The sequence below is a fragment of the Prochlorococcus marinus subsp. marinus str. CCMP1375 genome, assembly GCF_000007925.1.
In the GTDB taxonomy this organism is placed as follows: Bacteria; Cyanobacteriota; Cyanobacteriia; order PCC-6307; family Cyanobiaceae; genus Prochlorococcus_E; species Prochlorococcus_E marinus.
Window position 1 is genome coordinate 512,921 of sequence record NC_005042.1, and the last position, 108,358, is coordinate 621,278.

Below are 108,358 nucleotides of genomic sequence, written 5' to 3' on the forward strand. Positions count from 1 at the left end.
CAGAGTTGCTGATTGGGTTTTTTCTAGGCCTCATATTCAGGAAGAAGCTGTCATGATTCTTGCTGATGAAATAGAGAAGTTGTGTGAACCTCAGGGTCTTGGGATAATTATCAAAGCTGATCATTACTGTATGAAACTTAGAGGAGTTAAGGAGAGTCAATGCAGCATGGTTAATTCAGTTGTAAGAGGTGATTTTAGGCATGATTCAAGTCTTAAGCAAGAATTCTTTGAGCTTGTTAGACAGCAAGAAACAGCTCTTTCTAGATAAGACTTAAGTAGCTCTTATTTTCTTTATTAGCTCTTCTACTTTCTTTATATTTTTTATTCCTGGCTCTAATTCTAATTTGCTAGATGCATCAATTCCAAAGGGTTTTAATTTAGATAATATTTCTTGAATACAATCGGAAGAGATCCCACCTGCCAGCCACCAAGGGAGCTGGAAATCTATATCTTCAAGCCATTCTATGGGTATTCTTTGCCCTGTTCCTCCTAAGCTACTTTTGTGCCAACTATCAAATAATATTGCATCAACTGAGGCTTGATATCCTTTTGCTGTAACTAAGTCATTTTTTTGTCGAATTTGAAAAGATTTCCAAAATTGAATATTTGGATGTGATCTTTTTAAGTCTTCACAGTATTGTTTTGACTCATTTCCATGCAGTTGAACAATCGAAGGAGACCCTTTGCTGTTTAGACCTTTGATGATTTCATCTTTATTTAAGTTTGCTACAACCCAAACTCTTTCTTTTGATGGAACAGCTCTAATCATTTCCTCAAATAATGTGCGTCTTTCTGGCTCTGAAATATAACGCGGTGAGTTTTTAACCCCTATTACACCAATAGCATCTGCTCCCATTAATGCTATTTCAATGGCCTGTTGCGGCTTTGTGATGCCACAGACTTTGATGGCTATAGATGCTTGAGCCCTCATAGTCAAACTTAATGGCCTATTCCCTTTATAGGATTGAAGTAGTTCATCACCATCTTCTAGCTTACAAGGAGGAGAAAATTTGCAAGGTGTTGAGTTAATCAAGTTAAAAGGAATTTCCTTAAAAGTGCATCCAAGTTGGGTGTTTATTCTGATTGTCTTTACTCGTATATCTCAAGCTCAATTTTCTAGAATATTTACTGATCAATTCCCGGCTTGGCAGGCTTGGGGTGTTGGGTTTTTGACATCGGCATGTTTTTTCTTGTCCGTCCTTTTGCGCGAGCTTGGCAACTCTTTTATTGCGTTGAATGAGGGAGTCAAAGTGCATGACATTACACTGTTTTCCTTAGGTGGTATTAAGAGAGTGGATAAGCAATGCTCCACTCCTATGGGCAGTCTGAGAATCGCTATAGCTGGGCCTTTGATAAATATTGCTATTGGGATTTTATGTTTGTCTTGCGCTCAAATTGTTGATAGTTCAAATCTCATTTTCTTAAATCTTTTGAGTCAAGTTGGAGTTATTAATTTTCTTTTAGCCCTTTTCAATTTATTGCCAGGCCTTCCTCTCGATGGTGGCGTGATACTTAAGTCAATTGTCTGGCACTTTACAGGGAGTCAAAGGAAAGGACATAGAGCTGCAAATGCTTCTGGCCGGTTTTTTTCTTTGATAGTGATTTTTTTAGGAGGCTTGATTGCTTTTGCTGTTAAAGGCGGATTTGTTTTGGGATTTTGTTTGATAGTTATTGGTTGGTTTGGTCTAAGTTCCTCAAGATCACAAGATCAAATAATAGTTTTACAACAAGCTCTATATGATTTGTCTGTAAAAGATGCTTCTCGTAAGCGTTTTCGAGTTCTTGAACACAATCAATCACTAAAAGCTCTTAGTGAATTGCGCTTATCATCTCAAAGTGAAAATGGAGATCCTCAATTGGTTCTTTTATGCAATTTAGGAAGATGGACAGGTTATATTACTGACAAGTTATTGATGGATGTACCTGCTGAAGATTGGGATCAATATTTATTATCTGAATACAGTCAGCCTCTGACTGATTTGCCTTCTATTAGTGAGAAAAGACCTCTTTGGTATGCAGTTTTAGAATTAGAAAGAGTAAAAGGTGAAAGCCTTTTGGTTCTCAATCCTGCAGGTTTACCTTCTGGAACTATTGATAGAGTTGATCTTTCTGAGGTGGTTTTAAAAAAGCTAGGATTTAATCTTCCAAGAGCTTTCCTAGATCTTGCTAGAAAGAATAATATTTATCCTTTAGGAATTTCTTTGTTCAAAATTGTAGAAGGAATGATTGATTCTGGATTAATCCCAAAATCTGAATTGGATAAAGTTACTAAGTAACTATTTGAATTTTCAGAAATTTCTTTTAGATCATTTGGTTCTAATCCTTTGTGAGACCATTTAAGTGTTGACCAATGTGAAATCAAGGCTTCTGTGAGCAATCTTTCTAGATCAACTCTAGGAACTGTCTTTGGAGCTGGCTTGGGAGGATCAGTATTGAAGATTTCTTCCCAAAGTTCTTTTGGAGGGTCTAAAAGTATTTCACCATGCTGAAGCAGATTTCCTCGTTTCCAGAATTGAGCACTCCCTATACGTTTGATCCCATTTTGGTCAACCAAATCAGCAGAACTTGAGGTTGAAAAACAATTGTCAGAAATGAAACTATGAGGATGATTGCCAAATTGCAAATGGAGTCCAAGTTTAGAGAAACAGTTGATTAACCATTGGCTCGCAGCTATATAAGCTTGGTGCTTTTTGATTGGCGGTGATAGCCAAGCGAGTGAATAGGTTAATCCAGTGTGAAGAACAGCAGTTCCACCGCTAGGCCTACGAACTATGTTCAACTTTCTTTCTTTTATTAAATTGATCCAATGCCTTGGTAATTCTCTTTGGTTTTTTCCAATGGATAGCCAAGTGCCTTCCCATTGATAAAAACGTATCAAGAGTGATATTTCAGGAATTTGGAGTAATTTTTCAAGCATCATTACATCGGCTGCCATCTGACAGGGTCCAGACAAGGCAGAAGAATGGATTATTTGCCCATGGCACTTTCTTTTCTTAGAGCTATAAGAGTATTTCTCGTTAAACATCTTTTTAAGTTTTGCCTGATAATTTGGAAAATTTTGTATAGAAATTTAAATCGAAGTGCATTAATCCATGACAGGGTTTTGCAAAAGCCCCCATTTTTGACCGTTTAAGTTGAGAATACTAAAAGTTATAGTGATTTTCATGGAGACTTCAACCACTATTGATCTTGCGGGCCTTTGTTTAGTGGTGGTTATGCATGCTGGGATATTAGCTTTGAGATTAGGAATTAGCCTTAAAAGAGCTTAATAAGCTTTATTATTGGCATTTCCACTGTCTTTGCGTTAAAAGCAAGTAAATAGTCTTTATTCTTTTTGGCACTCCCACAGGTTAAGCCTAGAGAATCATTCCCAAGGCGCAGCAGAGATGCTAGAAGACATTCAAAAAGGGAGCTTGTATCTTCTTCTAAACGAATTGACTCATCTACGTTGGCGGCAACCTTTCAGTTGCAAGAAGATCAGCGCGAGCTGACTTATAGCCTAATAGGTTTATTTATAAAAACAGGACTTTTGGTAATAGCAATTGCTAGCTCCTTGAAACTAGGAATTGCTTCTCATCAACGAATAAGTCGTAACAATGAAATCTCTGCGGTACTTAGGTCAGAAACTCAAAAGCTGGAGAGATTGCATCTAAGATTTGACAGTTTATTTTCCATAGGAGGAAAAGATACATTAATGGACGAGCAAGATCAATGGATCCCCCCTAAAAGCAGGCGAATTATTTGGCGTTGAAAATTATCTTTAAAGTTTCTTTGATTTTGTATGCCTTCGTAGTTGACTAAAGAAGTTGTTAATGAATTGGATATGTCTTCATTTCAGTCAGCTCCAGGTACAGTCTTAATCACTGGGACGACTTCTGGAGTTGGATTATATGCAACCAAGGCTTTGATAGACCTTGGTTGGAAGGTGATTACAGCAAATAGGTCACCTGAAAGAGCTGAAAAAGCAGCTGTAAAATTGGGATTGCCTTTTAGGTGCCCTAAACAGCTCCAACACATATCTATAGATCTTTCGGATTTAGATAGTGTTAGTAAGGGAGTTAAGGATCTTTTAGATAAATTGGATGAACCTTTGGATGCTTTGGTCTGTAATGCGGCCGTTTATATGCCTCGATTATCAAAACCCCGCAGATCACCGCAGGGATATGAGCTTTCAATGGCTACTAATCATTTTGGACATTTCCTTATGATCCAACTTCTCTTAGAAAATCTAAGTAAATCAAAACGTCCAGTGTGGAAGGGACGTTCATGGGGAATTGAATCTTCCAGATTAGTTATGCTAGGAACAGTGACTGCTAATTACAAGGAACTTGGAGGTAAAATACCTATACCGGCGCCAGCTGATTTAGGGGATTTATCTGGTTTTAAAGAAGGGTTCTTGGATCCAATTTGTATGGCTAGTGGGAAACGTTTCAAGCCAGGTAAGGCTTATAAAGATAGCAAGCTCTGCAACATGATCACTATTCAAGAACTGCATAGGAGATTTAAAGATTCTTCGGTTGTCTTTAGCTCTCTTTATCCAGGTTGTGTAGCTAATACAAAACTTTTTAGAAATACTCCAAAGATTTTTCAATGGCTTTTCCCTCTATTCCAGAGGTTTGTAACAGGTGGCTTTGTTAGTCAGCCTTTAGCCGGTAAAAGAGTCGCTCAAGTGGTTTCTAGCCCAGAGTTTGGAATTTCTGGCGTTCATTGGAGTTGGGGGAATCGCCAGAAAAAAAATGGCGAGCAGTTCTCTCAGAAATTATCTGAAAGAATAACCGACCCTGAAACAGCTAGTGATGTTTGGGACCTTTCTATGAAACTTGCAGAAGTAAACGTAAAATAAACAAAAGGGATTAAGCCTTAAACCCTAGTCAAAACCTAAAAGATCAAAAATCTCTCTATCTTTTAGGGGCTCAGCTTCTAATGGCTCTACATTGTCAATCATTTTTTTTGCGAGTGAAAGGTATTCATTTTGAACTTCTAATACACCTTCTTCTTCAGGGTCCATTTCAAAAATGGTGCATTTCTTAAGCCTAGAGCGTCTAATTGCATCAACATTACGAAAATGAGCCATGGTTTTTAAGCCTGTCTTTTCATTAAATTTTTCTATTTGATCTAATTCTGCTGAACGGTTTGCTATTACCCCACCAAGACGAACTTTGTAGTTTTTAGCTTTCGCATTTATTGCTGCAACTATGCGATTCATTGCAAAAATAGAATCAAAATCATTTGCTGTAACTATTAAGCAATAGTTTGCATGTTGCAAGGGAGCGGCAAATCCACCACATACAACATCACCTAAGACATCAAAAATAACTACATCAGTATCTTCAAGAAGATGATGCTCCTTTAAGAGCTTCACGGTTTGCCCAGTTACATATCCCCCGCAGCCTGTTCCTGCTGGTGGGCCACCACTCTCAACACATTGCACTCCATTAAAACCTTCAAACATAAAGTCTTGCGGGCGAAGCTCTTCACTGTGAAAATCAACTTCCTCAAGGATATCTATAACAGTAGGCACCATTTTATGAGTAAGGGTAAAGGTGCTGTCATGCTTTGGATCGCATCCGATTTGCAGAACTTTTTTGCCTAGCTTGGAAAAGGCCGCAGATAGATTGGAAGATGTTGTTGATTTCCCAATTCCCCCTTTGCCATAAACGGCAATGACTAGTGCACCCTCTTCTATATTGACTTTGGGATCTAGCTTGACTTGAACACTGCCCTCACCGTCTGGGCGATTAGCTAAGGTTGTAGTCATTAATTCCTCTTACAAATTCGGTTAGTTATTTATACATTCAAGCAGGAATATCATTAGTTAGTAAATATTTAGTTAATTAGATACAAGTAGTTTTTTATTAGAGTTTTGATATCTACACATTTCAAGAGTTTGGGAGGAGAATGAGCCTAAATACTCATAACAAATTATTTTTTTTTGTACATAATTCAAGCTCCGAAATGAGCTTTTGCGTCTAATAAGGTCTCTCCGTCTATTTCTCTACAGCCTGCCTGTCGCGCATACTTTTCAGTATTTCTTCGAACTTTACCTCTTACAAAGAAAGGAATTTTGGCTAATTCTGATTCACCTTCTGAAGTCCAATGAATACTTTCACCAGCAGGTGAATGATTATTTGGAGATTGATTGATTCCCTTGGAAGATGTTTTTGTTTCTGATGCATGACCTCCTAGATGCCCTAAATGACTTTGATGCCCATCAGTGAATTCAAAGTCATGACGAAACATTCCTATTAAATGCTCTTCGAGTCCCATCATTAGCGGGTGAACCCAATCATCGAAAATTACATTGGCACCTTCCCAACCCATTTGTGGGCTATAGCGAGCAGGAACATCTTGAACATGCATAGGTGTGCTTATTACTGCGCATGGAATCCCTAGCCTCTTTGCGCTATGTCTTTCCATTTGAGTCCCTAGAACTAGCTCTGGGGCACATTCTTTTATTGATTCTTCGACTTCCAAATAGTCGTTCGTAATTAAGGCTTCTAATCCAAGTTCTGTTGCTGCAGCTCTAACTTTTCGAGCCATCTCCCGACTGTAAGTTCCTATGCCTACAACTTCGAAACCTAGTTCTTCATTTGCAATTCTTGCAGCAGCCAATACATGGGTGCCATCTCCAAATATAAAAACCCTTTTCCCTGTCAAGTAATTGGAATCGACTGATTTTGAATACCAAGGTAGTTTCGATTGGTCTGAATTACTAATTGAGTTGGATACTTCCATTCCCAATAGCTCATAAAGCTCTTCAAGAAAATCCTGTGTTGCTTTTACTCCTATAGGCACCACTTTTGTAAAGGGTGTCTTGAAATTTCGTTCAAGCCAAAGACATGTAGATTCTGCAATTTCCGGATATAGACAAACATTTGCATCAGCCTTTGGAAGTCTCATTAAATCACTAGGGGATGCTCCTAAAGGCGCAATTACATTGATGTCAATACCATTTTCACCAAGAATCTTTTGTATTTCTAAAACGTCGTCTCTACATCTAAATCCTAATAGGGATGGGCCTAATAAGTTTACTCTCGGTCTTCTTCCTTCTTCTTGCCATGATTGCTTCGCATTGTTTGAAGAATCCTCTGAAATTTCTTTTAATAGGCCTCTAATTAGTTGATAGAAGGTTTCAGAAGCTCCCCAGTTTTCTTTTTTACTATATGCGGGGAGTTCTAAGCTAACAATAGGAATGTTGAGACCCATTCCTTTAGCTAAAGAACCTGGTTGATCTTGAATTAATTCAGCAGTACAGCTTTCTCCAACAAGAAGAGCTTCAGGTTTGAACCTTTCAACTGCCTCAAAAATATGCCCTTTAACTAATTCTGCAGTGTCTCCACCTAGATCTCTGGCTTGAAAAGTTGTATAGGTAACTGGTGGTCTACTGCCTCTACGCTCAATCATTGTGAAAAGGAGATCTGCATAAGTATCTCCCTGAGGAGCATGCAAAACGTAATGAAGCCCTTTCATAGAAGTGGCTATTCTCATAGCCCCTATATGGGGGGGGCCTTCATATGTCCAAAGTGTTAGTTCCATGGGTTTAAACAGCTTCTAGAGTTTTTTTGTTAAGGAGGTTTTGACGATGCAATGGTCTAGCGAAGAGCTCAGCAAGATCAGATGCTTGATCAATTCCATGAATAGGGCTAAATACCATTTCAATAGACCATTTTGTTGAAATACCTTCTGCTTCTAAAGGGTTGGCAAGACCCATTCCACATACAACTAGATCGGGGTGATGTTCTCTTACTCGATCTAATTGCTTCTCTACATGTTGACCTTCAACAATTCGAGTGTTCTGAGGGAGAAGATCTAGCTCTGGACCCATCATCTCTCTATTTAAATAAGGTACCCCAACTTCTATTAGTTTCATTCCGCATTCATTACTTAGAAAACGTGCAAGAGGTATTTCAAGTTGCGACTCTGGTAAAAGAAATAGTTTTTTCCCTGAAAGTTGTTCGACATATGGCTTTAAAGCTTTGTGAGCTCTTGTTATTAGTGGCTCCAAAGTTGCATCAACTAGAGTTTTCTTAATTTTGAAAGCATTAGCAGCTGCTTCTATCCATAGCTGGCTCCCTTCTACCCCAAGTGGGAAGGGCGCTTGAAGTATTTCCGCACCTCTGTCTTTTAACTCTCTAGCAGTATCTGTTAGATATGGTTGAGCTAATAAAACCTTTGTTCCTGGACCAATTGCAGGAAGTTTAGTTGATTCTCTTGGAGGGAAACTTTCAACTTTTTGTATGCCTAATCTATTGAATATGGTTTTCAATCGATCTTCCACAGGGTTTGCCAATGTTCCTGCTAGGAGCAATTGTTCTTCTTGACTACTTGGCATCAAAGGAACTAACGCTTTAAGTGCTCCATCTTCTCCTTGGGTAAATGTTGTTTCAATTCCACTTCCTGAGTAGTTGAGAATCCTCACTTGACCATTGAATTGACTGGAAAGTCTTTCTGCAGCTCTAGATAAATCAATTTTTATTACTTCGCTCGGGCAAGACCCCACAAGAAAAAGAGTTCGAATTTCAGGGCGTCTCTTTAAAAGGCTTTTAACTACTCTGTCTAGTTCTTCATGAGCATCGGCTAAACCAGCCAAGTCTCTTTCTTCAAGAATTGCTGTACCGAATCTTGGTTCAGCAAAGATCATTACTCCTGCAGCACTCTGAATAAGATGAGCGCAGGTTCTGGATCCAACTACTAAGAAAAAAGCATCTGGCATACGTCTATGAAGCCAAACAATAGAAGTAAGGCCGCAAAAGACTTCTCTAGGTCCAGTCTCTTTTAGCAGCGTTGAGCCGCTCATATGTAAATTTAAGGTCTATCTTTAAAGTGCATCTATTAATCGAAAGATGCAATTACTAACAGGAAAAATTCGGAATTCAATATATATTTTGTTGCTTTTTATTTAGCGTTTTGGACTGATTTCTCAAAATAGCTGATAAATATGAGTAATTCTAGTTTCTCCAGTAAGAACTGTCTTCACCTTGAGTCCCAGACAGTTTCCAGACATTTCTACTTATTCTTCGTGCAAGTAGACCCCCTCGCGTTGTTTTTGAAGATCCAGGACGCGCTCCTATTAGATGAGTTACCTCAGCAGTGCTTAATGGTGCACCTGTTTCTATTGCTAAGGCAATCAATTCGAGGCGTTCTCTAAGCGCATGAAGATCGAATTTCTCTTGATTGTCTTCAACTAATCTTAATCTTGAAGTGCTATTACTAGATATTCTTTGCATCATTCCAAGACCTACTAACCCAAGTGCTTGTTCAGGCTTCAAGTCGCTTGGTATAGCTTGAGAGTCGGGGTTACTTTTTTGAGGAGCAGACATCTTTTTATGCTGTATTTCTTTGAAGATATCGGTAGAAATTTAAGGTTGCAAGACTTTTAATTAGCTAAATAGACGATCTTTCGGGTAGTATCCCCGCCATGACCGGACTCGCTAGTTATGAAAATGGTGAGCGCCGACTCTCAGGGAGTGCGCTAGTTACAGGATCTGAGGTAGGGCCTCAGGCTTCTGGAGCAAGCTGTGTTATTACTACTGATTCTGAGAAGTCACTTGTTTCTCGCCAAGCGAGCCATGTTCAGCAAATTGAGTTAAGAAGTTACGTATTCCTAGATTCATTGCAGCCCCAGCTTGCAGCATATATGGGGACAGTTAGTCAGGGATTTCTTCCTATACCAGGAGATGCTTGCCTTTGGATGGAAGTTTCGCCAGGGATGGCTGTTCATAGGGTTACCGATATTGCGCTTAAGGCTAGTAATGTCAGACTTGGCCAGATGGTTGTTGAGAGGGCTTTTGGCTCTTTAGCTCTTTACCACCGAGATCAAAGTACCGTTCTTCACTCTGGTGATGTTGTCTTAGATGCTATTGGCAGTAGTGTTAGTAGACGTACTAAACCGGCAGTTAGTTGGACTGAAGTAATTAGAGCAATAACTCCTGATCATGCAGTTTTAATTAACCGTCAAAATCGTAGAGGCTCAATGATTCAATCTGGTATGAGTATGTTTATTCTTGAGACAGAGCCTGCTGGTTATGTGTTAATGGCAGCAAATGAAGCCGAGAAGGCTTCTAATATCACAGTTGTTGACGTAAAAGGTGTGGGAGCATTTGGAAGATTAACTCTTGCTGGCAAAGAAGGTGATGTTGAGGAGGCAGCAGCAGCAGCAATGAGATCTATCGATCAAATTAATCGCCAATAGAGAAAAATTTTTATATTTTAATTTAGATTTAAAGCTTTAAGAAGATATGGGGACATTGCACGAGCAGCTTTCCCGCGACTTCCAAGTCTTGTCAATTGTTCTTGACTAAGTTGTCCATAAGTACAATTTGCTTCTCTTACCCAAAAGATGGATTCAAATTCGCCTTCAGGATATGCAGGCTTTTTTAAAATTTCACCCCAGCAAATTCCTTCTGAATCATGAATATGATTCCCTTGAGGATCACATAAAACCATTACACTGCAGAATCTGGCGCTGCGATAGGGGTTGTTTTTAAGCTCGCCGAGTAATTTCTTAAGCTTCTCTTCGTTATTGATAGCAAAACGAGCAGAGTAGATCCCAGGAGCACCATTAAGTGCGTCAACCTCAAGACCTGAATCATCTGCAATTGCCCAAGTGTTAGTCAATTTTGCAGTTGTTTGAGCTTTAAGCAAAGCATTTTCAAGATAACTGGAGCCCGTTTCTTCTATGGAAAGACCTTCAGGCTGCCTTTTAACTCCAATTGGAAGAGGTCCTAGCATTGATTCAATCTCTGAGACCTTTTTAGGATTTCCACTAGCAATGGTAAGTAGTGGTGCTGTCAAAATATAAATGAGCCTTTTTTTAAGGCCTTATAAAATTGATTTATAGAGTAACTTATCGATAATCAATAAATTTTTATAGAGACAGGATTAGGTTGAACATTCCATCCCTTGGCAATGCCATGGGTACCTGTCCCGGGAGGAAGCTAACCAATAAGCAGCTCACAAACAATTGATTGTTCTCAGCTGCTGACGTAAATCAGGACAGCCTCTTATATCAGTAGTGCCAAGGGTGATAAGCACAGCTTATCAGCGAGAGTAAATAAGGTGATAGTGTTTTTGATGAATTCCCCTTGACTTAATAGTATCTCAGCCGTCATTGTCCTTGATGAACATTCCATCCTTTATTTTTCGCAAGGCATATGGCTAACGAAACTATGGGCATAGCACTCGGCATGATCGAGACACGCGGCCTTGTTCCAGCTATTGAAGCTGCTGACGCAATGACCAAGGCTGCTGAAGTGCGCCTTATAGGTCGTGAATTTGTTGGTGGCGGTTATGTAACAGTTCTAGTTCGTGGAGAAACTGGTGCAGTTAATGCTGCAGTTCGTGCAGGCGCTGACGCCTGTGAGCGTGTAGGAGACGGACTTGTTGCTGCTCACATCATTGCTCGTCCTCATAGAGAAGTTGAGCCTGCATTGGGTAACGGCAACTTCCTTGGTCAAAAGGACTGAAATCTAAAGCGCTTGATTTAATTCAAGCCTGATTTCATATCCCTATATCGACTTACAGGAGTTATCCCATGAGTAAAAAGTATGACGCTGGGGTTAAGGAGTACAGAGACACCTACTGGACTCCCGATTATGTACCCCTAGACACAGACCTTTTGGCTTGTTTTAAATGCACAGGTCAAGAAGGAGTTCCAAGAGAGGAAGTTGCTGCTGCTGTAGCTGCTGAATCATCAACAGGTACTTGGTCTACGGTTTGGTCTGAATTGCTAACTGACCTTGAATTTTACAAGGGCCGTTGTTATCGCATTGAGGACGTACCCGGAGATAAAGAATCTTTTTATGCATTCATTGCATATCCTCTAGATCTTTTTGAAGAAGGCTCAATAACAAACGTTCTGACTTCATTGGTCGGTAATGTCTTTGGATTTAAAGCTTTACGCCATTTGCGTTTAGAAGATATCCGCTTCCCAATGGCCTTCATCAAGACATGTGGAGGACCCCCTCAAGGAATCGTTGTTGAGCGTGACCGCTTGAATAAGTATGGTCGCCCTCTTCTTGGTTGCACCATTAAGCCTAAGCTTGGCCTTTCTGGTAAAAACTATGGACGTGTGGTTTATGAATGCCTTCGAGGTGGCTTAGATCTTACAAAAGATGATGAGAACATAAACTCACAGCCCTTCCAGCGGTGGAGAGATCGTTTTGAGTTTGTTGCTGAAGCTGTAAAGCTTGCCCAGCAAGAGACAGGCGAGGTTAAAGGTCATTATCTTAATTGCACAGCTACTACTCCTGAAGAGATGTATGAGCGTGCAGAGTTCGCTAAAGAGCTTGATATGCCTATTATCATGCATGACTACATAACTGGAGGCTTTACTGCTAACACAGGCTTGGCCAACTGGTGCCGTAAGAATGGCATGTTGCTTCATATCCATAGAGCAATGCATGCGGTGATTGATCGTCATCCAAAGCATGGTATCCATTTCCGTGTTCTAGCAAAGTGCTTACGCCTATCTGGTGGAGATCAACTTCATACCGGAACGGTCGTAGGTAAGTTAGAAGGTGATCGTCAAACCACTCTTGGTTATATCGACAATTTACGTGAATCCTTTGTCCCAGAAGACCGCACACGCGGTAACTTCTTTGATCAGGATTGGGGCTCTATGCCAGGCGTATTTGCCGTCGCTTCAGGTGGTATTCATGTATGGCATATGCCTGCTTTGCTTGCAATCTTTGGTGACGATTCATGCCTTCAGTTTGGAGGTGGTACTCATGGTCATCCATGGGGATCAGCTGCAGGTGCAGCCGCTAACCGTGTAGCTTTAGAGGCTTGTGTTAAGGCACGTAATGCAGGTAGAGAGATCGAGAAGGAAAGTCGCGACATCCTTATGGAAGCTGCGAAGCATAGTCCAGAGTTGGCTATTGCACTTGAAACCTGGAAGGAAATTAAATTCGAGTTTGACACCGTTGATAAACTCGACGTTCAGTAATTAACAAAAGCATGAGGAGGCTTATTACTCCTCATGACTTCCTTTCCAATCAGTATCCGGTCAAACTATCGGCATACTTTAATTCCCTAAACAAAAGTTCACCATGCCTTTTCAGAGCACAGTTGGTGACTATCAAACAGTCGCCACCCTGGAGACATTTGGCTTTTTGCCTCCTATGTCACAGGACGAAATTTACGACCAAATCGCTTACATCATCGCGCAGGGTTGGAGCCCTGTTATTGAACATGTTCATCCAAGTGGCTCCATGCAGACCTATTGGTCTTATTGGAAATTGCCTTTCTTTGGTGAGAAAGATTTGAATGTCGTTGTTAATGAGCTTGAAGCTTGCCACCGCGCATATCCAGATCACCATGTTCGAATGGTTGGTTACGATGCTTATACCCAAAGTCAGGGTACAGCTTTCGTAGTCTTTGAAGGTCGCTAAGTAAGCGATGACATTTATAGCCTCGTAGCTTTTCGAGGCTATTTAGTTCCCTTAGAGAAGAATTGGCTCTTCTCGAAACAGCAAAGTTCCTATCCGGTAGAAATGGCAAAACAAACCAGTCGAGAACTAGTCCTTGAACGCCGAAAAGCGTTAAGTCAAGGTGGAAAAAATGCACTAGCAGTTAATGACTCTACGAATAATAGGGTCCGCTCAGCTGTCGATTCTCGTGCTACTAGGACAGGCGCATCAACTTCTCAAAATGGAAACGAGATATCAACATCTACTTCTTCAAGCGCTTATACTAAATTGAATGTCGCGACTGTAAGTTCAGTTGCTGGTAGACATATACAACGTGTAAGTCGGCCAAGCAGAGACCTTGTATTAGCACGTCGTGAGGCACTCTCTCGCAAAGGTAAAACTGCCGATACAAGTAAAGATAGAACAAGAGCAGATAGTAGTGGAACATCATCTTCCTCAACAGTTGTAACTCCTTCTGTAGTAACCAAGTATTGTTGCGATGAATGTAAAGAAAATGATCTTAAACCCTCCACTGAATCTATAAATTCTTTATCACTTTCCTCTAGAAGAAAAGAATTGACATCTAATTCTAATAATAGCCGTCGCGCTACAACAAAACGTCGGCCTATTCAAAACTCTAGCCGTGCACTTGTATTAGCGCGACGTGAGGCTCAGTCTAAGCACGGTAAAACAGCTGGCAAACAACCAACGTCTGCAGCGTCTGTTGCAAGACAAGGAGATCCTGATCTCACAAGTAGAGAGCTTTCTCAGAGGGTTCGTGAACTTAGAAGTAAAAGTGGTGCTAGCGGTTCTAAACGTTCTGGTGGGAGCAGACCTTGTGGCCCTAACAAAAATGGATCTAAGCAATTGGCTGCTGCAGATGCTCATTGGAAGGTTGGTGTAAGTGAAACAAGTTCTGGACAAGTTGTCACAGGAACACAAGCAAATAGATCTACTAAAACAACTGGAAATGAAGCCAGTACATGTCGTTCAGTTACTGGAACGCAATATATGGGAGAGGAGGCCTTCAGTACTTTTTGCCAGTCAACTCCTATACCTAGCCAACCATTAAAAGTTGCTGTTACCAATACTAGCCATGGCAACCTAGTTACAGGTAATGAAGTTGGTAGGTCTGAAAAGGTTACAGGTAATGAGCCTGGGACTTGTAAAAACCTTACAGGAACTGAATATATTTCATCCAATCAATCTAATGAATATTGTGGAGGTATAAATCCTTCTCCTAGAAAGGTTGGACACAGTCTTACTCAAGACGGTAGAACTGTAAGTGGTGTCATGGTCGGCCGTTCTTCTAGGGTTACTGGAGATGAGGCAGGATCACATAAAGGACTTACAGGGGATCAATATCTTGGCTCAGACCCATTGCCAGAAGGTAGACCAGCAGAGAAAGTAAGTTCTTTTAATACACTCGCTGGAGCAGGTGTAACCGGAACAAATGTGTCTCGAACAGAATCGGTAACTGGCAATGAGCCTGGAACTTGTAAACTTGTAACAGGAGATGAGTATATTGGTCAGCAACAATACCAGTCATTTTGTGGTGGAAAACCTAAGGGAGAAGCTCCTAAGGTTGGTTTAAGTCTTACCAATAAGTCACAAATTGTCAGTGGAACACAGACAGGTCGTTCTCAGATTGTTACCGGAGATGAGCCGGGTACATGTAAGGCAGTTACAGGAACTCCATATGCAGGATTAGAACAAGCCAGTCAATTATGTGATGTTAATTCAGTGAATGAAATTCAACAGCGTACCCCAAGAAATATAGGAACCCCAGCTCCTGCGCTTACAGGCCAGCAGCCAGGGATAGGAGGTGTAATGACAGGTGCTGATAGAGGAGCTTGTGAGCTTTTGACAGGCACCCCTTACGTTGGCGGAGACCAGATAAATCAAGCTTGCGCTAACTCGTCTAAAAATGTTAGCGATTCTAATGATCAAGTCTCTTTAGGTGGACCAGGAACTCAGTTCACTGTTCAATCCCCGGCAAGATCAGCGCAGAAAAGTCGGGAGCAATTAACTGGAGTTACTGGTACTAGTTATGAGAACGGTTCAAGGATTACTGGCCCTTTTGATATGGCATTAGAAAAAATTACTGGTACTGAACAATTTCGGTTTGGTTCGAAATTGGATCAAACTCTACCTTCTTCAATAGATGAAGCTCCAGTCTCAGAAAAAGGCTCGAGACCTATTTCAAGGATTACAGGAGAAGGTCAATCTTCTGGTCTAAATATCACAGGAGATGATTGGGCTAGAGGGGAAAGTGTTACTGGTACTGAAGGTAGATCCTCCACACGTCGCAATCCTTCTCGCGCTGGTGGAATGAGTGCTATGCCAGCTTTTGAACCTAAAAGAAATGAAGAGCTTGCAAAACCCGATCTCTTGATTACAGGATCTAGTGGTAATACAGGTCAGGGACAGTTGGTTACTTTTTCAGGTGGAGCAAGAGGTTAATTGATCAATGGCCTATAGACATTTGGCCAGAAAGAAAGATCGTTTTCTAGGGCCTACTGCCCCTAGAAAACGACATCCTTCTGCTATAGATTCCATAGCGGAATTAAAAAGTTTTCCACTAACAACTGATAAGAGAGCTCATCCTCTTACTGATTTAGCTGAGAACAATAAACTCCAACACTATGAATCTGAAGTAAAAGGAAGTTTTGAGAAAATTGTTCCGTTACTTCAGAAAATTTCAGCTCTCCAGCATGATCAAGCCTTTGTCGAAAGGGCACAAAAATTGGCAAAAGCCGAATTAGGGTTTGAGCTCCCTAAGCATATTTTAGATAAAGCATGGGTCCGCCCTCTTGATATGAGAGCATTATTTGCTTGGTGTGTTTTTGAGGCACATAAAAAGTCAAGTAATCGTTTCTTTAATTCAGACCCATTGAATGGAGGAGTTGATAGCTCTAGGGCTAAAGATTTTGAAACTTTTCTTTCTGAATGTGGATTCCATTTATTAGATGTCACGCCATGTTCAGATGGGCGCTTAGCTCATTCAATAGCCTATGTGTTAAGAATTCCTTTTAGTTCTGTTCGTCGAAGATCTCATGCTGGAGCAATGTTTGATGTAGAGAACACTGTTAATCGTTGGATAAAAACTGAACATAAACGCTATAGAGAAAACTCTCCTAATTCAGCACATGACCCTACTTGCTATCTCAAAGTAGTCCTTTATCATTTCAGCTCATTAGATCCATCCCATCAAGGTTGCGCAGCTCATGGTAGTGATGATTCTGTTGCTGCTGCTTCTGGACTTCAACGTCTACTTGATTTTCGTGAATCTGTTGAGAATAGTTTTTGTTGTGGTGCCTCTGTAGATCTTTTGCTTATTGGCATAGATACCGATACTGATGCGATTCGAGTTCATGTTCCAGATTCTAAAAGCCACATAAGTTTAGAAAAGTGGGTTTCTACTGCTGATATCTATCAGGAGACAAAACAACTCTCAAGTGATCAGGCTATTTTAAGAATCTCTGAAAAAGTTAACTCCATTGTCCAAGGGAATATAAGCCCTGGGATGATTAAGTTTATTATTAAATTAATTACCAACAATATTTCTCAGATTGATTATGTTCGAGATTTACATGATGGACCTTATCCTGATGCTGGACATGCAGAACGTTTTATTGGAGTTGGTATAGGGTTTAAAGAAGTGCACCTACGTAATCTTACCTATTTCGCTCATCTTGATACTGTTGAAGAAGGAGCCCCCGATTTGGATGTAGGTATAAAGATTTTTAGTGGTTTAAATGTTTCAAGAGACCTTCCTATACCAGTAGTTGTGAGATTTGATTATTCAGGAAGAGTGCCTGGAGCAAGAGAGAGAGCGTTGTCAGATTGCAAAAGAGTTGATAATGCTATTTCTTCTCGTTATCGAAAGTTGGTAGACGATGGTCTATTGCATACATGTCTTACTATTCGAGATCGAGATGCAAAAGACCCTGCAGAAGTTGTGGGGTCTTCTCTCGATCCTGCCCCTCAGGAGGAACATTGAAATGTTGATCTGTAAAGTTGTTAAGCCACTTGTCTCAACAAACCGCATACCTGGTTTTGAACATAGACATCTTCAGGTTGTGCTGGATGGTAGCTCTAAAAAAGTTGCTGTAGATGCAGTTGGTTGTAAGCCAGATGATTGGGTTATTTGCGTAGGAAGTTCTGCTGCAAGAGAAGCTGCAGGCAGCAAGTCTTATCCAAGCGACCTCACAATAGTTGGAATCATTGATCATTGGGATCCTGACTCTCCAGTCCCTATGCCTGAGGAAAGAAAATAATGGAAATTATGCAAGTTATGGGACGCCTCGTTTGCACTCAAAGAGTTGAAGGGTTAGGTCATATGCATTTACGTATCCTTCGCAATAATAAAGGGAAGCAACTTGTTGCAGTTGATCCCGTAGGTGCTCGTGAAGGTAATTGGGTTTTTACTGCAAGTGGCTCGGCTGCAAGATTTGCATGTCCCGAGCCTTCTACTCAAACTGATTTGACTATTGGAGGAATTATTGATTTTTGGACTCCTGATGGCTAGTACAGGAAGTTTGAAAAAACATTATTCAAAATTTAATTTTTCCAAATGACTTCTTCAAATTCTCGTCGCAACCCTAAGACAAAACAAGACTTAAAAACTGTGGATCCTTCAAATCAAATAGTTGATGTGACTCCAGAAACTACAGCTTCTAAAAAAGTTTCTTCATCATCAAAAACTATTAAAGGTTCTACTCCTAAAGGAGGAGGCCCGAAAGCACCTCCCTCAACTCCCTTTGCTACTTCCTCTGCTTCAGCTCAAAACAAAGGGATTGCTTTAGGGATGATAGAGACACGTGGGATGGTACCAGCTATAGAAGCAGCTGATGCTATGACAAAAGCTGCGGAAGTCAATTTAATTGCAAGAGAATATGTTGGGGGCGGTTATGTAAGTGTTTTGGTGCGTGGTGAAACAGGAGCTGTAAATGCTTCTGTTAGGGCAGGGGCTGACGCTTGTGAACGAGTTGGGGATGGATTGGTAGCTGCTCATATTATTGCTAGACCACATGTCGAAGTTGAGCCTATACTTAAAGTAAGCGGAGCGAAGAGAAGACTTTAATGCGTTCTTGTTTGAAATTAACTTGAGTTGACTTACTTCTCTTGAATTAAACGATGATTTGCTTTTCAGATTATGCATAAATGGCAAGAAAGGTCGCGACCTTTAAGACTTGAAAGAAGGTTTGAATTTGCTACTTATGAGTTAACTAGAGATTTCTTGGATTGTTTAGGTAAACTTTGTGAAAAGCGTCAACGCTTTCCTGACATCAGTTTTGGCAAAACTTATGTGAATTTGACACTGCAGATAGATTCTGAAGATGAAGATTCTCAAGCATCTGATCTTGATAAGGAATTTGCTATGGAGATAGATGCTTTGATCGACGAAGATTCAGATTAAAAAATTTTTACTCTTTTGCTTCAGTAATATCTCTTTTTATTAGTGCCATTAAATAACCAGGAGATTTGTAGCGTCCAGGTAAGCAGCGGTTAAGGGTCTCTAAATGTCCCCAACAGACTGTTCTCTCAATTTCTTGGGAGGTACGGCCCTGTAGGAGAAGGCGCCTAAGAGCCTTGCAGTAGAGGGGATAGCCAGCCTCTAACTCGCCAATTGTTAGCTTGGCTGCGGACATAGTTTGTCGCAGGTCAAGACTTAATCTAGACAATAGTGTGACCGGCATGCAAATCGGAAATCGGAAATCTTGTGATTTCTTTGATTTTTCAGCCAAGCCATGCTACACAATCAATTTCAACAAGCCCCCCTTTAGGCAGTGCAGCTACTTGAACGCATGCTCTCGCAGGGAAAATGCTGCCTTCAAAAAAATCAGAATAAATTTTGTTTACTTTGTTGAAGTCATTTAAATTGACAAGGTAAATAGTAGTTCTTATTACGTTTGTAGCATTTGCTCCTGCTTCATTAAGAACCGCCAATAGATTGTTTAGTACTTGATGAGTTTCTTCTTCAATATTGCCTCCACCAACAATCTCTCCAGTCGATGGGTCTAATGCAATTTGTCCTGAGCAATAAAGCCAGTCGCCAGCAACTATTGCTTGGTTATAAGGACCTACTGGAGATGGGGCCAACTCTGTCTCGATTGAGTTTTGTACTGTTGGGGACATAAAAAATACGAATTTTAAGGAATCTATCCTACGAATTAATCTCTTTTTGTGCCTTAGCTTTTCCAGTTGTCTTTATGTAAGCGCAATTGAGCAAATTCCCTTTGATTTGAAGCTCGAATAAATAAATTAGTTTTTCTTTCTTCAGAAAGCTTGCTAGGGATACTAAGGAAACCTTTCGATTTTCTCAGTATTACTTCTTTTAGCCTTTCTTCTATATAAATATCTTCTGGGAATATTGATTTAGCCCACCTTAGATTGGCTTCGGTGTATTCATGAGCACAATAGATTTTTGTGTTTTTAGGGAGATTGTTTATTCGACTCAAAGAATTGAACATTTGTTCAGGAGTGCCTTCGAATAACCTTCCACAGCCAGCTCCAAACAATGTGTCCCCACAAAAAAGTACAGGGTCAATTTTTGATTCTTTAGAGCCTTGTAAGAAGAAACAAATATGATTGCTTGTATGGCCTGGCACCTCTATTACTTTAATTTTTTGCCCTAAAATATCTAACTCTTCATTGTCTACGACTGACTTAGTTTGGAATTGGATTCTATCTAAATCACTTTTTGCAGCAATCACAGAAGCTGATGGCCAAACATTTATCAGTTCCTGTGTTCCACCTATATGGTCTTCATGGTGATGGGTTTGCAATACTGAATGAAGGGAAAGTCCATTCCCTTTTAGCAAGTTGATAACTGGTTCAGAGATAGCTGGATCAACAACTATTGCTTGCTTTTCTTTAACCCAAATCCATATGATGTTGTCCATAAGTACAGGGATGGGATGAATTATGAAACCTTCTTCTTTTTTTTTCATGGCTTTAAAAGTAGCTCTGGTAGTTCAATTCAAGTTGACTAGTTAACTCATGATTACTGTTGCTTTAGCTAAAGGGGCCTTACTAAAAGACTCTGTTACAAGATTGGCCCAAGCGGGCTTGGATTTTTCAGCAGTCCTTGACCCTACCAATAGGCTTTTAATGGTTCCTTCTGCATGTGGTCGTGCAAAGGCACTTCTTGTTAGGAATGGAGATGTCCCTGTTTATGTAGCTTATGGCCAAGCTCAGTTAGGAATAGTTGGTTTTGATGTTCTTAGCGAAAAGCAAATGCCAGTAGCTAATTTAGTAGATCTCGGTTTTTGTGGGTGCCGTATGTCAGTGGCAGTAAAGGCAACAAGTGGTTATAGAAGCGCAGTTGAATTGCCACCTCATTGTCGGGTAGCAAGTAAATTTACTAGTTGCGCAAGACAATTTTTTGAGGACATTGATCTCCCAGTGGAATTAGTCCATTTAACCGGATCTGTAGAATTAGGACCTTTGACTGGCATTGCTGAAGCTATTGTGGATTTGGTAGCAACGGGACGAACACTTCGTGAGAATGGTTTGATTGAGATTGATCAGCTTTTTTATTCCACGGCTCGATTAATTGCGCATCCCCTTTCTTTAAGATTAGACAATGGAAGACTTCAGGAAATCATAGAAATTATGCAATCTTCAAAAGATTCGTCTGCACAATAAATAAATGGCCACTAACGATTTTCATAGAGTTCAGCGCCTTGGCCGTTACCTTCGCCAAGACAAAAAGCGTTTATTGATAATTCTTTTCTTGCTCCTACCTCTTTCTTTTGCAGGAGCTGTTCAACCTTTATTGGTAGGACAAGCAATAAGTGTTTTGAAAGATGATGAGCAAACAACTTCTCTTTTTCTAAGTGGCTTTTCAGTTAATTCTTTAATATTATTCCTTCTTTTTTCTGTACTTGTGCGTCTGGCTCTTCAAGGCTATCAGTCTTATAATATTCAGTCGGTGGGACAAAGCTTGACAGCAAGGATTAGAAAAGATTTGTTTTCTCATGCAATTAACCTTTCATTGAAATATCACGATTCAATGCCTGTAGGTAAATTACTAACAAGATTAACTAGTGATGTAGATGCATTGTCTGAAGTGTTTGGTAGTGGTGCGGTTGGTGTCCTTGCAGATGCTGTAACCCTTGTTGTAATTTCCATTACAATGCTTCTTATAGATATAAAGCTAGGGCTTTTACTTTTAACTACACAAATACCAGTAACTTATTTAGTCCTTTGGTTGCAAAAGAGATATAGAAAAGCAAATTATCGTGTTAGAGAAGAATTATCTCAACTGAATGCAGACTTTCAGGAAAATCTTCAAGGTATTGAGGTTGTTCAAATGTTTAGGCGACAAAATATAAATGCAAAGCAATTTAATCGAACTGGAATGATATATCGTAATGCAGTAAATAGTATTATTTTTTACGATAGTAGTATATCTGCTTTTATAGAATGGGTCTCATTAGCTGTAGTTGCTTTTGTGATAATTATTGGAGGTTGGTTTGTTACAGAAGGCTCTATGGGGCTTGGTACTCTTACTGCATTTATTCTTTATTCTCAAAGACTTTTTGAACCTTTAAGGCAACTTGCAGAAAGATTTACACAGATCCAAGGTGGATTAACTGCAGTAGAAAGGATTGGGGAATTATTAGAAGAGGAAATCGAGATATCAGATATAAAAATTGATCAAAACTATAAAGATAAAACTTTAAATAATTCTAGAATCTCTTCCCTTGGAGAAGTTGTCTTTGATAATGTAAGCTTTTCTTATAGATCTGATGATCAAATAATAAATAATCTGAGTTTTAGAATATCGCCAGGAGAACATGTGGCACTTGTTGGCCCTACTGGTTCAGGTAAAACAACTTTAATAAGATTATTATGTAGATTGTATGAACCTCAGGAAGGTAGGATATTTATAGATGGAACAGATATAAGAGATATTCCATTACATAGATTAAGAAAACAGATTGGAGTTGTTCTGCAAGATACTTTTTTGTTTAGTGGAAATGTTGCAGATAACCTTAGACTAGATGCACCCATAAATGATGAGGACTTATTAGCAATATGTAAGGAATTAGGATTAAATTCATTATTAAATAGATTCCCAGATGGATTAAATACTTTGTTAAGGGAGAGAGGTGGAAACATTTCTTCAGGCGAAAGGCAGTTGCTTTCAGTGGCTCGTGTGGCGATCCGTAACCCTAATATTTTGATAATGGATGAAGCTACAGCATTTATGGATCCTTCTACGGAGGCAACTTTGCAAAGAGATTTAAATAGAGTTCTTGAGAAAAGGACAGCATTAGTTATCGCTCATCGCCTGGCAACAATTGAATCATCTGATCGAATTTTAGTGATGAAAAAAGGTGAGCTAATAGAACAAGGAAGTCACCAAGAGCTTCGCTCCCTAGGAGGGTTGTACTCTCAATTAGCAAAATTGCAGGAACAAGGGCTAGCCAAATTTTAATGGGGGTAGTTTTTTAATATGATCAAGAAGATTGGAGAAAGAAAGATAAGTTTCTCTGGGTGGTCAAATGGCCGTTCGGGTAGTAATGATTTTCGAGAAATGTATGGCTCAGATGCATGTGAATGTATCTCTTCTAATGATCAATATACGTTTGTTTTTAGCCAGGTTAGAACTTTAGATTTAATAGAACTGGAACAGTTACTTCAATCAGTTGGATGGAGCAGAAGACCAATTAGAAGAGTTAAAAAAGCATTAGATAATAGTTTGTTAAAAGTTGGGGTGTGGCAGCATGATCCAAAGTTTCCCCGTTTAATAGGCTTTGCAAGATGTACAGGTGATGAGGTTATTCAAGCAACTATTTGGGACGTTGCCATACACCCTGTTTACCAAGGCTTTGGCTTAGGAAAAGAACTTATGTCATATGTTCTTCGCAGTCTTAAGGACAAGGGAATAGAAAGAGTTGTTTTGTTTGCAGACCCAGGAGTAATAAGTTTTTATCAGAGTCAAGGCTGGACTCTTGAGCCAAAAGGCAATCGTTGTGCTTTTTGGTATGCGAACTAGTTTGAAAATGCTTTTGATTTAATTTTCTGCATAATACCTTTTGGCCAATTCATTAATATTTGCACCTTTTCTCCATTGATACCTGAGTAGAGCATTTTTAATTGCATTTTTAATAATATTACTACCAAGATATTTTCTTGAATTTGTTTCAATACCACTTCCCAAAGATCGAAGGGTTGTTATTTGTTTAAGACGTGTAATTAGATCCAGGTCTTCCATTATAGGAATTTCTTTATAGCCTCCAATTCGTGAATAAAGCTCTTTACTTAATAATAGCCCTTGATCTCCATAAGGGCTATTAAATAAATTACTTCTGATATAAACTGCCAATTCCAATATAAACCATATAAAGCCTTTCTTCTCTGTCTTAAAATTAAAATACCAGGCGTATTGCTTGCTTAAAGGATTACTTATTAAATTAATAATTTTGGATTTCCAGTTATATTTTAATCGGCTATCTGCATGTAAAAAAAACAGCCAATTACCATTGGCTGACATAGCACCTGTATGCAGTTGTTCGCCTCTATTCTTATTGGTCATTGCAATAACCTTTGCTCCGCCAATTTTTGCTACCAGTGTGGTTGAGTCAGTACTTCCACAATCGATAACAATCACCTCTAAACATTGAGTATATGATCTTATATCTGCTAGTAGAATAGGTAAATTTCTCGCCTCGTTAATTGTTGGTATGATTATGCTAAGTTTGTTATCTTTTTTTATATGTTCCATAGGCTTAAGTCTGTTATAAAGTCTAAGTCATCTTTTCTATTTAGCAATTTATAGTTAACTCCTTCTTCTTTTGCTTTCCGAAGAGTTTCTTTAAAAACAGAAGTAGTGCCCCATTTAATTCCAGAGAAAGGCCAAGAAATGACTGGGGAAAGGATGTTCTTTGAAAACCCTATTAACCAATACCCGCCATCATTTGCAGGTCCAATTACTAGGTCATTATTTTTCAAGGAATTTAAAGCAGAATCTATATCTGATGTGCAAAGGCTTGGGACATCTGTTCCAATTAAAATCGTATCCCTTGATGATTGTGATTTGGATGTACTTTTTCTTTGAGCTAAAACTAATTGTCTTTTCATTTTAAGTCCTAGGTTCCCAGATCCTTGAGAGCAAGCCAATGAAAACCCTTCATTTCTCGCCCAAGCAGAAACTCTTTGATTGCCAATGCCATCGATAGCTAATTTGGTTTCTATTAGCCCTTTTAATTTGATTGCTTTTGCTACGGCAATTGTGTGATGAATAAGCCTTTGTTGTATTAAAGCTGCTCTGTAAGGTCCAATGTCTTTGGCAAGTCTTGTTTTGCATCGACTTGGTGCTGGCCATCGGGTCATTAAGACAAGGATGGGCTTAAGCATGGATTGTTTTTTAGTGGGTTATTTTTGTTGTTACGGGGATTGCTGAAAGATTTTCATTGCATCCTGTATAGCTTTAATAAGCTTCATTACACAACTATCTTAGTCGCTTTGCTCTAATCCCTCTGAATGACTTGGTGGTTGGAAAGAAGTTGAGTAATAATAATTAAAAACCTGATTTTCTGATTTAACACTGCTTTATCCTTTAACCATGCTTAGATTCAACCTCTAGCTCTTCAACGTGAAAAGGTGGACTAATGCTTGAAGCGTCTTGGGAAAAAGTTCAGAGTTCTCTAAAACAAAATCTAAGTAAGCCATCATATGAAACTTGGATACGTCCTACTGAGTTCAGTGGTTTTAAAAATGGAGAGCTGACTTTAATTGCTCCAAATAGCTTTTCCAGTGCATGGTTGAAAAATAATTATTCTCAGACAATTCAAGAGACTGCTGAAGAAATTTTTGGAGAACCTGTAACTGTTCATGTAAAGGTGAAAGCCAATGCAGAGAGTTCAGATGAACATTATTCTTCTGCTCCCATCACCCCTCCCTTAGAGGCTTCGCCTGGGTCAGTTGACTCTTCAGGCTCTTCTTTGCGATTATCTAAAAAGACCCTCCCGTTACTTAATTTAAGATATGTTTTCAATCGATTTGTTGTAGGACCTAATAGTCGCATGGCTCATGCAGCAGCTATGGCTGTAGCAGAGTCTCCAGGACGCGAATTTAATCCATTGTTCATATGTGGCGGTGTTGGTTTAGGTAAGACACATTTGATGCAAGCAATTGGCCATTATCGCTTAGAAATTGATCCAGGTGCAAAAGTCTCTTATGTGTCTACTGAAACTTTTACCAATGATTTGATCTTGGCGATTAGGCAAGATCGAATGCAGGCTTTTAGAGATAGATATAGAGCTGCAGATTTGATACTTGTTGATGATATTCAATTTATTGAAGGAAAAGAATATACCCAAGAAGAGTTTTTTCATACTTTTAATGCCTTGCATGATGCAGGAAGTCAAATTGTTCTTGCTAGTGACAGACCTCCTAGCCAGATACCACGACTTCAAGAACGTTTAATGTCAAGATTTTCAATGGGGTTGATTGCTGATGTTCAAGCACCTGATTTAGAGACAAGGATGGCGATATTGCAGAAGAAAGCTGAACAAGAACGCGTAGGACTTCCAAGAGATTTGATTCAATTTATTGCAGGCCGATTTACTTCAAATATTCGTGAATTAGAAGGAGCACTTACCAGGGCTATTGCATTTGCATCTATTACAGGCCTTCCAATGACAGTAGATTCAATTGCACCAATGTTAGATCCAAACGGTCAAGGTGTAGAAGTAACTCCAAAGCAGGTACTAGATAAAGTTGCAGAAGTCTTTAAGGTTACTCCTGATGAAATGAGAAGTGCAAGTAGACGTAGACCTGTAAGCCAGGCTAGGCAAGTAGGTATGTATTTAATGCGTCAAGGTACTAATTTAAGTTTGCCAAGAATTGGTGATACGTTTGGAGGAAAAGATCACACAACTGTGATGTATGCAATTGAGCAAGTAGAAAAGAAATTGTCTAGTGACCCTCAGATTGCAAGCCAAGTTCAAAAAATCAGAGATTTGTTGCAGATAGACTCTCGCCGTAAACGTTAGCTAATTTGAGCTATTTCAATTATCAATAGCTTTAGAAAAATAAATGGGATTTTGATCAAAGCGATGTCTCGTTGGGAGAGGAGCTCCTTTTTCGGATCCATCTATTTGAGCAGTCTTTTCAAGTGCTTTGCGGAATTCTCTGGCTGCAAGTAGAGGCATGTCTCTAGGGACTGATACCCTGTCCCTTAAATATCTTAATCCCACAGCACTGCCTTGAGTGGGGATGAAATCTTGCTTGGAGATCATATAGCTAAGAGCTGCTCTTAATGGCTGATCAAAAGATTCTGGCCCAAGAGGATTAACGGCTTTGATGCCTTCTCGATGTTTTAATACACGTGTTAAAGCAATTGCAGAAGGAAGAGTTTTCGTTGAAGGTTCGAAGGTTGTTTCATTTTCTCCAAGCCCGTTACCAATATCGATTTGATTTGAGAAAGTTTCTTGAAGGACATTTTTGTCTAACCAACACCCTCCCATTTGAGGAGGCAGATCATGGGAATGGGTGTGGAAGTCACCTTGAGTGCCCCTATACTCTGGAAGTATTTCTAGCGATTTGAACCATCTGTCAATATTGGGAAATTCTTTCCTTATCTTTATTCCTTTGTAGTAGGCTAAAGAGGCATTCATTCGTTCTAAATAGGGTACAAAAGCAACGTCTATACTTCCTGGCAAAGATTCTAGAGAATTACTAATTGATGGGTCTATCCAAGGGGAATTTGTTTGAGATAATCGATTATCTACTTCTTTTGCAATAAATTTGAATTGCTTTTCTCTTTCTATTGATTGGACTTTGCTAAATGATGGATTACACAACCATATGCACCAAGATCTAAAAAGATTTCTTTCAAGATTCCGCAAATCAATTATTTTAGGATGCTCCATTTGCATCCCTAACGGGCCAAAAGTTTTTTCTAAGTGCAAAAGAATTTTATCGCTTTCAGTTATGAGCTCTTGATCTATTTCTATCGCTGGGAAAAGGCCAGAGGGAACTTTTTTTAGATACCATTTTTCTTTTTCTCCATAACACCGCATGGTTACTTTCTTGACTGCATAAGGTATTTTCTTCAATTCCAACCACAACCATACTTTTTGACAATATGGACACCATGCATGCTTATCTCTAAAAAACACTACTCTTATCGAAGACTTGTTCTGGCCAAATAGTCTGAGCAAAGAGTATGAATTGTTAGGGCCATTTATTAGATCTGATTGATTGTGAGCGAATTTTGTAAGCTCTTCCCAACTGAGTGCGGCTATAGCTTCTTTCATGAATGAGTAGGAGAATGAAGTGAGAGATCCCTAGGATTATTTTGAATTATTCTTTTGACTTAATTGTATTAGGTGCTGGTTCAGGTGGATTAGCTGCTGCTAAAAGAGCAGCAAGTTATGGAGCCAGAGTTGCAATCGTAGAAGGAGATCGTGTTGGAGGTACATGTGTTATAAGAGGTTGCGTCCCTAAAAAGTTGCTGGTATATGGGTCTCAATATGGTGAATATCTAAAGAATGCCCCAAGCTTTGGCGTGAAATTGACTGCGTCAAAAATAGAGCCTTCTATTTTATTGAAAAATGTCCGTAATGAAGTTGATCGCTTAAATAAATTGCATATAGATTTGCTTGAGAAGTCAAATGTTGTTCTTATAAAAGGATGGGGGTCTATTGCTGGTCCTAATTCAGTTGTAGTTAAGAGTAAAGATGTTCAAGATCAGGCAATTGAACTGTTTGCTGAAAAAATCTTAATAGCAGTTGGAGGTCGTCCTTCTTTCCCAGAAATACCAGGTGCTTCTTTAGGATGGACAAGTGATGACGTGTTTTTGCAAGAAGGCTTTCCAGATAAAGTTGTAGTAGTTGGAGCAGGCTTTATAGCGTGTGAATTTGCTTGTATTTTGAATGGTCTAGGAGTCAAAGTTAAGCAGTTGGTTAGAGGCCGTAATTTATTAAAAAACTTTGATAATGAGGTGGCTTTTAACCTTCAACAAAGTATGGAATCTAGCGGAATTGAATTTCAATTTGCTTCCGAAGTAAATTCTATAGAAGGTGAAATTGGGGATCTGAATTTAGTTGTTAATCATGACTCGAATATTAAGTCCGGGGCTGTTATCTTCGCGACCGGAAGAAAGCCATTCATAGAAGGCTTGAATTTAGAAAAAGTAGATATTAGAACTTCTAATAATAGAATTAATGTAGACAATAAAAATTCAACCAATATATCTAATATTTTTGCTATTGGCGATGTTACTGATAAAGTTAATCTTACTCCTGTTGCTATAGAAGAAGGAAGAGTTTTCGCAGATAATAACTATAGTGATAAAAATAGATATGTAAATTACGAATTTATTCCCAAAGCAGTTTTCTCTCAGCCTGAGTTGGCATATGTGGGAAAGACGGAGGAAGAATCAAAAAGAATTTATGGAGAAAGTAACATCAAAATCTATAGAGCAAATTTTAAACCTATGTCAAAAATGCTTGTTAAATCAAAGGAGAAATGTTTTTTGAAGTTAATTATTGAGAAAAATAGTAATAAAGTTGTTGGTTGTCATATGCTTGGAGAACATGCTTCTGAAATTATTCAGATGGCCGCAATCTCTATGAATATGGGAGCAACTAAATTAGATTTTGATCAAACAATGGCTTTACACCCTACTATTTCTGAAGAGTTTGTGACTATGAAATAATAAAAAGATAAGAACGTTATAAGTAAAAAGTTAAACAACAATATTTTCTTATATCTATATTGTTTTTTTGAGTTTCCAGTAATTTATAGCTTTAAAAATTATTAAAATAAGTATTAATGGAAGAATATAGAAGATGATTATTAAACGAATGAATGGTAAGGAATTGAGAAAGATCTGATCTGTCAAATAGACTATATATAAAATCAAAAGCAATGCCCCTTCTGACCTGCTTATTGTTCCTTTTGTCCAAAAAATAGGCATGCATGCTAATACTGTAAGAATCATAATTGGAAAGTCTTTTTGAATTAAGATCTCTTCAACTTCTAATCCTTTATTGCCTGCAAATAACGCACAGCTGCCAAGTACTAACAGTTGATTGAGTAAGCTACTGCCAACTACATTTCCAATAGCAAGATCTGTTTTTCCTCGAAAAGATGCAACTATAGAAGTTATCAATTCAGGCATAGAAGTACCTGCTGAAACAATTGTTAGACCGATAACTGTTTCGCTCCATCCATAAGAACTTGCAAGTGATTTTGCTCCACTAATCAATAGATTTGAGCCCAACGCAAGAATTAATATTCCAGCAATTATTTTACTTGTCGCTTTGATCAAGTTATTAGTACCTAGTTCTATCTGAACTTCTGGCTCAGCATCTTTAATCCCTTGAGGTTCTTCTCTAGCAGTACGGATTTCCCAAATAGTATTGATGATAAGAGCTATTAGAAGTGCAAATCCAGATTGCCAACTAAACCTTCCAGAAGAAGCCATACCCCATACAGCGGCAGACACTGCTAGCAGAAGAGGCACATCTCTTTTAACTAGACGACTGCGTACTTTTAAAGGCATTACAAGAGCACTGCTTCCTAAAACAACTAAAACATTGAAAATATTGCTACCAACTACATTCCCTACAGCAATTGCATCAGAGTCTCTAAAGAACGAACCAACACTTACGAACAGTTCTGGAGCACTGGTGCCAAGAGACACGACAGTTAGACCTATTACAAGTTGAGGGATGCCTAGGATTCCAGCAAGTGCACCAGCTCCTTGAACAAAAAACTCGCCGCCTGCAAAAAGTATTATTATCCCAAGAATAATTTCAAGAGATGATTGTATGAGCGGGATTGACATATTGGAATGATTCTAAAAGGCTCTAATGTTTTTGCTAAATATTTAATCCAATTTGATTAAGAGTTGCTCGTAAATAAATATTCGAGTTATTTTAAAAATAATGGTATTTAATCCATCGAATAATTTAGATCGGGTTTTTTTCATTTGTCTAAAGAACGAATTACTTTGCGCCAACCTGATGATTGGCATTTACATCTTAGAGATGGAGATATTTTAAATGCTGTGGTTCCCCCTACAGCAAAAGTGTTTCGTCGTGCAGTAGTAATGCCCAACTTGCAACCACCAATAACAAGTCTTCAAGCTGCAATTGATTACAAGCAGAGAATCATGAATGCAATTCCCACTGAGGTTGCATTCACTCCTCTTATGACTGTATATCTCACTGATGATATTTCTTCTGAGGTTTTAAGAGAAGGTCACAAAGAAGGTGTTTTGATGGCAGCAAAATTATATCCAGCAAATTCAACGACTAATTCATCTGGCGGTGTTACTGATATAAAGAATATTTACTCTATTTTCGAGACAATGGAGGAGATTGGGTTGCCATTGCTTATACATGGAGAGGTTACAGATCAAGATGTAGATATTTTTGATAGAGAATCAGTGTTTATTGAGAGATATCTTGATCCTTTGCTTACTAAATTTCCTGATATACGAACTGTTTTAGAACATATTACAACGGATGATGCTGTTCAATATGTTCAAGCAAGTAATGCAAAACTAGCGGCCACAATAACTCCCCATCATTTGCATATAAATAGGAATGCAATTTTTCAGGATGGATTAAGAAGTGACTTTTTTTGTTTGCCAGTAGCTAAAAGAGAACGTCATCGTATTGCATTGAGACGTGCAGCCATAAGTGGAGAACCTTGCTTTTTCCTTGGGACTGACTCCGCACCTCACCTTAGAGAATCCAAGGAAAGTGCTTGTGGTTGTGCCGGTATTTTTAATGCGATTAATGCAATTGAAAGTTATGCTCAAGTTTTTGATGAAGAAGGTGCCATTGAACGCTTAGAAGCTTTTGCAAGCGAATTCGGCCCAGCATTTTATAAATTACCGTTAAATGAAAACTCTATAACCTTAGTTAAAAAAGCAATTAAAATTCCTTCCAGGTTTGAACTGAATAATGCAGATGATTTGTCTAATTATATAGTCCCTTTTCATGCTGGAGAGACTTTGAATTGGTCTTTCGAATCAATACAACCTTTCTCTCAAAAAGTATGATGAGCTTGGTTTATTTCTTTAAAAATCTTGTCATTATATTGTCTTTTTAGATCAACTGGATGTCAGAAAAAGTTGTTAATAATGAGCCGAGGGGTTTCGATGGACCTATGATGTGTATGCATCAAGTCTCTAGTTTAAAAGTTTGCGAGTGTGGTGGAATTGGTAGACACACAGGACTTAAAATCCTGAGACCAGCAATGGTCGTGAGGGTTCAAGTCCCTCCACTCGCATTGTTCTTCTATTGAAACTTCAATTGAAGTTATCTCATCTATAGAGATGGAGCTGAAAGAGTTACGGTATTCCTACTGGTTTATGATTTGAATTTTTCTTGTAAGCAGTGAACTCAATAGAAAGTTCTGCTTTGCTTCTGTTTTATTGCCGTTGCTAATTTCACAACCTTTTATTGAAAAACTTTAGCCAATAGTATTAATGTGATAATAGAATTCAAAGACCAACTTCTAGGGGTAGTTCCTTTTGATGGCTAACGAAGTATTTAATAGTTCTCTGTTTGTAATAGGTACCTATTTGTTCCTTGGGACTCTATATTTAGTGTTTATTCCATTGGGGTTGTATTTTTGGATGAATACCAGATGGAATTACATGGGCAAGATTGAACGTTTATTGATATACAGCTTAGTTTTCCTGTTCTTCCCTGGACTAATTTTGTTCGCTCCTTTTTTAAACCTACGGATGAATGGACAAGGAGATGTTTAAAGTTTGACTAAGGCAAATGTTATTCAACTAGGATTGATTCTTTTCTTATTGGGTGGAATTGGTTATGGATCTTTTGTGCTTGTAGGGTTTGATGCACAAACTGCTGGAATTGCATCGCAGTCTCTTTTGGTATTGCTTATATGTGTTTGGGTGATCTCATACTTTGTTCGAGTGATCACAGGTAAAATGACTTTTATGGAACAACGTAAACGTTATCGCACCGAATATGAGCAAGTTACTAATAGAGAATTACAAAAAAAATTTGACTCGATGACTAATGATCAAAAGATTAGTCTGATTAAAGAACTTGAAGATGAAGATAATGATGCTAAATAAACTTTATAGGTTTTTCTCTTATTCTTTTATTAGATTAAGCTTTAGTAAATTTGCAGCACAAAAACTTTAATAGTAATTTTATGGAAAGCTCAATTTTAGAGAGATGCTTCTCTCAATCAAAGAAGGAGGGCAGGATTGCATTAATGCCATTTATCATGGCAGGTGACCCTGATGTTAATACCTCAGCAGAGATATTAATAATGCTTGAGAAAAAAGGAGCAGATATAATTGAATTAGGAATTCCTTATAGTGATCCACTCGCTGATGGACCAATAATACAGAAAGCAGCTTCTCGTGCACTTAATTCGGGCACATCTCCAAAATCTGTTTTAGAAATGTTGTCTACTTTGAAGACTAAGTTGTCAGTCCCGATAATACTTTTTACTTATAGCAACCCTTTGCTTAATTATGGAATGGAAGAATTTTGTATAGATGCTTCTAAAGCAGGAGCTGCTGGATTGGTTGTACCTGATCTGCCTCTAGAGGAAACTGAGAAATTATCTTCAATTGCTTTAAGTAAAAATCTAGATTTAGTTCTGTTAGTTGCACCTACCACTCCAAAAGAACGTATGAGAAAGATTTCACAAAGAAGTAACGGTTTCACCTATCTTGTAAGCGTAACTGGTGTCACAGGAGAACGTTCGGCTTTAGAAAACCGTGTTCAGCTGCTTATTAATGAATTAAGAGGATTTAGCTCAACACCAGTTGCAGTTGGTTTTGGTATTTCTGATACTAAACATGTCATACAAGTTAAAAGATGGGGTGCAGATGGAGCGATAATTGGTAGTGCACTAGTTAAAAGGATTTCAAACGCTACTACTGGACAAGAAGCAGAAGAAGCTGGTAAATTTTGTAGCGAACTTTATAAAGCTACTAGCCTTTGACTATAATGCATATCTGATTATTTATCCTTTTTAGGTTAGTAAAAAAGCCTCAGATTATTACTGAAGCTTATGGTTTTTAATTTATGTTTTATTTAAGTTAAGGTTGATTTAATTAATTTAGTAGATTTAATCTTCAGATCCAGCAGGAAAAAGTTTAATTTGCTTACGACCTAATTTGATTTCAAATTCATCACCAACTTGGAGATCTAGCAAAGCTGTATATGCTTTACCAATTAAAAGATTTCCATTCCCTTGTACAGTTGCAATATAACTAAGCTTTCTGCCACCTTTACCAATACCTGCAACACCGGTTGCTCCTAGGTTTACACCTTTAGCTTCTAGGACAGCTTCATAAAATGCAGTGAAATTTAGTCTTTCTCCACCACTTTTCTTGTTTGATACATATCCACATGCACGAACAAGGTCTGATTTACTCACATCACCAAGTTCTTTGACTTTAGTGAGCAGGTCGCTACCTGTAAGCATAGTTAAGTAATAAATTGATCTACTAAAATAACATAGCAATTAGCTTGCTAATTGTGCAATGATTTAATTGTAAGTTTCATTGGATTATTTAATCTCTAATAGTAATGGATAAATTTGTTCTTTTTGGCAGTTATTGTGAAAATGCTATTCAAAAACGAGTACCTTTTCGAGACGAGCATCTGTCTAGGCTTAATAAACTCAAACAAGAAGGCATACTAATAACTTTAGGACCTACAAAGTGTAATAGATATGTATTTGGTGTTTTTGAAGCAACAAGTATTGACATTGTAAAAAAACTTTTAGATGAAGATGTTTATTGGAAAGAGGGCATTTGGACCTCTTTAGATATTTATCCTTGGACCCAAGCTTTTTGAGATTGTTCCCATATCCAATTTGCAACAAGATTGTCTCCATTTTCACCAAGAACATCTTTATAACCACTCATAATCCCTATGCCTTCTTTTGCAATCTTTGCAATTGCATCTGCATTATCTAATCCATTACGATGTAAGTCTTTTAATCTCAATGTTTTTGATCTCCTAATGATATTCCCACCATTTATATGACAACCTGCGCAATTTTCTATAAAGAGCCGTTCTCCATTCGTTTGATTATTAGCAAGGACTCTATTAGGCGTGCCAAATACTGATGAAATAACCAATGCAATTAAAATAAAACATCTAAAGGCTTTAAGAAAATTATCAACAGGTGCTTTAGATTCCCAATGGAGTTTCATTTTAAAGGCTCTAATAGACTTGATTTAATTAATTATTGCAGTCTTCTTTGAGTTCTTCTAAAAGGAGGTCCAATTGACTAAAAGGATCTGAAGAAGTCTCTTGCTTAAGAATAGGTGGATTCCCCTTGGCCCAACTTTGCTCTATGGAACAAAGAACACTTACAAGGTTAGGTATTCCTCCAGAGGAATATTCTGCTTTAAGTGTCTCTATTAGAGCAGGCATTCGATCTGAGCTCGCATTGAGAATATCGCGAAGATCTTTTTGAGTTTTACCTTTGTGCTTAAGCCAGTCTTTGATTAAAAGAATGATTTCTTCTTCTACTTGTTTGTTCCATTTTTCCATTTGCTTAAAGAGGGAACCATCTATCTAGCTTTCTTCGAGCCCTGTTACGTATTTCAGGGTTCATGTGCTGACTCCAGAGACTTATTACTGCTGTTAGCGCTACAAGATCATCGCTAAACCCAGCGACAGGAATGAAATCTGGCATTAAATCAATAGGCATAATTAAATACGTAAGTGCCGCGATCAAAGACACTCTTGCTTGAGGAGGTGTTCTCGTATCAAGAATCATTTCAAAGGCTTCCAAAGCAGGTTTAGCAAGACTCCTGCCAGCTCTAAGTAAAACTTTTCTGAAAACACTTTCATCAATAACTGAACTGTCAATTACCTCTGCATCAAAAACTTCTTGATCATTGTGATTGGCTTGTTCCATGATTCGAGACTTGTTTGAATTTGTTGAGACTTTTCAAGTTGATTTGGTTACTCATCTTGCGAGCTAGCTTCGACTAAACCACTTTGAATTCCTGTCTTGCGAAGCTTGCGTAGTGCTCTTTGGACGACTTGCCTACAGTATTCTCGACTGCAATTCATATGTTTTGCAACTTCTGCGAGAGTTCTCCATTCATTAGTTCCATCAAGACCGAATCTTAGGCTTACAATCGTTCTCTCCTTTGGCGTTAAATTAGCTTTGTTTAATAATGACCATGCTGAATCATTTCGTTCTGCAAGTTCTGCAAGTTCCATTGGAGGAATCTCATCACTAGGCAATACATCTCCAAGTTCTGAAGGATCAGTTTTTGATTGAATTACACCTTGAAGGCTTACAGTGATACTCCTCATCTCACATTCGAGTAGATCTCCTATTATCTGCTTGGATACGCTTAATTTTTTTGCTAATTGTTCTGCAGAAGGAGGAGTCCCATACTCTTGCATTAACTCAGACTTCGCTGCTCTAAGCTTAGTTAGTTTCTCATTAATGTTTACTGGTATCCTGATTGTTCTGCTTTGTGTAGATAAAGCTCTGTTTAAACCTTGTCTAATCCACCAATATGCATAAGTAGAAAAACGATGCCCTCTTTTTGGGTCGTACTTTTCAACTGCACGAGTTAATCCAATTGTTCCTTCTTGAATTAGGTCTAGAAGATCTAGCCCTTTCCCTTGATATTTTTTGGCTAAATTGACCACTAGCCTTAAATTAGCAGTAATCATATGGTTCTTAGCCTTCTCGCCTATTTTGATTGTTCTCCTTTCAGCTTCAGTGTAAACACAGTCGGCCCCTTGGTCTCCAGCTCTATGACAACGTTCTATTAATCCAACCATTGCTTGAACCTTTCTCCCCATGGTGAGCTCTTCTTCTGGTGTTAGCAGAGGATGACGTCCTATCTCTCCAAGAAAATCACTTAAAGAACTCACGAGTTGAAACTCCTTTAATAAATAAATCGTAGTTCGAAAGTATTAACTTTCTATTGTTGTAATGAAGAGTTCCAAATTCATTTTATTTTTAATTAGTTTTTTTATTCTGAATATCTCTCAATAACTAGCCACTATTTTTTGCCAGTTATTACGGAAATGACATCTTTTGGGTAGGCTCAACTCAGTTATAGATGACACATGATCTTCGCAACGTTGCTTGAACCAGGGATTTTTAAAAGTGCTTTAGTTGCATATGCACACTACTTATGTATTTTTCTGTGTTTTTCAGCATTGATGTATGAAAGATTGCGTTTAAAAGTAGATCTAAATCGAGGAGAGGCTATATCGATAATTTTAGCGGATATTGTTTATGGCTTGGCAGGGCTCATGATAATTCTAACTGGCATTCTCAGGGTAAGATATTTTGGTCAAGGAGCAGAGTTTTATACTCAAAATCCTTTGTTTTGGTTAAAAGTAGGAGCTTATATTGCTGTTGGTCTTCTTTCTCTTTATCCCACTATTTCCTATATCCTTTGGGCTATTCCTTTAAGTAAAAATAATCTTCCTAATCTTAGTCCTGATTTAGTCTCAAGGTTTAGGTTGATAATTAATATAGAACTTCTAGGTTTCTCTTTAATACCCCTTCTGGCGACTTTCATGGCTAGAGGTATCGGTTTGTAGTTGCATTGAAATTTGAGAAACAATCTTAAATGTCAATGGTTCGGCTATTAAGTCTTTTTACTTAGGATTTGATTTGGATTGCCTCCTTTTTGCAAGCACTTCTAATACGTCCCTCCATTCAACTTTGTGGTACTTAAGAGCAACTTGTATATGGAAAATCAAATCTGCTGCTTCATTAGAAATTGATTCATGGTCATTGTCTTTGCATGCCATAACAAATTCTGAACCTTCTTCTCCTATTTTTTTGAGAATTTTGTTGTCCCCGTCTTTTAAAAGACTATTAGTGTAACTATTTTTTTGTGGGTTTGAAGATCTATCTTTGATGACCTCAAAAAGTTCACTGCATGTATTAGATAGGGGACGATTAAAAGTTGAGTTTTGTTCTAAATCAGGAATATTCTCTTCTACTTCTTGGAAGAAGCAACTTCTTGCTCCTGTATGACAGGCAATGGATCCAACCTGTTCAATCGATAGCAACATTACATCTGAATCACAGTCAAATCTTATGCCTTTTAGGATCTGAAAATGCCCACTGGTTTCACCTTTGTGCCATAACTTTTCTCTTGAGCGACTCCAGTAATGAACTTCTCCAGTGATTAATGTTTTTTCTAATGACTCTTTGTTCATCCATGCCATCATGAGGATGGCACCATCAAGCCAGTCTTGAGCAATTGCCGGGATAAGTCCTTTTTCGTTAAAACGAAGTTTTTGTATGAATTCTTGGTTCATTGGCATCATATTCTTAGAACATAATAGAAAAAATTGAGGCAGGTCATTTTGTTCAGAGATTTACTTCAATATGATCTAAATGTCTAATCAAATTACTGGTTTTAGCTGCAGTAAGCATTTTGAAGGATACCCTTGTTGTCATAGGCAATGGAAACATCCAGGCCATTGTAGTTTTGTTCATGGATATAGCCGAAGTTTTACTTTTTATTTTAGAGCGAAGGAATTAGATGCATATGGTTTTGTAGTTGATTTTTCTAGCATGGAGGCATTAGAAAAAAAATTAAGAGGATACTTTGACCATACATTTCTTGTAAATATGGATGATCCGCTTATTCCTCAATGGAAAAAATTACATTCTGAGAAGGCATTAGATCTTCGCATAATGGCCAATGTAGGAATGGAATCCACTGCGAAACTTGTTTGGGAATGGGCAAATTCTATTTTACTTGAAAGGGATTTAGGGAGAACTTGTTGCTCTAGAGCCAAAGCAAGTGAGAATAATTTTAACTCTGCTTACTTTGAGTCAATTCCTGATTGGTTTACAACTCTTGAAGTTGATTCGTGATAAGAGCAATATCCTTTGAATATCTTTTTTATTATTCTGGAAGTGACCAAGGATTGATTCCTAGTTCTGCTCCTATCTTATGAGCGCATGCAAACCCGCTAAATGCTACTGCGTTTAACCCTTGTCCTGGGAAGCATGAATCCCCTACCAGGAAGAGCCCCTTAATAGCAGTGCTGTTGAAAGGCATAGGCAATAAACCTGGCAGACGCATTGCAGGGATTGGACCATAACTTCCTTTGTGACGCCCAAGGAATCTACGATGACTTTTAGGTGTTCCAATTTCTTTATGAGTAATACTAGGTTTTAAATTTGGGAAAACCTTTTCGATTTTTGATAAAAGTCGCTCACAATCAAGTTCTTTTTTTGCGACATATTCTGATGGAGTAAGTGACTTCCATTCGATTATTGAAGAAGGGGTAAAGGCATGAATGATGTGATGGTCTTTTGGTGCTAATGATTGATCTAAGAGAGTAGGAATAGAAATGAAGGCGACCCCTTGCTCTTTTTCCATCTGATCCCATTCTTCAAGGATTAAATGATGGCAATGTGAATCGTTTGGAATACAGTCTTTTTTTACACCTAGATGAATAGATAAGAATGATGGAGAGGTCTGGTATCGATTTCTCCATTTTAATTCCGCAGATGGAGTCTTTGATTGTTCTATCAGAGGCTCTTTTACGTCTTCCCCTCCAAAAGTATCCCAACGAGTAGCATTGGAGATTATTGTACGAGCATATATTTGCTCGCCATTTGCTAATTTAACTCCAATAGCTTTGTTCCCCTCCAAAATAATTTTGACAACCCTTGATTTGTATAAAACCTTGCCTCCGTTTTTCTCTAATCCCTTAACGAGCTTTTCTGAAATAACTCCTACACCACCTTTTGGATAGTTAATACCGCCAGCATGTCGATCAGAAAACACCATGCCTGCATTTATCATTGGAGTTTTGTCTGCTGGCATAACAGACCAGCAAAAACACTCAATATCTATAAAACGGAGTAGTTGTTGATCTTTTATATGCCTACGGGCGACTTCCCCAACATTGAATGGTAGCCATCGTGCAAGCCCCAAGCACGACAAAGGGGCCTTGAAAAATACCTTTGCTAAATAAGCCGGATCTTCTATTGATAGTAATGGCATCGAATCAAGACAGTTGAAGACTTCCCAGCAAACTTTGTAAAATGCTTTTATCCCTTTCTCTTCGTGAGGGAAAAGGGAAGTCAGAGATGAAATGAACTGGTCATAATTTCGGCTGACAGAAACTTCAGCTCCACCAGGGAGGTGATAGGCGAGTTGAACAGGGTCCGGAATGGTTTCGCATTTCTCTCCTATAGCTGATAAAGCTCTAGTTAAAAGATTTGTATAGCCTTTTTCGCCAAAACCAAAGATCATTGATGCTCCAACATCAAAGGTATAACCATTTCTGTGAAAAGCGCCACTGCTTCCACCTGGAATCATATATCGCTCAAGAACTAATACTTGCGCACCTTTTGAAGCTAATTGAGTGGCAGTTACTAATCCTCCTATCCCAGAACCAATCACAATTGCATCCCATGAGATTTCTTTATTGTTTTGACGCATCTTGTCCAAATTCATTGATTTTTAAAACCTAAAGGAGTACCAATTTCAAGGAACTCTTGGGTTTTTTTAATGTCTTCTAATGCTCTATCACGATATGCACCATAACGACAACGTTTGTCACGTATCCTTCTATTTAATTCTGGTAACAAACCAAAGTTAGGAGGCATTGGTTGAAAATCACGTTTATGATTTGATTTAACCTTAGGACTAACTTCACTTATAAAGTTAAGGAGTGCACCTATCATAGTGGTCTCAGGTAATGTTATGGGTTTGCGATTCATCGCTATTAAAGCTGCATTTGTTCCTGCTAACCATCCACCTGCTACGGCTGCGGCATATCCTTCAGTCCCAGTAATTTGACCTGCTGCAAGAAGGTTTAATCTTTTCCGGAATTGAAGAGTTGGATTTAAAAGTTTTGGTGATTCTATAAATGTATTGCGATGCATGACGCCTAAGCGAACAAATTCTGCTTTTTGTAGCCCTGGTATTAATCGAATAATCCTTTTTTGTTCACCCCATTTTAGATTTGTTTGAAATCCAACTAAATTCCAAAGATGACCATTTTTGTCTTCTTGACGTAGTTGCACTACTGCATAAGCTCTTTTCGTTTTTCTTAGTTCCTTGTCATGAAGGTCTCCCCATCTATTGTCCCATAGACCAACAGGCTTCAATGGACCATATCGCATAGTATCTTCCCCTCTACGGGCAAGCTCTTCTATAGGGAGACAACCTTCGAATAGATTAGAAACTCCTTTCTCGAAATCCTTTATTTCTGCCTGATCAGCTGATAATAATTCTGATCTGAATTTAAGATATTGATCCTTATTTAAGGGACAGTTGACATAGTCAGCGTCCCCTTTATCATATCTACTTGCTCGAAATGCTAGTGAAAAATCTATACTTTCACCTTCAATGATTGGACTTGCAGCATCAAAAAAATGGCATTCTTCTAACCCAGTAAAGTTCTTCAAATCACCTGCTAAGTGTTCACTGGTAAGAGGACCAGTTGCTAAAACACTAATTTGATTTTCAAAAGGGAGTGAATGAATTTCATCCCTTTGAACTGTGATTAGCGGATGAGATGAAATTTTTTTAGTTATGTAGCTACTAAATTTATTTCTATCAACTGCTAGAGCTCCTCCTGCTGGCACTGAGTGTTCATCAGCAGTTTTGATCACAAAAGATTTTAAGATCCTTAGCTCTTCTTGTAGTAACCCTGATGCACGATCACTACTTAGTGCTCCAAAGCTATTACTGCAAACAAGCTCTGCAAAATCATTGGAATGATGAGCTGGTGACCTTTTACAAGGTCTCATTTCAATCAATTTCACAGGAATACCTGCACTAGCAATTTGCCAGGCAGCTTCTGAACCTGCTAAGCCTGCACCAATAACTAATAAAGGGGTTGACTGGCCCAAGAAAATTAAGGGTTAACGGAAATAAAGCCCCTAAAATTAATCTTAAAAAGGTTTGTTGTCACCAAATTGGCGATCCCATTGTTCTCTAGCTGGTTTTTGAATGTTTAATGTTACCCAGCCAATTGCAGCAAGGATTGGGAGAGTGATAACTAGAAGGTTTAGCATGGATGAATTCGATATCGTCGTGATTTTACAGAAAATAGGGTTGTTTGGGGGTTGTAAGCGAATTCATTTAATCAAGCGTTTGTTTATGCTTGTTCACTAAACCAAATTTTATCTATTTACTAAGGGTTTTATGAGGGCGATCATTTTTCATATCAAGATTCTGACGTGACAACTTTCATCTAGAGCTTTAATGTTCAACAGTGTGGGTCGCTAGCTCAGCGGTAGAGCATCCGGCTTTTAACCGGCTGGTCCTGAGTTCGAATCTCAGGCGACCCATTTATTTTTGTGAAATAGCCTTGTAATCATGAAAATACGCCTGTCCAGGCTTGTCTTTTGCATATGTTTTTTCTCTATCTATCAGATTTCTTTTGTTAATGCAGGATTGAATCGTTTTACACAAATTGATTCTTTTGGTAAATGGATAATTGAGCAAAAATTCGACTCTGACAGAAAAGAAGTCTTTTGTAGGGCCTCAATGACTGGATATGGAACTTGGTTTGGTGAGAAAATTAGGCTAGGAATGAATGATGAAATTATTTTCCCTACAGACGATTCAAAGAAAATAGTGCCAAACCTGACTCAAATAGAAATAGTAAGAAAGCTTCTTGATAAATGCCGTGCAGGTTTGCTTTATCTCCCCAACTAAAGAAGTTCCATATAAGAATAATTTGTCTCGGAATGAAAATAAACTCTCGCTTATAAGTCGTTTTCTTGGCTGGATTAGAAAAGTTCCATTCTAATTTGGCAATGAAGCTTATAGCTGTTGCTCTTGCTTTTACCGCAAATATTTCTCTCTATCTTTGGATAGCCCTTAATAATCCTTTCGCTTAAAGGTTTTTAGTGCTTTCTTTTTGCAATGAACATGGCAAAAAATCTAAGATTGATTCTATTTCTATTCAGTTTTTCTTTAAGTATTAATAAATGAAATTTCAGAGAGCAACTTTTTGAGGTGATATGTCGCTTTTAGACGCATCCTTATAGAGATGGATATAGGAATACATCAAATGTCTAAGAAATCTTCCACTCTGTCTGAAACCTCTCGTCCTTGGTTATTGCGTTGGACAGAGCCTGAAAGCGTTCTCACAGTAATACCGAAGTCAAAGACCAAACGTTTAGCAAAGCAAGCTCAATTAGCGAATGTTGATGCTGAAAGAGCTATTAACCGTGCTTTTCAGCAAGAGCTAATAAGAGCAAAAGCTATTAGCGAAGCAATGTTTAAATCAGGAAAAGCTGTCAGGTATAGCTTTATGAGTTCAGGGAGGCAAGCTTTTTTATGCATTTCATTAGCTCAAAGAAAGATAAAGTCATGGTTAAGATCTTCTTAATTCACTCAAGAATATGTCAGATGTTAATACTCAGAGCCAAATTATTCTTGTAAATTATTCACTATTTTTATAAGGTAAATAAATATATTTTATTTCATAAAATGCAGCTTTATCTAGTTACATGGGAGTTTGAATCATCTGAAGATCAAACTTTTGCAGGTGATGCATTAATTGATTATGTAGAAAGTGGTAAACCAATTGATGAGATTGAGGGTTATGAAAGACTTGCTTGGATACACACACCTCAAGATGGGACAGGAACGGTTATTTGCAAAGCTGAAAATGCATCAGTCTTATACAAGGTATTTGGCCCTTGGCGAGAAAAATTTGGTATGAAATGGAACTATAAGCCTGGACTAACAACTGAGGAACTTGTGGAATTATTAAGACAAAAAGATGTTTGAAGAGTCTTTTCCAAAAAAGACCGATGGTTTAATCTTTATAGAGTTTGAAAGATAAAAGAATCAAAAGAAAACTCTGAAATCCCTATGAGGAGATTTTGATTTTATCTACGACGCTTTGTTCTGTTCTTTAGTCGTTGCTTACGCTTATATTTCTCTACTGGTGTTTCATGATGGCGAATTCGTTTTAAGTCATTAAATATTCCAGCTTTTGAAACTTCTCGTTTAAATCTACGAAGAGCAGATTCAACTCCTTCGTTTTCCCCAACTATGACTTGTGTCAAAACAAAATTAATTAATTGTCCATCTTAACAGGGTGACAGCAAAATTCAGAGGGATATTGGAATTGTTGGGATATGTCTAAACTTGGATTTTTGATTAAAAATTGAAGTCACAAAGGGTTTTAAAGAGGTTTTAAGGAGTTCATTCTTCTTTAACAAGAAGGCCTCTCAAGTTTAATGGTCGTAAAAACTGACTGCTTGTTTGCAGTATGTAGATCAGTAGGATTTTTGATTTGTAAAGCATTGAATAAAAAAAAACCGCCTTATTAGGCGGTTTTTTTTAGCTTCCTAAAAAGTGTTTCCTAGTTTCCACTTTTAGAGAAGCTTTCTCCTCACATCTCAAATGATAATGACTAATTTTAATTTTGCAAGTTCCTCGTCAATGATTTTTTGGATTTGCTCTGTATAAGCCTTTTTTACTTATCTATATCGATTTGAAGAACCACCATTACAAAAATGAACAGATTCAACAGAACCTCTCCCCTTAGCTGAAACCCCCTCAACACATTCATTGAATAACTTAGCTTCTTTTTTAATTGAGCAAAGGCTTAGGGCTATTGCCACAAGTGCCAGTGCAGAGATAGTACTTGAGCCTAATTGAATGATTCCATAGGCAACCATTGCCTTCTTTTTGTTTCCACAATGCTTTTGAGCAGGTTGGTCTTCTTCGGTCATTTGAAGAGTAAATAATATTTCTTCAGAGTATGGAATTATTTGCTAAAAAGCTTCTCATACTTCGTATTGAAAACTTTCACCTAGGCATTGAGTTGTGATTGGATTTTTCTTTTAATGCGTTTGGCTGGAATTTTAAGGAAAACCGTAGTTGTAAGCTTATTATTGTTATTAGCTATGAAAAATTATGGATATACAAGATCAAATAATGATTGGAGCGCTAATTTTCCTTGGACTGTCAGGGCTATATTATATCTGGCTTTGGTTCAGTGGATTTATTCGAGAAGGCAGGTCAGATAAGGAAATTAAACAACCCTGGGAATAATTTTCAGCAAATAAATCAAGTCTAAATATTTAATAAAAATGAATATATTTTCATTGCTTCTATCTTTTCTTATAAGTATCACCCCTTCCGAGAGTTTTTATTGTGATGGTGACCCACTTACAGTGGTTATTAGGAACAACTTGAATGGTGACTTTGAATTAGTTACTGATCTTGAGAAATTAGACCAGGGTTCTTTTATAGTCCTTGATTGGAAAGATGTCAGCTTAATGCTTCCTATCTCTTTTCAGAAGAATGAGATTAGCTTTACTGATAAGAAATGGTTGTGGAGTTATCAAGATAATGAAAGAGGCTTACATCAAGACTCTCCAAGATTTGCTCAGCGTCTTCCATCAGGCGAAGTTGTTGAACATGAATGTAAGTTGCCTTGATTTATTAATCATTGAGCCTTTTCTAGAGTTAGCTCATTTAAGTCACTTTTCGCTAATTCGAAGTAATAACAAGTATTTGGGATATCAGCTAAAATTTGATCTTTTATATTTTCAATATCAACTTTATCTATAAGAGGGTTTTTTGAGAATTCCCCTTTTGTTTCGCCAAGTGAGAATTTTAAAGCTCCTTCATAAGAAATCCCAAATCCAGTACTGTTGCAGAATGTTTTCGAGAATTTTTTGGAGACTTTATTTTCTAGTTTAGTTATTTTCTTTTCAATGCCTTGATCAGCTATAGCTGTACCTGAAGATAGGAAAGTAATAGCTGTAAAGATTAAAGCAAGTAGGAAGTGTCTCATTGTTCAATCATGAGTACTATTGATATTTTCCTATAGAGACCTAGTAAATGTGAAGGAAGGGTATTAAAAGTATTTTCTGTTTTTAACAAACAACTGAAAAATTTACCAAAACAACCTCCTATCTAAGGATCCTTTTCTTGCTAATGTTTCAGAAGTTAAGGATCATGTGCTAAAAGCAATGAGAAAAATTTTATCTTTGGGCTTTGTTTTTTTTCTCTCCTCAGCGCCTGTGATCGCTTGGGGTTGGGGAGAGAATAGCCCTTGTCCTTATTCAAAAAAGGATGCAATTCAAGAAGAAGTCTCTAACGAAGAATCAGATAAGAGCAAGTCATCTGATAAAAAATAACCCTAGTATTAAATATTGCTTTCACTTTAAGCTGCTATTGCTTTCAGACTTGCTTGAAGAGCTTTCTGGCTCAAATGAACGGAGATATCTCTTGCATTGCCGGCTTGCTTCTATTGCAATCTCAAAATTGTAAACAAAGCTTGGATATTTGCTTTTCCAATTTAACTCTGCTTCTTTCTCTGAAAGGATTTCCTCTTTGATTTCAATGGTGATATTCAACCATTTTCAAGATGTTTTACAATGTATCTATGCATACATATTAGAAGTTTAAAAATATATGGTTGATTATTATAGATTAATCAATCTAAAATATTAGAAAGAAATAAATGATAAAAAATAGTTTACTGAGATAAAGTGCACTTATAATTCGTCTGTCATAGGTTTATATATGATCTCTTGTTAATTAAGGCTTACTATAATAAATTAACCAAACTTACCAGAAATATAATCCTGTGTTGCTTTCTCTTTTGGAGAGTTGAATATTTTCTTTGTTTTGTCAAACTCTACTAAGTACCCTACTTTACCATCATCTGTTCCCCCTTTCTCTGCTGCATTAAAGAAAGCTGTTTTATCACTAACTCTCAAGGCTTGTTGCATATTATGAGTCACAATTACAATAGTAAAATTCTTTTTAAGTTCATGAATTGTTTCTTCGATTTTAATTGTAGAAATAGGATCAAGAGCAGAACAAGGTTCATCCATTAAAATTACATCAGGTTTTATAGCAATTGTTCTTGCAATACATAACCTTTGTTGTTGACCACCTGATAATGAATAACCACTTTCATTCAATTTGTCTTTACATTCATCCCATACAGCTGCTTTTCTTAAAGAATCCTCTACTAATTCATCAAGGTTTCCACTGAAACCATTGATTCTTGCTCCAAAAGCAATATTTTCATAAATACTTTTAGGGAAAGGATTAGGCTGCTGGAAAACCATTCCTATTTTCCTCCTTACTTCGACTGGGTCAATTTGGTCGGAGTACAAATCTAATCCTTCAAATAAAATAAGCCCTTTTAGTGTGCAGCTACTAATTAAATCGTTCATACGATTTAATGATCGAAGTACTGTTGATTTACCACACCCGGAAGGACCTATTAGAGAAGTCACTTTATATTTAGGAATGTCAAAATATACATTTCGAACAGCATCAGAATCGCCATAGCTTATAGTTACATTTTGAAGAGATATAGACGTCTCATTTGAATTCTTGATATCTTCCATTTGGTATGAATCTGTCATTTGCCTACAATAATTATAATTTATTTATTTGAATCACCTGATGCTATATCGCTAACAAGTTTAGATAATATATTCATGGAAAGTAGTAACACAACTAGTATGAAGGATGCTGCCCAGGCTAGTTCATTTTGTGCTTCGTATGGTTCGAGTGCAAAGTTATAAATCAATACAGATAATGAACCCATTTCATAGAACAAATCACCAAAGCCTGTTAAGTAATAACGAGAGAAGAGTGCAGTGAAAATTAGAGGAGCTGTCTCCCCAGCCGCTCTTGCTAGGCCTAATACAATTCCCGTTGCAATTGATCTAAATGCTGCAGGAAGAGTTATCCGAATAACTGTTGTAAACATAGAAGCGCCTATCCCTAAAGATCCTCTCCTAAGGTCATCTGAGACAAGTTTCAAGCTTTCATCTGTGGTTTTGATTACTGTTGGAAGCATTAAAATTGATAGGGCCATACCTCCAGCAATGCCGCTAAACATGCTCCCAAATAGTACTTTAGTGGCAACTATTACAGCATAAATAAAAACACCGGCAATTATGGAAGGGACTCCCGCAAGTACATTAGTTCCAAACCTTATAAATCTGGAAAAGGGACCTCCTTTAGCATATTCAGCAAGGTAAATTCCTCCTCCTACTCCAATTGGTATTGATATTATTGATGCAATGCTAGATATAATAAATGTACCAATAATTGCAGGCCCTATTCCACCTGCTGACAACAAATCGTCGCCAGGAGGCTCAGGCTCTAATATTAATGTCTCCCAACTAATTTGAGAACCACCTTTAATGAGAATATATGCAAGAACAAGTACAAGAGGTAAGATTGCAATAATTGAAAAAATAGCAGATATTGATGTAAATAACTTCTCAGTTAAATTTCTTTTAGATTTTGGATCGTATATAAGATTAGCTTTAAGTTTTGAAATTGTCATTGCTCTATTTAGATTAATACTTAAGACTCAATCGTTTCACTACCCACTGAGCAAATATATTGACTACTAAAGTTAATAACATAAGAATAAATGCAGCATACATTAATGAAGAAACTTGACTGCCATCTGCTTCACCAAACTGATTAGCAAGCATCGCAGAAATTGTATATCCAGGTGAAAGGATTGACCAGCTAAAAGTATTAGTGTTTCCAATAATCATTGTCACAGCCATTGTCTCCCCCATTGCTCTGCCAAGCCCAAGTAAAACACCACCTGTAATACCAGATATTGCAGCGGGAAGAATCACATTGAACATTGCAGTCCATCTTGTGGCTCCAATCCCATAGGCAGCTTCTCTTAATTTCGCAGGAACTTGTTTTAGTGAGTCTCTTGAAATTGAAGTGATAATAGGGAGAATCATTACAACAAGAATTAATATTGCTGGTGCTATTCCAGGCCCTATTGGCTGAGTGCTTAGAAAAGGTATCCATCCAAACATTTTGTAGAGAAGATTGAGGAAAGGTCTTATAAAAGGTTCCATCACAAATATGGCCCAAAGGCCTAGCACTACCGAAGGTATGGCTGCTAACAGCTCTACCATTAATCCTATGAGACCCCTAATTTTTTTTGGGATTATATCTTCTGTGATGAAAATGGCTGTACCAACCCCTAAGGGGACTGCAATTATCAAAGAAGCAAATGATGTAACTAATGTTCCATAGATAGCGGTAAATGCTCCATATTCGTCAGTTACAGGATTCCAATTTGAAGTAGTTAGAAACTTCATTCCATAACTATCTATAGAATCTAGTGACTGATAAAAAATAACAACAAAAATTGCGAAAACTATAATTGCAACTATAGATGCCATTGAAAGGAAAAATAATTTAAACCCTTCATCTATAAATTTTTCTGAGACTGTTCTTTGCTTTAGCAAGAACTTGTCTTTGTCATCATCCGCCACTCTTTAAACTATTAGTAAATTCAATCTATATGCTTTTATCAAGTGCATGTTTAAGAGAGAGTTAAGAGGTTGCTTTGATCAGCATTAGCAGATAAATCATGAATTTGGTTGCCAATAGAAATATATAAGCCTCGGCAATAAATCTAGATTAGTTATTCATGAGTTCTGGCTTGATTTCTGTAGAGCTTCAAAAATATTAAATCTATGAAGAAAGCTTTGAAGTGGCTTTGTCTGCTTTGCGAATTATTTTTTGAGCTTCCTCTCTAGATAAGCAAGTCTCAGCTTTTGCTTGTAGCTTTAAAAGCTTTGCATGTTGTTTTGTTGGGTTCATTGAATCAAAAAAGATGTATTGAGTAATCTTGTTAGAGCAACTTCTTAGACTTGCAGCTAGGCCTTAAATTAAAGAGGTGTTGTCAATACATTTTAGCAAGAAACATTTAATTCTGCCTTGCATGGTGACAATTTATTTTTAGCACGCATTAGTTTGTATAGATAGAATTGGCTTTAATTACAAACTAATCAGGTTATTGATTATGTGATTAAGAATTACAGAGAAAGAAGAAGATCCTTCTTCCCAAAGGATATGGTAAAGCTAGAGGTATTTAAATCATATTAAAAGCTTAATCTAATCAAGAATGGGTAGATATGTTTGAGTGTGATCTCTCTAGAGATGATGTGAGCAGCCTTTAAGCTTTTATCGATTGCATCTGGGCTTGAGTCTTGCGCGAGAAAGAAAATCTTTGCTGCTTATTTGTTCATGCGGCTTTATTATGAATTAAATAACGGGGCGTGGCGCAGTTTGGTAGCGCGGGTGCTTTGGGAGCACTAGGTCGCAGGTTCGAATCCTGTCGCCCCGACTAGGATCTCAGCTATTGAGAAAATGGCAATCCCAAAGAAATCCCCCCAAACAAAGTTTTAAAGGGGTTAAATTTGCTTATGGATACCCTTTTCCCAATGTTGTTGCTAGTTGGTTCAACCATTTACTTGGTTTGGATGTTCCAAAAGTTTTTCAAGAAGAAAGATTCATAGCTTTTAAAACTGCCTGAAGAGTTGAACTAGATCAGCTAGAAAGGGAATAAGTGAGAATTTTTTATGTCTAGGAGGTTTGTTAATGACTTTAATGAAGCAATCAAAGGAACTGCTCCTGGCTCAACTGGAATTGCGATACTGAATGTTCTAACTGCCGTTGGTTGTGTAGTTGCTGCCCCTTTTACTTTTGGAACAAGTCTTTTTGGACTATTAGCCATCCCTGTCTACACATCTCTGAGTTCAATAGCGAATGAAACTTACAGGACAAGACGTCTTCTACAAATGGATTTAGAAATCAAGGCAGACAAAGAAGGTCTGTTCGAAATAAGACCAACTAGACCTGTTAGACGAAAGCTTTCAGGTGAAGCTTATGAGCAAGAATCTTTTGAAGATGATGACTGGGATACTGAACCAGAAGAAGAAATATTTCATGATATAGAAAATCAGGTTTCTAATGAAATTGATTCTGCAGATCAAATTTTGACAGAAGACAAAGAGAAGAAGGAAGGTAAACCTGAAGGCGATTGAAACGCTTACTACTACCTCAACAAAATTAAATCATGCCTATCAACAAACCTATTCCTGATTCTGTTATTAGCTTTTGGAAAAAGTTCTTTAAAGACCTTAAGGCGAGATTTAAAAAATCAAGTTAAAGCTGCATGAAGACTTGAGCTAGATCAGCTAGGAATAAAGCATTAGAAAAAGGCTAAATTGTTTAGAATGAAGTTATTAATCTTGAAATCAAGATCTTTTTATTACTAGGCAAGACAATTAAAAGCGATTGATATTGATTATTTGCCATTTAAGTGTGAAGTTTTCAATAACCATATTATTTTCTTAAATTAAGATGACTCAATTCTGGAGACTTTTTACATCTGATTACGTTCAAGATTTTGTCGACTCCAAGCCAATACCTACAAAAGATGAAATAGCAGAAACCTATACAAGTCAGTTTAACAAGGTCTTAAATCCTCATAAGCAGAAGGTAGCCAACTTCTTTCAAAAGCTCCCTTCATTCAAGCAATTTATAGCAATAGTAAAAGACCCTACACTTCTCCAAGTCAAAAAGACTCCAGTGAGTAGCCCTGTTAATGACAAAACGCCATTAACTCAGCCTGTATATTCTGATCAAGGTATTGACTTGGCTTTTGCTTAATTCCCTTATCTTTATTCGTCTTACTAAAATTCTTTGAGACTGATTAAAGCTTAACAGCCTTAAATAAAAGTCCTTTTAATTAAGGCTCCAATTCTCCATCAGCTATATCCGCCTTGGCGTACCGGTGGCGGAAAGTATACGGCACTAAAACCTCGCTAACTGCTTCTGCATCGGCTTTAAGTTGTTGCCATTTCTTATTCCTTTTAAGATAGGTTCCTAAGGCCCTACCAGCACAACCTTCTGCTCCTAATGGTGGTAAGGCTTCTTTCTTGGTTAATCTCTCTTTCAGATTCCAGTTGTAGTGCTTTGCTTCTTTTAATTCACCAAAGAGTGGAAATAAAAACCTTGTGCCTGTGCGCTCTCCTTTCGTGCCTCCCTGACTCTCTTTTTTATTGTTTTCATTCTCAGATGAGAAAGGGGCGCTAGGTGGGGCGCTAAAAAGTATGTACTTGTACTAGAAGGTGCTTATTTTCTCCTTATATATAGAGAGAGATTCCTCGCTCCAATGAGTTGCCATTGCCTGAATTGCTGACCGTCAAAAAAGTGTTTCTGTATCCCAATCCACACCTTCAAAAACATATATGTAATCATTAGAATCATCAAATTCGTGTTCAAGTCTATGAAAACTAGAAGTATTGGTTAGTAAATTATTATATTTAACCACTTTAGGCTCATAAGCACTTTCACACTCTTTACATACATATTGATCCCCTTTAAATTTAACTCCTTTAATATTTTTCCAGATTTCTTTTAAGGAAAAAAGGCAAGGTTCTATTACACCTTCTTCTTCTTCTTCAAGATTTGGTTCAATATAAGATATTCCATCTTTTAGGTATTCACCTTCCTTTAGTGATAGCTTACCTTGTATTGTGGATGAAATTAGCCGGGCAATTGATTCACAATTAAGTGGTTCTAAATCTTTAATTATAAACTCATTATTTTTAAGAGTGGATTCAATTTCCTCCGTTGATGGCAAATGTGAATTAAAAGTTAGTGGTATTGGTACAGAGCGATTAACGGGACGGCATGTCGAATATTCAAGAATGCAGTATTCATTGCCATATTGTGATTCTGCAAGAGAAATAACTAGAGCTTTAAAACTAAAATGTTTATATTCATTTTCATCATCTGGATCAAAATTTTTGTCAGAGTTAATTTTTCCAATCTCTACTTTATAAATAGTGTGAATATCTAATTCCATAGAATAATTACATTTTTCATATTATAGACATAGGGACAATCGGGACATTGATATTCCATTGATTTATTCCTCGTAGGTTTTGCAAGTAGAAGCGGTTGGATGGTCGGCACACTCCTTTCCCAAAAACCTTTCCAGTATCTAGTTTGACTAGATATTCGATTGATTTAGATAGGTTCTTGGATAGTTCATCTTTCGTGAACCATTAGTTACATGGTCTTAATTGCTTGATTTGAAAAGGAATGTTTTACGTTTTAAGTGTTTAGTATTTTGAATATAAGCACTTGGAGATCTTAGCTTTTAATACTATGACTCAATACAACGTCAAAGGTCGTTATACAGACAAACAAGGCAGAACGCACAATTTTCGACTGGTTTCTGATGTTTCTGACCGTAGATTTATTGAGGATCTTGTACGTGCTCAATACCCTGCAGAGAAGGTGTACATCAATATCGTTAATCAAGATTTGAGCTAGTTGCTATGAAACAATCTAATGCTTACCCCAATAAGAAGCTTGTTGATAAAGCTGATGTAATAGCTCGCACTGTTGTGAGTCAACAATCTTTTTATCGATCTAAAGATTGTAATGAGAACCATCGCCAACTTCTAGAAACGATGATAGGCGCTGCTATTTGGTACTTGCCTCATGGTAAGGAGTTTTGGACCGGTGGTATCTCAGTTGAAGCATTAAAAAAACTTAGTGAAACTAAAAAAATCACTTCTCTTACTAAAGATCATAAATACCCTCGAAAAGTTGCAGCCGCTGAACTTTTTAAAGTCGACTGGTCAGAGATTCCAAATCATTGTGATGAAATCGTAAACCGCTATCAAAGAAAATATGGTCTCTTTAACTATGTCACACCTACTGAGAATAAGAGGCTTGTTAAATATCAAAAAGGGCATGTTTTTATCAGTCCAGAAGATTCTTATAGACAGGCTGGAATTTTACTTCAAAAAATATCTGTTGATCAATTAAATTTGATAAGGAAGGGTGATCTTCAACTTACTGAGTTGGCGATAACAAATCAGATCAATGTTTGAAGTAATGAAACGTCAAATCACACCCACTCAACTTGCATTATTTAGTAGAAGTCCAGTTATTGGTGCTTGGTGGGAAGAGTTAAATAAAATTGATCCAGAGAGTGCACCAAAACCACAGCCTGACTCATTGGATAAATTATTGATTGACTTTGGTCATGAACACGAAAAAATATTGATTAACGATTTAATAGCACAAGGATACAGAGTGAATGTGAAGTGGGTTAAAGGAAAGATGACATCACTCAATTTCCAAGAGACACTAGATGCCATGCACAACGGAGATGATTATATATATCAAGCTTGTTTGCAAAATGATGAACTTCGAGGCTCGGTTGATCTCCTTCAGCGAATTGATAAGTCTTCGAAACTAGGGCCATGGAGTTATATACCAATTGAATGCAAACTCTCTAGTCATCCTAAGCCTATTTATTTAGTCCAAGGATGCGCATATTGCGAGTTGCTTGAGCCTATCCTTGGGACACGACCTCAACATTTTAAGCTTTATTTAGGGGGAAAGAAATTTGAGAAAGGAGCAGATGGATTTTTAGTTAATGACTATTGGATGTGGTATAGACGTCTTCGTGATCGATATCGGAAGTTTCTAGACACTTTCGATTCTAATAAACAACCAGAACATGCTCCTGGTGATCATGGTCATTGGTCTTCTTTTATTGAAGAAGAATTAGTGAAGAAACGAGATTTGATCCTTGTTGCTGGTATGAGACAAAGTCAGAGGGAAAAGTTGATTAAAGCAGGTATATCCACTATTGAGCAACTTGCTAATAAAGTTGCTAATAAATCAAATACGACAACCATACCTGATTTAGATGAGAATATGTTTATTAGATTAAAGGAACAAGCTGAGATTCAGACATCTCCAATGGGAGAAGGAGGGAGACCACCTTATAAAGTTCGCCCCTTAGATGAGCAGACGAAAGGTTTAGAAATGTTGCCTGAGGGTGATACTGGAGATATTTGGTTTGATATGGAGGGATACCCAAACCCCCTTACAGGGAAGAAACTTGAATATCTTTTTGGTGCTTGTTATAAAAATAACGAAGACAAGGTCGAGTTTTTTCCTTTATGGGCCCATGATGAGATACAAGAAGAGAAAGCTTTTAATGATTTTATTGAATGGGTAAAAAATCGCCGTATAGCTTACCCCAAGCTTCATGTTTACCATTATGCAAATTATGAAAAAGCAGCTTTAGGGAATCTTGCTTTAAAGTATAAGGATCATCAACCTTTGTGGGAAGAATGGTTAAGAGAAGAACTATTTGTCGATCTCTATCCTATCGTTCGAAATGGGATACTTCTTGGGGCTCCAAGTTATTCGATTAAAAAGGTTGAAAAGCTCTATTTAGGTGATCGTAACGAAGAAATTAGTACTGCTGTTGATTCTGTTGTGCAATATGCAGAATGGTTAAAGTCCGGAGAAGCAAAATTAACGGGTGATTCAATTTCGTCAAGTGAGCGACTTCAAAACCTTCAAGATTACAACGAAAAGGATTGTGAGTCTACTAAGCAACTTCAAGATTTTCTCATTGATAGGCAGAGGGAGATGCTCATTTCTCCTCGTCTTAATAAGTTCAGTAATTTAGAGGAGGAGGTTTTAAATAAAAAGCTTAGAGATTTAGAACTAATAGCAAAGAAAATGAGAAAAGAAGTTTCAGATCCAAATAATGATCAACACCTAAAAGGATCAGATGGGTTGAGTTTTAAACATCAAAAGCTTGTCTCATATTTGATTGAGTTTCATGAAACAGAGGGGAAGGTTGAATGGTGGGAGTTCTTTAACCGGAGAGATCAAACGACTTCTGATGAGCGATATTACGATACAGAAATAATTGCTAATGCTAGAAAAATAGGCAAAAAAACAATTAAAAAAAGTGAAGGATATATTTATGAATTTAAAGCTGAACAGCCTTTAAAGCTTTCGAATAAACCTGGTCTGAATATGTCCTTTTCTTTAGCTGAATTTAGAAAGAAAAAAGAGAGACTTATTTCTAAAGATAAATTAGGTACAAATAATAATGAAGATAAAAAGAAAATATTTTCTCTTGTAGGCAACTTTTGTGAAAATGATCCAACAAAAATTGTTCTCAAAGTTGGAGCCAAGAAGAAAGAATATTTAGATGAAATGGGTTTTAAAGAACTTCCCTCGCATTGTGATTTGATTCTTTTTCCTAGGCAGATTTATCAATATATGCTTCCTGATTTAGTTAGACAAGCCAAAGCCTGGGTCGAGGTAAAGAAACCATTTTCAAAGGCAATGGTTCATTTATTAGAAAAAAGGAAAATACCTGAACTTATAAAGCTCAATCAGCAAATTTGTAATACACCAGATAAGGTAGCTACCTTATTAACTGACTTTTTATCAACAGCAAAGGGGATTGCACTTTCACTGCAAGGTCCTCCTGGAACTGGAAAAACTACTGTTACAGGAGAACTCATTGCTAGATTGGTGAAAGAAGGTAAACGAATAGCTGTTAGTTCCCAGACTCATGAGGCGATTAATAATCTACTTAAGTGTGTAGATGAAAAGGCAGAGTCATTAGCAGTAAATCCTTTTATTGTTAAAATAAGTAGTGGTACGAGTAAGAAAAGTGATAAGCGATCTCTTAAGGGGACAAAAATACAGTCAATTAGTCAGAAAGCTTTCAACTCCGAACATACTGTGCTTGGTGCCACAGTTTTTAGCTTAGTGAAGGAATGTTTTAGTGAGGAACCTTTTGATCTTTTAGTTGTTGATGAGGCTGGGCAGGTCTCTTTAAGTAATCTTTTGTTTATGAGTCAGTGTGCTCGCAATATTTTGCTTGTTGGCGATCAAAATCAATTGTCTCAACCAAATCGTGCGGCACATCCAGAAAATAGTGATTTAAGTTGCTTGGATTATATGATGGGGGATGAAAAAATAGTGCCTACTGACCGAGGTGTGTTTTTGGCTACCAGTTGGAGAATGCCTCCATCATTAACTTCAGTTGTTTCTGAGCTTTTTTATCAAGGTGAACTGCAGTCATGTATATCTAAATCAGAGAACAAGATCCTTTGGGAAGGATTACAACAAGGCTTGTCTTTTGAACCAGTGGAGCATTCTTCTAATTCAAGTGAAAGCAAGGAAGAAATTGATCGAATTGAGCAATTGGTGAATCAATTGCTTGGTTGCTCATATCAATTGGTTCAACAAAATAGCGAAGGGACATCATTACTTCAAGGCATTATTGGCCGTGATGAGATACTGATTACGGCTCCTTATAACCTTCAAGTAAATCGACTTGAGAGGCGTTTATCTAGTAAAGCTCGAATAGGAACTGTTGACCGTTTTCAAGGCCAACAAGCTCCTATATCGATTCATTCCCTTACTGCAAGTGATGCTGAAAATGCTCCTAGAGGAATTGGATTTGTTTTGGACCCAGATCGTTTAAATGTTGCAATTAGCCGAGCTCAATGTTTATCTATTGTCGTTGGCTCTCCTTCTCTGGCCACAGGGATTGCGGGTACTGTTGAAGGCGTTATGCAGTTAAACCGACTTTGCCGAATCATGGACACAGCGACCAAATAATTACAAAATCCCTAGGGCACTTTTTTTGCCTTTCCTTTTGATTTTTTATCTTACATATGCAGAGCATGTGCACAATCCTTGTGATGATAAAAGGACAGTATTCACCTACAGCAATGTGCTATTCAAAAACCTAAATAATCAAATCAGGAATTAAGAAAAGATCTTACGCCTAAAACCTTTAATCAATGTATTTCAATTGCTGATAAGGTTTGCCAAGAAACCTATGCTCTTTATAGGAAAGGATCTATCTACCCATTTGTAGTCATTAATTGTCAAAAGGATCTAAAACAATGGGTCTCATGTCGTTTTAATAAAGGGCTCAAAGGTGGATGTAGTGATTAGATTTGTTCGATAGTCTTTTCCTCTTTTTTAAATTGGGGTACCATTAATTCATCATCAAGATCAAGGTCATTAAAAATCCATTCACCTATTTCTAGAAGTAGTTCTAAACGCTCTGCTGGCTTTAGCTTTTTCATTCTTTCAAGTGAATGATTGACAACATGATTGATTGTCTTTTTTAGTTGCTTTTTTTTCTTGCTCATGGTCTTACCTCCGCTGTTGGTTGAACTTTTACTGTTGAGGTCAATTCCTCTTTAAAAATAAATTTCTCAGCACTTCCTGAAACCTGCATCCATGCAGATGCAGGAGGTTCTTCAAAGGTTGCCTTACATCGCGATGAATTTGTTCCACCTTTTTCAAAGAAGGTTTGTTCTCGTCTTGTCCAATTCAAATAACCCTTTGCTCTAAAGTTTTTTAATTCATTTGAGCACCACCATTCAGCATCTTCTCTTAGGGAAGTAAATGCTTTTGGAATTGATTTGGTTCCATACACAGCTGGTATGTAGCGAATGGTTAGATACGGATCAATATCTGTATCAGCCCATTGATTCCATTTGACTTTTTGTTCTTCAATTTCTTTGCGATGAGCCTCTTGATCTTGTGTGATGCATTTTTGCAATGCATCTTTTTGAGGATTTAATTCATTGATTAGTTTTTTAAACCAATAAGAACTTATGTCTCCATTGAGCTCAAATTGTCTTATTAGGCTTCCAATCTTTGAGATGTTTCTTGCTTGCAGGATGGAAGCAAGTTGACCGGGCTTTAGTTCCCGTTCTATGCGTAAATTCGCTAAATATCGGGACACATGCGTGCCTCGATTATGATGGATTGTCATTAAAACTGTCGGTAGCGTTCCTGCTCATCAACCCTCTTGGGTTCCAGGTTTGACCACCTTGCCTAGCAGGAACAACGGCAGGTTGGTGATTGACAATCCCCTGAAGGATTAGCGTCAATACTCGGGATGAACGGAGATAACTCCTTACAGTTAAGTTACCATAGATAATAATAAAAAGCGTTTAATTATGAGAACTTGGGATATTAGATACAAATTGACAAAAGTAGGAGGAAAATATTTTTTGAAAAGAGTTAATGCTACTTATCAGCATGAGGCGAATAAAATTCTTGACGCTGAAATGCCTGGTGCTTATCGTTGTGGATCTGCCAGCCTTGTCTGAGCTTAAAAAATAGAAGTGAATTATGAATACATTGCAAACTAAAATTTTTAATGTCATCAATGCAATTATACGCATTGATGATTTTGGTGAATATTATAAGGATCACACAATTCGATATGGGGTTTTGAATTATGTCGCCAAGTTTAGCCTTTCTAAAGACAAATACTTGATTACGGCGAAAGCCTATAGGCATTTAGAGTTAAATGGCTTTTTGAATGAGAAGGGATTGAGGCGAGGATTAAAATCTAGAAAAAATGGTTTTACATATGAACACCCAGTTCCATCAAATAGAATTTCAGCGGAGATAATAAAATATCGCTATGACGAAGATATGGTCGCAAAAATCCTTAATTGGACTGACTATATAGTTGTCCTGACAACTGATGAAAATAATTCTATTAAGGATTCGGGTTTCCAAAATAATATGCCTGAGGACTGGATCTTTTTTAAAGATAATATTTTTGAAAGATATAAGTTTTCTCCTCTCGTTGAAGATATACCTTCACAGGAAATTAACGTATATGGTCAAATTTGTAGATGACTTTAATTTTGTATTCAATTTAGTTATTTTTAGAGATGCATCTCCCCACCGCAATAATGGTTAAAGAGGAATTATTCACCACCTTTTCCCTCTGTCCGAGTGGAGGAAGTTTTTCACCTATCGAGAATTTTTTCTGTAAGTTCCAATCAATTGGATTAGCGTCTAAATCTTTAACGAAAAGAGTATGCAACTTTCTTAGCACTGTGCTTTTACCCTGTTTACCACTCTTAGAGTTTTAGAGAGGTAATCAAAATATATTATTTTGAAATCCATAAGTGTTTTGAAGACAATGTTGTAGCTAATTCTGGTGAAACCATATTGATGTAAGATAAATATCCACGAGCTACAGCAATTGCATTTTTCCCGATGTCTTTAGATACAAATTCTAGACCTTTAGTTTCACAATGATGTAGAAAGGCTCGGAACTTACGCAAATCATTTCTACTAATTCGAACATCTTTATTGACAACTAATCCTGTTACTGTTTGGCGATGAGGATGTCTCATTATATTAGTTTTATGCTTATTGATTCTAAACCCCTCGCTTGCAACGATCTTTGAAGCAGCTTTGACAAGGCGGTATGCTGGCATTTCTTCGGCATTGCTTGAGAATACAAGATCATCAGCATATCTTGAGTAAATCCATCCTATCTTTTCTGTATATTTCTGTAGGCGACGATCTAGTTTATGGGCGATTAAATTTGCCAATGCTGGAGATGTACATGCTCCTTGAGGAAGGTTGCGGGGACCTACTTTTACAAAGTGAGTTTCTCCATGATATTTTAAAATTATTCTAGGACTATCGGTACATAAAAGACTAAATACCGTAGATATTCCAGGATTATATCCTAGGGACTCAAATAGGCCTCTTATACGTATGAAGGTGATTGAAGGGAAGAAATCTTTAAGATCTAATCGTAAAACTACTTTTGAATTGGCATGTAATTTTGCATTGTCTAATATTGATTTACCAGGCCTAAAAGCTGTCGCTGCTGAGTGAATATCAAGCTTGTTTAATATAGATTCTAGAATCCATTTTTGAGCATTTCTTAAAGCTGGTTTCGGACTGGATATTAGGCGAGATCCACCTGATTTCTTTGGGATTTCGAATCTCGTATAGTGGTCAATTTTTTGAGAGTCTCTTTCATAAGTTAACCACTGTAGGCTATTTGGGGTTGTTTCTAACGTTGATGATAATTCTGCAAAGGTTGTGATCACGGGTAATCCGTTTAGCTCAAGTTTCTCTGTATTACCCCCTGTAAAATTCAGTCGATTAGATACGTCTCTACCTAGAAAAGTTGGAGACTTAATTCGCTGTTCATAAGCTAATTTTGAACGCTCTTTGCGTTGAGATTCTTTTTTTTGTTTGCGATCTTCATTTTTTTGCTTTACACGTTTAATCCTTTCGGAACGTATTTTTTCAAGAGCTACTTCAACTGAGTCAATAGATTCTATCTCTTCATTAGTTGCTCTTATGAAATTTGAAATATCAGATAACTTTGATTTTGCTTGTTCGTATTCCTCTAAAGAGATTCCACTAGCTTCTATCATTTTTGCTATTTTCTTGTTGCTCAGAAAACCCAGTCGAGACATTTCCTCAAATTCATATGCGGCTTGTCCAATTTCATCAAGTCTTTTCCGCCAATTTTGATTAATACTCCTCTCTTCCTTGCTCATTTTATGTACCCCCCATCAAGCTAAGTGCGACAATATGTCTACAAGGTCCAAATTTAAGCTTGTTGTATCGAAAATAAGAACAATCGCATTGGGCAAGTTTAACTCTATTATCTGAGTCAGTTTTGAGGGATGGGTGATTGATTTTGCCATTATAGTTTACTTTGCCATTAATACTTCTACTGTCTGTCGCGATTTCATCAGACATGATTTCAATAGCATTCTCTTTAAATATTTGAATGCCTTTTCTTTCTTCGGTTCCAGTTTCATTAGTTGATTTGAGGTTGAGATTAGGAAATAGTTGCCTCCAGCGATAAATCCCTGGATCAGGGTCGAACATCGCAGAGCCAGCTAAGCATAAGCGCTGTAAAATACGTCTTGACTCAATTGGACTGGAATTCAATGAATTAGATAGATCATCTACCGATAAAGATCCCTGAGCCTTTAAAAGATCTGCCGCTTTTGAAATCGTTTCAATTGGAGCATCAGATGCAGGGACGATAGCGGAAAAACGTGCTCGCCCAGCCCAGTCTTGTGATGTCCATCCAGAAAGACCAATTGTTAATGTTATTTCATCTATTTCTAAACTCCAAAATGAAGGCATCCCTGAGTCAATTAGTCTGACATTTACTTTAGGTTTCAATGGCAATAAATCTTTTATAACTCTAAGTCTTCTTCTCCCCCAAACTTTTATTTTTTTGTTTTCTGTACCCTCATATGGGATATCTGAAACCGTAAAAACATCATTCCATGGTTCTACTATGATTTGAGGTGGTTCGCCAGCAACGAGATCAAAGATCAAGGATCTTGGCCCATGCTTTTCTCGTTCTGAATCCAATCTTGCTATAACATCTGCGAGAGCTGAAGATGAGAGATTAATTTGGATTGGTGCTAGAGATAGAGATGCTTGTACTTCAACTAAACCTTTGACCCAAGATTCCGGTAAGTCTATTTTCTTTTCGACTGTTGAGGAAATGCCAGTATCAATACCAACAGAATCGGAACCAACAGTTAGATGTAGTGGTCTATATGCTCTTGTACGTGCGAGTTCTTTTTCTAAAGGAATACTAAAGTCAATATTCGTAGTTCCAAGCAATGGTTTGCTTTTAGTTCGTGTGACGTGATGGGGTAAAAGTACTCTTGCATATGTTGACTCGTCTTTAGAAAATGCTTCAAAAAAAGTCGCATCAGATTGAACGCTGACTATGGGATCAAGAATTATCCATGCCTCTCGATTGTGATTGTAAAGCCACTTCCAAAAAGCTTTAGTTTCCTTGGAAACACTTTTAGCACTATGAAATTTGTTGATTATCTTTTTTATTTCAATTTTTTCTTTCTCTAAGTTTTCTTTTTTGGTCAATAAACTCGGAAGTTTTTTTGCTGCGTCTAGTTGATATTGTGGAAGTTCTTTTATGTATTCTCCTTTGACCCATTTTTGATAAGCTGAATGATCGCGTTCAATTAGATTATCTTGCATTTTTACTACTTGTCCTAATGCCAGCATTAAACGAGCAAATGAATGGCTAGGCATAATATCTGCGCTTAGAAAAACAGGTGATTGTGCAACATCTGTCCCAAACGTGATATCACTATTTTGGGATGTAGATCTAGCTACTGATTTAGTGTAGAGACCTTGATAAGTAGGCATTAGTCTGTCCTTGGTGACACATTGCTGACTTGAATATCATTAAACTCAACTCCTTGACAAGTTAGCAATGCAATTGTCTTAAGTGCCCATTCTTGGTCACGTAAATTAGAACCTTTAGCTAAATCTAGAAGTGCTTCTTTTCTTTCTGGAGTTAGCAATTCGTTGCTCATAATCTTATTGTTTGAACTTAGCCGATTTTTTATCATTTCTTTAGCACGACGATTTTTTCTTCGAGTGATTAATATACGACGATCGAATGATGCTATAGAAGAATTTTCTTCCCATTTATGCGTAAGTATCTCCTTAACTGCTCTGGCTTGAACTTTTGGGTCATCTGAATTAACTAAAGCTTTAGCTATAAAATTCTGATCAATACGATGATTTTCTTGCTCAAGAAGTTCAAGTCCCAGATCTCTTAATGGAGAAACCATACTGTCAATACAAGTAACAACATATTCAGTGAATTGATTTCTATCCGAAATTGACTCTAAAAAGTCTCTTACCTCCTGTAATGGTATAGGTAAGCCTAATTCTCCAATAGTTAGCCAACAGTTTTCAAATTCGTTAGAGTTAATTATTTGACTTAATACTATCTTTTGTATAGATGGGTTTGGGATAGCAACCAAGCCAATCGCGAATGTTCGATCACTTCTTATTCTGGTTGGCTTTAAATTAATATAACGAATTAAAAGTTCTTGCTGTACGGGAGTAGTTGCTTTGATTTGTTCTGGGTCTAATGAATCTCCAACTGATTTGACAAAATCCGTATCGCTCAAGAGCACATCTTTAAGAGTATTCAAATGGTTTTGCTCAAGCTCATTCCAAGCAACAAATTTTAATTCTGAAATTTTTGAAATAAGCCAAGTTTTTTCATCATCATTAAATTTCCAAGCAGTATCAGTTAAAAGTTCTGAAATACTTTCTTGTAAATTAGTGATTCTATCTACGAAGCTTAATACAAGTTTTAATCGTACTTTAGACCATTGCTCTAGAAGTAATTCCGATTCGTCTTTGTGTTTGAGCCAATCTAATAATTGATTCTCAATATAGTTCTGGTTTGCTGCTAGTTTAAAGAATTCCCAACCTAATTGATTTATAGATTCATCACTATTCTCAAAACAAACCTTAGCCAATTTAATTAACTCTTCATTGTCATCAGAGACTGAGTCAAAAATGGTTTTGGAAATTAAACTCAAATTAGCTTCTTTGATAGAATCATTCTTAAATATACTTATATAAGAGTAGAGTAGAACAGATAAATCAATATCTTTGAAAATTCTTTTCCATTGACTTTCTGAATTATTAAAATTAAAGTATAAAGAACTTAATTCAATAGATTGACTTATTATATCTTTCGTTTCATTAGCTTTATCCCATTGATATTTATTGCAATAGTTTAATAAATATAGTTGGCTTATTTCACCCAATCGTTTATAATCTAACTGCGATAAAGTATTGTCATTATTTGCATTTGAATTGATAATTTCTCTTAATTCTGAGCCAAGAGTATAGAATTCATGCTTGCTATTATTAATTATCTGAGCAATGCCAGGAAAGAGATTGAGATCACTATTTAAAAGAAATTCATTCCATATATTTGAAGGTATTTTATTCCAAGTGCCTGGATATTTATGTATATAAGGAAGAACTATTTTTATAACTTTTTGATCTGAACTTAATAGAGCTAATTTTAGATGTGCTTCATTTAATTCTGGAATTTGTTGTCCATTTTCAAGAAGCACTTGAATGCAAAAGGTGAAAACTTCAGATGAAAATCTAATAGATTCTAGAATAGAGTAAATTTTATCAAGATTATTGTTCCATAATTCTGGATATGATTCTTTTCTAGACTCCTGTATAAATGGAATCTTTATGTATCTACTTTTTGCATCAAGGATTGAATCAGAACCAGCTAATATATATGCAGGAATATATGAATTTGATTGAATGCTTGAATCCCATTCAATTAGTATATTTTCAGCAATAGTTGTATATATATCTGGTTCTTTATTGCCAATGCTTGATAATAATCTACGCATGCGCCTAGACATATATTGACAAGTAAGTTTACTTGGTACTGGCATGAAATAATTCATCCAAGAGATATCTTCACAGTTACTAAACTCTTCAAGATATTGATTAGAATTAAAAATATCTGCGGAAGAGAAACCTTTCATTTTGGCAAGTCTCCCAAGGGCTTTCCCAAACTCAACTGGCATAAGTTTTGGATCAAGAAATTTCATTAAACATTTGAAAGGTCCCCAATAGCCAAAGATGAGTGGTGCTTCTGTTAATAGTATTTTCACTAATCGCAGCTCATTACTAGTTAAAGTTTCTGTGTTACGAACTTTTATTGATAGTTTTTGAGCAGATGCAAGTGATAGTTTTGAAATTGAGGATTCTTCTTCATTCCCATCAACAAAATTTATTATTTTTAATTCATTTAAATTGTGTTTGATTTTACTTTCTAATTCTCGTCTTTTGTCTTCTTCAATTGTATTTTCACTATAAGAGGTTAGCATCTTTTTCAGTATCCCTTTGATATCGTATGTTTCACTATTCTTGTCTTCATAAGTATTCTTCAATACATCTTTGATTTCATCAAATTCTTTTGATTCTCCCCAATATGTAAAAATTGGCTTGAAAATTTCCCCCCAATACCCTTTCTTTTCAATCAGTTGGAATAAAATACGAGATTTGTTTTTTAGGTTGCTTTGAAGAATAAAAAATTTTATATCATTTGATACTAACTGTGCTGCAAATTTTATTTCTGATGAAAACGCTTTTGCCATTTCGGGAATAAAAATGGAGGCTGTTCTACTGCCCTATCTATGATCGGTGTCGATCACTGTAGGCGTCTAGCGGCTTAGGCCGGCCTAAACTTTGAAGGACTCGTAGAGTCGTTTCAGAGAAAGGTTTAGGCCGGCCTAAGCAGCTAGATGCTGAGAGACATCGTCAGCCGATGATGGTTTTGTAGCTTAACTACTGCCTTGGCGAAACGCCAAGGTTTAATTGCTAGAACAGCCTGCCTAAAAAATCATAGGATAGAATTGTTGATTTGATAATCAAATAGCTTTAATAATGAGAAATTTTAATTTTTTAAAATTGATCTCATCTCAGATGTAGACCTTTATCTTTTAACAGATTCATTAAATTTAATTCTTTTTTCAGTTACCCCAATTGCGTAAAATGTATTTCCAGGCTCTCTGCTTGGAATCACCATCATCATTAAGTTGTGCCAGGATAGCTAATGATGCATTTTTGTTTGATCCAGCAGCTTTTCTAAGTAATGGTTTAGTTGAATTACTAAATATTACTAAAACCTCTTCAGAAACCTTTTCTCTCTTTAGCCTTTCAAGCTTTTGATTTTCATCAAGCTTTTGCCAATCGCTTGGTAATTGACGTTGTAAGATTGCTTCCGTTATTTCAGATTCACCCTCTTTCGCAAGTTGTTTAAGAACATCCTCAGGGGTATTTTCATTGGAAGCAACTGCTGCTCTTATTTGTGTATAATTCCAGCTTTTGAATTGTGCAAGTATTGTTAAAACCTCTTCAGAGACATTTTGATTATTGATTTTTTCCAATTTTTCATCTTCATCAAGTTGTCGCCAATCGACTGGTAATTGACGATTTAGAACAGCTTCTTGCACATCAGAAGCATCATCTTTCGCAAGTTGTTTAAGAACATCCTCAGGGGTATTTTCATTGGAAGCAACTGCTGCTCTTATTTGTGTATAATTCCAGCTTTTGAATTGTGCAAGTATTGTTAAAACCTCTTCAGAGACATTTTGATTATTGATTTTTTCCAATTTTTCATCTTCATCAAGTTGTCGCCAATCGACTGGTAATTGACGATTTAGAACAGCTTCTTGCACATCAGAATCATCATCTTTCGCAAGTTGCTGAATAACTTCTTCAGGTGTGTTTTCATGAAGTGCAATTGCTTTACGAATCTCCCAATTACTACTTTGTGCAAGTATTTCTAGAATATTCGTCGGAACATTGTCTTCTTTAAGCTTGTCGAGCTTTTCATCATCATCTAGCTCTCTCCATTCTTTTGGTAATTCTCTATAGGCAACTGCGTTTAGAGCAGCTTCTTGCACATCAGAATCATCATCTTTCGCAAGTTGTTTAAGAACATCCTCAGGAGTATTTTCATTGGAAGCAACTGCTGCTCTTATTCGCCAATTACTGCTTTTAGCAAATGCTTTTAAAATATCAGGACCAACATTTTCTTCTTGTAATTTTTCGATTTTTTCAGCTTCATCAAGTTGTCGCCAATCGACTGGTAATTGACGATTTAGAACAGCTTCTTGCACATCAGAATCATCATCATCACGAAGTTGTTCTATAACATCAGATGGCGTTTGTGGGTTTAATGCTATTGCTTGGCGAACTTCCCAATTCTCAGAGTCAACAAAACGACTAAATATCTCTTTTGGAAGATCTGTCTCTTTTAATTTTTCTATTGCTTCATCGTCCTCTAATGAGTCCCAATCATCTGTGGCAGCATTTATTTTTTCAACTTCCTTCTCTGGCGTAACGTTTTCACCTTTCTCCTCTGAAGAAAGGTTGACACCTTTAGCTTCTAATAGAGCTTCGTAAAACGCTGTGAAATTAAGTCTTTCTCCCCCATCTTTTTTTGTAGATACATAACCACAAGCTTTGACTAAATCACTTTTGCTTACATCCCCAAGCTCTTTGATTTTTTCTAAAAGTGTAGTCCCTTTTAAGGGCTCGATTGATTCAACTTCCTCAGAACTTTCAATTGTTTCTGGATGTTGTTCTAGTTGAGGTCCTTTAGGCATCAATAGCACCCATCCAATAGGCATTAGGGCTATTATCAATACCCAAGGACTTGCTACAATGCCAATCACCAGTAATGTCAGTGTTAGTAAGCAAGCATTGCGATATTCAGACCAGAGTCGCTTCAGCATCTAGATCACTAGTTTTCTTTAATTTAGCCTCTCACTCATTAATTCAAAAGAATCCTCTCTTCAATTTACTAGTTCTTAATCCAGCGTCTTCTCCACCACTCCAAAAGGCATCCCAAATACCATCGACCTTATTACGAAGATCGCCTGTAAGAACTGATTCTGCTGTTACCCCTGGGGCAAGTTGCTCACTCAAGGAAGTTAATTAAACCTTCTCTATAGCTTGCCTCAATTTTCACTTTTTGTGTTTTTTTATCTTTAGACCCTATACACCTCTATTTATTAATCTATGGATTTAAAGCCTTTTTAAAGCCGCATCTCTAACGTCATCATCATCGTCATTACATAAGATTCAATATCTCTGCAGAATTATTCCATTCTTCATCACCGTTGTAATTGCTATAGATAACTGTTGTCTTTCCCTCTTTGATAGAGAATATTGTAAATTGGTCATCATATCCACGATCAATGATTTCATAATCTTCTTCAATTTCTTCTCCATCATATTTAAAGCCAGTAATTATATTGAAATCAGGATGACCATATAAACCATGTTTAATTTCAGATGGAAGTCTTATCGGCACACATGTCTCCTCCAATTTGTCATTATCAAATTCTTCATCTAGTTCAAATTCGAATTCAATTGAGCATTTTGATAAACTCATGAGTACAGCATAAATTCCATCCTTAAACTTTTCAGTTTCTTTATCTTCATCAGGACCAATTCTTTGCAAATATTCGTTGAAAAAGATTCTCCCTTCATTACCATATTCACCTTCATCACCACTATTGACAACTCCCTCAGCATCAACACCACTATATCTAAGTTCATCTAATGCCTCGTCCAAATTCATTTTACTAATTGATTGAATTAATAAATTCACCTGATTTTGATCTAATTGGCTAAAAGCAATTCGTCCTCCAGGCTCTGTTTTCATATAAATACTCTTTCTTTCTTTCCCAAAGGCGTCTGAATTTGGGTTAAGGATTCGCAATGATTTATTTGCAGCTTCCTTGACGTCATCATCCTCATCTTCCCTAAGAGTGGTTAGAATTTTTTCGGGAGTTGAGGTGTTTTGGGCAACAGCCTGACGAACATGCCAATCTGAGGATTTAGAGAAAAATTCAAGAATTATCTCGTTAGCCAACCCTTCTTCAAATCGTTTTATTAATTCTTCTTGTTCTAGTTCTCTCCATTCTTCAGGAAGTTCACGTTGCCTAATTGCCTCCTTAACTTCACTATCGGAATCATTAGCTAAAATATCTAGTATAGGTTGAGAGGTCTTGTCAGATCTTGCTATAGCTAATCTGATTTGATAATTAGGAGAGAGTGCAAGTGTATTAAAAACTTCAAGAGGAACATCTGAGCTTTTCAATGCTGATATCCTCTCCTCATCTGACATAACAACCCAATCAGATGGCATAGTTGTCTCTCTAAATGCAGCCTTTATATATTCATCATCATCTTGACGTAGATGATTTAAAATATCATCTGGCGTATCAGGGTAATAAACCACACAAGCACTAAATTGTTTATTATCATATGAACTGGTGAATTCTTCTTCATCTCGTTTTAAAAGAGTATTTATAACCTTTAGACTCGGATGTTCATTAATCATTCTCTTGCGTATTTCGCCTATGTCTTCATCTTGAATGAGCTTGATCCAATCATTTGGCAAGCCATTCAAAAGAGCTGCACGTCTAACTAGAATTCCATGAGTATCATCATCATGTAGTAGTCGGTTTATTGTTTCTTTCGAGCAATTAGGATTAAGGGCAACAACTTCTTTTACCCATCCACTATTTACATCATTAGCTAACATCCCCAAAGTTTCCTGCGGAGTTTTTGGATTGCCAGCCACTGCACTTCGAATATACACAGGTCCATATTCTGCACAAGTCTTGAGCATTTCTTCTTCTGCATCTTCTTGCTTAAGAGCTTCAATAATCGCTTGCTCTTCCATTGCCCTGAATTCAATAGGTATCTTCCTTCGATATAGATTTTCTCTGGCTAAATCGTCTACACTATCAGAACAGGAATTCTCTCTCCAGTTAACTTCTGATTCTTTAATAAGCTTAATTAAAACCTCCTCAGAGGTGGAAGTGTTTTCTGCTATGGCACACTTTAATTCATGATTATCAGTACTTGAAAGCACTTCAAGTAACTCTTTGGACGCACCTCTCTCATTAATTCTTTTTGCGATATTTGATAAGGACATCGATCTTAATTCGGCTGGAAGTTGACTCTTTTTAATACAACCCACCTCGTCATCGTCTATGCTTTTATCGTTATCATCTTTATTGATTGAGTATTCATAGGAGATTTCTTTTGCCTTTAAAGCTTTTTTTGTAGCTTTTTTTACATCATCATCATCATCATGAATAAGTATTTTCAGTATATTTTCTGTCGTACTAGGACTTTGAGCAACAGCTTGCCTGATTCCCCAATTGTTTGAAGTAGATAAGATTTCAATAATATTGTCATCAACATTTTCATCATCTTTAAGTTTTTCAATTTTCTCGTCATCATCAAGCTTTCTCCATTCAACTGGTAGCTGCCTGTAGGCAACAGCATCTTTAACATCATCATCATCATCATTTCTAAGCTTTTCAATAATCTCTAATGGTAAATCTTCCCTCAATGCGATTGTTCTTCGAATCTCCCAATTTTCTGAATTTACAAATTTCCTAATTATATCAATTGGAACCTCTGTGCCCTTTAATCTTTCTATGAGCTCATCTTCATCTAATGCTTCCCATGAATTTTCTGAATTGACTTCATCAGCTACACCGTTATTTGACTTGTCAACTTTTATAGAGTTGATTTCTTCAAGATACTCATCCATTCCACAATTTTCTAGATACTCTGGAATCCCATAAATGTTTAATCCTTGTCTAATCCCTTCTTTGGCTACGACTAAAATACAATCCCAATGTAGTTCATCAATTTGTTCCTGTATTCCTTCATAATTTTCATCTTCCTCATCATTTGGTCCGTAAATTGTACCCTCTGGTACAGCTTCTGCTTGAGCTAATTGTTTGGCATTAAGAAATGAATTATATAAGCCAGTATTTTTTAAGTAGATATGTATCCATTCATATAAAGTTGATTCATAAGATCCTTCTAATCTTGAGAAATCATATGATCTTTGGGTGGAATCATCATAAATCTCTTGTAAATCACTAATTCCATATTCTTTTATATTTTCTGAAATTATTCTAATTAAGGCTTCTTCTATTGATTTCGATAAATTAGTTTGATGAGAATCTTCTCTTTGTTCTTCTGAATCACTAGAACTTGTAGTTATTTCAACACCTTTAGCTTCTAATAGAGCTTCGTAAAACGCTGTGAAATTAAGTCTTTCTCCCCCATCTTTTTTTGTAGATACATAACCACAAGCTTTGACTAAATCACTTTTGCTTACATCCCCAAGCTCTTTGATTTTTTCTAAAAGTGTAGTCCCTTTTAAGGGCTCGATTGATTCAACTTCCTCAGAACTTTCAATTGTTTCTGGATGTTGTTCTAGTTGAGGTCCTTTAGGCATCAATAGTACCCATCCAATAGGCATTAGGGCTATTATCAATACCCAAGGACTTGCTACAATGCCAATCACCAGTAATGTCAGTGTTAGTAAGCAAGCATTGCGATATTCAGACCAGAGTCGCTTCAGCATCTAGATCACTAGTTTTCTTTAATTTAGCCTCTCACTCATTAATTCAAAAGAATCCTCTCTTCAATTTACTAGTTCTTAATTCAGCGTCTTCTTCACCGCAACAATGGTTACAAAGGAGGGAGATGGGAGGTGGGGTTTATAAGCATTGCGGTGATCATCCCTGATATGTGCTTTTGCCCAAAACCTTTCTAGTACCAAGCTTGACTAGATGTTCTATTGATTTAGATAGGTTCTTGGATAGTTCATCTTCCTAAAGGGGGAGAGGTAAAGGCCTCCTAGGGGTATTACAGACTGAGTTATGGAGAGACTTCTCGCCTAGAACAGAGATAGCGATCCTGTTCGATATGGCTGATTGCAGTTTTTGTGGCAAAGGTTTAGCCAACAACAAGCAAATTCATTTCCGATGCAGCTTCTGTGGTGCGGTCTTTTGTAGTAATGGCAATTGCGATGGCAGTTATGGCAAAGGCCGAAACGTGGGATATTGTAAATCTTGCCGGAAATCGAACGTTGTTAAAAGGGCCTAAATATCTCAGCTTTGGGGTAGGTATTTAAAATCTCATCATTCTGTATTCTCCTTCTGATAGGAATCTTGCAGATCTAGGAACGATAAGTGATATTGAAAATCCCTAAGTTAATTAAATCGATGAGTGTTGAACTTCCTTCTTTCCCAGGAAATGGAACACTGAAGTCATTTCAGGAGGTAACTAAGGGTCCAAGGTTTATTGCAAAACCTCAAATACAAAAATCACAAGTACTCATTGATAGACATTCCTTCAAAAGCAATAAAGAAGTTTGTTGGTGATTATTTTCTTATAATTAACTACCTTGATTTCTTAGAAAATGAAAATAGAGGATCTGTCTTATAAGCAAAAAGATGAATTGGCAGCAACTTATGCTGGTATAGCAGCGCAAGAAAGATTACAGTCTTCTCTTGATGGAGGTTCTATGGCTACGGCAATGGGTCATTCTTACGAAACCCATTGCAGAGAGTATCCTTGGGCTACAAAGAGTGGAACTGACTCTGCATTTGCAAGGGTAAAGGCTGCCTAATGGATTCCTTGATTAGTAAAGAAGGGCATCCAACTCGTCTTTTTGTAATTACCTTATAAATATGATTTGATTAATTTCATGGCTGTAGCTACTCCTGTTGCTAAAAAGACCTCTCCTCAAAGATCTATCGAAACTTTGAACTTAGGTGGGAAATCCTTGTATGCAGCAAAGCAATCTCGTTTCACTACGTCAAAACTCATTCAGAATTTAGGATCAGGAAATAACGGAGTTCAGTTCAATTTTTCAGGTAATCTAAGAACTGCTCATGGGAGAGATTAAGCAAAATCTTTGACACTTCTAAATGAAACGTCTAAAGAAGAAACCCCTTTAAATCTTAGAGATAAGAGTTTTATATTTTCATGGATTCATTTGATCCTCTTAATTCAGTAACAGCAAGCGGAACAAGCTTCGATACCGTAAGACTAATCATGTTGATGATTGGGACTTTCTTCTTCGGTGCGTTGACCGCTGCAGTTCAAAGAGGAATAAAAGAACAAGGCTGGTTTGGTTTTAAAAAGCCAAGTCGAACAACACAAACCAAAGAACAAATGCAGCGTCTAGAAGATATCGCTAACAATGCCAACGATTCTGAGTAATGGGGAAATCACTAAGGGTTCTAGAACTGTCCGAGCGGATACAAAAAAACGCAGAAGACATCATTGCCATCTGCGTTTTATTAGATATTCCAGCTAACTCAAGGATTAGCTGTTTGACCGACGAGAATGCTCAGAAGATCATTGATTACTACAAAGAGAATCCTTAAGCAAGTGTTGTTGCCTTAGCAGGTGCTTTCTTTGCACGTCTAGCCTTTCTTGGCTTAGCTGTTGTTGCTGGTGCAGCTTTCTTAGCTACAGCTTTCTTTGCAACTGCTTTCTTTGCAACTGCTTTCTTAGCTGCTGGCTTTTTAGCCGCTGCTTTTTTAACAGTTGTTTTCTTTACAGCTTTCTTAGGTGCAGCCTTCTTAGCTGTAGTACCTTTACGAGCACGATGTGATATCAACATCGCCCACTCTTCAGCGGAGACATTGGCTGGCTTGTTGCCATGCACTTCAGAAGCCTTTGCTGCCTTCTCAATGTCCTTAATTAGATTCTTCCAAGAAGACGCATAACGCTTGTCAGACTGAGACTTTGCACCGCTTTCAACAAGAGACTCAACTACACCTTGTGCAGTGATTTTCTTGCGTCTACGGTTAAAGATCTCCTTCTGAAGTTGAGCAATCATTGCTTCTGCCTTAGCAGAGACATTAATTTTTAATTGAGACATGAGGTAGTTAATTCCGAACCTCCATCTCTACCACATAGAAGAGGTAAAGATCAAATTGGAGACCGTACCTCTGTCATGTCAGAGGTGAGAGCTAACCAAGATTGCTGATGGTAATGCCGTAATAAATAACAGTTCCGAGAATGAGTGCAATAGCGAGAACACGTGCCATTGTCTGAAAGATCACCTAATAACAGTTTAGACAGAAACCCCGTATCTATTACCAATTCCAGCAATATCTTCTAATGAAAGTTCTTGAAAATAATTACTTAAACACTTATAGGTATTGAAGTATGCACCGAAACTATCCATAGGTGCATGAGGTGGTTTGTGCATCGCTAAAGCGATCTTGAGGGCAAGTTGATCTTTAGTCATTGTGTTAAGCAGCTTCAGGACAAATACCAAACTTGTCTTCGTAGTTCTTATGCCATTGAGGACATCTACTTGTTAGATGAGAACCTTGAGGGATAAGACGCTGGTGAGCTCGACAAGTAAGAAGGGTGTGACAATGTTTATCGCAGGAATAACGAAAGTGAACACACGTCATGCAAACGCGAGCTGAACGTGACATTTTGAGTGTCCCTTCTTCGAGATAGTCCCAACCCTCTTCTTCTGCATATCGCTTTTTGGGTAGAACTTTTTGGGTTGAATGCGTAAACATTGCCTTAGGCCAATAGGTTGTGCTACTGCAGAACTCCAGTCAGACGCTCGGAATAAGGCGTAAGGTGAGGAAGCTGAAGCCATGTCTCTTGCAGTAGTACATTTATACTATTACGGTTATTCCGTAACTGTCAATACATCAACGGCAAACAATATCTTTTATCTTTGATCGACTATGACAAAAACCCAATTACACGAGGAATACTCGAAGACCATGAAAGAAGCTCAACATGCTTCTGGAAGAAGAGAAACGATGGATCTTTTCAAAAAGGCTAATTCCATTAAAAAACGTCTCTATAACGTGGATCATCCATACCCTCTAATCCATAACGGATAAATAAAAACGCTTATTATTTCTACCTGCAGGAAATCCGAACTAGAGTAACTAGAAAGGTAGCAAGAGTAAGAACAACTGAATGAGCAACAACATTTTCTATAAGGCTTTAGCTGCCGTAAGCACCGCTGGAATCTTGGTTATAGCTGGGATGCAAGTTTCAACAGCACTGAAGAAAGGCAATAACGCTGACGATCAATTAGCTAAGACAATGGTTGACATTAAAAAAGCTAGAAAAGATGCTCTAGCTGAGGTGAAATCATCTCAGATTGAAGCCTTAAATGAACTCAAAACGGCAAAGAAAGAAGCAATGAAAGCTATTGAAAAATCTAGTGGGAGAAATGATGATGGGAAAATATGGCTAATACTCGTTGGTATTGGACAATCAATTGGTGGAGGAGTTGGAATAGAAAAAATTGAAATGGAAAATATGGAGCAGTGCGAATTGCAAGGAGCCTTATGGTCATCAAGTGAAAGGCTTAGCAATAACAAAAACAAAAAGGTGAGAAATGTTCGCTATGAATGTATAACTGGCAAGTGAGATGAATAGAAGAGTTCTGCTTCCTCTTTTATTGTCAGCAATAGCAACTTGCTTTAATCATGCAAAAGCTGATTTTGGTGATGCTGACTTCCCAGTCGGGATATTCAATGATGGGGCAAAAAGTTATCACGATGCTTGGTGTAGGAGAATTAAAAAAAAATGTCGCGTTAGATTCCAGGGGAAGGCCATGTGGGTAGAGGGGCAGGGAGGTATTCAGCGATCACAATATCTTGGGTATAAATTTGATTTAGAAGGACAAGAGTATTACAACTATATTTCTTATAAATCTAATAATGGGAAAGAGAGAAAAGAAGCTCTTTTCCTTTTTGCACATGCAAAAGCTCATAGGGAGTTCCAGAGAGCTTTTATCAGATGGACCCAACAAGAAGCTAGTCCAATCCCTAATTACCGCTATCCAAATAGCCAAGGTCCACAAGACACCCAAGGCAGAGATGAAGGTTTAAACCCTTACGACAATCCACCAATTACTGATTGGTCAGAAAAGACAACCAAGGAATCACCGCCAGGAATCAACTGCAACTCACCTGTTTATAGAAACAAACCTATGTGCAGATGAAACGCTTACTACTACCACTACCATTACTAGCTGCTCTATCTTTACATTCTGGAATTAAGGCAGAAGAACCTTACTATTCAAATACTTGGATGGGGACAGATTATCAGCTTTTTATTAACGATAAGGAGCCTTTAGATAACGGATATATTTATAAATTCAGAACAAGATATGAGAGCGATTCAAGAACAACGATAGTCGATTGGAGAATAGCAGATTGTTTTAAGTCATCAATAGATGGGGAATTAGTTCCCGCTATTGCAAGATTCGGATATGAAAGAGGGATGCCAGAGTTAATTAGAGAAATCTGCGGTGGAAGATAGTAAAGTTTTAATCTTAATGATATTTATACACAAAACGAAGTTTTGCGTGAGTTTTGCGTGAAGCAATTATTTGCGTGAATTATGTATTAGCTGAGACTTACTGCTATAACTGATCTGGGCGACAGGATTCGAACCTGCGACGTAGAGTAAAAATTGAAAACGGAAAAAAAGGGAGGCCAACTTTTTTATATGGTCCTTTGTAAATATGCAGGGGGTGAATTTTATTTTTCCTACATACACCCCCCATATTTTTAAGCAAACCTTTTCAAGTAATTATTCAAATAAATCTCAGCATTCAACCAATTTTGCCTTTGAGGGATCATATTGAAAATTCAAGATAGTTCTGTCTTTAATTTTTTCAATAGCCGATTCGATTTCTATTAAAGGTACTAAAAACCATTCTTGTGGAGAGTATGGTCTGCCAAATCGATCTTTGATTTTTATATTTAATTTAGCTGGTGCAAAAATGCTCTGAATAAGATGCTCAAGTTTTGTCCGATTAATACTGTATAGCTTAAATTCACCAACAATATTTACTTCAGCCATTAAATAAGTGGGATCATTACGTGAGTTAGAGATTCGTTTTTGAATGCTCCCACCAGTTACTCCGATCTTGTGAATCAATTCACGATTTTCTTCGATAATTGGCAACTTTGATTTACTCCGTAAAACATAAATAGTGCCACTTGACTCATCTCCATCTTTAACAAGGTTGTCAAAAAGTGGGCCCAGAATAGGATTAGTAACAAGTCTTGCTGTTTCATCCATTGTCAATGCACGCTGCAATGAACGCAGAAGCATCCTGCTTTCAGTGCCATTATCAAAAACGATATATAGACGAGCATCTCTGATGCCATATTCTTGAATAAATGGTTCGCCAACGTCAGCTATATAAGCTGTTTGACCATTAAGAACAAAAAACTGTCCTTGATTAATTTCCGGCGTTTTCTTTAGAGATACAGATTCCCTAATGCCTTTTTTAATATCACGTTGAATATTATCAAAAAGGTTCCTATATTTTTCGAAATCCGAGCATGGCTCCCTTTTAGCAAACTCTTCAGCCACACGTCTATCTTCATTAGAGCGCACATGCCGAAGAAGAGTCAGGTTTGACACTTCAGGCGATATATTTAATTTTGCAAGCAACTCTGAATCATCAAGTTCCTGATTGTTTTCAACATAGTTTTTAACAGCTTTTACATCTAACAAACCCTGATAATCAAAAGTCCTCAACACACTCTTAAACTCCTCACTTTCTTTCAAGACACTTAATCTGATCGCATACAGCCTCTCAAAGATGTCTCTATCTTCTAGATTTTCAGGTGCTCTATTAAATTCTTCATGAAATTTTTGAATTTCTTTGAAACCATTAATAATTTGCTCCTCTCGAAGTGTCTGTGAAGAATTTGACTTCTTCACAACCTCTACACCTAATAAATCAAGAAGTTCTTTATTTGTGGGTTCAGTCATCTATTTTCTCTGATTCTTTTTTCTGTAAAAAAGCAATACCTTCAGCCATTCTTTTCTCCCAAGGATCAGCTGATGTAATAGATGGCAATCTATTTCTTTCTTTTTGAAATTTAATTGCTCGTAAAGTTAGATCTCGAGCCTCCTCATTTGTTAGAGAAATTCTCTTAGAAGAAATAATGGCATGAATTTGCCTCAAACTTTCCTCACTCATTGATTTAGATAGAATTGAGTAAGCCCCTCCAAAGGGATTTATTCGATCAATTAAATCAATATTTAACTCATTGACATCAGTAACAAATTTTCTAACCCCATTAATTAATGCCATATTAGTTCTTTCACTATTGCTATCTGCATCTAGGGTGCTTTGCCCATTCGCAATTTCTTTTGCTTTTTGAGTAATATTCATCATGGCAACAACTTGTTGGCGAACTGCCTCTTGATCATCATCATCAAGCTCAGGATATCTTTTTTGAATAATCTTTCCCATTCGTACTTGAGTTAATTCTTCCGGTACCAATTCTTCATCAAATAAACCTCTCTCTATTGATGTGGGGTCCTGAACGAAGGCAGCAACCAATTCATTTAAGTCATTCTCACAAATCCTTTTTGCGGCATTACTCTTTGGTTGTTTTAAACCATTAATTTCTATTTCAAACTGTCCAGTTTCATCATTGAAGCCAACATTTTCTTTGTTCTGGTCATAGCCACCTTCTCCATAATCGTAGCCTTCTTGAGGACTACTAGTTGAAGTTTTCGACTTAAAATTAAAACAAGGAGCAAGAACCTGTTCCATTAACAAACTAGCAGCAATAGCTTTTAAAGTATCGTTAACAGCCTCTGCCACTTTTTGTTCAGAGGCATCTGGTTCAGCTATTAAATTAGTAAATTTTGCTCTAGTTTTTCCCGGTGCATCCCTTGTTGCTCGTCCAATAATTTGTACAACCTCAGTAAGACTTGCACGATAACCAACCGTAAGTGCATGCTCACACCAGATCCAATCAAAACCTTCTTTGGCCATTCCTAGAGCAATAATTATATCTACATGATTTCGATTTTGTTTTTGAGTCGGATCTTTTAGTGAAGCTACTATTTGATCACGTTTACTTGCTTCATCGTCTACCAAATCAGCTATACGAAGAATGTACCCATTCTTTTGCTTCACAAGATGAAAACCTGTTTGATCATCAGTTCCTTGCCATTCTCCAAGTTCTTCAAGTATGTGATCAACTTCTCTGAGCTTATCCTTAGTGCTTTCCCTAGAGTTAACAGAAGGAATATGTAGAATCGTTTTTTCTTCTGGATTTAAAACCTTAAGAATATCATCTGCATATTTACCTGAATAGAAAAAATATCCGATATCTAGTTTTTTAAGATATTCATAGCCATTAAGCTGCTCATAATATGTATAAGTAACATTTTCGAACTTCTCTTCATCTTCAGGCATTAGAACTGGTTCTGCATCTCCCCGAAAATATGAACCTGTCATCGCAACAATATGTACCCGATCACGATCTATAAATTTTGCGAGATGATTACCTAATTTGTTCTCAGGATTTGCTGAAACATGATGAAATTCGTCGATAGCAATTAAACGTCTATCAAAAACTTCACAACCAAATTCATCTACTGCGAATCGGAAAGTCGAATGCGTCGTTACTAGAACAGGATCATCACTATTAAGAAATGCTTTGACTGCTTTAACTTTTCCACCTTCTGTCGCCGGAGAATCACATAAATTCCACTTGGGAACGACCTTCCAATCTGAAAAGAAACCATTGAGACTCAAAGGTTCATCATGAAAACTTGCACCTATTGAACGCTCAGGAACAACAATAATAGCTTGTTTTATTTCCTGATTATGTAGCTTATCAAGTGCAATAAACATCAAAGCTCGACTCTTCCCAGAAGCAGGTGGAGATTTAATAAGTAAATATTGTTCACCTCTTTTCTCATAAGCACGCTCCTGCATTGGACGCATACCGAGTTCGTTTACTTGAGTAGATTTACCCGTTCGAGAATAGTTAACAGAAACAGATGGGATATTTATTGTTGTCATAAATTTTTCAGATTTTATTATTCAATTTTCTAGAGTATAAATGAAATAATTTCTCTAGTCGCTCAGTATCATTTTTAAATTGGCGACCTATATAAATTCGTTCTAAAATCTCATCATTTTGTTTATGAGCATTTATCAAGTTATTGGGCATTCTCTCAGGATCATAAAGTTCTGCAATTGTCTTCGGAAAATGTATTTCACGAGCTAGAAGTATCTCCTCAGCACTACGAGTCAAATCCAGCATATTCTTTTCGGTTAATTTTGGGACATAAAAAGTATTCCAGCCAAGGGTATTAGAGTACGAAAAATCAGTTCTCATTCTGACGCATACCGTTGCTATCCAAAGCCAATGTAATCGAGAGGAAATAATTGCAATATTCCATAAAGGTGCATCATGTATTGCAAAATTTCTATCTCCAATAATTATTCCATTTTCTGCAATTCCAACTGGTAGGTAATCTCTATTCTCAGAACTTACTCTTGGAATTACTATTGATCTTTCTGATCCAGCCTGACGAACCTCCCCAAAAAGATAAGGAGTTTTTGCTAGTTTTTTTGTAGTAGGCCTATCTGAAGCAGTTCTTTTTTCCCTAACCTGTTCAAATCGATACATCAACCATTGATTTTTTTTGGCGTCTTCATAATCATCATCATTTACCCAAATGCAATAACGTAATTTACCTTTAATAAACTCGTCTGAGCCTAAAAAGCGTCTTATATATTTTGGATTAACTCCATACTTGGCTCTTGCCTCTTTAACTTCACTCTCATTTAAGAGTAAAAAGCCACCTTCATTAGGCATATTCCCAAATCTCATTTCACTAAGACCATTGATGGGTTTAGCCTCTGAGTGCACAATGACATCAGGTGCATTAATTAGATAAGCATTTATATTTTCACAATGTTTTTGAACAGTTACATCATTTTCATCATTGTAAAAAAGTATACGTAATGGAACGGGCTTTTTGGTTATCCCAACAATAACTACAGTTACACCAGCATTATGACTCGCTAAATTGCTCCACTTAAAACTCCTATGAGCGAAAAATATTTTGGAAGAAGTATTAGCAATTAAAGTCCAAAGATTTTCAACCTGTCTTCCTTGACAAATTGAATTTGTCGAGACGAAGGCTGCCGCTGCGTTCTTATGACAACAGAATATTGCAGCTTTCATAAACCAACCAGATACATAATCAAGAGACTTCCATTTTTTTGTTCTCCCCTCAAAAACTTGTTGTAAATCATACTTTTGATCTTTACTTTGCCATTGACTACCACGATATGGAGGGTTCCCACAGATATAAATTTCCCCACCCTTATTATCAAAATCAATTTCCGCCTGATCAAGTGGGGTACTAAATAAATCATCCGAATGCAACTTGACAGAGGAACCTGAAGGTGGACAAAGGCTCACCCAATCAAGTCTCAATGCATTACCACATGTGATCCAATTGTTCGCCTCAAGAGGAAGAAACTCAGCGAGAGCCTCTTTCTGACCAAGGTAGTTAACATTACATTGATATTCAGAAATGATTAGTGCTAGTCGAGCAATTTCAGAAGTGAAGCTTCTTATTTCAATCCCCCTGAAGTTTGTCAATGGGATTTCAGATTTTCGACCAACTTCTTTTCGCCGACAATTGATTATGTCTTCAATTCTCCTCAGCTCTTTATAGGCAATTACAAGAAAATTTCCAGAACCACAAGCTGGATCAAAAATTCTTATTTTAGAAATTCTATTCCGAATGTTTGCAAGCTTTCTCTCATTATCGCCCGCTAATTTAAGCTTATTGTGTAGATCATCCAAAAAAAGTGGGTTTAAGACCTTCAAGATATTTGGCACACTTGTGTAGTGCATACCTAAGAAACCTCTTTCCTCGTCTTCTGCAACGGCCTGAATCATGGAGCCAAAAATATCTGGGTTAATTTTCTTCCAGTCAAGGTTCCCTATATGTATCAAGTAAGAGCGTGCAATCTTGCTAAAAAGAGGGACCTCAACACTCTCAGAGAAAAGCCCCCCATTAACATATGGAAAAGCCTCTGCCCATCTAGGAAGATTGGCGTTAATCCGCATCTTCTTCGGAATGTTCATCGATCTAAAAATTTCCGAAATAATTTGATGAGTATTTGAAGAATCACTCTCACTCATCTGTTCAACAGTATTTGTAAATGAAAGCGTTTCTCCGAAAATATCAGTGTCTTCAGCAAAGAAACAAAATATAAGTCTTGCAAGGAAATGATTAATTTCTTTTCTTCTCTCAGATGTTGCCCAATCAGGATTATCTTTAATTAACTCAATATAAAGCTTGTTTAGTCTTCCTGTAGCCCTTATATCAAAAGAACTTTCGCAAATCTGTTTAACATTTGATATACCGGCTAATGGAAGAAAAAAACCAAAATAATTCGAAAAATCCTTATAGTTACAAACTATTGTCTCGCCAGATCTACAGTCCTCGGCCTCAAATGTCTCTCCATCAGTTGCTAAGACAAATTTCGACTTACTTTTAGAAGTGGAAGGACTTGTTTTGAGCTCTTCTAGAGTCTTAGGCACCTCTCCTAACTGACATATAGAAATATGAATATTATTCCTGAGCAAAACCCCACCCAAATCAGATTTATTGGAGGATCCACTTCGCAACTTCTTTAATGTAGTGCTTTTAAATCCAAATGCTTCCAGAAAAGAATAAGCAAAAGTATCCCTACAAAATGGTTGAGCTGAAAGATCTGTAATCGCTTCTTCTATCTCGACAGCATTCATTAAAGACTTATTTCTTATTTCTAAACTATAAACAGCTATTTTAAATCAAACATCCTAAAAAATTTTTTTTGATAAAAGTGAAACCAAAACAGACATAGTCAAAGCAAGTACATAAATCACTAATAGTACATTCGACCTCTTGCTAGCCCATTCAAGATATTGCATGATCAGGAACCAACTCACAAATCGGAACACCATCTAATGATGTCCCGATGGGAAGCGAAATACCAGTTCCTTGGTCAAACAGAGTAGACCAGAGATTCATCTATTCGAATTGAATTGATTTTTCGCTAAATACGACTCCTCACAATTGAATCCAATGAAAGTTCTATCTCGCATAGGTGCTTTACCTCTTCATGCGGTTGAAATTATTCGTCGCACACCTCCTCTTGTTTTTGCCACGACAGTTTTATCAGTTGGTGGACTTATAGGATTTATAAGCGCATCAAAAATCTTGGTCGATGGACTCAGGCCTCCTGTGAATTACATCACGGTAACTGGAGCAAGTACAGAGCCGATAGAAAGTGACATCGCAAAGTGGGACATCAAAGTGCAGGCAGAAGGGAAATCACAACTGAAATCATTTACAAAGCATCAGGAATCCATAAGAAAAACTATCGAGTTTCTTAATCGCAATGGAGTTCGAACAAATGACTCTCAATCGCTAGCTTTACTACCTGCTTCGACATCCGAGGTGAAAACGAAAAATTCAAAAACAGGTGAAATTATTTCCACAAAATGGGTCACTACTCAATGGATAGAAATTGAAAGTGATGATGTTTTTAATATTGATAAGACATATCGAAAAGTGAGTGAACTTCTTGGCCAAGGAGTCCTTGTAAAGCCTAATCGACCCAAATTCACATATACAAAGCTTGCAGCAAAACGAGTCGATATGCTTTCTAAAGCAACTAAAGATGCACGAACACGAGCAGAGGCAATTGTCCAGCAAGCAGGTTCAAGTCTTGGCACTGTGAAGAAAGTTGATACTGGTGTCTTTCAGATCACTGTCCCAAACTCAACAAAGGTCAGCAGCTGGGGCTCTTACGACACAACCACGATCAAAAAAGATATTACGGCCGTCATGGGAGTCACTTTCATCGTCGAATAAAACCTATTTTTTTAAACCCCTATCACTGAAAAGTCCATGTGCTTAGATCCCGACGTCTGGGAGGAGTGCTACCAAGACACATTAGCCCTCTCATACGAACAACTAATTGACCTAGATCAGCATTATCAACAACATGGTGAATCTTCTATTGATAACGAGTTTCATCACATCGTGAAGCTGGTCATGAAAGAAAAAGCAACTCAAATAAAAAGTCTAGAAAAGTCTCTATTTCTATCTGTTTCTAAGAAAAACCTATTCCTAAAACTTGGAAATATTGTGAAAAGTTTTGTTTGGATCTTTTCTCGAAAAGATCCCTATTGGAATGCAAAAAGGGATCCAGTGGAAGACGACGTTTCCTCTTACTGCATTTTGCCTGTAGATGACGTATGGAACTTATAAAGAACCAATTAGATCATTTATCAAAAAACAATTTTCTATTAATTAATCAAGGTCTGCTGCTATGCCCAGAAAAAAACTCATCAGGATCAATTCTTCACACTTTCAATCGCTATTCAAAGCTATCTATTCCTTTTTTAAATCCTTTGGTAAATACCATTCTTATCAATGGCAAAAAGAGCAGAAAGAACAGGTTATAGATTTACCCCCAATAAAAAAAGAAAGGATAGTCAGCACTGAGAGGCCTAATGACTGTTCAAAGTGTGGTCATGGACCTCTTGCGGAAATTCTTTACGGTCTACCAGATTTCAAAGATCCAGAATTTCAAAGGGCACAAGCAGCAGGAGAAATCACTTGCGGTGGATGCTGCATTACTGGGATGGAAGCAAAATGGCAATGCGTTGAATGTGGCCAAAAAGTTTGGCAGCCTCCTCTATGGCATGAGAAACAGGCATTAGCAAGATACAGCTCTTCTTATAGAAAACGATTATTCGAGGAAACCATGAAAGCAAATGGATTTCAAAAGAAAGAAATGTCTTAGCTAATTCTTTCGATTTCTTTGGTTATAAGAACTATCAGCAGCAAGACCGCAAAGATGAATCAAAGCTCGTGCATTACTAGCAACAGATCCTGTGCGTCCCAAAACAAGACTTTTCTGAATAGCGCTTTGCAAGTTTGCCACTAATTGGGCTGTGATTTGTGGCCTGCTTAAATCCACTTCTTCTAGGTCTTGAACAAGCAACTCATAGGCTGCAGCTGTGATTCTTCGAGCTTGTCTGCGACTCAAGCGATAAGTTTCGGCCACATGGGCCGTAACAACTGTGGCGCCATTACCTTCAGCGAGCATGGAAGCAGCCTCTCCAACGCGAAGTTCTAATTCAGCTTTTGTTGCTCTAGCCATACTCATAAAATCGTCCAAGACCTAGTGCTCCAGGCACTTCTGCTATAGCAAGGGATTCAAGCAGTTGTTAGCGCTTTGTTGGCTCAAAAGGGCAAACAAAAAATTGGCTTAGCTAGACTATAGCCAAACCTATTGCAAATAAAGAGTTTTACCAGTCGGGGCGACAGGATTCGAACCTGCGACCTAGTGCTCCCAAAGCATTGGGTTGTCAAGATGAGACAGGGGCATAAATCTAGTCACTCACTGAGAACTATCTAGTTATCAGAATGGGTTTGAGACTCACTATTGTGTGATAATCCTGCTTGGTTTTAAATATATTCAACCAGGAGCTACCCCTAGAGCTACCCCTCAAAGTCCACTCCCCAATGAAAGCTAGAAGTACATCTGAAGAGTGGGTAAGAAGCGTTAGGAGTTACTTAAGCAATCAGCTCAACTCGAATTGGCAGATAACTCAAAACAAAGGCAAAGTGATGCTTGGCATCAGATGGGCAGATGGGGATAGGACCTACAAATATCTTCCTTTCAGGTGGGAAAGAACTAACCATGGAAAGATCCAGAGTTTTATTGAAGAAGTCCATGACCTCGTCATCAATAAAAAGGTTGGACTAAATGAAGCATTAGAGCGAGTAAAAAAGACCCAATCTGAATCGCTTAAAGCAGCAAAAAGTGGAAATAAAAACCGTATAGATGTTCGTTCTCCTTTTGTGCCTCCCTTACTCTTTTGATAGGTCGTTTTAAGCTTTCCATCTTGGACAACAAGATAACGTAATTCTTCTGGCCGTAGATAAACACTCAAGATTTGGATTGCAAATCTCCATTTCTGATAACGCTTAAAGATTTGCTGGATTCTTGGCAAGGCTCTCGCTATTACTAGGTTTTGGATTTTTTCTATGCAGTTTTCTACGCATCAAATATTTAGTAACTTGAATAGCTAAATTTTTGACCACCTATGCTGGCTTCATACATAAGCCCCCCTTTTGAAAAAGTAAGAACTGCGACTCCATCGCTGTAGTCTGCAGAAGCATTAACTCCTTCAGATATTAATGCTGCACTTGCTGAGGCACCAAACTCAAAATTACCTTGAGTAAATCTATCTAGAGATTTTTTATCTTTAAAAAAGATAATTTGGCTAAATGCTTGTCCTCCTAATTGAAATCCTATAGAAACTTGAGTTAGGGTAGTCGAGCCAATAACATTTCCATTTTCAAAAACCTCCCCTTTCCCTCTAGCACCACCAATACCAATACCGCCTTTCCCTACATTTGGGAAAACTGCATAACCTCTAGCTTTCTTAAAATAAGGTTTCAAGAAAGGCATTTTTTTGAAATCATTTAATGCATCGATTGTTTTTTCATTTGCTTTATTTTTATTCTTGCTTTTATTACCAAGAGGTTTCCACCCTGATATTAATAAATTATTTGAATATTCATTTGAAATTATTGGATTAAATTGGGATGCTTTAACTTCAATGAAATTCTGTGGTACAAAAAATAATGATATTAAAAATAATTGTTTGAAATTTTTAAAATACATATTAGTTTTTAAATACTTTATTTATTATAAACATTTTTATTATATCCCTGAAATTTGTAGCTTTATTTTACCCATTTCTTTGGAAGAACTAAGTCGAAGGTTCGACCCCCTTCTCCTTACTATCTTTGAACAGTCTCAATATACGTCGGTTAGAACAACAGCTGAAGGGTTATAAACGCACCAAGAGAACTGAGGAAGAATTATTTATGAAGTCCATCTCCTAGCAGAATGAAAAGTTGAAATAGATCAGCTACTTAGAGTATCTTTTATGCAATTGCAAATACGTAGTAAATGCCAACAGTAGAAGCAGCAAATTCAGCGGTTGGTACATTTAGCTTGATTTTATTCATAGGCTCAAGTATTTACTTGATTTGGATGTTTCAGAAGTTTTTCAAGAACTAGCAGTATTACGATGTTTTCATTAAAAACCGAGGTTTAATTGTTGTCTTAGCTTCTCCCACTTTGAGGTTTGTTGTGTGGGAACTAATTATGGGAAGTCTGAAAAATTGACCATTTGGGATTCAGCAATAATAGTGGAAATAAAGAATTCATTTTTTTAAATGACTCGAAAAGAATTTATGGACCAGTTCTTTGATTTGTGCAAGGAAGCGCAGGAATCAATCCCACCGCAGGTAATTGCAGAAATTATCAGAGATTATGCAGAGAGATTAGATGACTGAAATTTTTTCACCTAAAGATCCTTATGAAGTCCAAGCGGCTTGGGAGACTGTAATGACTGCAGTTGAAGAAATTAGAGCAGAACAAAAATGGCCTGATGAATATATTGCAAAAACGCTTAAGGGAATTGCTGAAAGTCTTGAAGAAAAGCCTTGCTGCGAAAATCAATAAAAAAGCCGCCCATTTAGAGCGACGCTTTTTTTGCTCCTTAGACCGGCTGTCAACTAAAACTATTTTAGAAAATAAATGAACCCTGCTCAATTATCTTTTGTTAAAGAGATTGCAATGACCTTGAAAGTCATACCAAATTCTGCGGTTTCAGGATTTAATTCGACCCTTTCCATATATGCATAATGCCAAAAAAACTTACTTTGGAATTACTAAGTCGAGGTCGAAGATGCCATTCCTATACCCCTGATTGGAATCTTGCGTAATTGAATTCGCACTCCTTGATGGAGTGTCTTTATTGAGTTTTCAACTTAGGTTCATACACAGCCCCATTGCATACCCCAACAGCAAGTGACTCCTTAGCCTCTTGCCCCCATCCCTTTAGATCCGACTTTTCATTGATCCATCTAACGGTACTATCAAAACAGCGGTTCCAAGATGCAGCTTGCCTAGACACAGGAACTAATGCGATTGCGGTACAAGAAACTCCAAGTGCAATTACTCCGAAAAAAGCCTTCTGCAATGATTCACTCATTTTTTTGTAAATGTACTAAATGTATTTAAGCTTGATTAATACTTGAAAAGAAGATTTAGTACAATAGTCAGAAGCGCAAGTCATAAGATTTGGTGTCTATCTCAACACTTCACTGATTTCTGGTAGCTAATTCAAAGCTATAAAATAATAGGTATCTACTCAATAGTTACCTATTAATCAATCGCTCTACTGAGGCATGGTTGCATACGCTAGATCGAGAACAAGATCATGGCTTTCAATGCTATGGCCTGTGACGGTTCAACCCATCGAGAATGAGACAGTTGAGTTATCCAAGTCCAATGAGCTTATTGAGAAACACGAGGAGCAAAGAAAGAGCTTTTTAGAAGCAAGTAAGAATGGAGGGATGTGGTTTTCTTAAGGTTCACACTAAATTGACAAAAGTAGAACTTTATAGTTCTACTAGCACAGACTTAAGAAGCCTTATTGAGTCAAGGGTTATAGAATCTGCTTCTTTTTACTTTCGCAAGAATCAGTTGGCTCAATAAAAACTTGGCTTTATTGGGTTTCATTGGTTTTAGATCAGAGAGATAAAACATATGGACTTATGAGTTAATTATCTACAAGCTTGAGAGGTTAATGCTAGGAATCGTTCAAGACTTAGGGTGAACCAGAGGCATAGCTCTAAAAAGAACCTAGGAGTATCTCCTGCTCTTTAAAATATTTTTAAAAGAATGGACTCTTCCTTGCAATGTCTAAAAGAAATAGATATATATAGGAGACTATCTTACCTATTAATGTTTACTCTAATTACGGTACTTTTTTCTCTATTCTTTATTGGCTTAACGGGATGGACGATTATAACTTACCTCGTTAAAGAAGATTCCCAGAAGTACATTAAAGAAGAACTCGACAACTTGTTTGACATTTCTAAGATGCTTTTTCTTTCCCTAAAGGGTCTCATCGGAGTTTTAGCAAAGCATTCCTTTTCTTCTGATTCAGTAGAGAGAACCTCTAATGAATCACAAGGAATAGATGACCAGCTATTGAAAATGGTTACCCCAGTTGAAGCAGTTGAAGAGGACACTGCTCTTTCTTCATTCAGTCCAGAATTGATTGAAGTAATTACTGAAGAAGAAGAAAAAGTTGCTTAGTCTAAGTAGGACTGCCTTAATAGTCATTTCGATTCTCGCGTTTTTTCTGTCTTGTTTTGGAGTGGCAGCTTTCAGGAGACCAACGACTTTTAATTTCCTCTAGGAAATCATAGATAAATTTATCAGGACAATCCAACTCTTCCTGTAATTCATTCAGCTCATCAGTAATAAATTCATTTACCCCAGAAATGATCCCTATTTGCTGGTCTTGAGTTGGTTCCCACTTCTCTGGCATAAACCTTTATATTGGAGAGCGCACTTTTATTGTGTGAAAGGCTTGAGATATGTGCGTTAAATAATCAACTTATTGTGATCTTTTTTGAAGAAGGATGAACTTGGGTTATCTCTAAGGATTCTCTTTATAGCTTACAACCCTAGTGAAAGATGTTATTGCACATAGTGCTTTGTTAGTCCTAGGCCGAAAGGTCGAATCCTGTCGCCTCGCATAGGGTTTGATGCGTCTCATAAACAGACTATTCATACCTGAGATGAACTTATTACTATTTGCTAGGGTTTATTTCTTTTCTTACGCGCTCTTTTTAAGCTCTTAACTAACTCTTGGCATGATCAAGGTATGAAATCCTTTCTGGTTGCCTATTTTATGGCAACAATATTTTTCCTGGCTCCGGTTTCGACATTCTCATCCGCTGCGGATTTACCATCTTCCGTGTCAGATATAAGTAAGGATTTTTCAGAGAAGTTCTGTACCTCTATTGGGAATGGAATGACTTCTGAAAAAGCTGGAGAGACTGCTGCTGCTCAATTGTCAAAAGGATTATTGTTTTCGCCAGTTTTGAAAGAAATAATGTCTGCACCAAAAGAAGATTTAGCGGCATCTCTATCTAAGAATATTTTTGATGGATGCGGGAATGAGATTGGAGGTACAAAAGGAGAACTTGAGGATTATTTGGCACAATTGGCAAATAAAGTCCCAAATAAATCTACTAACAGTTTGCAGCTCCCGATGACTCGACAGAAACCTTCCAAATGAAAGACCTTGCTTCTTCCTCTTCTTTCTGAAATCCCTTTACCAGAGAGCTAATGTAAGGCTGAAGCTTATCGACTGTTAGGCCAATGCTGCAGAGCAATAGTCTAATAGCGAGCAAATAATTCAATCCGAAAACCGAATTATCTGCTCGCTTGGTTACTTGCCTACAAACATGAGAGGTTAATGCTATAAGAGCTTTAGTCTTCGAAGAGAGATAAAGTAGATGGGAAGCCTTTGGCAACCTTCTTTGGGGAGCAAAACGATATCCTCATCGTATTGTGACTTGTTTTGACTGCAATCAGCAAAATGATGACTGAAGGAATAGGGCGTTAGAGCTTATGTTTCTTTTTTGGTGTCATTATTTAAGATTTCCCAAATATTTTCCAATCTTTTCTCTTAGCCATTGCACGTTTTAATTGCTCATCATTTTAAAACCTGTTCCACATCCACTTGCTTCTGCTCCTTCTGGAGGACTAATTAAAAAACCTCCACCACTCAAATCAGCAAAATAATCAAGCTTTAAGCCTTGCATTAAGTTCAGTTGCTTAGATGGAGCAAATAGTGTTATCCCATCAGTTCTTGCAATAGGAACCCCACCTTGGCTTCCACATCGCAACCGAATATACAACCAGCCTTCCTCAAAACTATCGGGTAATAAATCAATATGCATTTCACCAGGAGTACCTCCAAATGCAGATTGCCTCATTAATTCAGCAGTGGCAGATTTGGAAATAGTTAAATTGTAAGACATCACGCAGGTTCCCTTGTTCATATGCATTTTAGATTAATCGATTTCTTTGTAGTTAATGATTTCCAAAGTTCTTAATTTTGTACAGTTTGACTACCTGCATTCGACTCTGAGGTCCTTGGATTGTCTAATTGTTCTAGATTCAGTTTCGGGGTGAATGAAAGATGTTAGAACAAATATTTTTTAATGCTTTTTGAGCTGTTCTTTAAATGAGTCCTTTCGATACTGTCAAAACAGGCTGTGATTATCAATGGAAGAACTAACCAAAAGGTTGGGAGAGAATGAGAGTAGAGTCCAGTATTTAGAAGTAGTGTTGCGATACCAAGAAAATAAATAAATTGTTCTGTATACATCTAGCCAATCCCTGGAAGATCAAAAGGAAGCTTGTCTTCAATTGATATTAGGTATTTTTGAACGGCAGGTATACGTAATAGAGCTAAAGGAGCAACAATGTTGAGCACGATCCAAGCCCCGCCAATTATTGGGGCCCATTTCCCAAACTTTTTAAGAAACCCTTTTTGTTCATTTTCTTTACTCATAAGATTTAGCTCTATCAAATCTTGAATACTCTATTATCTATTCCACGAAAAAGGGACCATTTAGTCCCTCTGAGTAATTCCTTGCTGATTCTAATCCTCAGGATTCGAAAGAATTAATAGCATGCTTTTTAGTTTTAGGCAGCGAAGAAACAAACGCTCCCTTTTAGCAAATTCTTTAAGGCTTAGAGGAAAATGGCCAAGCATATGAAGATAAAGGAGTAGGTGAACATATTTCTTCTCCATTGGAAGAGATGTAGCACCTTTCAATTCCCCACTCTCTTTCAACAATCTTCATTTCAATTGATCCGTTTGGTAAACGGGAAGAAGGCATTGAAGTCATTTGAATTTGCAGTTAAACACTTGTAGCTACTCATTAAGTTTGAGCAATGAGTAATTAGCTATATTGACAACCTCGCAAGTACCAAAGATACAGAAGCTTTATAACTTCATACTGCTTAAGTTCCTTCATTCGGCAAGCAAGGCTCTTGGATTTGCTGATTGTTCTCGATCAGGCTTTCTGGTGAGATTCACGATGAAGTAATAAGAACTATTTTGTAATTCTTTTTCACTGTTCTACACAAAAGCAATTAGTAGGAAATGCTTAGAAATATTTTCCTTTGAGAAATCTCTCCATGCATATTGTTTGGCAATCGCTCATGCTCTCTTCTAAAGAACAGAAAGATGTACATTCAAAATAATCGTCTATAGCTTCTACTTCCTTTTCAGGTTTGCTTTTATCTAAGATTTTGTCCATGAGAATTACCCCTTTTACTATAAATAATGTATCTAGTAGAAAAGGTATTTGCATCTGCATTTTTTCCTATCGCTTTGGAAGGATGATAATGAGATGTTCAGATTACTATTTCGATAAGCAATCAAAAACATGAAATAACAACAAAAAGTACTTTCCTATTCATTTAGGAGCAATAATCTTTATGAATTTAATCTTTTGATGGCTTTCGAAACCTCTGTTTTTACTTTCAGGATTTCTGTTCCATTTGAACAATGGGCTGCAATATTTGACAGTGAGGATATTCGTAAGATGCACGATGAAAATGGCATCCAACCTTTATACAGAGGAGTCAGTGAAGACGACCCAATGAAGGTAATAGTTATCCACCAAGCTGAAGCAGGAGTCGCAAAAGCATTCTTTGAAGCAAGTAGAGAACCTATTGAAGCAGGAGGCCATATTTGGGATTCAACCGAGATTACTTTGTGGAAAGCTGGCTAAACCTTATGTTCAAAATCCATACTCTAGTTTGACAAAAGAAACACCTAAAGAAAGAAAAGAAAGATTCAAAGCAATGTCTAGTGCTGAGAGACAAGCATTGATTAGAGCAAAAATGAAAGCTGAAGGATTGCAGGAAGGGAGTGGTGTCATAGGTGTGGCCTATGACGAAGGCGAAGTATGGGATCTAATCCTAATAACTAGTTTCTTCCCTGAAATGCAATCTAAGAAGGAACCATAACCTCAATTAAAAATAATTTGATGTAAGAATGGGCTTTCAAGGAACTTTCCTGAGAGTCATTTGAAGTCCATCTTGTTTCAAGAGGCTAATCCATTCAATAATGGAATAAATACGTCACTATGAAGAATCCAATATCTCAAACCAATCAGAATTAATACATTGACTATTACCAAAGTCATCAATCGAAGCTTTGGATCTAACATCAGTTCTGCTTTTTCTTTGGGTAAAGCCTTGCAATTTTTTTAGATTGCTCATCTTTGGCTAATTTTTTTCTCTTTCGATCCATACTTGATTCTTTGTCTTGGCTGGCGTTTATAAATATCAAGATAATCATGCTAGTGAAGATTGCTCCAACTACCAAAATCAATATTCCTAAGGGTTGCGAGGGACTTAGGAATTCATAGCCTAAAGAATTGCTTGCCATATTTTCTTTATAGACAAATTATGAATATTTTACAAAGAGACTATTTAGGAAGTGAAATAGCGATGCAAGTTTTTTGCTACTGGAAGTTACGAAATGAATAACACTTGCAAGCATCTTGATCAAAGCCAAATATTACTTGTGGTAGTTAGTCATTCCAAAAATATGTCAAAGAATTCAAAAAACAAAGAAGAGACTATGTAATGAGTGTTTGATCGCAAAATGTAGGGGCACTTTAATCATTGAAGCTGTAAGGGAGCAAACTACTTAGCATTTATAGGGATATAGACTTGCAGGCTTGCCCTGTTCTGCCCCAAGGGCATTTTAAGGGATCCAAAAGGAGTGGATCTAAAAGTTCTTCAATATCAAAATATGGATCCTCTAAAAAGCTAGTAATTATCTACGGTTTAAAATGCTTTTCTATGACTACGACTTATTGATCAAAGAAGTTAACTTTTCGATGAACAGCTTTTTGTCTTTGAGAATTAGGTGTAAAGACGGATTCTTATCCTTTTTAGATTCGTTAAGTTTGGTGCCCTCACTAAATAGCTATGAAAAAAAACGAGATTGAAATTGCTATGGAAGGTCTATTCCTTGGTGCTGAAAGAGTTAGATCAAAAAAGCATGCAAATAGACTCTCTAAGAATGTTCATAGAGAATTCTCATCCAGAATTGTTAATGAATTGTGGGAGGAGCAAAGGAAAAAATTTAAGGCCGCATAGTAGAAAAAACAGTTTTCACAGTTTTCTTGGCTTCACGATGGATTTGTAATTGCTCTTAATAGTAGTTTTTATTATGGCAACAGAGGATTTAGAAAAATTAGATACTTATATTGTTGGTTCAATGGTTGCCAAGAATATTGAAGCGATTTCTGAATTGAAAGAGAGTCAAAAGAAATTGAAAAAGCAAATTGACAAACTTAAGAATCAGCTGAAGTTCCTTAGCAAGAAAATTACAGAATGATCTAATGAAAAATATCAGAAGACTATTTGCTCTTCAAAAGTTTGTTTAGCGTTTAATTAATCAAGAAACATTCCATCTACAGATATCTTCTGTCTTGTTTGGGCTGAAGGGAAATTCTCATGAAAAATAAGCATTCCATGAGTAAAGGCTACAACGATAAATATTCCAACAATTGAAAACCTCTTTTTCACTTTGAATTTCAGTTAAATCATTAGTGACTTTGGATCGATGAATCCGGCAATGATGCCAATCATCATAAGGAAAGCTGCAAGAACGATTAGAGCAACAGGCCAAATAAATTTAAATTGAAGTTGATCCATCAAAAACAACCTTTCTTTACCATCATGCCAAAAAAATTAAATACCTTTAGTAGTACTAGATCAAATCTTGGCATAATGGACATTATAAAAAAACTTTTTTTCAATGAGGCGATTTTTACTTTTTGCTATAACGGCTGGGATTGCGTTCCCTATAAGCGCCTGCAGTCAAAAGAAAGAGATATCCAAAAATATTGATTCAGTAGTTGTTGAAACTCTTATAAGTGCAACTGAATCTTGGAATGGAGACACTTATAAATATCCAGAAGGCAAAGCGCAAATGACACTTCAAAAAATAGTTGCTCAACCTGGTTTTCAAACAGATCTTCATTTTCACCCTCAACCTGGAATTGCTTATGTGGTTAGAGGGACTATTTCTTGTAGAACCATTGATGGCACATCACTCAAAGTCGGACCTGGGGAAAGTTTTGCTACTCCGCAGGACACTATTCATTACTGCGCTAATGATGGTGATGAAGCTGCTCTAATCTTTGTTGCTTCTGCAGGTGCTAAAGGTAAGAAAACGACTGTTCCTTTTTCGAAGTAGATGCAGAAAACCCTAATCCTTAACGGACTTACAATTGTTTTTATAGGGATTTTTTCTCTTATTTCAAGAAATTAGGTTTAGGAAAGTAGCAGACGACATGATTTTGATAATAGAAAATTCAACTTTTTATTTTCCAATTGTTATTTGCATTATTATCAGTTTAGCCCTTACGATATTTGTAAATCTTGCTAAATCCTAATAATCAAATTGCTTCTTTTAGTTAGATATGTGTAGTAGATATGAGCTGATAACTAAATTCGATGAACTACCTTCTCTTTTAAAGAAAGATCTACCAAAAGGTTTCGAACAAAAGTATGCTCAACAGGAATTAATTAGACCGAGTGATCCTGTCCTGGCTTTAAAGAATGAAGGAAAAATAACAACCTCAATTATGCTTTGGGGGTTTATATCTGAATGGGCTATAGATCCATTTGATAAAAAAAGGCCTAGACCTTTTAATGCAAGAGCTGAAAGTATTGGGGAGAAGAAATTATTTAGAGGAAGTTGGAGACATAAAAGGTGTCTCATGCCAGCGAGTGGATTTTTTGAGAAGGGTTATCGCATAACTAGAAAAAATGAAGAACCTTTTTGGTTTGGAGGCCTTTGGAATAAATGGACGTCACCTGAGGGCAGTGAGCTTGAAAGTTGTTGCGTATTAACTACCGAACCAAATGAATTAGTAAAACCATTACATAATAGAATGCCAGTTATCATTCCAAATGGATTAGAAGAAGAGTGGCTGGCTATAGTTAAAGATAGATATGAATTAAGAGCACTTGAGAAGATGTTAGTTGGATGGAGTTCAGAAGGATGGAAAGCAGAAGCGCTAAGCAAAGCATCAACTACTCAAATGAGCTTGTTTTAATCGACTTTTATTATTAGGTGACGTATTAGTACAAAAACATTCGAACAAAGATTTTCAGAAATTACCTTTGATGAAAAATTTATAGCAAATGTTTAGATATTAGCTATAAATTTTGGCGATAATTGGACCAGCTTGATCGTCAGTAAATACAGGAGTTGTATCCCATTCCATAAATTCACCCCAATCAGCTGCATGCTCATATAAAGCAGTTGGATCGTCAGTCTCTACTATTATCCAACCTTCTAAAGACCCTGGACCGTGATAGCGGCCAAGCATATTAGCTCTAGGGTATGGAGCTTGTGTAGCTAGGAATTTCTTTGCAGCTTGCTCGTGGTATCCGGTTTTAAATTTCCAGTGCTGAATGTAAAGCATTTATTAATTGAAGTATGAATTGATTTAATCATAGTTAGCTATTTATTAAGTGTACTTGCACAAACTTTATTACTCTCAATCAAGAAAAATATTTAAAGGTGCATGCTTTTAGAGCAATAGATCGAAAGTGTTATAAGGGAAGAATGAAAAATGATGATTGCCTGCATGCATCTATTGCAATTTATTTTTGTCAAAAACGCTTTGTCTAAAAGGTTCGACTATTTCAGGTTTTTTCTCTTCCCAAGGATCTTCTATTACAAAACCTTGTGATATCTCATGGACTTTTTTCTTAAGTGCAAGATTTTTCCATTCGCACCACATGTCACAGAGCATTAGTGTTTGACTTTGACTTTGTGCTCCTTCTTCTAGCAATTTTATTTGGAAAGGCTTTAGGCTAGGTTTCCATTCCTTAAATTCCTCTTTCCAGTTTTCATCGTTCATACTGCTGCCTCTTGTCCTTTCCCTAATAGTCCTATAGATATTCGCTACGGCAAGACCTAATCCATTGTTTTGGGTTCTTAACTTGAGAAAGTCTTCCAACTGGTTTTTGTTTCAGAGCCTTTTTGAAAAATCTTTTAGATCGGTAGTTATTGGCTCCAATCTATGTTCCTCATGGATTTAGAACAGTCTCAAAGTAAGATATATGCCTTCATTCTCTCCACAAAGAATCTATTTGCAATTATTTTAAGACTTAGCTTGTTTCAGTCCGCCATGCTTTAAAGATTGCTATTAAATAAGAAACTAGAACACAAGAGTTAAATCTATGGGAGAAGCTAAAAGGCGTAAAGAGCAAGGCTTGGCTCCCAAGACTATAAAGAAAGAATCAAAATCAGATTCCTTAAATCTATTTGTTAAATACCCAAGGTTGCCCTATATCCTTGTTAGTATTGGTGTTATATACCTGCTTTTTGATTTGATAAGATACTATAATCGTTAAGAATTAATTTTTCTGACAACTGCTTGAGTATATTTATTGTAATTATTTTTTCCTTTTTGGAGAAAGATATTTTTGGGGAAATATTTCGCAATCTAATTTTTTTATGATATTTCTTGGTGCAATTAGTTGTTTTGAACTTGCTGGAAAAATCGCAGAAATAATTGCAATAAGGAAGTCTCATATTATAAAAGTATTTTAATATTATTTTCTAAGTTCATATCATTCTTACGCTCTATTTAGAAACGGGTTTCATGTAAGTTCTAAATTTCACCTTTAGAAGTTTCATTTTTCAGCCAGTAAAAATTCCTTAGGATTTCATTAGTTGTTTAATGTAAATACCAGCTTGGATCTAGAATATCCCTTGTGACGAAATAGATAGCACTTCCAAGAAGGATTGAGAGAGCAAGAAATTTTAACAAGTTCATCTGTTAGACCATCTGAGCTAAAACAAATAAAAATGCTTTTGAAAGGAGCCATCCAATTCCAAGGCAAATTAAAACAGTTTTGAGTGTGTCCATTATTTAGAGAATGCTTTGAATGGTTATCTGAAGCAATAAGCTTTTAGATTTTAACCAACTAACTTTACTTTTATTGCTACTTAGGGAAACAGGATTTAGATTATCTGTTATCTTTCAGCCATAGAGATATGACAACTCCCCTAGAGTTCAGTGAGGTATATAAACTCCTCAACGCAATCAAACAAGGAGATAAAAGCAAAAATGAATCGCTGAATTCAATTTTAAGAGAGTATAAAGAAGGGGAGAATGCAGAAAGTTTTTTACATGAGTTAGGGCAAAATTTCTTGTATCTAGGTGTCGAGGAATTATTCAAATACACAAATTCCAGTAACTTACAATTTATTGGCCAGTTAACTAAGGAAGAGTGGGACGTACTGGCAAATAACAATAACTGTGATTTACCAGTTCACCTTGCAAATACAATGATTAACTATTTAAAGGATAATAAATTTTCAGAAAGATTATCTTTAAAATGGAATAAATCTATTGGGGAGGTTGAAAAACATGTAATGCCAATGGCAAGGTATATAACAGAAGGTATCATTGATGTATTGGAATAATATAAATATACCATTAACAATATATTTTTTTGCTATTTAACTATTGTAAAAGTTGTTTTCTAAAAATATAAAACCAATTATATTTACCATTTGAATCATTAGTTTGCCATGCCTAATATCTTATGCAAATCAATATAATGAGAGTTTCTTAATGAATTTCTTAGGATAGCTTTTTTATTAAGCCAGCTTGTAAACGAAGTCATAGTTATACCTAGCTCATCAGCAAGCTCGTGAAGTTCTTGGAGGTTTGCCCCATATCCAGCTCGTTCGATCCAGGAAGCCATTTGAGCAATGTCATGTTCGATGAAATTCATAAGTGTGCGAGGGACCATGGAGTAGCGCACCGATTGAGAATCGTACCCTTGTACTTTTTGCCAAGCTTCTGCCATTTCATTTCCAGTCAATTCTGCGCCAGCGAGATTCAGAGCTTGACCTAAAAATTTCCTTGGCTTTTTAAAAATTGCATTTGCCCAAAGCCCAATATCATCTACTGCAATTGTTTGCCAAACCTTGTCTCCTTTAACAACTCCAGGAAAACTTTTTTCAGAAATTTTTACGCTAGGAAGATCGCTATCGAAATTTTCGAAATAACTCACAGGCCTCAGAATTGTCGAGAATTCTTTTAATCCATTAACGAATATATATTCCTCAATACTCCATTTGTTCGAGAAATGACTTGGAGCAGGATCACTCTTTAGTGGATCTTTTGCTTTGCAAACTGAACTGAAAACAAAGTGTTTTAAACTTCCTTCTTCTATAGTTCTTTTTAAAACATCTACCAAATTTCTTCCTTGCTGTAGTTCATATTCTCGAACTATGCTCCCACGGCCTAATGCCCAGCCTTTGGTAGGAGTTGTATTGCCAAATACCCCATAAACTCCTGCAAAGCATTTCTCTAAACTTTGCGGTTCTAATAGGTCTCCTTCCAAGACCTGAACATTTGGCAGCTTGGCCAATTGCTTTGAACCTTGGCTTAAAGGATCACGTGTAATGGCACGAATGCTAAATAAATTACTCTTGGACAAATGATTTACGACAGAAACCCCTTGTCGGCTAGTAGCCATTGTTACTGCTATAACAGGCTTTGTTCTTTGTTCTTCAAAGGTGTTTTTGGGAGGAGATTGAATTTTATAAAGAGCATCGGAATGGAAACGGCAATCCATTGCAAAGAAACATCAAGCTATACATGAAGAAATGTAACGCATGAATTTTGAATTCGTGGGCGGTGGTTTTGAATTAATTCGATAGAAGATCTCAGTGCTTTCAAAAATCGATTTATGTTTTTAAAACCTCATCTCTGTAAAAAAACGCCTCAAGGCCATTAAAAATTGAAAGTGCAATAGATAAATAGTTGCATTCTTAATATTTAATGGACTAGTAATGAAACTCCTGCTAATTGTAAACAGTAATATCTAATACCTTTTGGATTAATTCACATGATTAATGACAACATTGCAGAAATTCTCCTAGCAGCAATTCTTGTTTCATCTACTTATGACAAGGATCAGCCAGTAATCAAGTGGGGCGGATTGGTAGTTGCAGTTGGAGCTGTGGTTTCAGCTCTATTTGGATAGACCTGTCAACTAAATAAGCAGATTTGAGTCGATTTTCTAGAAAGTCCATTAGATCAGCTTCTAGAACTATTTGTCCTCAATAGATGCCTAACAATCTATTGAGGACAAAATCTAATAACTCTATTGCAAACTACTCAAAGTAGTTTGCTTTTTTTATGCAAAACTTCTTTATTAGAAATGGACTCTGCCCTTTTAAATGCAGTTAAGTCTCTATATATGACTTCTAGTCAAATACTTTTAAATTAACTGATCTTTGAAAAGCTTTTGCGTGAAGAAGGGGGGCGTATTTCGATGCCCCCCTTGAGTCCAGCTCTTATTGTTTCCTGCAATGAGCTTGGACTCCTTTTTTATTACTAGCCTTTAAAAAGGTTAAATATCAAGAGTAAAAACACCTGTTTTACCTTTCCTAAAATTTTATGTCATTTCTTTTCTAGATTTTTTTATTTTGGGTGGTTAACCGCTGATCTTAAATAGTCGGTTTTTTGTTATTGCTTATTCTATTACTAATGAAAATTCAAGAATGACAGGGATTCTTTTTCTACTTTTCAAACCAATACTTTTCCTAATGATTAAAAAGTTTTTCAAGAAGCAAATGAAGGCTTGGATAGTTGCTGCTTTGGAATGGCTAGCCCTTCAAACAGATAATGATATAGATGATGCAATTGTTAAAAAGGTGAAAGGTGCAATGAAGATAGGAGTTGTCTAACTTTTGTTTTTGAACAACCTCTGGAATGCCCATACTCAATAAACCCAGATTATGACCTGAGAACTCTTTAGACTGATTTAGGTGTTAAGACGGACTTGATTGGTTTTTTCTTTATTGCATATTTTAAGTAATTGCTTTTGCTTCAATGGCTTCACCAGCTTTCGATGCTTTTATTGATGATTGCTTTGTAGAAAAAGACCCTATTTGCGATTTAAGGAAAGAAGATTCAATTGAATTGGATCTCTATGCCTCAAAATTGATTACAGAAATGCTTGCTAAATCACAAGAAGACTGAGGTAGCTTTGTCGCAGTGCTTTGAAAGCTTTTACTAGTTGTTCATCTTTCTTCTTTCTTGAGAAGAAAAAACAAGCCGCCAATTACTAAAGGGCCTGTAACTGCTGCTAGACCAATCAAGGCTATTAGCTTAAAAGCTTCAAGTCCTTCTATTGCTGCTTCAGTCCCTAAGAGCATCACAATTAAGAAGAGGCTTTGCATATCTGTTAGCCTCCATTAGTGAAAGCTTAATCTACTTCAGATCTTAATTATCCTTGTAAGGATGAAGTAATGACATTTATTTTTCTAAGATCAAATACAATAAAGTGCAGTCATTTAAATCAAATACACCTAGCTACTGCATAGATATATTCCATTAGAGATCTTGTGAAACAATCATTTGTATATATTTCGTTTTGTTGATAGTGCAACTTATCCTTAGGGAATAGAAGAAATAATCTAGGGGCTCTATTTCTTAAGAAGTTTTTCTAGCTTTTCTTTAGTGTCTTTAAGGGGATCACGATTGATTTTGAAAAGGCCTTCTCTTCTAAGTCCTTTTATGGTTTGAGAAATCCAATAAGCTTGAAGTAGGAAAAAAATTAATCCAAATACAGCTAAGGGAATAGTCCCTGGAGGTAGATTTTCCATTAGTTGCGGATGGTTTTTAAAGGTGAGATTGACAGTGCAGTACTTGTAGAAATTAATAGAACTACCAAAAAAGATCTAGTTTGCTTATTAAAGATGCCACCATTCATTGACTCAGGAGCTAGGATTTGATGCAATTAGTGATTTTAAGCGATTCGCAAACTTGTTAAAAGATTAAATAAAAAAACATTCAAAGGGGATCCAAAGACTTGTTACTTGCTGAAGCTTTTCCAATCAATGAAGGTATTTCTAAGAATGAGCCTCTAGGGGAATCTTTACCTGATTAAATCTAGTTTGATTTAATCTAAGGTAGTAGTGCTTGGAAGAACAATGGCCAAAAAGTCAGCTATCAATAATACATTTAATATTCTTCATCCTTTCTTATAAAAGCAGGCTATTCCTAAACAGCTAAAGATCTTCTGATCAAAATCATTAGATGATCAATCGCATTAGTCTTGGCATTAACCACTGCTTTCGATATAACAGAATTAAGCTGCAAGGTCATTTATGTCCACCTTCGCTCGTATGTCTAGATCAGAGATTATTCATGGTCGCGCAGCTATGGTCCTCATGTCTGTATTAGTTATCGCGAAAAGTCTTATTTGAGATGGCATCTATTAAAAAAGTTTCTGAGCCATTTGAGGATTTTACAGATGAGCAAATAGCTGATTTAGAGAAATCGATTGGCACTTTGGAGGAGGAATCGGAGAGGATTATTAAAGAAGAGATGGAGGAAGCGAAAAGGAAAAAAGCTCCAAAATCACCTTTTAAGAGATTAAGAAAATCCCCTTTAGAAATAGTTAATCGATCCTTATTTTTTCTTTTCTTAGGAAGTTTTCTATTTTCATTCTCTTCTGTTTATACTGCAAGCCGGTGGTGGTTTTTCTGGTATGTAATTAGTGCTTTTTCCTGTATTCTTTATACTCCAAACAGGAAAGCTCTTAAAGAATTGCTCGATGCTTGGCCTAATATTGAAGATCTAATAAAGGGACGAAGTCAATAATCATTCGTTAGAAAAGTTATACGCAAAAAGGCATGTTGCTACTAAAGCTGCTTAAATAAAGCATTACTGCAAAGATTCAGATGCTAGAAAAAATATTTAAAGCTGTATCAGTGACTTTTTTAGCTGTTTTTGTTATCTCTTCGATCTTATTTTCAGGATTGACTAAAGTTGAAGCTCTTTCTTCAGAGGCCAACGGAGACAACCCTCTTAAAATTGTCATTGAACAAACTGGGGATCAACAAAATAATGAAAAATCCCTTGATCAAAGAAAAATGGAACGAGTACCAGACCTAGGGGATGATCAAGTTTTTCCATTTGTCGCAGGCTTAGATTCCTATGAAGTTATGAGATAGAACTTAAAAGATAGAAAATACTAGAGTTCGTAAACCAGATTAAGTTTCAGATGTAGCGGTTCATATAAGCGTTCCATGCGATATGAAGAATTCAATATTTCACTCATAGACTTTTCTAAAGCAACACCTATTTCTTCTGTTGGAAAATTTACTAGGCTTTAAAGAGTAAATGAATTGGGGTTTCTAAATGGATTGGGAGGCTGCTAAAAAGCATTGCATTAATAGGAATTGGCAATGGTCATTAGATTTAATTAACCAGGCTGAAAAGGAAATGATTGCGTTGCAAGAAAAAGTTAGAAAACTTGAAGCCAAAAATGAGCCCTCAGATTTGTAAAAACCCTGAAACAAGTTATGCAGATAATTAAAGAGAACAAAAAGAGCTGTAAAGTAAACAAAATGCTTCTTTGGATAAAATGAAGAAATCAAGCATGCAAAAGAATTTACTTCAAAAAAGTGGGAAATGGGGCGTAACCCTTGGTGCTATTTGGCTGGGAATTCATATTGCTGTTCCTTTGGCTTTATTACGAATCCCCGCTTTTCAGAAATACTTAATTGCATTTCAAAATAAGCTTCCTTTCTCTATTCCTGGAGTTGGTTAAATAAGAATAGAGGGTTAACTCTTCTGGAATATTATTAACTATCTATAAAAGTTTGACCAGAAATAAAACTCTAATCAGTATTTATATTAATTAAATCCATACGTGCAGAATAACTTAGATTTTTACAACGATGATTCCAAAATAATGTGTAGAGCAAATATTACTCAGCTTTAGAGTTAGTTAGGAAGACTTTACTCTATAGACATATTTTTTGGTTAGTAATATAATTTGAAATACATAAAATCATTTTAATTTATAATAGCAATTGATAAAAAATAAACTTCGCCTAAAATCAAGCAACTTCTTTATCATTAGCGGAGCTATTCTCTTCAGATAGACTCATTACTGGGGCAATATTCTTCTGCTGCTGTTCTTTTAAACTTTGAAATTTCATCTCCAATTCCTTCATGTATTTCTTAGTATCTTCCAATTCCTTAATTTCATCACCTCTTAATTTATTACTCCAACTATCAAAAAACCATGCAATACAAGCTCCAACTCCAGCTGAAATAATCACTAGGGATGCAATAGGGAAAGAAACTGATAAACCTGGAATGATATTTATAGTCGTTGAAGCAGTATTTTCCAGAGTGAAATAAGCTGTTAAAAGGGCAAGTGCAAATATCAAAGCAAAGTTGAATACTTTAAGAGTTGTTTGTTGCATTGAAACAATAGAATTAATAAAAGGTGGTCAGTAGGACCTATGTAAATGAGGACAATTTAATTGTTTGTCCTTGGACTACAAATGCTTTCTAATTGATGAAGTGAATTTTGCCATCGGTGTTTTCACCTGTGTTTACGTTTGCATCTTCTACTAAGACATGCGCTTAAGCTATTACTTCCTGCCCAGCTTTTTATAAAGTAGCTTAGGAGTGGATATTGTAATAAAAATGGTCAAGAGCTTCAAATTGATGGACGCTTCTTTTTTCAAGGCTCTTGAGTTAGCTGATGCCTCTAGGACTACTTCATTAGTTGTTTGGTCAATGTTGATTTTTCTTGCGGTCCTTTTAATTGGATTAAGTATTGCGTTAGTAACACAAATCAAATCACGGGTGAAGAAGTATGAGTCTCCATCTAAAAAAGAAGGCCCTAAAGGGTTTTAAAGGAATTATTTAGACCTATCATAAATCCAATTAAAGCCCTCCTTGGTTGATTACATTAATAGCTATAGGGGTTATACATATTCCCGCAATTAGAAAAGCCAATGCTATTTGAAAAATCGGCAAGATATTTTCTGGCTTCATTGGTTTTACAGCCTCTTTGCTTTTTTCTGTGCCTTCACTGCTGAAAACTTTTGTTAAAAGCTTATCTTTGAGTGCCATCTAATTAATTTCATCAACTAAACAAACAATATCGCATTAAGTAAGTCCTGCCTTAATTCGTTATAAGTATCTTTCCTTGTGCTCTTAACATCGCTGTGCCGTACTACCCAGTCATTTGAATGACTTTTTCAGATTGTTTGGATTTGATTTGATATAGAACAAAAATTGACTTTTATTAAGAATAAACAAGTGAAACCTTAGTTATGAAAATCAATTAATATTGATCAAGAAAGAAATATTTGAAGAATAGACTTATTAAACTCTCTATTCCTTTAACTATTTTAATAATAATTAAGGTGGTATTAATTTTTTTAATAACAAAGCAAAAATGAATTTTACTAAATTTCTCCTTATCGATTGTGCTCTGGTCCTTATAGGACTTGCTTGGATATTAATACTTCAATTTCAGAAAGATCAAACTTCTCTAGTTTTAAATCTCAATGGCAACAAAAAAATTGATCAAAGATTTACAAAATTTCCAAGCTTAGACAAACTATTAGAGCTTGAAAAGTTGTCTAGACAGAAAGGAAGTGGAATAGAACTTGACTCTTTAATTGGTCTCTGGAAATTTGTATCTGTTTGGAAAAAAGGAACTGATAATGAAGACAAGATGTCTAGCTCATTGCTTCGACTTTTTTCTGCAAGCTTAGAACTAAAAAAACAGCAAGTAAATGAAGACCTTTTGAAATTTGATCTTTCTAATTCTATCCAGTTTGGAAAGTTGTCAATCAGATTTATCGGCTCTGGCTGGTTAAAAGGTTCTCAACCTCTTTTGCCATTCTTTTTTGAACGAATTGAACTTAAATTAGGCGAAATCATTTTGTTTAGTCGAGCACTTGAAATTCCTAATGAAAAAGATAGCCCCTTTTTTGCTCTTATTGGTATGGGAGACCATGGGGAATGGCTTTCTGCAAGAGGAAGAGGAGGAGGCTTGGCCCTTTGGACGAAAGATGATGCGTCTAAATAATAAACCGTTTTTGTTGAAGATCAGATCTTGTATTCGAGAACTATTTATTGCTGAACCACGAGTTTGCATTCTAGGATTAGAACCCAAGTGGAAGAAATCGCTTACGCATCAAGACATAACTATGACTTTTTAATTTGATTTAAGAATTGTCTACTCCTCTTATGTTGTGCATTTGCAAAGAAAATCTCAGGTGAAGATGTTTCTACTACTTTGCCTGAGTCCATAAATAAAACTTTATCGCCTACTTCTTTTGCAAAGTTGATTTCATGAGTTACTACAACCATTGTCATTCCTCGCTTTGCCAAGATTTTCATTGCATCTAAAACTTCGTTGACTCGCTCTGGATCTAATGCACTGGTTGGCTCATCAAACAAAAGTAATTCTGGGTTCATAGCTAGGGCCCTTGCTATTGCTACTCTTTGCTGCTCCCCCCCACTAAGTTGGCTGGGGTATTTCTTAGCATGTGAAGCTATGCCCATTTGGGAAAGTAGGTTAATTGCATGTGCTTCAGCTTCTATCTTTCGACGTTTTTGTACTTTGATCGGAGCAAGGGTTATATTTTCTAAAATAGATAGGTGTGGAAATAAATTAAATTGTTGAAAAACCATCCCAACTCTTTTTCTTATTCTACGAATGTTGTGCTCGTCATTATTTCTTGCACTCAATTGAATTCCCAAGACATTTAACTCACCAGAGTCAAATGTTTCAAGGCCATTAAATGTGCGAATAAGTGTGCTTTTGCCTGACCCTGAAGGACCCATCACTACAAGTACCTTACCTTGCTCAATTTCAATGGAAACATTGTCAAGAGCTCGTATGCCCGTTGTATAGGATTTGATGAGTTTTTTGGCTGTAATTATAGGGCTCATGAATTGTTAGAGATTTCGTCTATTAATGGACAGTTTTTGCTCAAGATTTCTTGCCAGAAGGGCCATTATCATGCAAACAAGCCAGTAGATTGCTGCGAGCCAAACATAAACTTCTATGTAACGGCCAATGAATTCTGGATTTGCAAGAAGACTTCGGCCAATTCCCAGCAATTCTACTAATCCTAAAATAGCCATTAAAGAAGTGTTTTGAAGTAGGCCAATAGCCTGATTAGTTAGAGCTGGCAAAGCAATTCTTAGTGCTTGTGGTAAAACAATGAATTGAGTGATTTGAATATTATTAAGTCCAATTGCTTTCCCGGCTTCTATTTGAGTATTTGGGATTGCCTGCAATCCTCCACGTATATCTTCGGCTATATATGCTGAGACAAATAAAGTAAAAGCAATTGCAGCTCTCCATACTCGACTTATTTCTATTCCTACAGGAAGGAATAAAGGTATAAGTAGTTGTCCAAAGAAAAGTACTGAGATAAGAGGAACAGATCTCATTGCATCAATATATATCGAACTAATTTTTTTAATTATTGATAATTTACTTTGTCTGCCCAGTGCTAAAGCTACTCCTAAAGGTAAAGAAAATAATGCGCTAGACGCTGTTAATAAAATTGTTAGTGTTAATCCACCCCAATATCTACTTGCAATTGGGAGAAGTCCTAGCCCTCCAGCAAGAAGGTAAATACCTATAGGAGTAATGGAGATCCAAGCAAAGGGAAGTGATTTCCCAATCCATCTCCATTTAGATTCACAAAGCGTAAGAGCCGTTAAAATGATAATCAGCACTATCCATAGAGCAGGTCGCCATCGCTGCGTTAGTGGATAACTGCCAAAAAGATATAAAGGAAGGTTTAGATTTACTACTCCCCAATCAGCAACAAATAATACCCATTTTGCTGTTGAGATTATAATGGAAAGAATTATAATTGTAATTATTAGGCTTATTATTAAATTAGATATACTAGAAAATCTTAGTTGCTTTAATCTAATGGCAATTTCACGATCTAATCTCATAATAATATCTCTTAATTTTAATAATTAATTCGAGTGCTAAGTATTAACTTGTTGACCATTTCCATTAAGCTGCTAATTATAATGTTTAAGAATAGGAAGCTTAAGAGTAAGAGAATAAAACACTCAATAGCTCTTCCTGTCTGGTTAATGATAGTATCATTGACTGCGTATATATCTGCATAACCAATAGCTATAGCTAAGGTGCTATTTTTAGCTAAATTCAAATATTGACTTGTTAGTCCTGGTATGATCGCAGGAAGGGCTTGTGGAATTATTATTTTGTAGAGACCATGAATATCAGAAAGGCCAAGGCTTTTAAATGCTTCCCATTGTCCCCTTGGAACTGAGTTAATGCCGCCACGTACAACTTCTGCAATATATGCACCTGTAAAGACACTTAATCCAAGTAATAATGCTGAGAATTCAGCAGATAAATTTATTCCTAATAGATTTATCCCCTGATTAGATATACTTAATATACCTCTTAATGGAGCAATTGCTTTATCTTTGAGACCTAAAAATCCAACAAAATACCAAAACATCAGTTGTAGTAAAAGCGGAGTTTGCCGAATTATAGTGATATATCCAGTTGATATTAGATTAAGAAGTATGTTTGTACCTATGCGAGCTATGCCGACGAAGAAGCCTATAAATGTGGCAATAAATAGTGAAGCAAAAATTACTTTTAAGCTATTTAGCCAGCCTATAAATAAAGCCCAAGCGTAACTATCTGAAGGAGAGAAAGGTAAAGAATGCTCGGCTAGAGCAAAACTCGCAGGTCGAAGTAGCCAGCTGTAGTTAAATCCAAGCCCTGTATTATATAGATTGACTATAATATTATTAATTAATATACTCAATAAACCGATTACTAATAAAAGTAATCCTATTTGTAACCAGTTAGATTTTGATATCTTCATTCTTTTCAATGTATAATAATTGACTACATATTCAGTTAAAGGGGGGAGCTATCTGCACTCCTCCCTTGTTGTATAGTTTGTTTAATCCTCTAGGAATAGGTACCTCACTATTTATACCCAGATGCCTATTATAAATTTCTCCATAATTACCAGTTGAACTTATTACTTTAACAACAAAGTCATTAGCGAGGCCAATCTTTTCTCCTAGATCTCCTTCAACACCAAGAAATCTTCTTAAGGATTTCATTTGAGGATTATTTTGTGCAATTTGGAGCTTCTCTTTGATATTACCTTTTGTTATGCCTTGTTCTTCAGCAGAGATAAGGGAGAAAATTACCCATCGCATAGCATCACTTAATTTTTGATCGCCTCCTGAGGAGGCAGGTGCGAGTGGTTCTTTGCTTAAAATGTCATTAAGAATAATGTGATCTTCGGGCTTTGGGAATCCAGATCTAGCAGCAGCTAATTGAGATCGATCTGATGTCATTGCTGAGCATCTACCTTGTAAATATCCAGCGACCACCTGATTTAAGTCTTGGTATTTAATTGGAGTATAAGGAAGTGATATTGCTTCAAATGCATCATTGATATTTTGCTCTGTTGTGGTTCCTGATCCAACACAAATTGATTTGTTTGCAAGGCTTTCTATGGTATTGATTCTGCTATTTCTTTTAACCATCAACCCTTGCCCATCATGAAAGATGACAGGGGCAAAAGTAAGTCCATTCCCTCCTATGGAATCTCTACTGAGA

Annotated in this window: 137 protein-coding genes, 3 tRNA genes and 3 pseudogenes (2 of these 143 cut by a window edge); 77 read left to right on the top strand and 66 right to left on the bottom strand. The window is 36.8% G+C overall.

Annotation, left to right across the window (positions count from 1 at the left end; translation table 11 throughout):
- A pseudogene (folE, locus tag PRO_RS02730) lies at positions 1-268 on the top strand (GTP cyclohydrolase I) (it extends 437 nt beyond the left edge of the window).
- A gap of 3 nt (positions 269-271) precedes the next feature.
- On the opposite strand, the gene PRO_RS02735 reads toward folE, so the two are convergent.
- Positions 272-1,033 carry a phosphoribosylanthranilate isomerase gene (locus PRO_RS02735; protein WP_225866401.1) on the bottom strand — a complete coding sequence of 254 codons (762 nt, stop codon included), beginning with the start codon at positions 1,031-1,033 and terminating at the stop codon, positions 272-274.
- On the opposite strand from PRO_RS02735, the gene PRO_RS02740 reads away from it, so the two are divergent.
- Positions 1,011-2,276, top strand: coding sequence for a site-2 protease family protein (locus PRO_RS02740; protein ID WP_011124693.1), 1,266 nt, complete (start codon positions 1,011-1,013; stop codon positions 2,274-2,276). The genes PRO_RS02735 and PRO_RS02740 overlap by 23 nt on opposite strands.
- Here PRO_RS02740 and PRO_RS02745 read toward each other — a convergent pair.
- Positions 2,183-2,953, bottom strand: a complete 771-nt coding sequence (locus PRO_RS02745) for a lipoate--protein ligase family protein (RefSeq protein ID WP_036891792.1) — start codon at positions 2,951-2,953, stop codon at positions 2,183-2,185. The two genes, PRO_RS02740 and PRO_RS02745, sit on opposite strands and share 94 nt — an antisense overlap.
- Before the next feature lie 211 nt (positions 2,954-3,164).
- Between PRO_RS02745 and psaM the strand changes: the two genes are divergently transcribed.
- The 3 genes from psaM to PRO_RS02760 all read left to right on the top strand — a co-directional run bounded on the left by psaM (position 3,165) and on the right by PRO_RS02760 (position 4,843).
- Positions 3,165-3,269, top strand: a complete 105-nt coding sequence (gene psaM / locus PRO_RS02750; RefSeq protein WP_011124695.1) for a photosystem I reaction center subunit XII — start codon at positions 3,165-3,167, stop codon at positions 3,267-3,269.
- A 65-nt stretch (positions 3,270-3,334) separates the two neighbouring features.
- Positions 3,335-3,751, top strand: coding sequence for a hypothetical protein (locus PRO_RS02755; protein WP_011124696.1), 417 nt, complete (start codon positions 3,335-3,337; stop codon positions 3,749-3,751).
- 72 nt (positions 3,752-3,823) lie between these two features.
- Positions 3,824-4,843 carry a protochlorophyllide reductase gene (locus PRO_RS02760; protein WP_011124697.1) on the top strand — a complete coding sequence of 340 codons (1,020 nt, stop codon included), beginning with the start codon at positions 3,824-3,826 and terminating at the stop codon, positions 4,841-4,843.
- Positions 4,844-4,867: 24 nt separating this feature from the next.
- Here PRO_RS02760 and bchL read toward each other — a convergent pair whose 3' ends face one another.
- From bchL to PRO_RS02780, 4 genes are all read right to left on the bottom strand, one after another.
- Complete coding sequence (bchL, locus tag PRO_RS02765) at positions 4,868-5,758, bottom strand: ferredoxin:protochlorophyllide reductase (ATP-dependent) iron-sulfur ATP-binding protein (RefSeq protein WP_011124698.1); 891 nt, start codon at positions 5,756-5,758, stop codon at positions 4,868-4,870.
- Between the two features lie 185 nt (positions 5,759-5,943).
- Complete coding sequence (locus PRO_RS02770) at positions 5,944-7,536, bottom strand: ferredoxin:protochlorophyllide reductase (ATP-dependent) subunit B (protein WP_011124699.1); 1,593 nt, start codon at positions 7,534-7,536, stop codon at positions 5,944-5,946.
- 4 nt (positions 7,537-7,540) lie between these two features.
- On the bottom strand, positions 7,541-8,797 hold the full coding sequence (locus PRO_RS02775; protein WP_011124700.1) for a ferredoxin:protochlorophyllide reductase (ATP-dependent) subunit N: 1,257 nt from the start codon (positions 8,795-8,797) through the stop codon (positions 7,541-7,543).
- A 151-nt stretch (positions 8,798-8,948) separates the two neighbouring features.
- Positions 8,949-9,320 (bottom strand): hypothetical protein, encoded by a 372-nt coding sequence (locus tag PRO_RS02780; RefSeq protein WP_011124701.1) that lies wholly within the window; start codon positions 9,318-9,320, stop codon positions 8,949-8,951.
- Positions 9,321-9,418: 98 nt separating this feature from the next.
- Here PRO_RS02780 and PRO_RS02785 point away from each other — a divergent pair, with 98 nt between their 5' ends.
- Entirely contained in the window at positions 9,419-10,192 is a 774-nt protein-coding gene (locus PRO_RS02785; RefSeq protein ID WP_011124702.1) for a hypothetical protein, read from the top strand.
- Between the two features lie 17 nt (positions 10,193-10,209).
- Here PRO_RS02785 and PRO_RS02790 read toward each other — a convergent pair whose 3' ends face one another.
- Positions 10,210-10,794: a non-canonical purine NTP pyrophosphatase gene (locus PRO_RS02790; RefSeq protein WP_011124703.1), complete on the bottom strand. Its 585-nt coding sequence runs from the start codon at positions 10,792-10,794 to the stop codon at positions 10,210-10,212.
- 359 nt (positions 10,795-11,153) lie between these two features.
- Here PRO_RS02790 and PRO_RS02795 point away from each other — a divergent pair, with 359 nt between their 5' ends.
- From PRO_RS02795 to PRO_RS02835, 9 genes are all read left to right on the top strand, one after another.
- A complete protein-coding gene (locus PRO_RS02795; protein ID WP_006169870.1) occupies positions 11,154-11,465 on the top strand; it encodes a BMC domain-containing protein in 312 nt (103 codons plus the stop codon).
- A gap of 68 nt (positions 11,466-11,533) precedes the next feature.
- Complete coding sequence (locus PRO_RS02800) at positions 11,534-12,946, top strand: form I ribulose bisphosphate carboxylase large subunit (protein ID WP_011124704.1); 1,413 nt, start codon at positions 11,534-11,536, stop codon at positions 12,944-12,946.
- Positions 12,947-13,049: 103 nt separating this feature from the next.
- Positions 13,050-13,391 (top strand): ribulose bisphosphate carboxylase small subunit, encoded by a 342-nt coding sequence (locus PRO_RS02805; protein ID WP_011124705.1) that lies wholly within the window; start codon positions 13,050-13,052, stop codon positions 13,389-13,391.
- 102 nt (positions 13,392-13,493) lie between these two features.
- Positions 13,494-15,872: a carboxysome assembly protein CsoS2 gene (locus PRO_RS02810; protein WP_011124706.1), complete on the top strand. Its 2,379-nt coding sequence runs from the start codon at positions 13,494-13,496 to the stop codon at positions 15,870-15,872.
- Positions 15,873-15,879: 7 nt separating this feature from the next.
- Entirely contained in the window at positions 15,880-17,412 is a 1,533-nt protein-coding gene (locus tag PRO_RS02815) for a carboxysome shell carbonic anhydrase (RefSeq protein ID WP_011124707.1), read from the top strand.
- Between the two features lies 1 nt (position 17,413).
- Positions 17,414-17,689 (top strand): carboxysome peptide A, encoded by a 276-nt coding sequence (locus PRO_RS02820; RefSeq protein WP_011124708.1) that lies wholly within the window; start codon positions 17,414-17,416, stop codon positions 17,687-17,689.
- Entirely contained in the window at positions 17,689-17,940 is a 252-nt protein-coding gene (locus tag PRO_RS02825; RefSeq protein ID WP_011124709.1) for a carboxysome peptide B, read from the top strand. The genes PRO_RS02820 and PRO_RS02825 overlap by 1 nt, the downstream gene beginning before the upstream one ends.
- Positions 17,941-17,985: 45 nt before the next feature.
- Positions 17,986-18,495, top strand: a complete 510-nt coding sequence (locus PRO_RS09640; protein WP_011124710.1) for a BMC domain-containing protein — start codon at positions 17,986-17,988, stop codon at positions 18,493-18,495.
- 72 nt (positions 18,496-18,567) lie between these two features.
- Positions 18,568-18,831 carry a 4a-hydroxytetrahydrobiopterin dehydratase gene (locus PRO_RS02835; RefSeq protein ID WP_011124711.1) on the top strand — a complete coding sequence of 88 codons (264 nt, stop codon included), beginning with the start codon at positions 18,568-18,570 and terminating at the stop codon, positions 18,829-18,831.
- A gap of 7 nt (positions 18,832-18,838) precedes the next feature.
- Here PRO_RS02835 and PRO_RS02840 read toward each other — a convergent pair whose 3' ends face one another.
- From PRO_RS02840 to gloB, 3 genes are all read right to left on the bottom strand, one after another.
- Positions 18,839-19,063 carry a DUF3136 domain-containing protein gene (locus PRO_RS02840; RefSeq protein ID WP_011124712.1) on the bottom strand — a complete coding sequence of 75 codons (225 nt, stop codon included), beginning with the start codon at positions 19,061-19,063 and terminating at the stop codon, positions 18,839-18,841.
- 88 nt (positions 19,064-19,151) lie between these two features.
- Positions 19,152-19,550 carry a RidA family protein gene (locus tag PRO_RS02845; RefSeq protein WP_011124713.1) on the bottom strand — a complete coding sequence of 133 codons (399 nt, stop codon included), beginning with the start codon at positions 19,548-19,550 and terminating at the stop codon, positions 19,152-19,154.
- Positions 19,551-19,603: 53 nt separating this feature from the next.
- Positions 19,604-20,365: a hydroxyacylglutathione hydrolase gene (gloB, locus tag PRO_RS02850; RefSeq protein ID WP_011124714.1), complete on the bottom strand. Its 762-nt coding sequence runs from the start codon at positions 20,363-20,365 to the stop codon at positions 19,604-19,606.
- 49 nt (positions 20,366-20,414) lie between these two features.
- Here gloB and hisG point away from each other — a divergent pair, with 49 nt between their 5' ends.
- The 3 genes from hisG to PRO_RS02865 are packed head-to-tail and all read left to right on the top strand — an operon-like array spanning position 20,415 to position 23,421.
- On the top strand, positions 20,415-21,062 hold the full coding sequence (gene hisG / locus PRO_RS02855; protein WP_011124715.1) for an ATP phosphoribosyltransferase: 648 nt from the start codon (positions 20,415-20,417) through the stop codon (positions 21,060-21,062).
- 4 nt (positions 21,063-21,066) lie between these two features.
- Positions 21,067-22,860, top strand: a complete 1,794-nt coding sequence (locus PRO_RS02860) for an ABC transporter ATP-binding protein (RefSeq protein ID WP_011124716.1) — start codon at positions 21,067-21,069, stop codon at positions 22,858-22,860.
- Between the two features lie 18 nt (positions 22,861-22,878).
- On the top strand, positions 22,879-23,421 hold the full coding sequence (locus PRO_RS02865; RefSeq protein ID WP_011124717.1) for a GNAT family N-acetyltransferase: 543 nt from the start codon (positions 22,879-22,881) through the stop codon (positions 23,419-23,421).
- 18 nt (positions 23,422-23,439) lie between these two features.
- Here PRO_RS02865 and PRO_RS02870 read toward each other — a convergent pair whose 3' ends face one another.
- Together PRO_RS02870 and PRO_RS02875 are read right to left on the bottom strand one after the other, a co-directional pair.
- Positions 23,440-24,150, bottom strand: coding sequence for a TIGR04283 family arsenosugar biosynthesis glycosyltransferase (locus tag PRO_RS02870; protein ID WP_011124718.1), 711 nt, complete (start codon positions 24,148-24,150; stop codon positions 23,440-23,442).
- The gene (locus PRO_RS02875; RefSeq protein WP_164923209.1) at positions 24,138-24,758 is read right to left on the bottom strand and encodes a TIGR04282 family arsenosugar biosynthesis glycosyltransferase; all 621 of its coding nucleotides are present in this window, start codon (positions 24,756-24,758) and stop codon (positions 24,138-24,140) included. The genes PRO_RS02870 and PRO_RS02875 overlap by 13 nt, the downstream gene beginning before the upstream one ends.
- Positions 24,759-25,036: 278 nt before the next feature.
- On the opposite strand from PRO_RS02875, the gene dnaA reads away from it, so the two are divergent.
- Positions 25,037-26,422 carry a chromosomal replication initiator protein DnaA gene (dnaA, locus tag PRO_RS02880; RefSeq protein ID WP_011124720.1) on the top strand — a complete coding sequence of 462 codons (1,386 nt, stop codon included), beginning with the start codon at positions 25,037-25,039 and terminating at the stop codon, positions 26,420-26,422.
- Between the two features lie 15 nt (positions 26,423-26,437).
- Here dnaA and PRO_RS02885 read toward each other — a convergent pair whose 3' ends face one another.
- Positions 26,438-27,688, bottom strand: coding sequence for a glutathione S-transferase family protein (locus PRO_RS02885; RefSeq protein WP_011124721.1), 1,251 nt, complete (start codon positions 27,686-27,688; stop codon positions 26,438-26,440).
- Between the two features lie 41 nt (positions 27,689-27,729).
- Between PRO_RS02885 and gorA the strand changes: the two genes are divergently transcribed.
- Entirely contained in the window at positions 27,730-29,091 is a 1,362-nt protein-coding gene (gorA, locus tag PRO_RS02890) for a glutathione-disulfide reductase (protein WP_011124722.1), read from the top strand.
- Positions 29,092-29,145: 54 nt separating this feature from the next.
- Here the strand turns inward: gorA and PRO_RS02895 are convergent, their stop codons facing one another.
- Positions 29,146-30,225 (bottom strand): calcium/sodium antiporter, encoded by a 1,080-nt coding sequence (locus PRO_RS02895; RefSeq protein WP_011124723.1) that lies wholly within the window; start codon positions 30,223-30,225, stop codon positions 29,146-29,148.
- A gap of 144 nt (positions 30,226-30,369) precedes the next feature.
- On the opposite strand from PRO_RS02895, the gene pyrC reads away from it, so the two are divergent.
- From pyrC to trpA, 5 genes are all read left to right on the top strand, one after another.
- Positions 30,370-31,449, top strand: a complete 1,080-nt coding sequence (pyrC, locus tag PRO_RS02900; RefSeq protein ID WP_011124724.1) for a dihydroorotase — start codon at positions 30,370-30,372, stop codon at positions 31,447-31,449.
- 144 nt (positions 31,450-31,593) lie between these two features.
- Positions 31,594-31,679: transfer RNA gene (locus tag PRO_RS02905), tRNA-Leu, on the top strand.
- 247 nt (positions 31,680-31,926) lie between these two features.
- Positions 31,927-32,163, top strand: coding sequence for an NAD(P)H-quinone oxidoreductase subunit L (locus tag PRO_RS02910; protein ID WP_011124725.1), 237 nt, complete (start codon positions 31,927-31,929; stop codon positions 32,161-32,163).
- A 3-nt stretch (positions 32,164-32,166) separates the two neighbouring features.
- Complete coding sequence (locus PRO_RS02915; protein ID WP_011124726.1) at positions 32,167-32,499, top strand: DUF3007 family protein; 333 nt, start codon at positions 32,167-32,169, stop codon at positions 32,497-32,499.
- Positions 32,500-32,579: 80 nt separating this feature from the next.
- Positions 32,580-33,383, top strand: coding sequence for a tryptophan synthase subunit alpha (gene trpA, locus PRO_RS02920; RefSeq protein ID WP_011124727.1), 804 nt, complete (start codon positions 32,580-32,582; stop codon positions 33,381-33,383).
- Positions 33,384-33,509: 126 nt separating this feature from the next.
- On the opposite strand, the gene PRO_RS02925 is transcribed toward trpA, so the two are convergent.
- Positions 33,510-33,869 carry an AbrB family transcriptional regulator gene (locus tag PRO_RS02925; protein ID WP_011124728.1) on the bottom strand — a complete coding sequence of 120 codons (360 nt, stop codon included), beginning with the start codon at positions 33,867-33,869 and terminating at the stop codon, positions 33,510-33,512.
- A 104-nt stretch (positions 33,870-33,973) separates the two neighbouring features.
- Here PRO_RS02925 and PRO_RS02930 point away from each other — a divergent pair, with 104 nt between their 5' ends.
- On the top strand, positions 33,974-34,243 hold the full coding sequence (locus PRO_RS02930; RefSeq protein ID WP_011124729.1) for a YciI family protein: 270 nt from the start codon (positions 33,974-33,976) through the stop codon (positions 34,241-34,243).
- Here the strand turns inward: PRO_RS02930 and PRO_RS02935 are convergent.
- The 4 genes from PRO_RS02935 to PRO_RS02950 are packed head-to-tail and all read right to left on the bottom strand — an operon-like array spanning position 34,219 to position 36,298.
- On the bottom strand, positions 34,219-34,605 hold the full coding sequence (locus PRO_RS02935) for a c-type cytochrome (RefSeq protein WP_011124730.1): 387 nt from the start codon (positions 34,603-34,605) through the stop codon (positions 34,219-34,221). The two genes, PRO_RS02930 and PRO_RS02935, sit on opposite strands and share 25 nt — an antisense overlap.
- Positions 34,606-34,633: 28 nt before the next feature.
- Positions 34,634-34,948, bottom strand: coding sequence for a hypothetical protein (locus PRO_RS02940; protein ID WP_011124731.1), 315 nt, complete (start codon positions 34,946-34,948; stop codon positions 34,634-34,636).
- 4 nt (positions 34,949-34,952) lie between these two features.
- Positions 34,953-35,318, bottom strand: a complete 366-nt coding sequence (locus PRO_RS02945; RefSeq protein ID WP_011124732.1) for a YkvA family protein — start codon at positions 35,316-35,318, stop codon at positions 34,953-34,955.
- Between the two features lie 47 nt (positions 35,319-35,365).
- Complete coding sequence (locus PRO_RS02950; protein WP_011124733.1) at positions 35,366-36,298, bottom strand: sigma-70 family RNA polymerase sigma factor; 933 nt, start codon at positions 36,296-36,298, stop codon at positions 35,366-35,368.
- A gap of 198 nt (positions 36,299-36,496) precedes the next feature.
- On the opposite strand from PRO_RS02950, the gene PRO_RS02955 reads away from it, so the two are divergent.
- Positions 36,497-36,979 (top strand): DUF2214 family protein, encoded by a 483-nt coding sequence (locus PRO_RS02955; RefSeq protein WP_011124734.1) that lies wholly within the window; start codon positions 36,497-36,499, stop codon positions 36,977-36,979.
- A 57-nt stretch (positions 36,980-37,036) separates the two neighbouring features.
- Here PRO_RS02955 and hisIE read toward each other — a convergent pair whose 3' ends face one another.
- Positions 37,037-37,717 carry a bifunctional phosphoribosyl-AMP cyclohydrolase/phosphoribosyl-ATP diphosphatase HisIE gene (hisIE, locus tag PRO_RS02960; protein ID WP_011124735.1) on the bottom strand — a complete coding sequence of 227 codons (681 nt, stop codon included), beginning with the start codon at positions 37,715-37,717 and terminating at the stop codon, positions 37,037-37,039.
- A 70-nt stretch (positions 37,718-37,787) separates the two neighbouring features.
- Between hisIE and PRO_RS02965 the strand changes: the two genes are divergently transcribed.
- Positions 37,788-38,273, top strand: a complete 486-nt coding sequence (locus PRO_RS02965) for a 6-carboxytetrahydropterin synthase (RefSeq protein ID WP_011124736.1) — start codon at positions 37,788-37,790, stop codon at positions 38,271-38,273.
- A gap of 31 nt (positions 38,274-38,304) precedes the next feature.
- Here the strand turns inward: PRO_RS02965 and crtH are convergent, their stop codons facing one another.
- From crtH to PRO_RS02980, 3 genes are read right to left on the bottom strand one after another with little or no spacing between them, the layout of a single operon-like run.
- The gene (gene crtH, locus PRO_RS02970) at positions 38,305-39,870 is read right to left on the bottom strand and encodes a carotenoid isomerase (RefSeq protein ID WP_011124737.1); all 1,566 of its coding nucleotides are present in this window, start codon (positions 39,868-39,870) and stop codon (positions 38,305-38,307) included.
- On the bottom strand, positions 39,867-41,273 hold the full coding sequence (gene trmFO, locus PRO_RS02975; protein WP_011124738.1) for an FADH(2)-oxidizing methylenetetrahydrofolate--tRNA-(uracil(54)-C(5))-methyltransferase TrmFO: 1,407 nt from the start codon (positions 41,271-41,273) through the stop codon (positions 39,867-39,869). Before trmFO ends, crtH begins: the two co-directional genes overlap by 4 nt.
- 42 nt (positions 41,274-41,315) lie before the next feature.
- Positions 41,316-41,438, bottom strand: coding sequence for a photosystem II protein Y (locus PRO_RS02980; RefSeq protein WP_011124739.1), 123 nt, complete (start codon positions 41,436-41,438; stop codon positions 41,316-41,318).
- A 204-nt stretch (positions 41,439-41,642) separates the two neighbouring features.
- Between PRO_RS02980 and PRO_RS02985 the strand changes: the two genes are divergently transcribed.
- From PRO_RS02985 to PRO_RS03000, 4 genes are all read left to right on the top strand, one after another.
- A tRNA-Lys gene (locus PRO_RS02985) sits at positions 41,643-41,714 on the top strand.
- Between the two features lie 28 nt (positions 41,715-41,742).
- On the top strand, positions 41,743-42,084 hold the full coding sequence (locus tag PRO_RS02990) for a hypothetical protein (RefSeq protein ID WP_011124740.1): 342 nt from the start codon (positions 41,743-41,745) through the stop codon (positions 42,082-42,084).
- A 358-nt stretch (positions 42,085-42,442) separates the two neighbouring features.
- Positions 42,443-42,763 carry a hypothetical protein gene (locus tag PRO_RS02995; RefSeq protein ID WP_036891737.1) on the top strand — a complete coding sequence of 107 codons (321 nt, stop codon included), beginning with the start codon at positions 42,443-42,445 and terminating at the stop codon, positions 42,761-42,763.
- 101 nt (positions 42,764-42,864) lie between these two features.
- Complete coding sequence (locus PRO_RS03000) at positions 42,865-43,167, top strand: DUF3303 domain-containing protein (protein WP_011124742.1); 303 nt, start codon at positions 42,865-42,867, stop codon at positions 43,165-43,167.
- 101 nt (positions 43,168-43,268) lie between these two features.
- On the opposite strand, the gene rpsU is transcribed toward PRO_RS03000, so the two are convergent.
- Both rpsU and PRO_RS03010 read right to left on the bottom strand, forming a co-directional pair.
- The gene (gene rpsU / locus PRO_RS03005; RefSeq protein ID WP_011124743.1) at positions 43,269-43,448 is read right to left on the bottom strand and encodes a 30S ribosomal protein S21; all 180 of its coding nucleotides are present in this window, start codon (positions 43,446-43,448) and stop codon (positions 43,269-43,271) included.
- Between the two features lie 417 nt (positions 43,449-43,865).
- Positions 43,866-44,120, bottom strand: coding sequence for a hypothetical protein (locus PRO_RS03010; protein ID WP_011124744.1), 255 nt, complete (start codon positions 44,118-44,120; stop codon positions 43,866-43,868).
- Positions 44,121-44,304: 184 nt separating this feature from the next.
- Between PRO_RS03010 and PRO_RS03015 the strand changes: the two genes are divergently transcribed.
- Positions 44,305-44,442, top strand: coding sequence for a hypothetical protein (locus tag PRO_RS03015; protein WP_164923210.1), 138 nt, complete (start codon positions 44,305-44,307; stop codon positions 44,440-44,442).
- Between the two features lie 38 nt (positions 44,443-44,480).
- On the top strand, positions 44,481-44,831 hold the full coding sequence (locus PRO_RS03020) for a hypothetical protein (RefSeq protein ID WP_011124746.1): 351 nt from the start codon (positions 44,481-44,483) through the stop codon (positions 44,829-44,831).
- 8 nt (positions 44,832-44,839) lie between these two features.
- On the opposite strand, the gene PRO_RS09500 is transcribed toward PRO_RS03020, so the two are convergent.
- Positions 44,840-45,190, bottom strand: coding sequence for a hypothetical protein (locus tag PRO_RS09500; RefSeq protein ID WP_011124747.1), 351 nt, complete (start codon positions 45,188-45,190; stop codon positions 44,840-44,842).
- Positions 45,191-45,368: 178 nt separating this feature from the next.
- On the opposite strand from PRO_RS09500, the gene PRO_RS03030 reads away from it, so the two are divergent.
- Positions 45,369-45,536, top strand: a complete 168-nt coding sequence (locus PRO_RS03030) for a hypothetical protein (RefSeq protein WP_164923211.1) — start codon at positions 45,369-45,371, stop codon at positions 45,534-45,536.
- 423 nt (positions 45,537-45,959) lie between these two features.
- Here PRO_RS03030 and pstB read toward each other — a convergent pair whose 3' ends face one another.
- The 4 genes from pstB to PRO_RS09580 form a co-directional block, all read right to left on the bottom strand.
- Positions 45,960-46,781, bottom strand: coding sequence for a phosphate ABC transporter ATP-binding protein PstB (pstB, locus tag PRO_RS03035; protein WP_011124749.1), 822 nt, complete (start codon positions 46,779-46,781; stop codon positions 45,960-45,962).
- Positions 46,782-46,801: 20 nt separating this feature from the next.
- The gene (gene pstA / locus PRO_RS03040) at positions 46,802-47,716 is read right to left on the bottom strand and encodes a phosphate ABC transporter permease PstA (protein ID WP_011124750.1); all 915 of its coding nucleotides are present in this window, start codon (positions 47,714-47,716) and stop codon (positions 46,802-46,804) included.
- Positions 47,717-47,729: 13 nt separating this feature from the next.
- Positions 47,730-48,680 carry a phosphate ABC transporter permease subunit PstC gene (pstC, locus tag PRO_RS03045; protein WP_011124751.1) on the bottom strand — a complete coding sequence of 317 codons (951 nt, stop codon included), beginning with the start codon at positions 48,678-48,680 and terminating at the stop codon, positions 47,730-47,732.
- Positions 48,681-48,882: 202 nt separating this feature from the next.
- A complete protein-coding gene (locus tag PRO_RS09580; RefSeq protein WP_011124752.1) occupies positions 48,883-49,011 on the bottom strand; it encodes a hypothetical protein in 129 nt (42 codons plus the stop codon).
- A gap of 452 nt (positions 49,012-49,463) precedes the next feature.
- Between PRO_RS09580 and PRO_RS03050 the strand changes: the two genes are divergently transcribed.
- The 3 genes from PRO_RS03050 to PRO_RS03060 all read left to right on the top strand — a co-directional run bounded on the left by PRO_RS03050 (position 49,464) and on the right by PRO_RS03060 (position 50,865).
- Positions 49,464-49,537 (top strand) — tRNA-Pro (locus tag PRO_RS03050).
- Between the two features lie 235 nt (positions 49,538-49,772).
- A complete protein-coding gene (locus PRO_RS03055; protein WP_011124754.1) occupies positions 49,773-50,237 on the top strand; it encodes a hypothetical protein in 465 nt (154 codons plus the stop codon).
- Positions 50,238-50,556: 319 nt separating this feature from the next.
- On the top strand, positions 50,557-50,865 hold the full coding sequence (locus PRO_RS03060; protein ID WP_011124755.1) for a hypothetical protein: 309 nt from the start codon (positions 50,557-50,559) through the stop codon (positions 50,863-50,865).
- A 535-nt stretch (positions 50,866-51,400) separates the two neighbouring features.
- Here the strand turns inward: PRO_RS03060 and PRO_RS03065 are convergent.
- The gene (locus tag PRO_RS03065) at positions 51,401-52,066 is read right to left on the bottom strand and encodes a hypothetical protein (RefSeq protein WP_011124756.1); all 666 of its coding nucleotides are present in this window, start codon (positions 52,064-52,066) and stop codon (positions 51,401-51,403) included.
- A gap of 478 nt (positions 52,067-52,544) precedes the next feature.
- Here PRO_RS03065 and PRO_RS03070 point away from each other — a divergent pair, with 478 nt between their 5' ends.
- Positions 52,545-53,105: a hypothetical protein gene (locus PRO_RS03070; protein ID WP_011124758.1), complete on the top strand. Its 561-nt coding sequence runs from the start codon at positions 52,545-52,547 to the stop codon at positions 53,103-53,105.
- A complete protein-coding gene (locus PRO_RS03075) occupies positions 53,098-56,667 on the top strand; it encodes a TM0106 family RecB-like putative nuclease (protein WP_052039684.1) in 3,570 nt (1,189 codons plus the stop codon). The genes PRO_RS03070 and PRO_RS03075 overlap by 8 nt, the downstream gene beginning before the upstream one ends.
- Before the next feature lie 338 nt (positions 56,668-57,005).
- Here PRO_RS03075 and PRO_RS03080 read toward each other — a convergent pair whose 3' ends face one another.
- Both PRO_RS03080 and PRO_RS03085 read right to left on the bottom strand, forming a co-directional pair.
- Complete coding sequence (locus PRO_RS03080; protein WP_011124760.1) at positions 57,006-57,209, bottom strand: hypothetical protein; 204 nt, start codon at positions 57,207-57,209, stop codon at positions 57,006-57,008.
- Positions 57,206-57,811 (bottom strand): hypothetical protein, encoded by a 606-nt coding sequence (locus PRO_RS03085; RefSeq protein ID WP_011124761.1) that lies wholly within the window; start codon positions 57,809-57,811, stop codon positions 57,206-57,208. The genes PRO_RS03080 and PRO_RS03085 overlap by 4 nt, the downstream gene beginning before the upstream one ends.
- Before the next feature lie 217 nt (positions 57,812-58,028).
- Between PRO_RS03085 and PRO_RS09295 the strand changes: the two genes are divergently transcribed.
- Positions 58,029-58,181, top strand: coding sequence for a hypothetical protein (locus tag PRO_RS09295; RefSeq protein WP_165438625.1), 153 nt, complete (start codon positions 58,029-58,031; stop codon positions 58,179-58,181).
- 22 nt (positions 58,182-58,203) lie between these two features.
- Positions 58,204-58,722: a hypothetical protein gene (locus tag PRO_RS03090; RefSeq protein WP_011124762.1), complete on the top strand. Its 519-nt coding sequence runs from the start codon at positions 58,204-58,206 to the stop codon at positions 58,720-58,722.
- Between the two features lie 257 nt (positions 58,723-58,979).
- Here the strand turns inward: PRO_RS03090 and PRO_RS03095 are convergent, their stop codons facing one another.
- The 7 genes and pseudogenes from PRO_RS03095 to PRO_RS03120 all read right to left on the bottom strand — a co-directional run.
- On the bottom strand, positions 58,980-60,398 hold the full coding sequence (locus tag PRO_RS03095) for a retron St85 family RNA-directed DNA polymerase (RefSeq protein ID WP_011124764.1): 1,419 nt from the start codon (positions 60,396-60,398) through the stop codon (positions 58,980-58,982).
- Position 60,399: 1 nt separating this feature from the next.
- The gene (locus tag PRO_RS03100) at positions 60,400-62,043 is read right to left on the bottom strand and encodes an SWIM zinc finger family protein (RefSeq protein WP_011124765.1); all 1,644 of its coding nucleotides are present in this window, start codon (positions 62,041-62,043) and stop codon (positions 60,400-60,402) included.
- Entirely contained in the window at positions 62,043-64,835 is a 2,793-nt protein-coding gene (locus PRO_RS03105) for a hypothetical protein (protein WP_011124766.1), read from the bottom strand. Before PRO_RS03105 ends, PRO_RS03100 begins: the two co-directional genes overlap by 1 nt.
- Before the next feature lie 375 nt (positions 64,836-65,210).
- Positions 65,211-66,560 (bottom strand): hypothetical protein, encoded by a 1,350-nt coding sequence (locus tag PRO_RS03110; RefSeq protein ID WP_225866415.1) that lies wholly within the window; start codon positions 66,558-66,560, stop codon positions 65,211-65,213.
- A 51-nt stretch (positions 66,561-66,611) separates the two neighbouring features.
- Positions 66,612-66,785, bottom strand: a pseudogene (locus PRO_RS09525) (AbrB family transcriptional regulator); the annotation flags it as partial.
- A gap of 238 nt (positions 66,786-67,023) precedes the next feature.
- Complete coding sequence (locus PRO_RS03115) at positions 67,024-67,173, bottom strand: hypothetical protein (protein WP_164923212.1); 150 nt, start codon at positions 67,171-67,173, stop codon at positions 67,024-67,026.
- Positions 67,174-70,273: 3,100 nt separating this feature from the next.
- A pseudogene (locus PRO_RS03120) lies at positions 70,274-70,456 on the bottom strand (AbrB family transcriptional regulator); the annotation flags it as partial.
- A 609-nt stretch (positions 70,457-71,065) separates the two neighbouring features.
- Between PRO_RS03120 and PRO_RS03125 the strand changes: the two are divergent.
- The 6 genes from PRO_RS03125 to PRO_RS09300 all read left to right on the top strand — a co-directional run bounded on the left by PRO_RS03125 (position 71,066) and on the right by PRO_RS09300 (position 72,464).
- Positions 71,066-71,203, top strand: coding sequence for a hypothetical protein (locus tag PRO_RS03125; protein WP_164923213.1), 138 nt, complete (start codon positions 71,066-71,068; stop codon positions 71,201-71,203).
- Between the two features lie 91 nt (positions 71,204-71,294).
- Complete coding sequence (locus PRO_RS03130) at positions 71,295-71,453, top strand: hypothetical protein (RefSeq protein ID WP_164923214.1); 159 nt, start codon at positions 71,295-71,297, stop codon at positions 71,451-71,453.
- A gap of 38 nt (positions 71,454-71,491) precedes the next feature.
- Positions 71,492-71,701: a hypothetical protein gene (locus tag PRO_RS03135; RefSeq protein WP_011124770.1), complete on the top strand. Its 210-nt coding sequence runs from the start codon at positions 71,492-71,494 to the stop codon at positions 71,699-71,701.
- Between the two features lie 78 nt (positions 71,702-71,779).
- Entirely contained in the window at positions 71,780-71,980 is a 201-nt protein-coding gene (locus PRO_RS03140; protein ID WP_052039690.1) for a hypothetical protein, read from the top strand.
- A gap of 80 nt (positions 71,981-72,060) precedes the next feature.
- Complete coding sequence (locus PRO_RS03145) at positions 72,061-72,297, top strand: hypothetical protein (RefSeq protein ID WP_011124772.1); 237 nt, start codon at positions 72,061-72,063, stop codon at positions 72,295-72,297.
- A complete protein-coding gene (locus PRO_RS09300) occupies positions 72,297-72,464 on the top strand; it encodes a translation initiation factor IF-2 N-terminal domain-containing protein (protein ID WP_165438626.1) in 168 nt (55 codons plus the stop codon). The genes PRO_RS03145 and PRO_RS09300 overlap by 1 nt, the downstream gene beginning before the upstream one ends.
- Here the strand turns inward: PRO_RS09300 and PRO_RS03150 are convergent.
- The 3 genes from PRO_RS03150 to PRO_RS03155 all read right to left on the bottom strand — a co-directional run bounded on the left by PRO_RS03150 (position 72,461) and on the right by PRO_RS03155 (position 73,622).
- Positions 72,461-72,964 carry a hypothetical protein gene (locus tag PRO_RS03150; RefSeq protein ID WP_011124773.1) on the bottom strand — a complete coding sequence of 168 codons (504 nt, stop codon included), beginning with the start codon at positions 72,962-72,964 and terminating at the stop codon, positions 72,461-72,463. The genes PRO_RS09300 and PRO_RS03150 overlap by 4 nt on opposite strands.
- 195 nt (positions 72,965-73,159) lie before the next feature.
- Positions 73,160-73,336 carry a hypothetical protein gene (locus PRO_RS09305; protein WP_036891835.1) on the bottom strand — a complete coding sequence of 59 codons (177 nt, stop codon included), beginning with the start codon at positions 73,334-73,336 and terminating at the stop codon, positions 73,160-73,162.
- Positions 73,337-73,340: 4 nt separating this feature from the next.
- Entirely contained in the window at positions 73,341-73,622 is a 282-nt protein-coding gene (locus tag PRO_RS03155) for a hypothetical protein (RefSeq protein ID WP_011124775.1), read from the bottom strand.
- 213 nt (positions 73,623-73,835) lie between these two features.
- On the opposite strand from PRO_RS03155, the gene PRO_RS09585 reads away from it, so the two are divergent.
- From PRO_RS09585 to PRO_RS03170, 4 genes are all read left to right on the top strand, one after another.
- Positions 73,836-73,958, top strand: coding sequence for a hypothetical protein (locus PRO_RS09585; RefSeq protein ID WP_268741278.1), 123 nt, complete (start codon positions 73,836-73,838; stop codon positions 73,956-73,958).
- 79 nt (positions 73,959-74,037) lie between these two features.
- Positions 74,038-74,496 (top strand): hypothetical protein, encoded by a 459-nt coding sequence (locus PRO_RS03160; RefSeq protein ID WP_011124777.1) that lies wholly within the window; start codon positions 74,038-74,040, stop codon positions 74,494-74,496.
- Between the two features lies 1 nt (position 74,497).
- Positions 74,498-75,073, top strand: coding sequence for a hypothetical protein (locus PRO_RS03165; protein ID WP_011124778.1), 576 nt, complete (start codon positions 74,498-74,500; stop codon positions 75,071-75,073).
- On the top strand, positions 75,070-75,393 hold the full coding sequence (locus tag PRO_RS03170) for a hypothetical protein (RefSeq protein ID WP_036891830.1): 324 nt from the start codon (positions 75,070-75,072) through the stop codon (positions 75,391-75,393). The genes PRO_RS03165 and PRO_RS03170 overlap by 4 nt, the downstream gene beginning before the upstream one ends.
- Before the next feature lie 288 nt (positions 75,394-75,681).
- Here PRO_RS03170 and PRO_RS03175 read toward each other — a convergent pair whose 3' ends face one another.
- From PRO_RS03175 to PRO_RS03185, 3 genes are read right to left on the bottom strand one after another with little or no spacing between them, the layout of a single operon-like run.
- Positions 75,682-76,863: a GIY-YIG nuclease family protein gene (locus PRO_RS03175; RefSeq protein WP_011124780.1), complete on the bottom strand. Its 1,182-nt coding sequence runs from the start codon at positions 76,861-76,863 to the stop codon at positions 75,682-75,684.
- Positions 76,856-78,919 (bottom strand): DEAD/DEAH box helicase, encoded by a 2,064-nt coding sequence (locus PRO_RS03180; protein WP_011124781.1) that lies wholly within the window; start codon positions 78,917-78,919, stop codon positions 76,856-76,858. The genes PRO_RS03175 and PRO_RS03180 overlap by 8 nt, the downstream gene beginning before the upstream one ends.
- Before the next feature lie 7 nt (positions 78,920-78,926).
- Positions 78,927-81,674 (bottom strand): class I SAM-dependent DNA methyltransferase, encoded by a 2,748-nt coding sequence (locus PRO_RS03185; RefSeq protein WP_011124782.1) that lies wholly within the window; start codon positions 81,672-81,674, stop codon positions 78,927-78,929.
- Between the two features lie 319 nt (positions 81,675-81,993).
- Here PRO_RS03185 and PRO_RS03190 point away from each other — a divergent pair, with 319 nt between their 5' ends.
- The 3 genes from PRO_RS03190 (at position 81,994) to PRO_RS03200 (ending at position 83,722) form a co-directional block, all read left to right on the top strand.
- Complete coding sequence (locus PRO_RS03190) at positions 81,994-82,785, top strand: SIMPL domain-containing protein (RefSeq protein WP_011124783.1); 792 nt, start codon at positions 81,994-81,996, stop codon at positions 82,783-82,785.
- A gap of 36 nt (positions 82,786-82,821) precedes the next feature.
- Positions 82,822-83,184: a hypothetical protein gene (locus tag PRO_RS03195; protein ID WP_011124784.1), complete on the top strand. Its 363-nt coding sequence runs from the start codon at positions 82,822-82,824 to the stop codon at positions 83,182-83,184.
- 61 nt (positions 83,185-83,245) lie between these two features.
- The gene (locus tag PRO_RS03200; protein WP_011124785.1) at positions 83,246-83,722 is read left to right on the top strand and encodes a Zn-ribbon protein; all 477 of its coding nucleotides are present in this window, start codon (positions 83,246-83,248) and stop codon (positions 83,720-83,722) included.
- Here the strand turns inward: PRO_RS03200 and PRO_RS03205 are convergent, their stop codons facing one another.
- Complete coding sequence (locus tag PRO_RS03205; protein WP_052039689.1) at positions 83,723-84,082, bottom strand: hypothetical protein; 360 nt, start codon at positions 84,080-84,082, stop codon at positions 83,723-83,725.
- A 365-nt stretch (positions 84,083-84,447) separates the two neighbouring features.
- On the opposite strand from PRO_RS03205, the gene PRO_RS03210 reads away from it, so the two are divergent.
- Positions 84,448-84,807, top strand: a complete 360-nt coding sequence (locus PRO_RS03210; protein ID WP_036891827.1) for a hypothetical protein — start codon at positions 84,448-84,450, stop codon at positions 84,805-84,807.
- 190 nt (positions 84,808-84,997) lie between these two features.
- Here the strand turns inward: PRO_RS03210 and PRO_RS03215 are convergent, their stop codons facing one another.
- A complete protein-coding gene (locus PRO_RS03215) occupies positions 84,998-85,615 on the bottom strand; it encodes a YSC84-related protein (protein ID WP_011124788.1) in 618 nt (205 codons plus the stop codon).
- A 672-nt stretch (positions 85,616-86,287) separates the two neighbouring features.
- Here PRO_RS03215 and PRO_RS03220 point away from each other — a divergent pair.
- The gene (locus tag PRO_RS03220; RefSeq protein ID WP_164923215.1) at positions 86,288-86,464 is read left to right on the top strand and encodes a hypothetical protein; all 177 of its coding nucleotides are present in this window, start codon (positions 86,288-86,290) and stop codon (positions 86,462-86,464) included.
- Between the two features lie 292 nt (positions 86,465-86,756).
- Here the strand turns inward: PRO_RS03220 and PRO_RS03225 are convergent, their stop codons facing one another.
- Positions 86,757-86,996 carry a hypothetical protein gene (locus tag PRO_RS03225; RefSeq protein WP_011124791.1) on the bottom strand — a complete coding sequence of 80 codons (240 nt, stop codon included), beginning with the start codon at positions 86,994-86,996 and terminating at the stop codon, positions 86,757-86,759.
- 692 nt (positions 86,997-87,688) lie between these two features.
- Here PRO_RS03225 and PRO_RS03230 point away from each other — a divergent pair.
- A complete protein-coding gene (locus PRO_RS03230) occupies positions 87,689-88,108 on the top strand; it encodes a hypothetical protein (RefSeq protein ID WP_011124793.1) in 420 nt (139 codons plus the stop codon).
- Between the two features lie 16 nt (positions 88,109-88,124).
- Here the strand turns inward: PRO_RS03230 and PRO_RS03235 are convergent, their stop codons facing one another.
- Positions 88,125-88,343 (bottom strand): hypothetical protein, encoded by a 219-nt coding sequence (locus PRO_RS03235; protein ID WP_011124794.1) that lies wholly within the window; start codon positions 88,341-88,343, stop codon positions 88,125-88,127.
- Between the two features lie 339 nt (positions 88,344-88,682).
- Between PRO_RS03235 and PRO_RS03240 the strand changes: the two genes are divergently transcribed.
- Positions 88,683-89,099, top strand: a complete 417-nt coding sequence (locus PRO_RS03240) for a hypothetical protein (RefSeq protein WP_011124795.1) — start codon at positions 88,683-88,685, stop codon at positions 89,097-89,099.
- Between the two features lie 409 nt (positions 89,100-89,508).
- Here the strand turns inward: PRO_RS03240 and PRO_RS03245 are convergent, their stop codons facing one another.
- From PRO_RS03245 to PRO_RS09310, 3 genes are all read right to left on the bottom strand, one after another.
- Positions 89,509-89,847 (bottom strand): AIR synthase, encoded by a 339-nt coding sequence (locus tag PRO_RS03245; protein ID WP_011124796.1) that lies wholly within the window; start codon positions 89,845-89,847, stop codon positions 89,509-89,511.
- 350 nt (positions 89,848-90,197) lie between these two features.
- Positions 90,198-90,383 carry a hypothetical protein gene (locus PRO_RS03250; RefSeq protein WP_011124798.1) on the bottom strand — a complete coding sequence of 62 codons (186 nt, stop codon included), beginning with the start codon at positions 90,381-90,383 and terminating at the stop codon, positions 90,198-90,200.
- 175 nt (positions 90,384-90,558) lie between these two features.
- Positions 90,559-90,723, bottom strand: coding sequence for a hypothetical protein (locus PRO_RS09310; protein WP_165438627.1), 165 nt, complete (start codon positions 90,721-90,723; stop codon positions 90,559-90,561).
- A gap of 612 nt (positions 90,724-91,335) precedes the next feature.
- On the opposite strand from PRO_RS09310, the gene PRO_RS03255 reads away from it, so the two are divergent.
- The gene (locus tag PRO_RS03255) at positions 91,336-91,614 is read left to right on the top strand and encodes a DUF3764 family protein (RefSeq protein WP_036891818.1); all 279 of its coding nucleotides are present in this window, start codon (positions 91,336-91,338) and stop codon (positions 91,612-91,614) included.
- A 28-nt stretch (positions 91,615-91,642) separates the two neighbouring features.
- Complete coding sequence (locus tag PRO_RS03260; RefSeq protein WP_011124802.1) at positions 91,643-91,852, top strand: hypothetical protein; 210 nt, start codon at positions 91,643-91,645, stop codon at positions 91,850-91,852.
- A 77-nt stretch (positions 91,853-91,929) separates the two neighbouring features.
- Here the strand turns inward: PRO_RS03260 and PRO_RS09590 are convergent, their stop codons facing one another.
- The gene (locus PRO_RS09590) at positions 91,930-92,055 is read right to left on the bottom strand and encodes a hypothetical protein (protein WP_268741279.1); all 126 of its coding nucleotides are present in this window, start codon (positions 92,053-92,055) and stop codon (positions 91,930-91,932) included.
- 769 nt (positions 92,056-92,824) lie between these two features.
- Between PRO_RS09590 and PRO_RS03265 the strand changes: the two genes are divergently transcribed.
- Both PRO_RS03265 and PRO_RS03270 read left to right on the top strand, forming a co-directional pair.
- Positions 92,825-92,995 (top strand): hypothetical protein, encoded by a 171-nt coding sequence (locus PRO_RS03265; protein WP_164923216.1) that lies wholly within the window; start codon positions 92,825-92,827, stop codon positions 92,993-92,995.
- A gap of 73 nt (positions 92,996-93,068) precedes the next feature.
- Positions 93,069-93,236: a hypothetical protein gene (locus PRO_RS03270; RefSeq protein ID WP_164923217.1), complete on the top strand. Its 168-nt coding sequence runs from the start codon at positions 93,069-93,071 to the stop codon at positions 93,234-93,236.
- A gap of 56 nt (positions 93,237-93,292) precedes the next feature.
- On the opposite strand, the gene PRO_RS09595 is transcribed toward PRO_RS03270, so the two are convergent.
- Entirely contained in the window at positions 93,293-93,427 is a 135-nt protein-coding gene (locus PRO_RS09595; RefSeq protein WP_268741280.1) for a hypothetical protein, read from the bottom strand.
- A 232-nt stretch (positions 93,428-93,659) separates the two neighbouring features.
- Here PRO_RS09595 and PRO_RS03275 point away from each other — a divergent pair, with 232 nt between their 5' ends.
- The 3 genes from PRO_RS03275 (at position 93,660) to PRO_RS03285 (ending at position 94,965) form a co-directional block, all read left to right on the top strand.
- Complete coding sequence (locus PRO_RS03275) at positions 93,660-94,100, top strand: cupin domain-containing protein (RefSeq protein ID WP_011124807.1); 441 nt, start codon at positions 93,660-93,662, stop codon at positions 94,098-94,100.
- 97 nt (positions 94,101-94,197) lie between these two features.
- Positions 94,198-94,299: a DUF2905 family protein gene (locus PRO_RS09670; RefSeq protein WP_011124808.1), complete on the top strand. Its 102-nt coding sequence runs from the start codon at positions 94,198-94,200 to the stop codon at positions 94,297-94,299.
- A 27-nt stretch (positions 94,300-94,326) separates the two neighbouring features.
- Complete coding sequence (locus tag PRO_RS03285; protein WP_011124809.1) at positions 94,327-94,965, top strand: SOS response-associated peptidase; 639 nt, start codon at positions 94,327-94,329, stop codon at positions 94,963-94,965.
- A gap of 99 nt (positions 94,966-95,064) precedes the next feature.
- Here PRO_RS03285 and PRO_RS03290 read toward each other — a convergent pair whose 3' ends face one another.
- Together PRO_RS03290 and PRO_RS03295 are read right to left on the bottom strand one after the other, a co-directional pair.
- Entirely contained in the window at positions 95,065-95,337 is a 273-nt protein-coding gene (locus PRO_RS03290) for a DUF3303 domain-containing protein (protein ID WP_011124810.1), read from the bottom strand.
- A gap of 171 nt (positions 95,338-95,508) precedes the next feature.
- Positions 95,509-95,877, bottom strand: coding sequence for a hypothetical protein (locus PRO_RS03295; RefSeq protein WP_011124811.1), 369 nt, complete (start codon positions 95,875-95,877; stop codon positions 95,509-95,511).
- Positions 95,878-96,920: 1,043 nt separating this feature from the next.
- On the opposite strand from PRO_RS03295, the gene PRO_RS03300 reads away from it, so the two are divergent.
- Entirely contained in the window at positions 96,921-97,352 is a 432-nt protein-coding gene (locus tag PRO_RS03300; RefSeq protein WP_011124813.1) for a hypothetical protein, read from the top strand.
- Positions 97,353-97,450: 98 nt separating this feature from the next.
- Here the strand turns inward: PRO_RS03300 and PRO_RS03305 are convergent, their stop codons facing one another.
- Complete coding sequence (locus PRO_RS03305) at positions 97,451-98,515, bottom strand: NmrA/HSCARG family protein (protein ID WP_011124814.1); 1,065 nt, start codon at positions 98,513-98,515, stop codon at positions 97,451-97,453.
- Between the two features lie 273 nt (positions 98,516-98,788).
- Here PRO_RS03305 and PRO_RS09315 point away from each other — a divergent pair, with 273 nt between their 5' ends.
- The 3 genes from PRO_RS09315 (at position 98,789) to PRO_RS03315 (ending at position 99,927) form a co-directional block, all read left to right on the top strand.
- Positions 98,789-98,926, top strand: a complete 138-nt coding sequence (locus PRO_RS09315) for a hypothetical protein (RefSeq protein ID WP_165438628.1) — start codon at positions 98,789-98,791, stop codon at positions 98,924-98,926.
- Positions 98,927-99,491: 565 nt separating this feature from the next.
- Positions 99,492-99,632, top strand: a complete 141-nt coding sequence (locus PRO_RS03310; RefSeq protein WP_225866402.1) for a hypothetical protein — start codon at positions 99,492-99,494, stop codon at positions 99,630-99,632.
- Positions 99,633-99,777: 145 nt separating this feature from the next.
- A complete protein-coding gene (locus PRO_RS03315; RefSeq protein WP_164923218.1) occupies positions 99,778-99,927 on the top strand; it encodes a hypothetical protein in 150 nt (49 codons plus the stop codon).
- Between the two features lie 41 nt (positions 99,928-99,968).
- Here the strand turns inward: PRO_RS03315 and PRO_RS09320 are convergent, their stop codons facing one another.
- Both PRO_RS09320 and PRO_RS03320 read right to left on the bottom strand, forming a co-directional pair.
- Entirely contained in the window at positions 99,969-100,127 is a 159-nt protein-coding gene (locus PRO_RS09320; RefSeq protein WP_011124816.1) for a hypothetical protein, read from the bottom strand.
- 246 nt (positions 100,128-100,373) lie between these two features.
- On the bottom strand, positions 100,374-100,553 hold the full coding sequence (locus tag PRO_RS03320; RefSeq protein ID WP_011124817.1) for a hypothetical protein: 180 nt from the start codon (positions 100,551-100,553) through the stop codon (positions 100,374-100,376).
- A gap of 504 nt (positions 100,554-101,057) precedes the next feature.
- Here PRO_RS03320 and PRO_RS09560 point away from each other — a divergent pair.
- The 5 genes from PRO_RS09560 (at position 101,058) to PRO_RS03335 (ending at position 102,505) form a co-directional block, all read left to right on the top strand.
- Positions 101,058-101,156, top strand: coding sequence for a chlorophyll a-b binding domain-containing protein (locus tag PRO_RS09560; RefSeq protein WP_235619524.1), 99 nt, complete (start codon positions 101,058-101,060; stop codon positions 101,154-101,156).
- Position 101,157: 1 nt separating this feature from the next.
- Positions 101,158-101,553 carry a hypothetical protein gene (locus PRO_RS03325; RefSeq protein ID WP_011124818.1) on the top strand — a complete coding sequence of 132 codons (396 nt, stop codon included), beginning with the start codon at positions 101,158-101,160 and terminating at the stop codon, positions 101,551-101,553.
- Positions 101,554-101,633: 80 nt separating this feature from the next.
- A complete protein-coding gene (locus PRO_RS03330; protein WP_011124819.1) occupies positions 101,634-101,906 on the top strand; it encodes a hypothetical protein in 273 nt (90 codons plus the stop codon).
- A 187-nt stretch (positions 101,907-102,093) separates the two neighbouring features.
- Positions 102,094-102,240 carry a hypothetical protein gene (locus PRO_RS09325; protein WP_165438629.1) on the top strand — a complete coding sequence of 49 codons (147 nt, stop codon included), beginning with the start codon at positions 102,094-102,096 and terminating at the stop codon, positions 102,238-102,240.
- 79 nt (positions 102,241-102,319) lie between these two features.
- Complete coding sequence (locus PRO_RS03335; RefSeq protein ID WP_036891815.1) at positions 102,320-102,505, top strand: hypothetical protein; 186 nt, start codon at positions 102,320-102,322, stop codon at positions 102,503-102,505.
- 292 nt (positions 102,506-102,797) lie between these two features.
- Here PRO_RS03335 and PRO_RS03340 read toward each other — a convergent pair whose 3' ends face one another.
- A complete protein-coding gene (locus PRO_RS03340) occupies positions 102,798-103,169 on the bottom strand; it encodes a LapA family protein (protein WP_011124821.1) in 372 nt (123 codons plus the stop codon).
- A gap of 247 nt (positions 103,170-103,416) precedes the next feature.
- Between PRO_RS03340 and PRO_RS03345 the strand changes: the two genes are divergently transcribed.
- Positions 103,417-103,608: a hypothetical protein gene (locus PRO_RS03345; protein ID WP_164923219.1), complete on the top strand. Its 192-nt coding sequence runs from the start codon at positions 103,417-103,419 to the stop codon at positions 103,606-103,608.
- Positions 103,609-103,638: 30 nt separating this feature from the next.
- On the opposite strand, the gene PRO_RS03350 is transcribed toward PRO_RS03345, so the two are convergent.
- Positions 103,639-103,827, bottom strand: coding sequence for a hypothetical protein (locus tag PRO_RS03350; protein WP_011124823.1), 189 nt, complete (start codon positions 103,825-103,827; stop codon positions 103,639-103,641).
- Positions 103,828-104,155: 328 nt separating this feature from the next.
- Here PRO_RS03350 and PRO_RS03355 point away from each other — a divergent pair, with 328 nt between their 5' ends.
- Positions 104,156-104,794: a hypothetical protein gene (locus tag PRO_RS03355; protein WP_011124824.1), complete on the top strand. Its 639-nt coding sequence runs from the start codon at positions 104,156-104,158 to the stop codon at positions 104,792-104,794.
- A gap of 119 nt (positions 104,795-104,913) precedes the next feature.
- Here PRO_RS03355 and PRO_RS03360 read toward each other — a convergent pair whose 3' ends face one another.
- The 4 genes in view from PRO_RS03360 to PRO_RS03375 are tightly spaced (at most 31 nt apart) and all read right to left on the bottom strand, a layout consistent with a single transcriptional unit that may run on beyond the window.
- A complete protein-coding gene (locus PRO_RS03360; protein ID WP_011124825.1) occupies positions 104,914-105,663 on the bottom strand; it encodes an amino acid ABC transporter ATP-binding protein in 750 nt (249 codons plus the stop codon).
- Positions 105,664-105,669: 6 nt separating this feature from the next.
- Positions 105,670-106,689: an amino acid ABC transporter permease gene (locus tag PRO_RS03365; RefSeq protein ID WP_011124826.1), complete on the bottom strand. Its 1,020-nt coding sequence runs from the start codon at positions 106,687-106,689 to the stop codon at positions 105,670-105,672.
- A gap of 17 nt (positions 106,690-106,706) precedes the next feature.
- Positions 106,707-107,606: an ABC transporter permease subunit gene (locus tag PRO_RS03370; protein WP_011124827.1), complete on the bottom strand. Its 900-nt coding sequence runs from the start codon at positions 107,604-107,606 to the stop codon at positions 106,707-106,709.
- A 31-nt stretch (positions 107,607-107,637) separates the two neighbouring features.
- Positions 107,638-108,358, bottom strand: the 3' portion of a protein-coding gene (locus PRO_RS03375; RefSeq protein WP_011124828.1) for an amino acid ABC transporter substrate-binding protein. 332 nt of this gene lie beyond the right edge of the window; only the last 721 of its 1,053 coding nucleotides appear in the window; its start codon lies off the right edge, out of view — the gene reads right to left on this strand; the stop codon is at positions 107,638-107,640.

Coding starts and splice junctions, on each gene's coding strand:
- PRO_RS02940 (WP_011124731.1), bottom strand. CDS start 34,948: ATGGAAAAATGGAACAAACAAGTAGAAGAAGAAATCATTCTTTTAATC.
- PRO_RS02995 (WP_036891737.1), top strand. CDS start 42,443: ATGTCTAAGAAATCTTCCACTCTGTCTGAAACCTCTCGTCCTTGGTTA.
- PRO_RS03300 (WP_011124813.1), top strand. CDS start 96,921: ATGACAACTCCCCTAGAGTTCAGTGAGGTATATAAACTCCTCAACGCA.
- PRO_RS03100 (WP_011124765.1), bottom strand. CDS start 62,043: ATGCCTACTTATCAAGGTCTCTACACTAAATCAGTAGCTAGATCTACA.
- PRO_RS02935 (WP_011124730.1), bottom strand. CDS start 34,605: ATGAAACTCCATTGGGAATCTAAAGCACCTGTTGATAATTTTCTTAAA.
- PRO_RS03240 (WP_011124795.1), top strand. CDS start 88,683: ATGAAATCCTTTCTGGTTGCCTATTTTATGGCAACAATATTTTTCCTG.
- PRO_RS03245 (WP_011124796.1), bottom strand. CDS start 89,847: ATGTCTTACAATTTAACTATTTCCAAATCTGCCACTGCTGAATTAATG.
- PRO_RS09305 (WP_036891835.1), bottom strand. CDS start 73,336: ATGACTAAAGATCAACTTGCCCTCAAGATCGCTTTAGCGATGCACAAA.
- PRO_RS03190 (WP_011124783.1), top strand. CDS start 81,994: ATGAAAGTTCTATCTCGCATAGGTGCTTTACCTCTTCATGCGGTTGAA.
- PRO_RS09300 (WP_165438626.1), top strand. CDS start 72,297: ATGGGGAAATCACTAAGGGTTCTAGAACTGTCCGAGCGGATACAAAAA.
- PRO_RS09315 (WP_165438628.1), top strand. CDS start 98,789: ATGATTAATGACAACATTGCAGAAATTCTCCTAGCAGCAATTCTTGTT.
- PRO_RS03265 (WP_164923216.1), top strand. CDS start 92,825: ATGAAAAAAAACGAGATTGAAATTGCTATGGAAGGTCTATTCCTTGGT.
- PRO_RS02800 (WP_011124704.1), top strand. CDS start 11,534: ATGAGTAAAAAGTATGACGCTGGGGTTAAGGAGTACAGAGACACCTAC.
- PRO_RS03205 (WP_052039689.1), bottom strand. CDS start 84,082: ATGGCTAGAGCAACAAAAGCTGAATTAGAACTTCGCGTTGGAGAGGCT.
- PRO_RS09560 (WP_235619524.1), top strand. CDS start 101,058: ATGTCCACCTTCGCTCGTATGTCTAGATCAGAGATTATTCATGGTCGC.
- PRO_RS03195 (WP_011124784.1), top strand. CDS start 82,822: ATGTGCTTAGATCCCGACGTCTGGGAGGAGTGCTACCAAGACACATTA.
- PRO_RS02840 (WP_011124712.1), bottom strand. CDS start 19,063: ATGTCCGCAGCCAAGCTAACAATTGGCGAGTTAGAGGCTGGCTATCCC.
- PRO_RS02835 (WP_011124711.1), top strand. CDS start 18,568: ATGCATAAATGGCAAGAAAGGTCGCGACCTTTAAGACTTGAAAGAAGG.
- PRO_RS03340 (WP_011124821.1), bottom strand. CDS start 103,169: ATGCAACAAACAACTCTTAAAGTATTCAACTTTGCTTTGATATTTGCA.
- PRO_RS03175 (WP_011124780.1), bottom strand. CDS start 76,863: ATGACTGAACCCACAAATAAAGAACTTCTTGATTTATTAGGTGTAGAG.
- PRO_RS03150 (WP_011124773.1), bottom strand. CDS start 72,964: ATGTCTCAATTAAAAATTAATGTCTCTGCTAAGGCAGAAGCAATGATT.
- PRO_RS03315 (WP_164923218.1), top strand. CDS start 99,778: ATGGCTTCACCAGCTTTCGATGCTTTTATTGATGATTGCTTTGTAGAA.
- PRO_RS09585 (WP_268741278.1), top strand. CDS start 73,836: ATGAAAGAAGCTCAACATGCTTCTGGAAGAAGAGAAACGATGGATCTT.
- PRO_RS02805 (WP_011124705.1), top strand. CDS start 13,050: ATGCCTTTTCAGAGCACAGTTGGTGACTATCAAACAGTCGCCACCCTG.
- PRO_RS03305 (WP_011124814.1), bottom strand. CDS start 98,515: ATGGATTGCCGTTTCCATTCCGATGCTCTTTATAAAATTCAATCTCCT.
- pstB (WP_011124749.1), bottom strand. CDS start 46,781: ATGACAGATTCATACCAAATGGAAGATATCAAGAATTCAAATGAGACG.
- PRO_RS03155 (WP_011124775.1), bottom strand. CDS start 73,622: ATGTTTACGCATTCAACCCAAAAAGTTCTACCCAAAAAGCGATATGCA.
- PRO_RS03230 (WP_011124793.1), top strand. CDS start 87,689: ATGGACTCTTCCTTGCAATGTCTAAAAGAAATAGATATATATAGGAGA.
- PRO_RS02845 (WP_011124713.1), bottom strand. CDS start 19,550: ATGTCCCCAACAGTACAAAACTCAATCGAGACAGAGTTGGCCCCATCT.
- PRO_RS03275 (WP_011124807.1), top strand. CDS start 93,660: ATGAGGCGATTTTTACTTTTTGCTATAACGGCTGGGATTGCGTTCCCT.
- PRO_RS03200 (WP_011124785.1), top strand. CDS start 83,246: ATGCCCAGAAAAAAACTCATCAGGATCAATTCTTCACACTTTCAATCG.
- PRO_RS02795 (WP_006169870.1), top strand. CDS start 11,154: ATGGCTAACGAAACTATGGGCATAGCACTCGGCATGATCGAGACACGC.
- PRO_RS02930 (WP_011124729.1), top strand. CDS start 33,974: ATGGATAAATTTGTTCTTTTTGGCAGTTATTGTGAAAATGCTATTCAA.
- PRO_RS02965 (WP_011124736.1), top strand. CDS start 37,788: ATGTCTAATCAAATTACTGGTTTTAGCTGCAGTAAGCATTTTGAAGGA.
- dnaA (WP_011124720.1), top strand. CDS start 25,037: ATGCTTGAAGCGTCTTGGGAAAAAGTTCAGAGTTCTCTAAAACAAAAT.
- PRO_RS03290 (WP_011124810.1), bottom strand. CDS start 95,337: ATGCTTTACATTCAGCACTGGAAATTTAAAACCGGATACCACGAGCAA.
- PRO_RS03225 (WP_011124791.1), bottom strand. CDS start 86,996: ATGAGTGAATCATTGCAGAAGGCTTTTTTCGGAGTAATTGCACTTGGA.
- PRO_RS03055 (WP_011124754.1), top strand. CDS start 49,773: ATGTCTAGGAGGTTTGTTAATGACTTTAATGAAGCAATCAAAGGAACT.
- PRO_RS03020 (WP_011124746.1), top strand. CDS start 44,481: ATGAATATATTTTCATTGCTTCTATCTTTTCTTATAAGTATCACCCCT.
- PRO_RS03255 (WP_036891818.1), top strand. CDS start 91,336: ATGGCTTTCGAAACCTCTGTTTTTACTTTCAGGATTTCTGTTCCATTT.
- PRO_RS03140 (WP_052039690.1), top strand. CDS start 71,780: ATGGCTGTAGCTACTCCTGTTGCTAAAAAGACCTCTCCTCAAAGATCT.
- PRO_RS03065 (WP_011124756.1), bottom strand. CDS start 52,066: ATGGAATTAGATATTCACACTATTTATAAAGTAGAGATTGGAAAAATT.
- PRO_RS02910 (WP_011124725.1), top strand. CDS start 31,927: ATGGCTAACGAAGTATTTAATAGTTCTCTGTTTGTAATAGGTACCTAT.
- PRO_RS03015 (WP_164923210.1), top strand. CDS start 44,305: ATGGATATACAAGATCAAATAATGATTGGAGCGCTAATTTTCCTTGGA.
- PRO_RS09320 (WP_011124816.1), bottom strand. CDS start 100,127: ATGCAAAGCCTCTTCTTAATTGTGATGCTCTTAGGGACTGAAGCAGCA.
- PRO_RS02945 (WP_011124732.1), bottom strand. CDS start 35,318: ATGGAACAAGCCAATCACAATGATCAAGAAGTTTTTGATGCAGAGGTA.
- PRO_RS03310 (WP_225866402.1), top strand. CDS start 99,492: ATGATTAAAAAGTTTTTCAAGAAGCAAATGAAGGCTTGGATAGTTGCT.
- trpA (WP_011124727.1), top strand. CDS start 32,580: ATGGAAAGCTCAATTTTAGAGAGATGCTTCTCTCAATCAAAGAAGGAG.
- PRO_RS02895 (WP_011124723.1), bottom strand. CDS start 30,225: ATGTCAATCCCGCTCATACAATCATCTCTTGAAATTATTCTTGGGATA.
- PRO_RS03030 (WP_164923211.1), top strand. CDS start 45,369: ATGAGAAAAATTTTATCTTTGGGCTTTGTTTTTTTTCTCTCCTCAGCG.
- PRO_RS02870 (WP_011124718.1), bottom strand. CDS start 24,150: ATGGAACATATAAAAAAAGATAACAAACTTAGCATAATCATACCAACA.
- PRO_RS03345 (WP_164923219.1), top strand. CDS start 103,417: ATGGACGCTTCTTTTTTCAAGGCTCTTGAGTTAGCTGATGCCTCTAGG.
- PRO_RS02775 (WP_011124700.1), bottom strand. CDS start 8,797: ATGAGCGGCTCAACGCTGCTAAAAGAGACTGGACCTAGAGAAGTCTTT.
- PRO_RS03350 (WP_011124823.1), bottom strand. CDS start 103,827: ATGGCACTCAAAGATAAGCTTTTAACAAAAGTTTTCAGCAGTGAAGGC.
- PRO_RS03355 (WP_011124824.1), top strand. CDS start 104,156: ATGAATTTTACTAAATTTCTCCTTATCGATTGTGCTCTGGTCCTTATA.
- PRO_RS02980 (WP_011124739.1), bottom strand. CDS start 41,438: ATGCTAAACCTTCTAGTTATCACTCTCCCAATCCTTGCTGCAATTGGC.
- gloB (WP_011124714.1), bottom strand. CDS start 20,365: ATGAAAAAAAAAGAAGAAGGTTTCATAATTCATCCCATCCCTGTACTT.
- PRO_RS02810 (WP_011124706.1), top strand. CDS start 13,494: ATGGCAAAACAAACCAGTCGAGAACTAGTCCTTGAACGCCGAAAAGCG.
- PRO_RS03270 (WP_164923217.1), top strand. CDS start 93,069: ATGGCAACAGAGGATTTAGAAAAATTAGATACTTATATTGTTGGTTCA.
- PRO_RS02825 (WP_011124709.1), top strand. CDS start 17,689: ATGGAAATTATGCAAGTTATGGGACGCCTCGTTTGCACTCAAAGAGTT.
- PRO_RS09325 (WP_165438629.1), top strand. CDS start 102,094: ATGGATTGGGAGGCTGCTAAAAAGCATTGCATTAATAGGAATTGGCAA.
- PRO_RS03185 (WP_011124782.1), bottom strand. CDS start 81,674: ATGAATGCTGTCGAGATAGAAGAAGCGATTACAGATCTTTCAGCTCAA.
- PRO_RS02770 (WP_011124699.1), bottom strand. CDS start 7,536: ATGGAACTAACACTTTGGACATATGAAGGCCCCCCCCATATAGGGGCT.
- PRO_RS03220 (WP_164923215.1), top strand. CDS start 86,288: ATGACTGAAATTTTTTCACCTAAAGATCCTTATGAAGTCCAAGCGGCT.
- PRO_RS02860 (WP_011124716.1), top strand. CDS start 21,067: ATGGCCACTAACGATTTTCATAGAGTTCAGCGCCTTGGCCGTTACCTT.
- PRO_RS03075 (WP_052039684.1), top strand. CDS start 53,098: ATGTTTGAAGTAATGAAACGTCAAATCACACCCACTCAACTTGCATTA.
- PRO_RS02990 (WP_011124740.1), top strand. CDS start 41,743: ATGAAAATACGCCTGTCCAGGCTTGTCTTTTGCATATGTTTTTTCTCT.
- PRO_RS03135 (WP_011124770.1), top strand. CDS start 71,492: ATGAAAATAGAGGATCTGTCTTATAAGCAAAAAGATGAATTGGCAGCA.
- PRO_RS02815 (WP_011124707.1), top strand. CDS start 15,880: ATGGCCTATAGACATTTGGCCAGAAAGAAAGATCGTTTTCTAGGGCCT.
- PRO_RS03145 (WP_011124772.1), top strand. CDS start 72,061: ATGGATTCATTTGATCCTCTTAATTCAGTAACAGCAAGCGGAACAAGC.
- PRO_RS03080 (WP_011124760.1), bottom strand. CDS start 57,209: ATGAGCAAGAAAAAAAAGCAACTAAAAAAGACAATCAATCATGTTGTC.
- PRO_RS02760 (WP_011124697.1), top strand. CDS start 3,824: ATGTCTTCATTTCAGTCAGCTCCAGGTACAGTCTTAATCACTGGGACG.
- PRO_RS03250 (WP_011124798.1), bottom strand. CDS start 90,383: ATGAGTAAAGAAAATGAACAAAAAGGGTTTCTTAAAAAGTTTGGGAAA.
- PRO_RS02780 (WP_011124701.1), bottom strand. CDS start 9,320: ATGTCTGCTCCTCAAAAAAGTAACCCCGACTCTCAAGCTATACCAAGC.
- PRO_RS03090 (WP_011124762.1), top strand. CDS start 58,204: ATGAATACATTGCAAACTAAAATTTTTAATGTCATCAATGCAATTATA.
- PRO_RS03365 (WP_011124826.1), bottom strand. CDS start 106,689: ATGAGATTAGATCGTGAAATTGCCATTAGATTAAAGCAACTAAGATTT.
- PRO_RS02955 (WP_011124734.1), top strand. CDS start 36,497: ATGATCTTCGCAACGTTGCTTGAACCAGGGATTTTTAAAAGTGCTTTA.
- bchL (WP_011124698.1), bottom strand. CDS start 5,758: ATGACTACAACCTTAGCTAATCGCCCAGACGGTGAGGGCAGTGTTCAA.
- PRO_RS03360 (WP_011124825.1), bottom strand. CDS start 105,663: ATGAGCCCTATAATTACAGCCAAAAAACTCATCAAATCCTATACAACG.
- PRO_RS03070 (WP_011124758.1), top strand. CDS start 52,545: ATGAAACAATCTAATGCTTACCCCAATAAGAAGCTTGTTGATAAAGCT.
- PRO_RS03170 (WP_036891830.1), top strand. CDS start 75,070: ATGAAACGCTTACTACTACCACTACCATTACTAGCTGCTCTATCTTTA.
- PRO_RS03330 (WP_011124819.1), top strand. CDS start 101,634: ATGCTAGAAAAAATATTTAAAGCTGTATCAGTGACTTTTTTAGCTGTT.
- PRO_RS03160 (WP_011124777.1), top strand. CDS start 74,038: ATGAGCAACAACATTTTCTATAAGGCTTTAGCTGCCGTAAGCACCGCT.
- PRO_RS03215 (WP_011124788.1), bottom strand. CDS start 85,615: ATGTATTTTAAAAATTTCAAACAATTATTTTTAATATCATTATTTTTT.
- PRO_RS02785 (WP_011124702.1), top strand. CDS start 9,419: ATGACCGGACTCGCTAGTTATGAAAATGGTGAGCGCCGACTCTCAGGG.
- PRO_RS09590 (WP_268741279.1), bottom strand. CDS start 92,055: ATGTTAGATCCAAAGCTTCGATTGATGACTTTGGTAATAGTCAATGTA.
- hisG (WP_011124715.1), top strand. CDS start 20,415: ATGATTACTGTTGCTTTAGCTAAAGGGGCCTTACTAAAAGACTCTGTT.
- PRO_RS03165 (WP_011124778.1), top strand. CDS start 74,498: ATGAATAGAAGAGTTCTGCTTCCTCTTTTATTGTCAGCAATAGCAACT.
- PRO_RS09295 (WP_165438625.1), top strand. CDS start 58,029: ATGAGAACTTGGGATATTAGATACAAATTGACAAAAGTAGGAGGAAAA.
- PRO_RS09500 (WP_011124747.1), bottom strand. CDS start 45,190: ATGAGACACTTCCTACTTGCTTTAATCTTTACAGCTATTACTTTCCTA.
- PRO_RS02925 (WP_011124728.1), bottom strand. CDS start 33,869: ATGCTTACAGGTAGCGACCTGCTCACTAAAGTCAAAGAACTTGGTGAT.
- PRO_RS03060 (WP_011124755.1), top strand. CDS start 50,557: ATGACTCAATTCTGGAGACTTTTTACATCTGATTACGTTCAAGATTTT.
- PRO_RS09640 (WP_011124710.1), top strand. CDS start 17,986: ATGACTTCTTCAAATTCTCGTCGCAACCCTAAGACAAAACAAGACTTA.
- pstA (WP_011124750.1), bottom strand. CDS start 47,716: ATGACAATTTCAAAACTTAAAGCTAATCTTATATACGATCCAAAATCT.
- PRO_RS03335 (WP_036891815.1), top strand. CDS start 102,320: ATGAAGAAATCAAGCATGCAAAAGAATTTACTTCAAAAAAGTGGGAAA.
- PRO_RS02820 (WP_011124708.1), top strand. CDS start 17,414: ATGTTGATCTGTAAAGTTGTTAAGCCACTTGTCTCAACAAACCGCATA.
- PRO_RS03210 (WP_036891827.1), top strand. CDS start 84,448: ATGAAAGCTAGAAGTACATCTGAAGAGTGGGTAAGAAGCGTTAGGAGT.
- PRO_RS03370 (WP_011124827.1), bottom strand. CDS start 107,606: ATGAAGATATCAAAATCTAACTGGTTACAAATAGGATTACTTTTATTA.
- PRO_RS03320 (WP_011124817.1), bottom strand. CDS start 100,553: ATGGAAAATCTACCTCCAGGGACTATTCCCTTAGCTGTATTTGGATTA.
- PRO_RS09310 (WP_165438627.1), bottom strand. CDS start 90,723: ATGACTTCAATGCCTTCTTCCCGTTTACCAAACGGATCAATTGAAATG.
- PRO_RS03285 (WP_011124809.1), top strand. CDS start 94,327: ATGTGTAGTAGATATGAGCTGATAACTAAATTCGATGAACTACCTTCT.
- hisIE (WP_011124735.1), bottom strand. CDS start 37,717: ATGATGCCAATGAACCAAGAATTCATACAAAAACTTCGTTTTAACGAA.
- PRO_RS03095 (WP_011124764.1), bottom strand. CDS start 60,398: ATGAGCAAGGAAGAGAGGAGTATTAATCAAAATTGGCGGAAAAGACTT.
- crtH (WP_011124737.1), bottom strand. CDS start 39,870: ATGAATTTGGACAAGATGCGTCAAAACAATAAAGAAATCTCATGGGAT.
- PRO_RS03325 (WP_011124818.1), top strand. CDS start 101,158: ATGGCATCTATTAAAAAAGTTTCTGAGCCATTTGAGGATTTTACAGAT.
- PRO_RS02865 (WP_011124717.1), top strand. CDS start 22,879: ATGATCAAGAAGATTGGAGAAAGAAAGATAAGTTTCTCTGGGTGGTCA.
- PRO_RS03130 (WP_164923214.1), top strand. CDS start 71,295: ATGAGTGTTGAACTTCCTTCTTTCCCAGGAAATGGAACACTGAAGTCA.
- PRO_RS03010 (WP_011124744.1), bottom strand. CDS start 44,120: ATGACCGAAGAAGACCAACCTGCTCAAAAGCATTGTGGAAACAAAAAG.
- PRO_RS02875 (WP_164923209.1), bottom strand. CDS start 24,758: ATGACCCGATGGCCAGCACCAAGTCGATGCAAAACAAGACTTGCCAAA.
- psaM (WP_011124695.1), top strand. CDS start 3,165: ATGGAGACTTCAACCACTATTGATCTTGCGGGCCTTTGTTTAGTGGTG.
- PRO_RS03235 (WP_011124794.1), bottom strand. CDS start 88,343: ATGCCAGAGAAGTGGGAACCAACTCAAGACCAGCAAATAGGGATCATT.
- PRO_RS02885 (WP_011124721.1), bottom strand. CDS start 27,688: ATGAAAGAAGCTATAGCCGCACTCAGTTGGGAAGAGCTTACAAAATTC.
- PRO_RS03105 (WP_011124766.1), bottom strand. CDS start 64,835: ATGGCAAAAGCGTTTTCATCAGAAATAAAATTTGCAGCACAGTTAGTA.
- PRO_RS03180 (WP_011124781.1), bottom strand. CDS start 78,919: ATGACAACAATAAATATCCCATCTGTTTCTGTTAACTATTCTCGAACG.
- PRO_RS09580 (WP_011124752.1), bottom strand. CDS start 49,011: ATGAACCCAACAAAACAACATGCAAAGCTTTTAAAGCTACAAGCAAAA.
- PRO_RS03000 (WP_011124742.1), top strand. CDS start 42,865: ATGCAGCTTTATCTAGTTACATGGGAGTTTGAATCATCTGAAGATCAA.
- PRO_RS09670 (WP_011124808.1), top strand. CDS start 94,198: ATGATTTTGATAATAGAAAATTCAACTTTTTATTTTCCAATTGTTATT.